79 protein-coding genes, 3 tRNA genes, 3 rRNA genes and 2 pseudogenes (1 of these 87 only partly in view) are annotated in these 115,343 nt (G+C 35.6%); 56 read left to right on the top strand and 31 right to left on the bottom strand.

The window, feature by feature from the left end; all coding sequences use genetic code 11:
* From R4Y45_RS00915 to R4Y45_RS00885, 7 genes are all read left to right on the top strand, one after another.
* Positions 1-906 carry the 3' portion of a lysylphosphatidylglycerol synthase transmembrane domain-containing protein gene (locus R4Y45_RS00915; protein ID WP_339968360.1) on the top strand. Its footprint begins 171 nt before the window's first position, so 906 of the gene's 1,077 nt are visible here — the last part of the coding sequence; its start codon lies off the left edge, out of view; its stop codon occupies positions 904-906.
* 385 nt (positions 907-1,291) lie between these two features.
* A 16S ribosomal RNA gene (locus R4Y45_RS00910) occupies positions 1,292-2,863 on the top strand.
* An 80-nt stretch (positions 2,864-2,943) separates the two neighbouring features.
* Positions 2,944-3,017 (top strand) — tRNA-Ile (locus tag R4Y45_RS00905).
* 24 nt (positions 3,018-3,041) lie between these two features.
* Positions 3,042-3,114 (top strand) — tRNA-Ala (locus tag R4Y45_RS00900).
* 122 nt (positions 3,115-3,236) lie between these two features.
* Positions 3,237-6,149, top strand: a 23S ribosomal RNA gene (locus R4Y45_RS00895).
* 71 nt (positions 6,150-6,220) lie between these two features.
* Positions 6,221-6,337: ribosomal RNA gene (gene rrf / locus R4Y45_RS00890) — 5S ribosomal RNA — on the top strand.
* Together the 16S, 23S and 5S rRNA genes with 3 tRNA genes alongside form the textbook arrangement of a ribosomal RNA operon.
* A gap of 9 nt (positions 6,338-6,346) precedes the next feature.
* Positions 6,347-6,419, top strand: a tRNA-Asn gene (locus tag R4Y45_RS00885).
* 672 nt (positions 6,420-7,091) lie between these two features.
* Here R4Y45_RS00885 and R4Y45_RS00880 read toward each other — a convergent pair.
* On the bottom strand, positions 7,092-8,402 hold the full coding sequence (locus R4Y45_RS00880) for an NCS2 family permease (RefSeq protein WP_339968358.1): 1,311 nt from the start codon (positions 8,400-8,402) through the stop codon (positions 7,092-7,094).
* A 144-nt stretch (positions 8,403-8,546) separates the two neighbouring features.
* Positions 8,547-9,191 (bottom strand): deoxynucleoside kinase, encoded by a 645-nt coding sequence (locus R4Y45_RS00875; protein WP_339968355.1) that lies wholly within the window; start codon positions 9,189-9,191, stop codon positions 8,547-8,549.
* A 167-nt stretch (positions 9,192-9,358) separates the two neighbouring features.
* Here R4Y45_RS00875 and R4Y45_RS00870 point away from each other — a divergent pair, with 167 nt between their 5' ends.
* Positions 9,359-10,204, top strand: a complete 846-nt coding sequence (locus R4Y45_RS00870; RefSeq protein ID WP_339968352.1) for an aldo/keto reductase — start codon at positions 9,359-9,361, stop codon at positions 10,202-10,204.
* Positions 10,205-10,234: 30 nt separating this feature from the next.
* Here R4Y45_RS00870 and R4Y45_RS00865 read toward each other — a convergent pair whose 3' ends face one another.
* The 3 genes from R4Y45_RS00865 to R4Y45_RS00855 form a co-directional block, all read right to left on the bottom strand.
* On the bottom strand, positions 10,235-13,759 hold the full coding sequence (locus R4Y45_RS00865; RefSeq protein WP_339968348.1) for a collagen binding domain-containing protein: 3,525 nt from the start codon (positions 13,757-13,759) through the stop codon (positions 10,235-10,237).
* 85 nt (positions 13,760-13,844) lie between these two features.
* Positions 13,845-16,214, bottom strand: coding sequence for an HAD-IC family P-type ATPase (locus R4Y45_RS00860; RefSeq protein ID WP_339968346.1), 2,370 nt, complete (start codon positions 16,212-16,214; stop codon positions 13,845-13,847).
* A gap of 163 nt (positions 16,215-16,377) precedes the next feature.
* Complete coding sequence (locus R4Y45_RS00855) at positions 16,378-18,720, bottom strand: ABC transporter ATP-binding protein/permease (RefSeq protein WP_339968344.1); 2,343 nt, start codon at positions 18,718-18,720, stop codon at positions 16,378-16,380.
* A 116-nt stretch (positions 18,721-18,836) separates the two neighbouring features.
* Between R4Y45_RS00855 and R4Y45_RS00850 the strand changes: the two genes are divergently transcribed.
* Both R4Y45_RS00850 and R4Y45_RS00845 read left to right on the top strand, forming a co-directional pair.
* Positions 18,837-19,274, top strand: a complete 438-nt coding sequence (locus R4Y45_RS00850; protein ID WP_339968342.1) for a MarR family winged helix-turn-helix transcriptional regulator — start codon at positions 18,837-18,839, stop codon at positions 19,272-19,274.
* A gap of 287 nt (positions 19,275-19,561) precedes the next feature.
* Positions 19,562-25,285: a hypothetical protein gene (locus tag R4Y45_RS00845; RefSeq protein ID WP_339968340.1), complete on the top strand. Its 5,724-nt coding sequence runs from the start codon at positions 19,562-19,564 to the stop codon at positions 25,283-25,285.
* Between the two features lie 31 nt (positions 25,286-25,316).
* On the opposite strand, the gene R4Y45_RS00840 is transcribed toward R4Y45_RS00845, so the two are convergent.
* Complete coding sequence (locus R4Y45_RS00840; RefSeq protein ID WP_339968338.1) at positions 25,317-25,754, bottom strand: Fur family transcriptional regulator; 438 nt, start codon at positions 25,752-25,754, stop codon at positions 25,317-25,319.
* Between the two features lie 85 nt (positions 25,755-25,839).
* On the opposite strand from R4Y45_RS00840, the gene R4Y45_RS00835 reads away from it, so the two are divergent.
* The 3 genes from R4Y45_RS00835 to R4Y45_RS00825 all read left to right on the top strand — a co-directional run bounded on the left by R4Y45_RS00835 (position 25,840) and on the right by R4Y45_RS00825 (position 28,203).
* Positions 25,840-26,751, top strand: coding sequence for a metal ABC transporter solute-binding protein, Zn/Mn family (locus R4Y45_RS00835; RefSeq protein ID WP_339968336.1), 912 nt, complete (start codon positions 25,840-25,842; stop codon positions 26,749-26,751).
* An 81-nt stretch (positions 26,752-26,832) separates the two neighbouring features.
* Positions 26,833-27,498, top strand: coding sequence for a CPBP family intramembrane glutamic endopeptidase (locus R4Y45_RS00830; protein ID WP_339968334.1), 666 nt, complete (start codon positions 26,833-26,835; stop codon positions 27,496-27,498).
* A 15-nt stretch (positions 27,499-27,513) separates the two neighbouring features.
* Complete coding sequence (locus R4Y45_RS00825) at positions 27,514-28,203, top strand: CPBP family intramembrane glutamic endopeptidase (protein WP_339968332.1); 690 nt, start codon at positions 27,514-27,516, stop codon at positions 28,201-28,203.
* A 15-nt stretch (positions 28,204-28,218) separates the two neighbouring features.
* Here the strand turns inward: R4Y45_RS00825 and R4Y45_RS00820 are convergent, their stop codons facing one another.
* The 5 genes from R4Y45_RS00820 to R4Y45_RS00800 form a co-directional block, all read right to left on the bottom strand.
* Complete coding sequence (locus R4Y45_RS00820) at positions 28,219-29,370, bottom strand: cation:proton antiporter (protein WP_339968329.1); 1,152 nt, start codon at positions 29,368-29,370, stop codon at positions 28,219-28,221.
* Positions 29,371-29,509: 139 nt separating this feature from the next.
* Positions 29,510-31,318, bottom strand: coding sequence for a heavy metal translocating P-type ATPase (locus R4Y45_RS00815; RefSeq protein WP_339968327.1), 1,809 nt, complete (start codon positions 31,316-31,318; stop codon positions 29,510-29,512).
* Positions 31,319-31,513: 195 nt separating this feature from the next.
* The gene (locus R4Y45_RS00810) at positions 31,514-32,791 is read right to left on the bottom strand and encodes a polysaccharide deacetylase family protein (RefSeq protein WP_339968325.1); all 1,278 of its coding nucleotides are present in this window, start codon (positions 32,789-32,791) and stop codon (positions 31,514-31,516) included.
* Positions 32,792-32,971: 180 nt separating this feature from the next.
* Positions 32,972-33,223 carry a hypothetical protein gene (locus R4Y45_RS00805; protein ID WP_339968323.1) on the bottom strand — a complete coding sequence of 84 codons (252 nt, stop codon included), beginning with the start codon at positions 33,221-33,223 and terminating at the stop codon, positions 32,972-32,974.
* Positions 33,224-33,688: 465 nt separating this feature from the next.
* On the bottom strand, positions 33,689-34,840 hold the full coding sequence (locus R4Y45_RS00800) for an ArgE/DapE family deacylase (protein ID WP_339968320.1): 1,152 nt from the start codon (positions 34,838-34,840) through the stop codon (positions 33,689-33,691).
* Positions 34,841-35,288: 448 nt separating this feature from the next.
* Here R4Y45_RS00800 and R4Y45_RS00795 point away from each other — a divergent pair, with 448 nt between their 5' ends.
* The 4 genes from R4Y45_RS00795 (at position 35,289) to R4Y45_RS00780 (ending at position 38,492) form a co-directional block, all read left to right on the top strand.
* Complete coding sequence (locus R4Y45_RS00795; RefSeq protein ID WP_339968318.1) at positions 35,289-36,107, top strand: MetQ/NlpA family ABC transporter substrate-binding protein; 819 nt, start codon at positions 35,289-35,291, stop codon at positions 36,105-36,107.
* Between the two features lie 19 nt (positions 36,108-36,126).
* Positions 36,127-37,191, top strand: coding sequence for a methionine ABC transporter ATP-binding protein (locus R4Y45_RS00790; protein ID WP_339968316.1), 1,065 nt, complete (start codon positions 36,127-36,129; stop codon positions 37,189-37,191).
* Positions 37,191-37,877 (top strand): methionine ABC transporter permease, encoded by a 687-nt coding sequence (locus R4Y45_RS00785; protein WP_339968314.1) that lies wholly within the window; start codon positions 37,191-37,193, stop codon positions 37,875-37,877. The genes R4Y45_RS00790 and R4Y45_RS00785 overlap by 1 nt, the downstream gene beginning before the upstream one ends.
* Positions 37,878-38,015: 138 nt before the next feature.
* A complete protein-coding gene (locus R4Y45_RS00780) occupies positions 38,016-38,492 on the top strand; it encodes a MarR family winged helix-turn-helix transcriptional regulator (RefSeq protein WP_339968312.1) in 477 nt (158 codons plus the stop codon).
* A 27-nt stretch (positions 38,493-38,519) separates the two neighbouring features.
* Here the strand turns inward: R4Y45_RS00780 and R4Y45_RS00775 are convergent.
* The 3 genes and pseudogenes from R4Y45_RS00775 to R4Y45_RS00765 form a co-directional block, all read right to left on the bottom strand.
* Positions 38,520-39,556, bottom strand: a pseudogene (locus tag R4Y45_RS00775) (PTS sugar transporter subunit IIC).
* An 11-nt stretch (positions 39,557-39,567) separates the two neighbouring features.
* On the bottom strand, positions 39,568-40,569 hold the full coding sequence (locus tag R4Y45_RS00770; protein WP_339970230.1) for a PTS sugar transporter subunit IIC: 1,002 nt from the start codon (positions 40,567-40,569) through the stop codon (positions 39,568-39,570).
* Between the two features lie 87 nt (positions 40,570-40,656).
* Positions 40,657-41,829 (bottom strand): aminotransferase class I/II-fold pyridoxal phosphate-dependent enzyme, encoded by a 1,173-nt coding sequence (locus R4Y45_RS00765; protein WP_339968307.1) that lies wholly within the window; start codon positions 41,827-41,829, stop codon positions 40,657-40,659.
* Between the two features lie 148 nt (positions 41,830-41,977).
* Between R4Y45_RS00765 and R4Y45_RS00760 the strand changes: the two genes are divergently transcribed.
* Positions 41,978-42,154, top strand: coding sequence for a hypothetical protein (locus R4Y45_RS00760; RefSeq protein WP_156403337.1), 177 nt, complete (start codon positions 41,978-41,980; stop codon positions 42,152-42,154).
* Between the two features lie 36 nt (positions 42,155-42,190).
* On the opposite strand, the gene R4Y45_RS00755 is transcribed toward R4Y45_RS00760, so the two are convergent.
* From R4Y45_RS00755 to R4Y45_RS00740, 4 genes are all read right to left on the bottom strand, one after another.
* Positions 42,191-43,231, bottom strand: a complete 1,041-nt coding sequence (locus tag R4Y45_RS00755) for a YdcF family protein (protein ID WP_339968304.1) — start codon at positions 43,229-43,231, stop codon at positions 42,191-42,193.
* 17 nt (positions 43,232-43,248) lie between these two features.
* A complete protein-coding gene (locus R4Y45_RS00750; protein ID WP_339968301.1) occupies positions 43,249-43,467 on the bottom strand; it encodes a hypothetical protein in 219 nt (72 codons plus the stop codon).
* A gap of 75 nt (positions 43,468-43,542) precedes the next feature.
* Positions 43,543-44,889: a branched-chain amino acid transport system II carrier protein gene (gene brnQ / locus R4Y45_RS00745; protein ID WP_339968299.1), complete on the bottom strand. Its 1,347-nt coding sequence runs from the start codon at positions 44,887-44,889 to the stop codon at positions 43,543-43,545.
* Positions 44,890-45,006: 117 nt separating this feature from the next.
* A complete protein-coding gene (locus R4Y45_RS00740; protein ID WP_339968297.1) occupies positions 45,007-45,603 on the bottom strand; it encodes a hypothetical protein in 597 nt (198 codons plus the stop codon).
* A 184-nt stretch (positions 45,604-45,787) separates the two neighbouring features.
* Here R4Y45_RS00740 and R4Y45_RS00735 point away from each other — a divergent pair, with 184 nt between their 5' ends.
* From R4Y45_RS00735 to R4Y45_RS00720, 4 genes and pseudogenes are all read left to right on the top strand, one after another.
* Positions 45,788-55,852 (top strand): beta strand repeat-containing protein, encoded by a 10,065-nt coding sequence (locus R4Y45_RS00735; RefSeq protein WP_339968295.1) that lies wholly within the window; start codon positions 45,788-45,790, stop codon positions 55,850-55,852.
* A gap of 128 nt (positions 55,853-55,980) precedes the next feature.
* A pseudogene (brnQ, locus tag R4Y45_RS00730) lies at positions 55,981-57,341 on the top strand (branched-chain amino acid transport system II carrier protein).
* 88 nt (positions 57,342-57,429) lie between these two features.
* A complete protein-coding gene (locus R4Y45_RS00725) occupies positions 57,430-58,959 on the top strand; it encodes a glycosyltransferase (protein ID WP_339968292.1) in 1,530 nt (509 codons plus the stop codon).
* On the top strand, positions 58,956-60,452 hold the full coding sequence (locus R4Y45_RS00720; protein ID WP_339968290.1) for a glycosyltransferase: 1,497 nt from the start codon (positions 58,956-58,958) through the stop codon (positions 60,450-60,452). The genes R4Y45_RS00725 and R4Y45_RS00720 overlap by 4 nt, the downstream gene beginning before the upstream one ends.
* A gap of 54 nt (positions 60,453-60,506) precedes the next feature.
* Here the strand turns inward: R4Y45_RS00720 and R4Y45_RS00715 are convergent, their stop codons facing one another.
* A complete protein-coding gene (locus R4Y45_RS00715; protein ID WP_339968287.1) occupies positions 60,507-61,949 on the bottom strand; it encodes a catalase in 1,443 nt (480 codons plus the stop codon).
* Positions 61,950-62,056: 107 nt separating this feature from the next.
* Here R4Y45_RS00715 and R4Y45_RS00710 point away from each other — a divergent pair, with 107 nt between their 5' ends.
* Positions 62,057-62,431 carry a YbgA family protein gene (locus R4Y45_RS00710; protein WP_339968285.1) on the top strand — a complete coding sequence of 125 codons (375 nt, stop codon included), beginning with the start codon at positions 62,057-62,059 and terminating at the stop codon, positions 62,429-62,431.
* On the opposite strand, the gene R4Y45_RS00705 is transcribed toward R4Y45_RS00710, so the two are convergent.
* A complete protein-coding gene (locus R4Y45_RS00705) occupies positions 62,424-63,284 on the bottom strand; it encodes a fructosamine kinase family protein (protein ID WP_339968283.1) in 861 nt (286 codons plus the stop codon). The two genes, R4Y45_RS00710 and R4Y45_RS00705, sit on opposite strands and share 8 nt — an antisense overlap.
* A 205-nt stretch (positions 63,285-63,489) precedes the next feature.
* Here R4Y45_RS00705 and R4Y45_RS00700 point away from each other — a divergent pair, with 205 nt between their 5' ends.
* From R4Y45_RS00700 to R4Y45_RS00685, 4 genes are all read left to right on the top strand, one after another.
* Entirely contained in the window at positions 63,490-65,607 is a 2,118-nt protein-coding gene (locus R4Y45_RS00700; RefSeq protein ID WP_339968280.1) for an ATP-dependent Clp protease ATP-binding subunit, read from the top strand.
* 117 nt (positions 65,608-65,724) lie between these two features.
* Entirely contained in the window at positions 65,725-68,067 is a 2,343-nt protein-coding gene (locus tag R4Y45_RS00695) for a pectate lyase-like adhesive domain-containing protein (RefSeq protein ID WP_339968278.1), read from the top strand.
* Positions 68,068-68,175: 108 nt separating this feature from the next.
* Positions 68,176-68,742, top strand: a complete 567-nt coding sequence (locus R4Y45_RS00690; RefSeq protein WP_339968276.1) for a hypothetical protein — start codon at positions 68,176-68,178, stop codon at positions 68,740-68,742.
* A gap of 230 nt (positions 68,743-68,972) precedes the next feature.
* A complete protein-coding gene (locus R4Y45_RS00685) occupies positions 68,973-70,370 on the top strand; it encodes a MucBP domain-containing protein (protein WP_339968273.1) in 1,398 nt (465 codons plus the stop codon).
* 35 nt (positions 70,371-70,405) lie between these two features.
* Here the strand turns inward: R4Y45_RS00685 and R4Y45_RS00680 are convergent, their stop codons facing one another.
* Entirely contained in the window at positions 70,406-71,077 is a 672-nt protein-coding gene (locus R4Y45_RS00680) for a type 1 glutamine amidotransferase (protein WP_339968271.1), read from the bottom strand.
* A 22-nt stretch (positions 71,078-71,099) separates the two neighbouring features.
* On the bottom strand, positions 71,100-71,918 hold the full coding sequence (gene thiD / locus R4Y45_RS00675) for a bifunctional hydroxymethylpyrimidine kinase/phosphomethylpyrimidine kinase (protein ID WP_339968270.1): 819 nt from the start codon (positions 71,916-71,918) through the stop codon (positions 71,100-71,102).
* A 324-nt stretch (positions 71,919-72,242) separates the two neighbouring features.
* Between thiD and R4Y45_RS00670 the strand changes: the two genes are divergently transcribed.
* Positions 72,243-79,343, top strand: a complete 7,101-nt coding sequence (locus tag R4Y45_RS00670; RefSeq protein ID WP_339968268.1) for a hypothetical protein — start codon at positions 72,243-72,245, stop codon at positions 79,341-79,343.
* Positions 79,344-79,395: 52 nt separating this feature from the next.
* Here R4Y45_RS00670 and R4Y45_RS00665 read toward each other — a convergent pair whose 3' ends face one another.
* Positions 79,396-79,920, bottom strand: coding sequence for a CvpA family protein (locus R4Y45_RS00665; RefSeq protein ID WP_339968266.1), 525 nt, complete (start codon positions 79,918-79,920; stop codon positions 79,396-79,398).
* A gap of 146 nt (positions 79,921-80,066) precedes the next feature.
* On the opposite strand from R4Y45_RS00665, the gene rsmG reads away from it, so the two are divergent.
* The 17 genes from rsmG to R4Y45_RS00580 all read left to right on the top strand — a co-directional run bounded on the left by rsmG (position 80,067) and on the right by R4Y45_RS00580 (position 96,557).
* Complete coding sequence (gene rsmG, locus R4Y45_RS00660) at positions 80,067-80,786, top strand: 16S rRNA (guanine(527)-N(7))-methyltransferase RsmG (protein ID WP_339968264.1); 720 nt, start codon at positions 80,067-80,069, stop codon at positions 80,784-80,786.
* A 10-nt stretch (positions 80,787-80,796) separates the two neighbouring features.
* The gene (locus R4Y45_RS00655; protein WP_339968261.1) at positions 80,797-81,654 is read left to right on the top strand and encodes a ParB/RepB/Spo0J family partition protein; all 858 of its coding nucleotides are present in this window, start codon (positions 80,797-80,799) and stop codon (positions 81,652-81,654) included.
* A 14-nt stretch (positions 81,655-81,668) separates the two neighbouring features.
* Positions 81,669-82,436 (top strand): ParA family protein, encoded by a 768-nt coding sequence (locus R4Y45_RS00650; protein ID WP_339968259.1) that lies wholly within the window; start codon positions 81,669-81,671, stop codon positions 82,434-82,436.
* Positions 82,426-83,295, top strand: coding sequence for a ParB/RepB/Spo0J family partition protein (locus R4Y45_RS00645; protein ID WP_339968257.1), 870 nt, complete (start codon positions 82,426-82,428; stop codon positions 83,293-83,295). Before R4Y45_RS00650 ends, R4Y45_RS00645 begins: the two co-directional genes overlap by 11 nt.
* 15 nt (positions 83,296-83,310) lie before the next feature.
* The gene (locus R4Y45_RS00640) at positions 83,311-83,556 is read left to right on the top strand and encodes a DUF951 domain-containing protein (RefSeq protein WP_339968254.1); all 246 of its coding nucleotides are present in this window, start codon (positions 83,311-83,313) and stop codon (positions 83,554-83,556) included.
* Between the two features lie 17 nt (positions 83,557-83,573).
* The gene (gene ychF / locus R4Y45_RS00635; RefSeq protein WP_339968252.1) at positions 83,574-84,674 is read left to right on the top strand and encodes a redox-regulated ATPase YchF; all 1,101 of its coding nucleotides are present in this window, start codon (positions 83,574-83,576) and stop codon (positions 84,672-84,674) included.
* 21 nt (positions 84,675-84,695) lie between these two features.
* Positions 84,696-85,406, top strand: a complete 711-nt coding sequence (locus R4Y45_RS00630; RefSeq protein ID WP_339968250.1) for a DUF1129 domain-containing protein — start codon at positions 84,696-84,698, stop codon at positions 85,404-85,406.
* A gap of 132 nt (positions 85,407-85,538) precedes the next feature.
* Positions 85,539-86,924, top strand: a complete 1,386-nt coding sequence (locus R4Y45_RS00625; RefSeq protein WP_339968248.1) for an Nramp family divalent metal transporter — start codon at positions 85,539-85,541, stop codon at positions 86,922-86,924.
* Positions 86,925-87,073: 149 nt separating this feature from the next.
* Positions 87,074-88,438 (top strand): L,D-transpeptidase family protein, encoded by a 1,365-nt coding sequence (locus R4Y45_RS00620; protein WP_339968246.1) that lies wholly within the window; start codon positions 87,074-87,076, stop codon positions 88,436-88,438.
* Positions 88,439-88,458: 20 nt separating this feature from the next.
* A complete protein-coding gene (locus R4Y45_RS00615; RefSeq protein ID WP_339968244.1) occupies positions 88,459-89,148 on the top strand; it encodes a response regulator transcription factor in 690 nt (229 codons plus the stop codon).
* 1 nt (position 89,149) lies between these two features.
* Positions 89,150-90,283, top strand: coding sequence for a sensor histidine kinase (locus R4Y45_RS00610; RefSeq protein WP_339968242.1), 1,134 nt, complete (start codon positions 89,150-89,152; stop codon positions 90,281-90,283).
* Between the two features lie 17 nt (positions 90,284-90,300).
* Positions 90,301-91,617, top strand: coding sequence for a D-alanyl-D-alanine carboxypeptidase family protein (locus R4Y45_RS00605; protein WP_339968240.1), 1,317 nt, complete (start codon positions 90,301-90,303; stop codon positions 91,615-91,617).
* A gap of 63 nt (positions 91,618-91,680) precedes the next feature.
* Entirely contained in the window at positions 91,681-93,231 is a 1,551-nt protein-coding gene (locus tag R4Y45_RS00600) for a UDP-N-acetylmuramoyl-L-alanyl-D-glutamate--2,6-diaminopimelate ligase (RefSeq protein ID WP_339968237.1), read from the top strand.
* Entirely contained in the window at positions 93,231-93,983 is a 753-nt protein-coding gene (locus R4Y45_RS00595) for an aspartate/glutamate racemase family protein (protein WP_339968235.1), read from the top strand. The genes R4Y45_RS00600 and R4Y45_RS00595 overlap by 1 nt, the downstream gene beginning before the upstream one ends.
* A 100-nt stretch (positions 93,984-94,083) precedes the next feature.
* Positions 94,084-94,998 carry a 1-phosphofructokinase gene (pfkB, locus tag R4Y45_RS00590; RefSeq protein ID WP_339968233.1) on the top strand — a complete coding sequence of 305 codons (915 nt, stop codon included), beginning with the start codon at positions 94,084-94,086 and terminating at the stop codon, positions 94,996-94,998.
* 99 nt (positions 94,999-95,097) lie between these two features.
* Positions 95,098-95,769, top strand: coding sequence for a metal ABC transporter ATP-binding protein (locus R4Y45_RS00585; RefSeq protein ID WP_339968231.1), 672 nt, complete (start codon positions 95,098-95,100; stop codon positions 95,767-95,769).
* On the top strand, positions 95,769-96,557 hold the full coding sequence (locus tag R4Y45_RS00580; protein WP_339968229.1) for a metal ABC transporter permease: 789 nt from the start codon (positions 95,769-95,771) through the stop codon (positions 96,555-96,557). The genes R4Y45_RS00585 and R4Y45_RS00580 overlap by 1 nt, the downstream gene beginning before the upstream one ends.
* Positions 96,558-96,589: 32 nt before the next feature.
* Here R4Y45_RS00580 and R4Y45_RS00575 read toward each other — a convergent pair whose 3' ends face one another.
* Both R4Y45_RS00575 and R4Y45_RS00570 read right to left on the bottom strand, forming a co-directional pair.
* Positions 96,590-97,975, bottom strand: a complete 1,386-nt coding sequence (locus tag R4Y45_RS00575) for an APC family permease (RefSeq protein WP_339968227.1) — start codon at positions 97,973-97,975, stop codon at positions 96,590-96,592.
* Between the two features lie 12 nt (positions 97,976-97,987).
* Positions 97,988-98,713 (bottom strand): gamma-glutamyl-gamma-aminobutyrate hydrolase family protein, encoded by a 726-nt coding sequence (locus R4Y45_RS00570; protein ID WP_339968224.1) that lies wholly within the window; start codon positions 98,711-98,713, stop codon positions 97,988-97,990.
* Between the two features lie 194 nt (positions 98,714-98,907).
* On the opposite strand from R4Y45_RS00570, the gene R4Y45_RS00565 reads away from it, so the two are divergent.
* The 4 genes from R4Y45_RS00565 to R4Y45_RS00550 all read left to right on the top strand — a co-directional run bounded on the left by R4Y45_RS00565 (position 98,908) and on the right by R4Y45_RS00550 (position 101,014).
* On the top strand, positions 98,908-99,591 hold the full coding sequence (locus tag R4Y45_RS00565; RefSeq protein WP_339968222.1) for a hypothetical protein: 684 nt from the start codon (positions 98,908-98,910) through the stop codon (positions 99,589-99,591).
* Positions 99,592-99,679: 88 nt separating this feature from the next.
* Positions 99,680-100,087, top strand: a complete 408-nt coding sequence (locus R4Y45_RS00560; protein ID WP_339968220.1) for a hypothetical protein — start codon at positions 99,680-99,682, stop codon at positions 100,085-100,087.
* A 6-nt stretch (positions 100,088-100,093) separates the two neighbouring features.
* A complete protein-coding gene (locus R4Y45_RS00555; RefSeq protein ID WP_339968218.1) occupies positions 100,094-100,531 on the top strand; it encodes a hypothetical protein in 438 nt (145 codons plus the stop codon).
* 9 nt (positions 100,532-100,540) lie between these two features.
* Positions 100,541-101,014: a prolyl-tRNA synthetase associated domain-containing protein gene (locus R4Y45_RS00550; RefSeq protein WP_339968216.1), complete on the top strand. Its 474-nt coding sequence runs from the start codon at positions 100,541-100,543 to the stop codon at positions 101,012-101,014.
* 31 nt (positions 101,015-101,045) lie between these two features.
* On the opposite strand, the gene R4Y45_RS00545 is transcribed toward R4Y45_RS00550, so the two are convergent.
* Positions 101,046-101,513 carry a glutathione peroxidase gene (locus R4Y45_RS00545; RefSeq protein WP_339968214.1) on the bottom strand — a complete coding sequence of 156 codons (468 nt, stop codon included), beginning with the start codon at positions 101,511-101,513 and terminating at the stop codon, positions 101,046-101,048.
* A gap of 151 nt (positions 101,514-101,664) precedes the next feature.
* Here R4Y45_RS00545 and R4Y45_RS00540 point away from each other — a divergent pair, with 151 nt between their 5' ends.
* The gene (locus R4Y45_RS00540) at positions 101,665-102,126 is read left to right on the top strand and encodes a DUF2798 domain-containing protein (protein ID WP_339968212.1); all 462 of its coding nucleotides are present in this window, start codon (positions 101,665-101,667) and stop codon (positions 102,124-102,126) included.
* Positions 102,127-102,132: 6 nt separating this feature from the next.
* Here the strand turns inward: R4Y45_RS00540 and R4Y45_RS00535 are convergent, their stop codons facing one another.
* Positions 102,133-102,351 carry a hypothetical protein gene (locus R4Y45_RS00535; RefSeq protein WP_339968210.1) on the bottom strand — a complete coding sequence of 73 codons (219 nt, stop codon included), beginning with the start codon at positions 102,349-102,351 and terminating at the stop codon, positions 102,133-102,135.
* 3 nt (positions 102,352-102,354) lie between these two features.
* On the bottom strand, positions 102,355-104,169 hold the full coding sequence (gene pepF, locus R4Y45_RS00530) for an oligoendopeptidase F (protein ID WP_339968208.1): 1,815 nt from the start codon (positions 104,167-104,169) through the stop codon (positions 102,355-102,357).
* A 152-nt stretch (positions 104,170-104,321) separates the two neighbouring features.
* On the opposite strand from pepF, the gene R4Y45_RS00525 reads away from it, so the two are divergent.
* Complete coding sequence (locus R4Y45_RS00525) at positions 104,322-105,446, top strand: LCP family glycopolymer transferase (protein ID WP_339968205.1); 1,125 nt, start codon at positions 104,322-104,324, stop codon at positions 105,444-105,446.
* A 50-nt stretch (positions 105,447-105,496) separates the two neighbouring features.
* Here R4Y45_RS00525 and R4Y45_RS00520 read toward each other — a convergent pair whose 3' ends face one another.
* Positions 105,497-106,030 carry a hydrolase gene (locus tag R4Y45_RS00520; RefSeq protein ID WP_412747367.1) on the bottom strand — a complete coding sequence of 178 codons (534 nt, stop codon included), beginning with the start codon at positions 106,028-106,030 and terminating at the stop codon, positions 105,497-105,499.
* A 278-nt stretch (positions 106,031-106,308) separates the two neighbouring features.
* Here R4Y45_RS00520 and R4Y45_RS00515 point away from each other — a divergent pair, with 278 nt between their 5' ends.
* From R4Y45_RS00515 to R4Y45_RS00505, 3 genes are read left to right on the top strand one after another with little or no spacing between them, the layout of a single operon-like run.
* On the top strand, positions 106,309-106,674 hold the full coding sequence (locus R4Y45_RS00515) for a hypothetical protein (protein ID WP_339968203.1): 366 nt from the start codon (positions 106,309-106,311) through the stop codon (positions 106,672-106,674).
* Positions 106,674-108,221, top strand: a complete 1,548-nt coding sequence (locus R4Y45_RS00510; protein ID WP_339968201.1) for an ABC-F family ATP-binding cassette domain-containing protein — start codon at positions 106,674-106,676, stop codon at positions 108,219-108,221. Before R4Y45_RS00515 ends, R4Y45_RS00510 begins: the two co-directional genes overlap by 1 nt.
* A gap of 11 nt (positions 108,222-108,232) precedes the next feature.
* Positions 108,233-109,489 carry a threonine/serine exporter family protein gene (locus tag R4Y45_RS00505; protein ID WP_339968199.1) on the top strand — a complete coding sequence of 419 codons (1,257 nt, stop codon included), beginning with the start codon at positions 108,233-108,235 and terminating at the stop codon, positions 109,487-109,489.
* A 43-nt stretch (positions 109,490-109,532) separates the two neighbouring features.
* Here R4Y45_RS00505 and R4Y45_RS00500 read toward each other — a convergent pair whose 3' ends face one another.
* Positions 109,533-111,317 (bottom strand): ABC transporter ATP-binding protein, encoded by a 1,785-nt coding sequence (locus tag R4Y45_RS00500; RefSeq protein WP_339968197.1) that lies wholly within the window; start codon positions 111,315-111,317, stop codon positions 109,533-109,535.
* An 18-nt stretch (positions 111,318-111,335) separates the two neighbouring features.
* The gene (locus R4Y45_RS00495) at positions 111,336-113,048 is read right to left on the bottom strand and encodes an ABC transporter ATP-binding protein (RefSeq protein ID WP_339968195.1); all 1,713 of its coding nucleotides are present in this window, start codon (positions 113,046-113,048) and stop codon (positions 111,336-111,338) included.
* Positions 113,049-113,164: 116 nt separating this feature from the next.
* Here R4Y45_RS00495 and R4Y45_RS00490 point away from each other — a divergent pair, with 116 nt between their 5' ends.
* Positions 113,165-113,665, top strand: a complete 501-nt coding sequence (locus R4Y45_RS00490) for a GNAT family N-acetyltransferase (protein ID WP_339968193.1) — start codon at positions 113,165-113,167, stop codon at positions 113,663-113,665.
* 234 nt (positions 113,666-113,899) lie between these two features.
* Positions 113,900-115,216 (top strand): MFS transporter, encoded by a 1,317-nt coding sequence (locus R4Y45_RS00485; protein ID WP_339968191.1) that lies wholly within the window; start codon positions 113,900-113,902, stop codon positions 115,214-115,216.
* Positions 115,217-115,343: the final 127 nt, after the last annotated feature.

Raw genomic sequence — 115,343 nt, 5'->3', positions numbered from 1 at the left:
GAGTCGTTAATCCTCAAAGTATTATTAATTGGCCGAGAAAAATCAAATTACTCGATGTGGCAATTTTATCGAATACCATTAGTACAGGCCCTATTCAACGCAATTACACCATTTTCATCAGGTGGACAGCCTGCTCAACTTTATGCGCTTTCAACTATGGGCGTGGAAGTTGGGAGAGCTAGTTCTTTATTGATGACTAAATTTATCATTTATCAGTTGGCTGTACTTGTGAACTTTATTTTGACGATGATTTTTGGGTTTCAATTAGTGGCACAACATTTTGGTGGACTAGCCTTTTTAATCTTATTTGGGTTTGTTATTCACGTGTTTGCTATTGTGTTTCTTCTATTAGTAATGTTTCAGTACCGATTTACAAAAGCAATGATGCACACTTTTTTAAATATCGGTGTTTACTTAATTGACAAGTTTTATGACTTTATTGGATTTCTTGTACGTTCAAAGACCGAAAAACTGTCAAGTTTGAAAACGAAACTTCAAGACAAAAAAGTAAAATGGGAAGAAGCAGTCGATGAAAAAATTGATACTTTCTATAATGAAGGACAACATTTAAAAAACGAAAAGAAAAAAGTGATGTGGGCAGTATTGTACACAATGCTCCAGTTGATTGTTTTTTATTTAATACCTTACTTTGTTTTACTTGCACTTGGTGTACAAGCAAATGTGATGACAGTTATCTTTATGCATATTATGATTGTCATGATTACTTCTATTTTTCCTTTACCAGGGGGAGCAGGAGGAGCCGAGTATAGCTTCAAGATGTTATTTTCAACATTTGGCTTGGCTCAACCTCAGCTCGTTTTAGCCTTGTTCTTATGGCGTTTTATCACCTATTACTTAGGGATGTTTCTGGGAGCCTGTGCCTTCTTGTACAAGAAGAAGTCATAGTGCTTCTTTTTTTATAGAAAAATAGGAAAAAAGGTTGACCCATAGAAACAGGGATGCTATTATATTCTTTGTCGTTGAAAAGCGATAGCTAAGCAACTTAAACAAATTTGAAAAAGATTTAAAAAAGAGTTGCAAAGCGAAAGAGAACATGGTATATTAATTAAGTCGTCAAGTTGAGCGATAAGTTATTGATTCATAAGAAAAAAATAATTTAAAAAACTTCTTGACACTGATTAACAGCTTTGATATAATAGAGAAGTTGTTAAACAAGTAGACCTTTGAAAACTGAACAAAGTTTCGCATAAATGTGTGGGGGTAATTAACCCCAAGCAATGAGCGAAGTCAATTCGCTAGTAAGTTTTAAAAAGAGCAAGTCAAACAATCTTAAAATGAGAGTTTGATCCTGGCTCAGGACGAACGCTGGCGGCGTGCCTAATACATGCAAGTCGAACGAGTTTGCTCTTATGATGGTAGTGCTTGCACTACTTGACTAAGAATCCAAACGAGTGGCGGACGGGTGAGTAACACGTGGGTAACCTACCCTAAAGCGGGGGATAACATTTGGAAACAGATGCTAATACCGCATAACAATAAGAATCGAATGTTTCTTATTTGAAAGATGGTTTCGGCTATCACTTTAGGATGGACCTGCGGCGTATTAGCTAGTTGGTAAGGTAATGGCTTACCAAGGCGATGATACGTAGCCGACCTGAGAGGGTGATCGGCCACATTGGGACTGAGACACGGCCCAAACTCCTACGGGAGGCAGCAGTAGGGAATCTTCCACAATGGACGAAAGTCTGATGGAGCAACGCCGCGTGAGTGAAGAAGGGTTTCGGCTCGTAAAACTCTGTTGTTAGAGAAGAAAGATAGTAAGAGTAACTGTTTATTATTTGACGGTAACTAACCAGAAAGCCACGGCTAACTACGTGCCAGCAGCCGCGGTAATACGTAGGTGGCAAGCGTTGTCCGGATTTATTGGGCGTAAAGCGAGCGCAGGCGGCTAATTAAGTCTGATGTGAAAGCCTTCGGCTTAACCGGAGAAGTGCATTAGAAACTGATTAGCTTGAGTGCAGAAGAGGAGAGTGGAACTCCATGTGTAGCGGTGAAATGCGTAGATATATGGAAGAACACCAGTGGCGAAGGCGACTCTCTGGTCTGTAACTGACGCTGAGGCTCGAAAGCGTGGGTAGCAAACAGGATTAGATACCCTGGTAGTCCACGCCGTAAACGATGAGTGCTAAGTGTTGGAGGGTTTCCGCCCTTCAGTGCTGCAGCTAACGCATTAAGCACTCCGCCTGGGGAGTACGACCGCAAGGTTGAAACTCAAAGGAATTGACGGGGGCCCGCACAAGCGGTGGAGCATGTGGTTTAATTCGATGCAACGCGAAGAACCTTACCAGGTCTTGACATCTTTTGACCACCTAAGAGATTAGGTTTTCCCTTCGGGGACAAAATGACAGGTGGTGCATGGTTGTCGTCAGCTCGTGTCGTGAGATGTTGGGTTAAGTCCCGCAACGAGCGCAACCCTTATTACTAGTTGCCAGCATTAAGTTGGGCACTCTAGTGAGACTGCCGGTGACAAACCGGAGGAAGGTGGGGATGACGTCAAATCATCATGCCCCTTATGACCTGGGCTACACACGTGCTACAATGGATGGTACAACGAGCAGCGATACCGCGAGGTTTAGCTAATCTCCTAAAACCATCCTCAGTTCGGATTGCAGGCTGCAACTCGCCTGCATGAAGCTGGAATCGCTAGTAATCGCAGATCAGCATGCTGCGGTGAATACGTTCCCGGGCCTTGTACACACCGCCCGTCACACCATGAGAGTTTGTAACACCCGAAGCCGGTGAGGTAACCTTTTGGAGCCAACCGTCTAAGGTGGGACAAATGATTAGGGTGAAGTCGTAACAAGGTAGCCGTAGGAGAACCTGCGGCTGGATCACCTCCTTTCTAAGGATATACGGAAACACACATCTGAAACTTTGTTTAGTTTTGAGAGGTTTACTTCTCAAAATGGAGCATAATGGATTGGGCCTATAGCTCAGCTGGTTAGAGCGCACGCCTGATAAGCGTGAGGTCGATGGTTCAAGTCCATTTAGGCCCATTTAACTAAATAGTTAATAAACCTGGGGGTTTAGCTCAGCTGGGAGAGCGTCTGCCTTGCACGCAGAAGGTCATCGGTTCGATCCCGTTAACCTCCATAGACAACGAAAGTTGTCGGTTGAACATTGAAAACTGAATATGATTTAAGAACCAAAAGCCGAGGTTATCGAAAAGATAATCAAACACCGCGTTTTTAAGAGTAAATTAAAGAGAAATCACAGGTTAAGTGATAAAGGGCGCATGGTGAATGCCTTGGCACTAGGAGCCGATGAAGGACGGGACAAACACCGAAATGCTTTGGGGAGTTGTAAGTAAGCTTTGATCCAGAGATATCCGAATGGGGGAACCCACTAAGAGTAATCTTAGTATCTGTATGTGAATACATAGCATGCAGGAGGAAGACGCGGGGAACTGAAACATCTCAGTACCTGCAGGAAGAGAAAGAAAAATCGATTTCCTGAGTAGCGGCGAGCGAAACGGAAGAAGCCCAAACCAAGAAGCTTGCTTCTTGGGGTTGTAGGACTACAATAACGGACTTAAATAAGATAGAAGAATGAGTTGGGAAGCTCAGCCAAAGAAGGTGACAGCCCTGTATTTGAAATCTTGTTTATACCAAAGTAGTATCCTGAGTACGGCTGGACACGAGAAATCCAGTCGGAATCCGGGAGGACCATCTCCCAAGGCTAAATACTCCCTAGTGACCGATAGCGAACCAGTACCGTGAGGGAAAGGTGAAAAGCACCCCGGGAGGGGAGTGAAATAGATCCTGAAACCATGTGCCTACAAGTAGTCAAAGCCCGTTAATGGGTGATGGCGTGCCTTTTGTAGAATGAACCGGCGAGTTACGTTATGATGCAAGGTTAAGTTGAAGAGACGGAGCCGAAGCGAAAGCGAGTCTGAATAGGGCGAATAAGTATCATGATGTAGACCCGAAACCAAGTGACCTATCCATGTCCAGGTTGAAGATGCAGTAAAATGCATTGGAGGACCGAACCCACGTACGTTGAAAAGTGCGGGGATGAGGTGTGGATAGCGGTGAAATTCCAAACGAACTTGGAGATAGCTGGTTCTCTCCGAAATAGCTTTAGGGCTAGCCTTGGAGTAAAGGATCGTGGAGGTAGAGCACTGTTTGGACTAGGGGCCCGTCAAGGGTTACTGAATTCAGATAAACTCCGAATGCCATTGATCTATATCCAGGAGTCAGACTATGAGTGATAAGATCCGTAGTCGAAAGGGAAACAGCCCAGATCACCAGTTAAGGTCCCAAAATTTATGCTAAGTGGAAAAGGATGTGGCATTGCGTAGACAACTAGGATGTTGGCTTAGAAGCAGCCATTCATTTAAAGAGTGCGTAATAGCTCACTAGTCGAGTGACGCTGCGCCGAAAATGTACCGGGGCTAAGCATAATACCGAAACTGTGGATGTGTTATTTATAACACGTGGTAGGAGAGCGTTCTAAGGGCGAAGAAGGTAGATTGTAAGGACTGCTGGAGCGCTTAGAAGTGAGAATGCCGGTATGAGTAGCGAAAGATAGGTGAGAATCCTATCCGCCGAAAGACTAAGGTTTCCTGGGGAAGGCTCGTCCTCCCAGGGTTAGTCGGGACCTAAGATGAGGCCGAAAGGCGTAATCGATGGAAAACAGGTTGATATTCCTGTACTATGATGCATTGTTTGAACAATGGAGGGACGCAGCAGGCTAAACGAATGTGCGAATGGAAGAGCACGTCCAAGCAACAAGTTTTATTATGAGTCAAATGCTTATAATTATACGGATGAGTTGTGATGGGGAGCGAAATTAAAGTAGCGAAGTCGTTGATGTCACACTGCCGAGAAAAGCTTCTAGTTAGATGTATTGTACCCGTACCGCAAACCGACACAGGTAGTCGAGGAGAGAATCCTAAGGTGAGCGAGTGAACTCTCGTTAAGGAACTCGGCAAAATGACCCCGTAACTTCGGGAGAAGGGGTGCTGATTTTAAATCAGCCGCAGTGAATAGGCCCAAACAACTGTTTATCAAAAACACAGGTCTCTGCTAAATCGAAAGATGACGTATAGGGGCTGACGCCTGCCCGGTGCTGGAAGGTTAAGAGGAGAGCTTAGCGTAAGCGAAGGTTTGAATTGAAGCCCCAGTAAACGGCGGCCGTAACTATAACGGTCCTAAGGTAGCGAAATTCCTTGTCGGGTAAGTTCCGACCCGCACGAAAGGCGCAATGATTTGGGCACTGTCTCAACGAGAGACTCGGTGAAATTATATTACCAGTGAAGATGCTGGTTACCCGCGACAGGACGGAAAGACCCCATGGAGCTTTACTGTAGCTTGATATTGAGTATTTGTGAAACATGTACAGGATAGGTAGGAGTCGAGGAAGTGAGAACGCTAGTTTTCATGGAGACATTGTTGGGATACTACCCTTGTTTTATGAATCCTCTAACTTTTGACAATTATCTTGTCAGAGGACAGTGTCAGGTGGGCAGTTTGACTGGGGCGGTCGCCTCCTAAAGTGTAACGGAGGCGCCCAAAGGTTCCCTCAGAATGGTTGGAAATCATTCGCAGAGTGTAAAGGTATAAGGGAGCTTGACTGCGAGACCTACAAGTCGAGCAGGGACGAAAGTCGGGCTTAGTGATCTGGTGGTACCGCATGGAAGGGCCATCACTCAACGGATAAAAGCTACCCTGGGGATAACAGGCTTATCTCCCCCAAGAGTTCACATCGACGGGGAGGTTTGGCACCTCGATGTCGGCTCGTCGCATCCTGGGGCTGTAGTCGGTCCCAAGGGTTGGGCTGTTCGCCCATTAAAGCGGCACGCGAGCTGGGTTCAGAACGTCGTGAGACAGTTCGGTCCCTATCCGTCGCGGGCGTTGGAAATTTGAGAGGAGCTGTCCTTAGTACGAGAGGACCGGGATGGACATACCGCTGGTGTACCAGTTGTTCTGCCAAGGGCATCGCTGGGTAGCTATGTATGGACGGGATAAGCGCTGAAAGCATCTAAGTGCGAAGCCCCCCTCAAGATGAGATTTCCCATTCCTTTAAGGAAGTAAGACACCTCAAAGATGATGAGGTCGATAGGCTAAGAGTGGAAGTATAGCGATATATGGAGCGGATTAGTACTAATCAGTCGAGGACTTAACCAAGTTAAGCGGTGGGTTTTTGGAAAATAAATCATATTCAGTTTTGAGTGTTCAACACTCAAGGTAAATAAAAGTGTGGTGGCGATAGCAAGAAGGTTACACCTGTTCTCATGCCGAACACAGAAGTTAAGCTTCTTAACGCCGAAAGTAGTTGGTGGGTAACTACCTGCGAGGATAGGAAGTTGCCACGCTTTTTTTATTCCGGTTTAGCTCAGTTGGTAGAGCACTTGACTGTTAATCAAGCTGTCGTCAGTTCGAGTCTGACAACCGGAGTTGAACTTAACAAGTTAAAAGAGCATAATCGTATTAATTATGATTATGCTCTTTTTTTATACCAGATGTTAGACTGCTTTATCCTATATTGATATCTGAAAATTCTCAAAAATAAAAGTCAGGTACTGGTGATAAATAAATGCACTGTTTAATACTAGTTTTGATATATCTAAATTCACTGACATCTGTCGTGAGTTAAAGTAGTGCGGATTATGCTCATTTGATTTTTGGATGACTAAGACGTGACTGTAAAGCTTGTTGGCATAACAACTCCCATCTTTTAGCTAGTTTTAAAAATTGTACTAGTAGTCGAGATATTAAAATAAAGTGCTTTTTAGATAAGTTAATAGATGTCTTTTTTGAAAGTCTAACACCTTTTAATAATATTATATTGTAGTTCAACTTTGGGTACTAACATTGATTACTAAGCTCTTTTATAATGAAAAAGCTAAACTATTGTTATTCCATTAAAGGTATTAGTTATTTTGTTATTAATGATGTATACTTATAAAAACTTAATTCAATCCGTAAATAAGTAAAGCATAAGCTAGAGGATATGTAACGTTACGGTTTATAATATGATGTTTAAACAATTATGGTTGACTGCCTTCATGAGTCATAAAAAATAAGGTTACCAACTAGTTAGTTGGTAACCTTATTTTAGTTTGATAATTACTTAACGTTTAGCATCCATAAGAAGATCATGAAGACAACAGCTAAGCCGTACATAATTGGTGAAACTTCTTTACCACGTTTAGCAGCAAGCATTGTTACAGGGTAAACAACCATACCTAATGCTAATCCATCTGAGATAGAGTAAGTTAGTGGCATACCAATAATAATCAAGAAGGCAGGAACAGCGATTTCTAGTTTGTCCCACTCGATTTTGGCTAATGAACTTGCCATTAATGTACCCACAATAATTAATGCAGGAGCTGTTACTTGGTTAATAATAACAGCTAGCAGTGGTGAGAAGAACAGACTTAAGATGAACATAATACCGGCTACAATAGCCACAACACCTGTACGACCTTTAGCAGCAATACCTGCTGAAGATTCAACATAAGCTCCAACTGGAGATGTTCCAAGTAGAGAACCTACCATCATCGCAACTGAGTCAGACATCAAAGCACTACCGACACGAGGCATTTTGTTATTTTTCATAAAGCCGGCTTGTTCAGCAAGACCCACCAAAGTACCTGCTGTATCAAAGAAGGTTACTAATAAGAAGGTCAAGACAACAATAGCTAACTGTAAGGTATTAATATTACCGATGTGAGCAAGTGCCACACCAAATGTTGGGGCTAGACTTGGCGGTGTTGCGACAATTGAACTAGGAAGTGCAATTAAGCCAGTTGCCATTCCTAAAATAGCACTTAGAACCATACCAATAAAAACAGCACCTTTGACATTTCTAACCATCAAGATAACGGTAACTAAAAGACCAAAAATAGTAATCCATGTTGTAGGAGTTGTTAAAGATCCTAAAGCCACTAAAGTTGAGTCACTTTTTTCAATTAACCCACCGTTTTTAAGTCCGATAAAGGCAATAAACATTCCGATACCAGCTGAAATAGCTTGTTTGATATTACCTGGGATAGCATCAATAATTTTTTCACGTAATCTAAAAATTGTGATTAAAAGAAATAGAATTGAAGCAATAAATACACCTGCAAGAGCAGTTTCCCAAGGAATTTTCATTCCAATAACAACGGTATAAGCAAAGAATGCATTAACACCTAAAGCTGGTGCCGAGGCGAATGGGTAACGAGCAAATACCCCCATCAAAATACAACCTAAAGCACTTGCTAAAGCCGTAGCTGTGAAGACAGCTCCTTTATCCATACCAGCGTCACCTAGGACGTTAGGGTTTAAAAATAGAATGTAGGACATGCTGATAAAAGTCGTTAAACCAGCAATAATTTCGGTTTGCCAGCTTGTTTTAAATTTATCAAACATGAAATAAGATTTAACTTTATCCATATTTTCCTCCGATTGCGAAGTCTAATGTTCGCTTTTTTATTTTTAAAATCATATACTAATATCTTAACACTTTCTTAAACGTTTGAAAACCAAACATTATCATCGAAAACAAAAAAAGCGTACGAAAAAAGACTAATCTGATGATTAGTCTTGATCTAATGTTTTCAATTTATCTTTAATAAGTTGAATTACAGTTTGTCGGTCTTGTTCATTTGCGATGAAATCGTACTTATCACCATCGATTACCATTTTTTCAGAATAATGATAATTTGAATACCAAGGCTGATAATAGTCTAGTAAACGCTGATAGTAATCTTCAAGATCAGGATTTTGATCAATTTGTTCATATGAACGGCCACGCTTTTTAATGCGTTTAATCATGGTTTCATAAGAGACACTAATATGAATTAACAAATCAGGGTGTTTTTTGGGCATGCCTTCAAGTTCTTCCATCATGTTGTCCAGTAATTCATTATATAAATCGACTTCAACTTCAGTTGCACGTCCCATATCTGCGTTCATTTGAAAGAATAAGGCATCTTCATAGATTGAGCGATCTAAAACATTATGACGATGTGATAATGCCTTTTTAATAGAAGCAAAGCGTTTATTTAAAAAGAAAATTTGTAATAAAAAAGCATATTTTTCTGGATTTTCATAAAATAACGGTAAAATAGGATTATCTTGCACTTCCTCAAAAAAAGGTGTTGTGCCAAGTTCATCGGCAATAATTTGGGTAAGGGTTGATTTTCCGGCACCAATGGCGCCACTTAGTACTAAAACGGTCATCACATTCCTTCTGTTCTGATTAATATTAATTTGAGAAAACATTATTTATCTTACCGCAAAATCTTCCAAAAATCAGCCTCAATTAATTAATAAGTTTTATTAAGGAAGTTAGTTGAAATTATGGCTTATGAAGCAGATTTGGTATAATAGAATTAAGGAGTGATATCATGAGAATTTTAGATTATCAAGGCGAAAAAATCAGTGAACTGGGTATTGGAACCTGGTACTTAGGCGAAGGTTCAGACCTTAAGACCGCTGAAGAAATAACAGCGATGAAGTATGCCTTAGATCGTGGTATTAATATGATTGATACAGCTGAGATGTACGGTAATGGTTCAGCTGAAGAACTCGTTGGAAAAGTTATCAAAGATTATAAACGTGAAGATTTATTTTTAACTTCTAAATTTTATCCTCATAATGCTTCAAAAGATGATATGAGACAAAGTTTAGAAGCTAGTTTAAAACGCTTACAAACCGATTATTTGGATACGTATATGCTACATTGGCGAAGTGAAGAGCCTCTTGAAGAAACTGTTGCAGGATTAAATGAACTGCAACAAGAAGGTCTCATTCGTCACTGGGGAGTGTCAAACTTTGATGTTGATGATATGAAAGAGTTACTGGCCGTTGAAGGTGGCGATAAAGTTGCCGCAAACGAAGTCTTATACAATATTGAATCAAGAGGTATTGAGTATGATTTAATGCCATTTCAAAAGGAAAAAGACATTGCTTTAGTTGGTTATTCACCATTTGGCTCTGGCTTTGGAGATTCAATTGCAATCACGAATAATTTAAAAGAGATTGCCGAAACTCATCAAGCTACCCCACACCAAATTTTACTCGCTTGGGTTATCCGTGATCACAATTTAATTACAATACCTAAAGCAGCTAAAGTAGGGCATATGCAAGAAAATATTGCCGCTACTGATATTGTTTTGTCACCAGATGAACTCGCTGCATTAGAGCAAGACTATCCAGCTCCTGATCGCAAAATGATTTTAAAAGTTATCTAAAAAAGACAAAATAAAAACGTCGCTAATTAATTAGCGACGTTTTTTTAGTGCGGGATATAAGATGAATCCGCTGATTAAAATAATAATAATGCCAACATATTTAAGTGTTAAATCATGTTTTTGACCTGTTTGAGGTAAGTTTGATGTTGGCTTATTAGAGCTTGATTGTGTAGTTGTTGATTGAGTTGTACTATTTGTCGTACTTGAGTCTGACTGGCTATTTTCAGACGATTGAGCGGATTCTTTATCTTGTGGAAGAGAAGAATCAGAATCACTTGATTGCGATGATTCGTTAGTACTTGATGAATCTAGTTGTGGTTGAGAAGATTCCTTGTCCTTATTGTTAGGAATAACAGAAGTATCTTCAGTTGTTCCACTTTGTCCCTTGTCATCATCTTTGTAATCATTATTTTCACCTGTGTTAGGGTCTTTTGATGAAGAATTAGCTTGTAAATTAATAACTTCATAGGTTAAGTTACCTGAATCTGTATCTGGAGCTCCTAGGTTAATTTCTTTTCCATTTTTCCATTCATCAGGTATTTTGTATTGACTATCAGTAGATATTTGCTTAATCAAATAATAACCGCTTTTCAAATCTTCCCATGAAATTGAACCCTTATCATCGGTATAAGCTTCAGAAGTAATACTATTATTATTTTCGACAAGAAGTTCAATTTTGAACTTGAATTTTTCGCCTACTAAAAGATTACCTTTATCATCTTTTAATATTAATTTTAAAAGACTATTCTTTCCGTTTACCTTCATATCTTGTGAAGTAGGAATTTGAACTTCTGCATGGTGTTCAGGTTCATAATAGTTAATGTTGTGATTATTATCACGGTAATAGAGTTTATAATTATTAGTAATTGGACTATTTAGAAAAATTGGAGATGTTCTATAAGTTATTTTATAAGGCTTTTCAATGGGATCTTCAAAAGTAATAATAAATTTATTAGAAGTCGGATCGTCTGGCCGTTCTTTTTCCACGCTATACTCATCATTATTAAGTTCCCGATTAACGGTAGTAGAATCTCCATTTTTATCAACATTAAGTTCTTCGACTGTAAAGTCATCATAGTAGACTAGTTGATTATTAGAAGGATCGTCAACGATTTTTGCATCAAAAAGTTTGGATTGTGACTTATTAAATTCGATAGTCCACTCGATTTCTTTGGTTGAGGGATTAAATACACCGGATTTATTAACAAATTGGCCTCTATTAGGTAGATTATAGGTATCATGTAGGAAAAGAGGATTTGAATTAGTGTTTGTTTTAACTTCATTAGTGATATATTTTCCGTTATCGATAATCATGTTATCTAAAGAAGCAGTCACTCTTAATAAGTAGATTTCATTAGATCCGTTATCAGGTGTAAAAGTAGCTTTTTTATCTGATATGGTGATGTTTTGGGTAATGCGTTCTTTATTTGATTCGTCAAGAGTCCCGTATTGATTTAAGTTAACTTTATAGACTTCAAAATTTGTAATTTTACCATCTGAGATTTGATCAATAATAGTTTGGGCTGGAAGAGTAAAACGACTAGGATTAATAACTGTATCCCAGGTAATTTCTCGACTTGATACATTAGGGTATCTGCTCATAAAGCCATCTTTAGATGTAGTATTGATTTTTAGTTGATCTCGACTACTTGTCTTTCTTGACGAATAATCATTTTTAGTAATTGTCGCAGTTGCTTGATTATAATCAAATTTATATTTTCTTGATTGATTTGTAACCTCTGTTTCATTTGTTTGACTTGAATCAAAATTGGTGTCATAGCATAAGAAGTATCTTGTAGATATATTAGTTCCATTAGTTGTGATACTTTTTCGGTCATTACTTATAGTTATTTTGAAAGAAGCACCGTCAGCACCAGTTACTTGATATTGATTTTGAGTATTGGGAATCGGTGTAGCTTGACGTCTTACTGAACCATATCTTAATACTAAATTGGGATTAGAAGCAATTGTAATTCCATTTGGTAGTGGGTTTTCAATATCGTATGTTTGATTATCATATCTATTTGTATTGATATCATAATGCCATGTTGCTATTCTTTGATTGTAATCGATATTCTCCTTTTCTTGTGCAAGAGCGAAAAACAAACTATTTCTAGTGGATTTGCTAATTGAGCGAGAGTCTGTAAGTGGTAAGTTAGATGATGATTGGGAAGGTTCAATATTTGGTGCTAAAGCCGTAGTACTTAGTTTAATAGAATTAGTATTATCTGGGATACCATAACTGTCCATGGTTGTTCGGTAGTTGATGATAATGCCATCGTCAGTTGGATTTGTCAAATGAACTGTTACTTTTGTCCCATCTTCATTAAAAGTAACGGTATAGTCTTTATTCTTAACTAGTCTAGTCTTATTACCATTGTTATTGGAAGTATCTCGTACAGATTCTACATAAAAGCCATTTTCGCTTAGTTTGTGAGCCTTTGGAGAATCAGCATCAGCAGATGTGATAATTGACATTTCTTGTACTGATTTGTGATTAAAATTGTATAGAGTTTGCCAGTAGTAGTTATTTTCATACATACTTTTATCGTTATTAACAATAAATGGGTCATAATTAACTACAAAGTCTGGACTTGTTGATTGTCCAAGCCGAAGACCTTCGGCTGACTTTAAAGTAATGGTCTGTTTAAATTGTTCAGTAGTAGATTCATTAGGAAGTTTGTTAGTATCGACATTAAAATTATAATCTACTTTTAGTACGTGCTCTGTATTTTTCAGTAACTTAATAGTTGTCCCATCAATACTGTAATCTGAGTCTTTCACTAAGGGCTTTTCAGCTCGATTTTCTGAACCATCAGCGTTCAAATAAACAGGTGTTACAACTATTGAATTGGAATCGGTTTGAAGAATAGAGCTAGACTCAGAAATAAGTGAAGCCCCTTGATAAAGTGTGTTTCTTGTTCGATTAATATAAGAAACTCCTCTGATACTTTGTAAGTTTTTAAAAGTGTTAGTAGTACTTTCAACAGTTGTAACTGGAAATAAGTTATTAGAAATACTGCTTCGCTTTTCTTCTTTTACCGGAATAGATCCATTTGGAAACTTCTCAAAAGAGATAGAAGAATTATTAGGAATATCGCCTTTGACTGTTCCTTTAGTCTTTAATACAGATGATAAGTTTTCAAACCTATCTAAATTTTTAGAAAAAGTAAAGGTTACTGTACCATCTTGTTTGATAGAATAAGAACCGAATGAAGGAGAGTTACCGATACTTCCGCCACCAGGTGTATAGCTAATATTTTCAGGTAGTTTGAAAGAAAACTGATAGGTTTTACCTTCGTAATCACTAGGTCGATTCCATGACCAATTATATTCAAAATGTATCTGATCATTTGGATGAAATTCTTTAACACTTGAATTAAAATTGAGTGTTTGACCATCTCTAGAAGCAGAATAAGATTCTGGAGTCATCTTAACATCAGCTGTTTCAGTTGTTTCTGCACTAACATTAATTTGAGTGAGTGGGACTAAATAGCCCAAAGTTAATACAGCAATCATTAAAACGTTAATTATATAAGTTAATTTATTTTTCAAGAATATTTTTCCTCCTAGCTTTTCAAATATGAATACTCATGAAATAGGCAAGACTAGTCGATTTTACCACTAAAAAAAGAAGCTGTTAAGCTCCTTTTTTTGAAATATAATAGTTATTTAATTTTTTGAATATTATTCGGTATAACACGAATAATGGCCATGCTGTTAGGATTAGTGGGATATACCAGATAGCTAAATCAAAGTTAAAAATTGAAGTGAGTTCAAACAAGTTACCTAAGAAACCATAAGAGATGATAATCCCAATAATCACAAGGGATAAAAGCCCATACTTAATAGGTGTTAAAGGCTTACTTAGATATAGCAAAGTGATAAAACCAATTACGGTAATCATCAGTGAGACCATGGTTGAACTGTCAGCAAATGGGACTTGAGCATAGCTTTGTAAAAATGAAAAAATGATGACATAAGTCACAATTGAGAAAGCCGCAGGCGCTGCAATCGATAAGACATTATCCATAAAACGACCATTTGGGCGACTAAAGTCAGGTTCTAATGCCAAGAAGAATGATGGGATTCCTACTGTTAGCATTGTCGCTGGTGTCAATTGGCTAAGATGGAAAGGATATTGTAGATTAACAAAGATAAAAATAACCGCTAAGATAATCGAATAAATCGTTTTATTCAAGTACATAGAAGCCACTCGTTCGATATTGTTTATCACACGACGACCTTCATTTAGAATATTAATCATGTTATCAAAATTAGCATTTAATAGCACAAAATCAGCAACTGATTGACTCGCATCATTTCCACCAGCTACAGCGATTGCACAATCAGATTGTTTAAGGGCTAAGACATCATTGACGCCATCTCCTGTCATCCCGACAGTTTTACCTAGTTTTTGGTAAGACTTAATTAAATTGCGTTTTTGCGTAGGGGAGACACGACCAAAAATATTGTAGTTTTGGACTAAATAAGTAAAATCGACGTTATCGGTTTGTTGGCTCATATCGACATAATCTTTTGATCCTTTAATGCCAGCGCGTTGAGCAACGTTGCTAACCGTTACTGGATTATCGCCAGAAATCACTTTCAAGTCGATGCCTTGTTCAGCTAAGTAATTAAAAGTCTGTTTAGCTGAGGGACGAACTTCATCAGCGATTTTGAGCCATCCCATTGGTGTAAGGGATGCATCATCTAATTGCTTTAAGTCACCAGTCCCTTTAGCAATTAAAATGATACGAAAACCATCAGTTGTAGCTTGTGCGATTTTTTCAGCCATATCAATCGGAAGTTTTTGGTTTTTAAAGATGAATTCAGGCGCTCCCATTAACCAAAATTCATCAGGATTATCTGTAAAGCTTGCACCACTCATTTTTCGATCTGAAGAAAAAGGCAGTGTTGCAGTAGTTTCTTTGATAGCCGGTGTCTGAGTGTAACCCAAAATCACGCGTGCAGTAGCATTATCATCTTGATTAGCTTGAACAATAGCTTGTGTTTGGTTGATCAATTCTTCTTTTGTTAAATCAGCAACAGGTTCAATTTCATGAATATGCAGATTACCCGTTGTGATAGTTCCTGTTTTATCTAAACAAAGTGTATCAATACGGGCGAGTGATTCAATTGCATTGATTGAACGTGTTAACACTTTTTTGCGGCTAAGGTTCAATGAACCAACAGCTAATGCAACAGAGGTTAGTAGTACAAGTCCTTCAGGAATCATGCCGATGACAGCAGTTGCTGTACCCAGAATAATTTGGATATAACCGCCACCTTTTAAGTAACTTGAGATAGCTAAAATAATTCCTAATGGAATAATAATATAGGTTAGTATTCTGATGATTTTGTTAATCATATTGAGCAATTGACTTGAAGTTTTTTTTTCAGTTTTAGCTTCAAGTGATAATTTTGAAATAAAGCTTTCATGTCCAACTTTTGTTAATTGAACAATCGCTTGCCCACTATTAATAAAAGAACCAGACAATACTTCATCTTGATCTTTCTTGATAATGTTACGAGATTCACCAGTTAAAGGGGATTCATCGACTTCAAGCCCGTTAGTTTGTAGCACAATCCCATCGGCAGGAATTTCATTTCCACGTTTTAAAGTGACAATATCACCTTCAACAAGTTCATCTTGTGACAATTGAACTGACTTACCATCACGTTTGACCGTGATTTGTTGCATCGTGATTAAACTCATGGCATCAACTTGGCGTTTTGCACGAAGTTCTTGGAAAATGCCAATAACAGTGTTGAATAAAACGGGGCCTAAAAACCAGAGGTTGGCATATTTGCCAGTGATAGCGACCAAAATCGCAAAGAATAGGTTGATGGCATTAAATAAGGTTAACGTGTTTTCAGAAATAATCTGACCAACGCTTCGGGTCAGCGATTTGACGGGTACATTAACTTTACCTTCTGATTTTTTTTGTTCGACTAGCTTTGAACTTAACCCATTTTGAATGAGTTCAGTTGTTGCTTGATTCTTCATTGACACAACCCCAATACTTATATATTTAAAAACGATAGTGGGTTAAAACCCTTCCTATACTACTATGCTTATTTTTCTTTAATAATTCAACCATTTCGCCATAATTTTTGTAGATTATTAAGATTTTAACAAAATAAAAAAGACCCTAACAGGGTCTTTTTTATTATTCGCTACGGAGAGCGGTTGAGGCGTCTTTTTTGGAAGCCATTTTTGATGGAATGTGACCACCTAACATTGTTAATGCTGTACTAATAATAATTAAAATAATAGCATGAACAGGGTTAAGGTTAGCAACATTTTCAAGGTTGGTGATTTGGTAAAGTAATGCGTTTATTGGGAATAACGCTAAATAACCAATAACAACACCAAGTACACCAGAACCTAGTCCTAAAATGAATGTTTCGGCATCAAAGACGTGTGTGATATCTGATTTTCTTGCACCTAGTGCTTTTAGAACACCAATTTCTTTTGTACGTTCAATAACGGAAGTATAAGTTAAGATACCAATCATAATCATACTTGTTACCAGAGAAATACCAGCAAAGGCAACTAGAACGTAAGTAATACCGTCCATTAAACCACCTGTAAGACTTGAAACAGTACCAGCCATATCTGTATAGATGATTTTATCTTCGTCTGATTTGCCTTCATTATATTTGTCTAGGTAAGTTAAGACATTTTCTTTGTTTTTGAAGTTATCAGTGTAAATTAAGATACTTGATGGAATGTCATTACCCCCAAGAAAAGCAAGTGTTTGGGTCTTAGCCATATCACTTGTAATAGGTTGACCAGTTAACACATTGTTGTTGCTTTCTTTTTGTGCTTTGACGATTTCTGAGTTTGCGTTATCTTGAATGATTTCTTGCGCTAGTTTGTCAGAGTAAGCAATTCCAGGAGCAAGTGCAGTCGTTCTTGAAGTTTCATTTGATTTCAAGATACCGACAACTTTAACTTCACGATTTTGTGAGTTATTGTAAGCCGTTGTTAAATCTTGTGTGGGCATAAAATTACCTGTTGGTAATTGTTGATAGTAGTTATTGTTATTGACTAGCTTAATACTTGTCCCAATAATTTGGTTATAGTCTAGTTTTTGATCATTTGAAACATCAAATCCTAAGTTCTTAAGTGAGTTGATATTTGTTTTATTGTCTTTATCAACAATTAAAACCACATCAGTTGGGTTTGAAGGATAGTCACCGTTTACAAGTTGGTAGTTATCTTTTAAGAAATTACCTTTATTTGGATCAAGTTGTTCAGGGAAAACGGATACGCCCATTCCTGTCATAGCAGACATTTGTTGAGCCATACTGCTGCCATTGTCGGATTGATTTGAGAATTTAACAGCTTGAACTTTACCATTAACTTCACGAAGTAAGTTCATCCCAGTAGCACGGCTATAACTGATGTTATTACTATCATTAGGATTCATTTTGTTAAGGTAATCAAGATAATTGCTGTCGATTTTGTTAGTATGCGTTGCGGCTTCGTTTTGATCTTGCTCAGCAATGACATAGTTAACATTTTCAGATTGAGAAGCATCGGATTTATTCTGCGTAAGTGAAGAACCAGCAGAAGTTTGAGTAGCTACTTGTGAAATTGTAATCGGAAACTTCGATAACGTCTCACCTTGAGTTTGTCCAATTTGAATTCGAAAACCATTGGATAATCCTAGAACAATGGCAATACTAATAATTCCAATACTTGAGGCAAAAGCAGTTAATAAAGTACGCCCTTTTTTAGTTTTAAGGTTGGTGAAGGATAACTTAAGTGCGGTCCACCAACTCATCTTGGTGCGTTTTAAATTGAATTGTTGGTTACGATTGCTATCATCATAAGGATTAGTATCATCTTGAATTTTACCATCAGCAAAACGGACGATACGATCTGAATAATCTTTGGCGAGTTCTTCATCATGGGTAACCATAATAACTAAACGGTCTTTAGAAATTTCTTTAATCAAGTTCATAATTTGAACACTGGTTTTACTATCTAAAGCTCCTGTTGGTTCATCAGCTAGCAGGATTTCTGGGTCATTTGCAATCGCACGCGCAATTGCCACACGTTGCATTTGACCACCAGAAAGTTGAGCGATTTTTTTATCAATATGGTCGCCAAGTCCAACTCTAGTTAAGGCATCTTTGGCTTTTTGCGTTCTTTCTTCAGCGGAAACCCCACTTAACGTCATACCCAGTTCAACATTATCCAGAATAGATAAGTGACCAATTAAGTTGTAGCTTTGGAAGATAAAGCCGACTGAGTTATTACGATAAGCGTCCCAGTCTGTTTCTTTAAAATGCTTAGTTGATTTATTTTTGATTAATAAATCACCAGAATCATATTTATCTAGTCCACCAATGATGTTAAGCATAGTGGTTTTACCAGAACCACTAGGTCCTAAAATCGAAACGAATTCTTTGTCCCGAAAAGAAAGTGAAACATCATCTAGTGCTTTGGTTGTTGTATTTCCAACATGGAAATACTTTTTAAGATGTTTAAGTTCTAACATGGTTAATATCCTTCCATATAGTATGATTTATATATATTAATTATTAACAATTGTAAACTGTTTGACAAAATTGTCAATGCACTATATTATTTTTTAGAAAAGGACGTGAAAACTTAATGGAAAATAAAGAAAATAACCCAACCAATTCCTCACTTGAAGTTGTGAGTATTTTAATGCGAGTTTTGTTTCATAATATGAAGTTGAATGGCTCGCTTTCAAGAATGCAATTATTAACGTGTTTCGTTGTAATCGATGAAAAAAAAGTCAAAATGTCAAGATTGGCAGACTTAATTGGGATTTCACGCGTGCAAGTGAGTCATTTAGTTAAGTCACTTGAAGAACAAAATATTGTTGCTAGAAAAACTAACCCTGATAATCGCCGAGTAGTTGAAGTTGAGATGACCCAATATGGTTATGATTATGTGCATGAACAGTCAGAAGAATGGCGTCAAAATTTTGAAAAAGAAATGGCGAGCGTTTCTAAAACTGATTTGGCTGAATTAGATCAGCATTTAAGTCAAGCAGTTGAAATATTGAAGAGAAATGGCAAATAAATTTGCGAATGTAAACTAAATACCAATAATATTAATATAAAATTTAAGTTTTGAAAAAATAATTAAATCATTATATTTAGGTATAATAATTTAATGGTTAATTTTATAAATGTTGTTAAAACAATGTTTATATGATTAGCTTGATTAGCTAGAAGTGGATTTTCCACTTATAAAAAATAAATGATTGGTTAATATAATACTTAAATATGATTAGTTATGTTTAAAATAGATGACATTTTTGACTAAGAAGAGTACCCTCCTAGATGTAAAATCTAGGGGGTATTTTTATGAAAAATAAACAAAAGAATTTCGACTCAAAAGTATCTAAAAAAGTAATATATGCCAGTTCTGCATTACTTGCAGCTACGGCATTTGTAACTGTTACCTCATCTGATATAGGACAAAATATGCAAGGGGTTAACCCTGTTGTTCAAGCAGCTACTGATTTGCAGGTTGCACGCTTGGATGGGTTGGTAACTAATACAAGAAATATTAGCTTTTATGTGCCCGGGGCACAAAATCATACTATTTCTTCTATTGGTGTAAAGTCCCCTAAAACGGGGAATTGGCTTTCTTGGGGTGCCTCTTCAGTTAAAGTATCATCAGATAAGAAACATTTCGATGTTACATTTACTAATTCAGATAATTTAAATTTTATCAACAACTCTGAAAATGTTGGTAAATCTATGGCCTTTGAACTAAAATTTGATGGAGATAACGGTATAAAAATTCCTTATAGTAAGGCCATCGATTCGTCCGAATTAATGAACGCTAAAAAGCAAGGGAAATCAAGTATTGACGCTTTAGTTAATCTAACTGCTCAACAGTCTGAAGATTACAAGACTCAAATTGAAAATAGTCAAAATACAACTCAAGTTAATACAATTGTAAATCAATCCCAAGCCACCAATGACTTAGCCACTTTAAATCAATATAAAAAACAAAAACAATCTGAATTAAAGCAAAAAGGTAAAGAAATAATTGATTGGATTATGTCTTGGTTTAGGAGAAATCCGATGACTTTACTTAATCCCAAAGAATTAGCAAGACAAACTTCTTTAATTAATCAAATTAATTCATCCTTGAATAAAGCACAAACCGATATTAATAATGCCAATTCAATGGGTGAGGTTGACCGAATCGTCAACAATGCAACTACACAATTTAATCAAACAAAAGACATAACAGATACAGCTAATGCAGATGCACTTAAAAAGTCAGCACAAAATCAAGCTAAAAAAGAATTACAAACAAAGTATGATAGCTTAAATGAGCAACTTAATATGATGTCTGACTTAACAGATAAAAGCAGTTTACAAACAGAACTTACTAATGCGTTTAATTCTGGAAATGCAGCTATTGAAGGAGCTTCTTCAGCAGACGATGCTAATAGTAAAAAATCAACGGCTATTAGCAATTTAGAAGCAGTTTTAGCAAAAGCTAAAAATGATCAAAAATCTAATCAAGATAATCGTTTAGCAACTAGTCGAAATCAAGCCAAAGCAGACTTGGATAACCAATATCAACAACTACAGGCTAAATTAAACAGCTTACCAGATAGTAGTCCTAAAAAATCAGGTTTAACTCAACGAGTAACAGATTTTTACTCTCAATCTAATCAAGATAGTTTAACTCAAGCACCTGATGAAGGAGGTCTAGCTCAAGCAAAGACTAATTTGATACAAACATTTAATACACTAGCTAATGACTTAGATACTGCAAAGTTACAACAAGAAATAACAGATTTAATTACTACTAAATCTACAGATGTTACAAACGCTGTTGAAGAAATGGGAAACATCACTGATAAGTCTAATATTTTAAGTTCTATTACAGGAACTAAAAACAATTTAATTAATAATATTCCTAATACACTTTCAGACTTAGCAATTTATAAAGAAAAAGTTAGCCATGCTTTTGATCAAATTAAAGCTGATGCGGGTCTTTTGAATCAAAGTAACTTAGATCAGGCTAAAAATGACGCAAAAAGAGCTATCAATCAAAAAACTGATGAAGTTCAAGCTATTATTGGCGAATTAGCTAATCCACAAAAAGCACAGCTACAGTCAGAGTTAAATGCTAAATCAAAAGCGGGCAGAGATAATGTAGATGGTGTGTCAAAATCCGCAGATGCGTTACTTGCTAAAGATAATTCTTTAATAGATTTAGAATCTCTTAAACAAAAAGCAAACCAAGCAAAAGCTGGTCAACAAGCAGCTAATAACAATCAACAATTAGCTCAATCTGCTCAAGACTATATTCAAGCTCTACAACCACTTTCAGATGATAAAAAACTAGGGTTTAACAAACAAGTTAATGATTTGGTAACTAGCTACCAAACTAAATTGGCAGCTGATAATTCCGATGTTAATGCTTTATCAACTAGTTTTGTTCAAAAACTTGAAGAAATAAAATCAGCAGCTAATTTAGCTAATCAAAAGCAAGTTTTAGATAGTCAAATTACACAAAAAAGTGCTGATGCTCAAAAAGTTATTGATAATAGCTATAACTTGGATAGTGACCAGAGAGCGAAATTAACCCAAGATTTGGCTAAAAAGACAAGTGATTTACGTCAATCAATTTCTGGTGCTCAAAATCCTGCTGATTTAGATATTAAGAAAAGTGAGATTGGTCAACTAGATGATTTTGCTAAAGATACAAAATTAGCAAACGATAAAGCAAAAGCATCTCATGATTTGAAAACCAAAGCACAAGAAGTGAAGAATAATCTTGATAAGTTACCGGGATTAACAAAAGAGCAAATTAAAAGTGCCCAAAAATTAATCGATGATAAGTTAAATGATGGGTTAGCTGATTTAAGTAAACCAGAAACTACAGACGTTAATGGTAAAAAACAAAGTATTGCAAGTACTTTAGATGCTATTTTGAGTCAAAAAACGCAAAGCTCTAACCAAGTATTAACTGATAAACGTACAAATCTAGAATCACAATTAGAAAATAAAAGAAGTGAACTAGAAACTAAAATTAAGGCATTATCTCACTTAGATTCAAGCCAGATTAATTCTGGTATTGATAAAGTTAGTGACCTGAAAAGTAAGGCCGTTACCGATTTAGTTCCAATTGAATCTATTAATCAACTTGAACAAGTTGCTAATTTAGCTCTCGCTAATATGGAAGATGAATATAATCAACTCAAATTAGCAGATGATAAGGCTAAAGCTAGTGCAACATTATCTGAAAATATTGATAGTGAAAATGGTCGAATTGATAATTTGACAGGATTAAGTTCAGATGAACAACAAGCAGCAAAAGCTGAATTAAAAACGATTAAAGATCAACTACCAACAGCATTTGATGGTCTAGATAGTGATAATGCAATTGCCCAAAAACAACTGGAAGTACAAAATCAAATTAATCAAGTTTATAATGAATATAATCAAAAGAGCAATGCTAATCTTGAAAATGCTAAATCAAGTGCTAAATCAAGATTAAAAGAACAATATGATGATTTACTAAATAAAATTGATAATCATACAGATTTTAATGCCTTAACTGCAGAAGAAAAACAAAATTATATTGAGCAAGTTAACGATGCATTCAATGAAACAGCACAAGATAATGCAAAAATTGATAAATCTGATTCGACACAAGCTATCGGTTATCTTGAACAAGCCACAAAAGCTAAACTTACTGATTTATCAAATCAAGTTAAATTAGCAAACTTGAAAAAGCAAAAAGCCGCCGAACTCTTGGAACAAGCTAAACTCGAAAACTTGCAACGAAATCAACAAACTTCAGTTGATCAATCAAATGGCGATATCAAATCTGATTATAGCCTTTCTGGTTTAACGGAAGAGGCTAAACGACAATTGCAAGATGAGTTGAATAATTTAGCAAGTACAACGGTAGATTTAACCAATGCCAAAAGCGAACAAGAAGTTTTATCTGCGTTTAATCAACAGTTAGCTGCAATCAATCAAAGATTTGACGAAGCAGCTAACACGAGTCAAAAAAACATAGAAAATGCTAAATCTTCTGCTAAATCTGAGTTAAAATCGCCGATTTTAGATGGATTGAATTTAACTGAAACTCAAAGACAAGAATTTGACAATCAAATTAATCAGAAGTTATCTGATGGTGAAGCCAATATAAATAATTCAAAAGAATTTGAAACGATTTCTCAATACAAAAATTCGGCAAATCAAGGGATGCAAGCTACTTTAGAGCAAGCACAACTTCAATCCGATAAGAACACGGCTATTACTAAAGCAAACCAACATCGAGATAATCAAAAACGGGCTATTGATCAAATGTTAGGCTTAAGTGATTCAGATAAAAACGGTTTGAAAGGTCAAATTGATAATAGCATTAATGCATTAGTTGCCGACAATTCAGAATCTGTTTCTGGTGTCAATTCTAGTGAACAAATTACATCCTTAGTAGCTGATAATAATGCTGCTATCGAAAAAATTATGGACGATGCTAAAAAACAAAATCGAGATAAAATTAATGATGTTAGAGCAAAAGCTAAATTACAATTGGAAAATGAAATTGAAAGTAACACTCTTCCACAATTGAAAAATAGTAACCTATCTCAAAGTTATCAAGATGAAATTGATCAAATACAATTTGATATGGAAAATTCAATAAAAGATAACGATAATCCAAGTGATATCGCTTATCAATTAGCACAAGCCAAACTCAAAGTAGCAGATGTCAAAAGACGTGCTGACTTAGACCAAAAACGTGAAAATGCACGCCAACAATTGCTTGGTTATGCTCAAAAATTGACAGGTCAATTAGATAATTTACAACCAGTAGATCAAACAGATAAAGATAATGCTAAGAATTTGATTAATCTTATTTCTGATGAAGCAGACTTTGGTTCAGCAAATTCACAAGCAGAAATCATACAAGTTTTAAGCCAAAAACAAAAAGATATGGTAGATCATTATCAATCAGTTGAAGATATCAAACAAACTAATTTAGAGTCAGAAAGAACGGATAGATTTGAAAAATTAGCTGAACAAGTTGATAATTTACAAAATGAAATTATCAATCAGCCCAACTTAACCCCTGAACAGCAAGAACAGTATATTAATCAACTGTATACCTCATTGTTCAATGCCAATGATGATTTGCAACAAGCCCTATCATTTAAAGATATGAATGACATTGAAAATACGATGAATAAAGTGGCGCAAGATGTCATTAAAAATGCTAAATTGACTAATAACAATCAACAACCAACTCCCACACCAACACCAGTTCCAACTGATGATAATAATGACTCGCCACAGCCAACCAATCAAAAACTAACTGCAAGTGAAGTGAGTCAAGAAGTTGGTCAAGCAGTTAAACAGGCACAAGATACAATTAATCAAAATACAACGTTAACTCCTCAACAAAAACAAAATTATTTAAATGCTTTAACTAACTTGCAAACTGAGTCGAATAATCAATTGAATCAACTTGGATTTGATCCAAGTACGTTCAATATGCCTAATTTAAATCAAAATGTGCAAGCCATTTTAACGAGTTTCAATGATTTTGTTAAGAGTCAACCAACAAACCCAAATAACACAACACCTAATAATCAATCAACTAATACTAATATAACAGCTAATACTCAAAATACGGGTAATAATACTATTGCAAATAATAGAAATGGTAATCCTACTCAAAATGCAGGCACAACTAGAACCGATTCAGGCAATAGCTACCGTTATTATCCAGCAACAACAGCTCAAACAGGTGGTTCTCAAGGACAACTTGAACCAGCTAACTCAGGCCAAACGCAAAACGGCAATAGTAACAGAGATACTGGCGGTTTAATTCAAAGATCAAACCAAGGGAATAACCGTTCATCTGTTGCTAATGGTGGAAGCAATGGTTCTGTCGATAAAGTGGCAAACCTAAATAAAGATAATGACTCAGGTCAATCTAATAATTGGTGGAATGCTGTTCCTTATATAGGTGCTTTAATCGTCGCTATTGGGGGTATTTTCTGGCTAATTGCTAAACGAAGAAAAGACGATGATGAAGAATAGAATAAAAAACAGACCTTTTCGGGTCTGTTTTTTAGTTTTCTTTAGATTTGCAGTTTGAGCAGTTTTGGCATAATCCTTCAAGAACAAACTGATGAGACAAAATCTCAGCTCCTGGAATTTGTGATTGGTAAATTGACATCGGACATTCTTTCAACTCGGTAACGATGCCGCAGTTTTGGCAAATGAAATGATGGTGGTGGTCAAATTCACAAATGACTTTGACCATGGCATGTCCCATTTGGTTATTTTGCTCAAGTAATCCAGCTTCTTCAAGTTGTTTAAGATTGCGGTAAACAGTATTGTAACTCATTGAAGGAAATGTTTGGCGCATTAATTGATCAATTTTTGTAATATCTAAATACGTATCACGATGTTTGATTAGTAAATCGATTAGGACTTCACGTTGTTTGGTTATTTTAAGTTGGTTTTGTTTCATCTTGTTTAAAACCTGCTGTTTTAAGTGATTCATTTAATTTCCTCTTTTCTTTTGATCAATAATCCTATATAATTATAAATCGTAATGATTATCATTTAAAGGAGAAGTAACTATAATTATGAAAAAAATATTTGCGACAATCGTACTAGCTCTTGCAGCCGTTGTTTTTGTCGGATGTCAAAGTCAATCTCAACAATCAACAATTACTAGCGGCTCAGATTCAGAAAAAGCAATCAACGTGATTACTTCAACAGATGTCTATAGTGATATTGTATCAGAAATCACACAAGGAACTTCTGCCAATGTAACGCCAATTATTTCAGGTTCTAGTGCAGATCCTCACCATTTTGAACCAACAGCTAATGACGCCAAAAAAATCACGAATGCTGATTTAATTGTGGAAAATGGCTTGGGTTATGACAGCTGGTTTGAAAAACTAGTGAAATCAACCGATACTAAAGCTCAAAAAATCTCAATTGCAACAGACATTGGCCAACTTAAAGATGGCGATAACGAACACATCTGGTATGATGTTAGCTTAATGAAAAAGTTTGTTGAAACAACTACGCAAAAGCTAATTGAAATTGATTCAGCTAACCAAGCAACTTACGAAAAAAATGCGCAAGCTTACTTGAAGAAGTTTGATACGCTAACCGCAAAAATTGACGATGTCAAAAGTCATTTATCTGATGCTAATAAGAAAGTTAACGTTTCAGAACCAGTTGCTGATTATCTCCTTCAACAAATTGGATTTGAAATTAACAACAAGCATTTTGAACAAGCAATTGCAGAAGAAACTGATCCTTCAGCTCAAGATATTGCTCAAATGCAAAAAGATTTCGAATCAAAAACGGTTTCATTCTTTGTTTACAATACCCAAAGTCACAGCCCACTAGCTGATCAAATGGCTGACAAAGCTAAAGCAGCTAACTTGCCAATTCTTGAAGTGACCGAAACGAAACCAAATAACACCTCTTATATTGATTGGATGACAGATGTTGTCGATCACATTTCAAAATTAATGAACTAATTTTGATAAGTCATTTTTTCAAAACCTCCAACATGTTTCTAAATGCTATAATGAGATTTAGAATCTGTTAGGAGGTTTTTTATGTTTAAAAAGCGCGGAACATTTGAAAAAGTTTTGATGATTTTCATCTTTTTTTTCTTTGATATTTTATTAACAGGGCTAATGGGAACTGTAAAAGCTGAACCGATTAGTATTGGTTATATTATCAATAATGGTATTAGAATACTAGTTGCTATTGCGATTATGTACGTCATGACAGTTGAGTATGGCCATGAATTAAAGACAGATAATCAGCGGAATTTTCAATTTAATTGGCGATTTAGCAAACGTAACTTACTGATTATGGTTAGTGGAATCGTTATTATGCTAGGTTTTCAAGTGTTAATTTCATTAGCTTTATCAGGCAATCAAACGTCAACAAACGAAGCCAGTTTAAATGAAATTCTTTCAAAAGTGAATTTCTTGTTTCCACTATTTGTGATGTTTGTTGGGCCAGTTGTTGAAGAATATCTGTTTAGAGGGTTGTTTTTCAATTTGTTTTTCAAAAAAGAAACTCGATTAAATAATGTTGTCGGCATTATTGTGAACGGTTTGTTATTTGGCTTAATGCATGAAACGTCAATTTCCATTTACCTGCTGCTTTATTCGGTAATGGGTATGATTTTGGCTTCAGTATACTTATTCACCAAGGATATTAAATCGTCAATCGTTGTGCATATTGTTAATAATGTGATAAGTAGTTTATAGATAAGGGGTTAAAGCATGTCAAAAAGTGTAAGTTATATTGTTCGTTTGATTATGGCAGTTATCGTTTTCTTTGTTGATCAATTGTTGTTGGTCTTTTTACAAATGCCAAAAGAAGTGATGAGTTTTGGCTATGGTTTAGGAATAGTAATACGTTTAGTTGTTGCAGCAGTTGTCGTTTATGGTATTTATCGCTATTATCGTTACTTGCTAGAAAAAGATAATCCTAGACAATTTATAACGAAGCAAACCAAATTTGGATTTGATAAAGTTATGCTTGTTTTTGGGTTGTTTGTCGTTTTAATTATTGTTCAAGTTGCGATTAATTTAATTTTGCTACGAAATCAACCAGAGTCAGCAAACCAAGTTAAAATTATTGAATTTGTAAAAGGAAATAACTTCTTATTTGGGTTATTTGTTGTTGTGATTGGTCCGATTCTTGAAGAAATTATCTTTAGAGGATTATTCTTTGATTTGTTTTTCAAGCAAAGTACGACTTTGAAGAATACACTAGGAATCATTTTAAACGGGTTACTTTTTGGGTTAGCCCACACCAGCTTTCAATTTAATTTAAGTCTAGTGACTTATGCTGTAATGGGAATGGTTTTTGCAGGTGTTTATCTTAAAACCAAAGACCTTCGCTGTTCAACAGGTGTTCATATGTTGAACAACTTACTATCATTTATTGGCATATTATTTGCCAAATAAAAAAAGCAGGATAATTTATCCTGCTTTTTTTATATAGTAATTTAACATAAATGGTGTTAAAACAGTGGTCAAAATCACAACAATAATGAGCTGCACATATAAGTCATGTGAAATAATCGATTTGGTTAATCCGGTTTGGACTAAAATTAAAGCTACTTCTCCACGAGCAATCATACCGCTTCCTACGATATTTGCTTCGTTTTTGGGTAAGCCAAAATATTGACTGACTAATTTGCCAGGTAAGAATTTTGATAAAATAGCAAGCAAAGTGAAAATACCAATTAAAGGCAAGTTATCTAAAGCGCCATCAAGCGTCATATTAAGGCCAATTGAAGCAAAAAATAGTGGAATAAAAATCAAGTAAGCTGTTGCTGATAGTTTTTTGGATACTTGATTAAAGAATGTCGCATCCTTCAAAATAATACCCGCAAAGAATGCCCCCATAATACCACTAAGGCCTACTTTTTCAGCTAGAAGTGACAGACCAAAAATCATGACCAATGATAAGACTTCATAGAAATAAGGAAGACTAATTGCTTTTTGTTTCAAGAAGTTGTCGATAATTGGGAAGAATTTTTTGAATAAGATAATAAACCCAAAGAAAACAACTTGTAAACCAAGGGTTTGTCCTAGTGCTATAGGATCAAAACTACCCGTGCTATTAAAGTTAATGAAAAGGCTTAAAATGAATAGTGTTAAGAAATCATCGACAATTGCTGCCCCAATTAGAACGTTTCCCATTTTGCTTTGGAGTAGCCCTGATTCTTTTAAAACTTCTAATGCAATCGAAATACTGGTTGCAGCAAGCACAATGCCTAAGAAGATGCTTTCATTAAAGCCAACAGCAAATAGTGTAATGCTTGCTGCAGCAATTAAAATAATGGGTGCAATAACCCCGAGTAAAGCAACCGTAAAACTCGATTTAAAAACGCTTTTAAGTGTCTTTAAATCACTGTGTGAACCAGCAATGAAGAGAAGTAAGATAACGCCAATCTCAGAAACTGTACTGATGGTCTCATCTGTATGAACCCAACCTAACAGGGCTGGACCAAGGACAACCCCGGTCAATAATTCACCAATCACTAATGGCAAACTCAATTTTTGAAAACCAGCTTTGAATAAAGTAGCTACGATTAAAATCAAAAATAAACTAAAAATAAGATGCATGATAATCATTCCTTCCAAATAAAAAAACGCACCTTCAAAACTTCTCATCTACCCAAATGAGAGGAAGTCTTGAAAGTACGTTGCACTCCAACCAAAATACGATTATTTATCTTTATTATACTAAATTTTTAATAGACTCTCAATATTTTTCGCCACGTGGAGGAAGTTTTGCAAGTAAGCCTAAAACGATGGTAATGGTATCGACAACCTCTTGCAAAATAGCACCAAATAAAGCAGGTATAAGTCCAAATGAAGCCACCAACATGAGCATAATTAAAATCACAATACCTGTGATTACGTCAGTTCTGGCAACATTCATCGTTCGACGTGCAATTTTAACTGCACGACTAACGTGAGCTAAGTTATCAACTAAAATCACTGCATCGGCACTTTCACTAGCAGCAGTCGCACCAGTAGCTCCCATTGCAACACCAATGTCAGAAGCAGAAAGAGATGGGGCGTCGTTAACGCCATCACCTACCATCATAACAGGACGATTATCAGATTTAATTGCTTTAAGGTGATTGATTTTATCGATAGGTAAGCACTCGGCCTTAACTTGATTAATCCCTAGTTCTTTGGCTACTTTATTTGCAACTAAGCGATCGTCACCAGTTAGCATGATAATATTTTCAACGCCTAAGGCTTTTAAATCAGCAATTGTTTGTTTAGCTTCAGGTCTGATTTGATCTGAAAATGTTAGATAGCCGGCGTATTTTCCGTCAATAGCAACATGAATGGCAGTTTCCGTTAATGATAATTCCGGATGATTGAGTGACACAAAGTCTAATTTTCCAACTTTAATTTCTTGGTTATTAACAGTTGCGATAACCCCATTACCTGTAATTTCTTTGAGATTAGAAACGGGATAAAGGGTGTCATGATTAACTTCTTTGAGTAAAGAGCGCGCTAAAATATGAGATGAGTTTTGCTCAACACTAGCTGCTAATTTTAAAAACTCATCTTTATTAATATCGGCATACAATTTGACTTTATTAAGTTTTAATTGGTTTTTAGTTAGCGTTCCTGTTTTATCAAAAGCAACGGTTTTAGTTAGTGCGATTTTTTCAATTGCAGTCCCGCTTTTAACGACAATATGGTTCCGACTCATTCGGCTCATACCAGCTACTAAGGAAACGGGGGCAGCTAGGATTAAAGGACAAGGTGAAGCGACAACCAAAACTTCTGCAAAGCGTACAGGATCTTTGCTGACAGCCCAAGCAATACCTGCAATCAATAAAGCAATAATCGTGAATGGGACCGCATAACGGTCAGCCATTTTAACGAATTTGGCGGGTTTTGCTTCAGAACTTTGAACCAAATGTACAATGGCTTGATATTGTGATTCTGAAGCGATTTTTTCAACTGACATTGTAATCGAAGCGTCACCATTGATTGACCCAGACATTAATTTTTGTCCCTGTGTTTTTGAAACGGGTGTTGATTCACCAGTCAAAGAAGATTCATCAAAAGTTGAAGATCCTTGTGTAATAACGCCATCTACAGGAACGAGTTCGCCGGGTTTAACCACTACCAAATCGCCAACTTTTAAATCATCTGCACGCACATCTTTTAATTTTGAATCAGCTGATAATAAGTGAGCAGATTGTGGTGCGTTTTTGAGTAGGGATTCCAGTTCTTTACCAGCTTGTGAAGCAGCATAGTCTTCAAGTGAATCTCCACCGGTTAACATAATTAAAATCATTAAGCTGGCCCAATATTCACCAACAAGCATTGTGGCAATGATTGCCATAATCGCTAAAATATCGACCCCATATTTGCCAGATTTGATAGTTTTGACCATTTCAATGACCAATGAAATCGCCATTAAAATCCCAACGATAGTAATCAAAACTCGAGCGCTAATCGGTGAGTGAAAGATGAATTCTAAAATTAGTGCTATCACACCGACTAAAAGTGTGACGCCTAGTTTCCATTGATGTTTCAAGATTATTCCTCCCTAAAGTAATACTTTTTAAATTGTCTACACCATAATATAAGCCCTAAACTATGGTTTAGGGCAACTAAAATGTCTTAAATTGTTAGACCATAGTCTGAAAGGAACTTTTCAACTAAAATCTAACACAAGTCTTTATAAAAGTGAATTAATTAGGGTTAATAAAAAGCATTCAAGGTGAATGCTTTAGCGTGCGTCATGTTGACTATAATAGTTAGTTAATGGATAAAGTTGATGTTGATAAAGTTGGTCGATTGAGACAAATTCATAGCCTGCATTTTTAAGATAGTTAATTACTGTAGGCAGGGCATCGGCTGTTGTTTGATGAATATCGTGCATCAAAATAATAGAGCCAGAACGCACATTTTGCTGAATAGTTTTAAGCAGTGTCTCTGTGCCAGGCTTTTTCCAGTCTTCACTATCAATATTCCACTCAATCAGTGGTTTTAAAATAGTTTGATCAACAACTTGATTTCTTGCGCCATAAGGCGGTCTGAATAACGTAGGATAAATGTGAGCTGCTTCATAAATGGCTTGACCAGTTTGATTGATTTGCTTGATAAGCTCATCAGGTTTTAGTTTAGTTAACATCGGGTGATTATAGCTGTGGCTACCAATAGCATGACCATTTTCTTTAACTTTTTTAACTAAATCCGGATGACGTTTGGCATTTTGTCCTAGCATAAAGAAAGTAGCCTTAATATCGAATTGATTTAAAGTAGACAAAATGCTATCTGTTGATCCAGGACGTGGTCCATCGTCAAAAGTTAAGGCAACAACTTTTTTAGGTGTTTGGTTTTGTGATTTATCAGCAATTTGATAATCAGAATTTAACAAGTAATTAATAGTATCGATAGCTAAAGATACCTTTTTGACAGTTGAAATAGTATCAGGAAGACTAAAGTCTAGTTGATTTTGATTAAAGCTAAAGTCAGTTGTGTCTAAAGAAATGGATTGTAATTGATTTTTCAAAGGAATAAATTGTTCAGAAGTAACATTAGTTGCCTCAAAGACATATCGAGTGAGAGCTAATTTGAAAGCAGCCTGACTTTTGTCATCTGATTTGATGATGTCTGATAGTTTTAAAACCTTTGTGTTATCTTTTGTAGAATTAAATTGTGCAACTATCTTTGAATCAGTGTCTAAATTTTGACTATTTTTTGACACAACGTAAAGGGTATTAACCCAAAAAGTTTGATTATCTTTTGAAGTTAGATAATAAGTAACATCGGTTTCTTTGGAGTTATGGATAAGTCTTGTGGCTTGATTTTCAATAAGGTCATTATCAGGTAAGAAGTAAGTTTTAGTTTGGTTATCTATTGTTTGGACTTGTTTTTTTAGCGTAGGATAACTTTGTTCGATGAGTTGTTCAGATTTTGGGGTTGAAGAAGAGGGGGTAATTTTTAGAACCGCAATGAGGATTAGAGCTAAGATAATAAAAAGGCTAAAACAAATAAGGCCCATTTTTTGAAGTTACGATTGTTTTTTCGACGTTGTCGTCTGACTTGTTTGCGCGATCGATGCATAGTGACAGTCCCTTTATCTATATGGTTTTTAGTAATCTATTACTAAGTCTACCATAATCAAATAACGACAAAAATAAAAAAGACATTCGATTTAATCGAACGTCTTTTTTTAATCAAATTAGTTAGATGATGATTCTGATGAAGCAGCTTCTGAACTTGATGATTGTGAATCAGCTGAGCTTGATGATTGTGAGCTTGCTTGATCACTTGATGATGATTGTGAGCTTGATGAATCAGCAGCTGAGCTTGATGATTGTGAAGTTTGTGCATCACTTGATGATGAGTTGTTTGAGCTGTTACCGTTTGAACAACCTGTTAATAACAATGCTGAAGCAAATAATGTGCTTCCTAGTACAACTAATTTTTTCATAGTATATTCCCTCCGAATATTTCCAATAAAATATATATAAATAAGCTTTTAATGTCATCACGTTTGGACTAATAGTAATATTAATATTATGCTATTAAAAAGACAACTAGAAAATTGCATTTTAAAAAAAACATAATAAATCAAATCAGTTTCTTGTATGTACGAGATAATTGAGCTTATGTCATCCAAACAGATAGTAACTAAAAGTTTATCTTTAATCCTAATAGTGCTACTTATTGTCTTTTTTGTCAAGAAAAAAATCCCATAATAAAAAAGCCAGCCCGGGGAGGCTGGCTTTTTCTTTTGGGTCGACTTGCAGTCGACGCAACGTTCAATCTACTTGGAGGAGTAAGAATGAATGAAAACAAAAGTTGGGTCATATTTGTTTATAACAAGCCTCAAGGGGGGTAACCTATTGGCTATGGTTACAATATACGTGTTAAATGTGAAAAAAGTGTGACCATTTTATTCAAAATTATTGAAAAATTGAGAAATAATTTGTTTAAGTGTTGTAATCGCACTTAAATAACTCGAAATTGTGGTAAATTCATCCACTTGATGTGCGTTTTCCCAAGCATCTGGACCAAATACGGCCACAGGAACTGTAGGATTAACTTTAACAAAGTCACTAGCATCTGTAGCACCATGAATAATTTTAAGTTCTGCTGGTCGATTAAAGTTAGTTGTTGAAAGTGAAGCAAGTTGTTGAATAAGTGGATTATCAGGTTTTGTAACAACAGGATAAAAATCATGAATAATCTCAAGTTCCAAGTGACCGGCAAGATTTTGATTTAACTGTTCAATTGTTTGAGTCAAAATGTCGATAATTGCCTGATTGGATGCTGTTGCAGTAGGTCGAATATTACCTGAGAGCTCAGCATATTCGGGAATAGAGTTAATCTGGTGACCACCCTCAATTTTGGTGATACTGTGAGCAAGACTTCCGAGTATAGGATCGTCTTCAAACTCATCAAAAAGAGTCGGTTCTTTTTCAGCAAAAGCCATTAAATTAGTGATAGCATTGATACCATTTTGAGGAGCTGAGCTATGCCAAGCTTTTCCATGACTTTTGACACGATAATTTAAAGATCCACAGTGAGCGTAAACCACATTGCCGCCTGTTGGTTCAGAAATAATCAAGCCATCTAAATCTTTACTATAGCCTTGTTCTGTTAGGACTTTAGCACCAGAGGCACCATCTTCTTCATTATTAGTCATCAAAAATCGAACAGTACCTTCAGGTAGATTATTTTCTTCGACGAGTTCAATCAAAGCAATCACTTGTGCAGCGAGACCACTCTTCATGTCACTAGATCCGCGTCCATATATGCGGTCGCCTTCGATTGTCGCTTCAAAAGGATTATAGGTCCATTTGTTTAAATCACCTGCTGATACCGTATCCGCATGTCCAGATAGACCTAAAATTTTTGGTGATTTTTTCACGCCAATTTCAGCAACTAGGGTAGCTCGATTTTCTTCTACTTCATTGATAACAAAAGAAATGCCATGTTGAGTAAATAAATTACCGATATAATCAGCGACTAATTTTTCATTTTGATCAACAGTATTAATTTCAATTAAATCACTTAGTATTTTAATTTTTTCTATTTTGTCCATCGTTAACTTCCAATCATTATGACTATTATTATGTAATTTAAAGGATAAATTAAAATGAAATGAAAATCAAATTTGTTTTTAGGGTGTTGACAACTTACAAAAAATGACTTATTATTTAGCCAACAACGAAATAAATTAAACAAGTTGATTGAGAAAGTAACTTTGTTAAAGACTGTACAGAAAACTTACATTTGATGAGAGTAAGGTAGTTCACACAAAGCGAAAATGGCTCATGATTGGCGTTACTGAATGGTTTAAGTAACGATGGACTGGCACCCATTATTCGTGCACGCGTATCACAGCTCTTTTTTGAGTTCGTTGTACGTTGTTGAGGAAGTAAGTGTAAGCTTATTTCGAAGTAGAATGGTAATCACGATAAACTCGTTTCTAATTAATATTAGAGGCGAGTTTTTTTATTTATTAAATTTATTTTCAGGAGGAATTAGTCATGAAAAAGTCAGTTAAAAATATTTTGTTAGGATTAATTACAGTAGTTGTCGCGTTAGTAGCCACAGCATGTTCATCAGGTGGCGGTAGCAACGAAGTTAAAGTTGGAATCATGGGTTCAGATACTCGTATTTGGGACGTTATCAAAACTAACCTGCAAAAAGAAGGTATCAATATTAAACTTGTTCAGTTTAATGATTATGATCAACCTAACCAAGCACTTGCTGGTGGCGATATTGATTTGAATGCTTACCAACATGTTTACTTTTTAGAAAACTGGAACAACGCACGTAAAACTAATCTAACGGCAATTGGAAATACAGTAATTGCACCATTGAGTGTTTACTCAGACAAAATCAAGAGTCTAAACGACTTACCAAATGGTGGGACAATTGCTTTACCAAATGATGTAACTAACCAAGCACGTGCACTTCAATTACTGGAATCAGCAGGTGTCTTGAAACTAAAAAGTGATGTAAAACTACCCTCACCTAACGATGTTGTCGATAATCCAAAAAATATTAAATTACTACCTTTAGATGCTTCACAAACTGCACGTTCATTATCTGAAGTAAGTGCATCAGTTGTGAATAATACGGTCGCATTAGATGCAAAATTAGATTTAAACTCAGCAATCTTTAGAGAACCAATTACAGAAAAATCAAAACCTTGGATTAACGTGATCGCAACTAAACCAGAAAACAAAGATAACGAAACTTACAAAAAAATTGTAGCAGCTTATCAAACACAAGAAGTTGCAGATAAAATTAAAGAAGTTTACCAAGGTTCAACAATTCCTGCATGGGATTACAAATTTTAAATTAAACGAGGTGTAAAGGATGGCACAGCCCTTAATTCAACTAAAAAATATTAGTGTTAATTTTAAAAATAAAGAACGTGATGTTTTAGCAGTTGATGATGTTAACTTAGATATCCAGCGTGGTGATATATTTGGTATTGTGGGTTATTCTGGAGCAGGTAAAAGTACACTTGTTCGAGTAATCAACTTGCTACAACGACCAACTAGTGGTGAAGTTTTAATTAATGGTGAAGATATTTGCCAATATGATGCCCCAAAATTACGTAAAACACGTAAAAAAATTGGAATGATTTTTCAACATTTCAATTTAATGATGTCACGTACTATTGCTCAAAATGTGGCCTATGCCTTAAAAGGTAGTCCACTTTCTAAGCAAGAAAAACAAGATAAAGTTAACGAATTACTTGATTTAGTTGGACTAGCAGACAAAAAAGATACCTATCCAAGACAATTATCAGGTGGACAAAAGCAACGTGTCGCGATTGCTCGTTCACTGGCAAATGATCCGGATATTTTGATTTCTGATGAGGCAACAAGTGCACTAGATCCTAAAACAACCGAATCAATTTTGAACTTATTGCAAGAATTAAATCAAAAGTTGAACTTAACTGTTGTATTAATTACTCACCAAATGGAAGCAGTTAAACAAATTAGCAATAAAGTTGCGGTTATGGAACAAGGAAAAGTGATTGAACGTGGCTCGGTATTAGATATTTTTGCTAATCCAAAAACTAGTTTAACGCAATCATTTATTGATACGACAACTAGACTAGATGCCACTTTAAAAGGTCTTGCTCAACAAGAAAACTTGCAACACTTACAAGATAATGAACAGTTAGTACAATTGTCTTATTCGGGAGAAACCACTGACGAGCCTATTATTGTTAGTCTTTACCAAAAATTTGGGGTGAGTGCTAACATCTTGTATGGTAACGTTGAAATCTTACAAAGAACACCGATTGGAAGTTTGATTGTTATTTTAAGTGGGGATGCAGCTAAAGTGGCAGACTCATTAGAATTTCTAACACAATCAGGGGTTCGCATTAAAAAACTAAATTTAGCTGACTTTGGAGGTGAGGACTAATGGACTTTTTAAAACAATATATTCCTAATGTTTTTGATAACTGGTACGGTGATTATGGTTTTGAAGGGGCGATTTCACAAACACTTTATATGACCTTAGTCAGTGCGGTTATCGCAGGTGTTATTGGTCTAGCTGTAGGATTGATTTTAGTTATCACAGAAGATGGTGCGATTGCTGAAAATAAAACAATTTATAATATCACCGATAAAATTGTGAATGTGTTGCGATCAATTCCGTTTATTATCTTGCTAGCCTTAATTGGTCCCTTGACTAAACTTATTGTTGGCACTACAATAGGTCCACAAGGAGCACTTGTTCCACTAGTTATTGGAACATTTCCTTTTTATGCTAGACAGGTTCAAAATGCTTTAGTCCAAGTTGACAAAGGTGTCATTGAAGCAGCTCAATCAATGGGAGAATCAAACTTTGGTATTGTTTGGAGCGTTTATCTAAAAGAAGGGTTACCTGACTTAATCCGAGCAAGCACGTTGACTATGATTAGTTTAACTAATCTAACTGCAATGGCTGGTGCTGTAGGTGCTGGTGGACTGGGAAGCCTTGCTTTAGACATTGGATATAAACGTTTTCAAAACGATGTCACCATCGTGGCAACACTAATGGTGCTATTGTTTGTTTTCCTTATTCAATTCATTGGCGACCGCATCACAAAAAAAGTAAGTCATTAAACGAAACACTGTCTAATTTGAGACAGTGTTTTTCTTGTTATAGCATTTTAAGTAAATAATTATTAAAATTATGATATAATTAGTATTTGATAATTATTATAAATATAAAATAAAAGTTATAGTGAGGAGGACATTAGTTTGGTTCAAATTAGTCGTAATCATATTGTTTGGCAAGTTATTGAAAGACTACAAAAAAGTTCATTAACTGATAAATTACAATTTTTCGAAAAGAAATATGGTTCTTTATATGCGGAAGAAGTTCGCGCACAGTTAACGCATCATGATTTAGAGATTTTAACTTTGATATTGGGGAAAGAAGTGATGATTTCAGATATTGTTAATCAGATGTCAATCACGCAAGGTGGCGTTTCTAGACGTATCAAGAAGTTGAATGAGCTGGGGTATCTTGAACGATTTAGAGGCCTTGAAAACTACCGTAATGTTTATGTGAAGTTAACTTCTAAGGGTGAACATTTAGCAAAAGCTAATTTAGCTTTTCATGAGTCAGCTTATGAAAGAGTTAAGCAAGATTTTAGCTCTTTTTCACAAGATGAACTGAATACAATTGAACGATTTTTAAATATTGTCCAAAAATATGGTGAATTTGGCGAATAAAAAGGAAGCTCATAATTGAGCTTCCTTTTATTTATAATCAATTTTAAAATCATTTTGCGACATATAGTTACTTTTTTGAATAAAAAAGTAGTGGCTAAGTAAAGCTAATAAGATTGGAATTACAACAAAAGTTAAACAACCACTAACCAACTAGTAGAATATTCTAACGCTGTAATGGGTCCAACTGCCCCAATAAAACCAAAACCACCGCTAACTGGCGTCCCTTGAATGTTGAATAAAGGTCCTAATGCACCCATAATAGCGGCGTTAATTGCAATAGGAAGAATGATTTTTGGTTTTTTCAAGATATTAGCTAACTGAATTTTGGGCGATCCTAAAATTAAAGCTATTGCTGTCCCAAAGGAATTGACTTTAAAGCCATAGACGGCTAATGCAAAAGCTGTAGCTACAATCCCAAGACCAGCTGATCCAGATGCAATACCTGAAACTCCCACCGCAGTTGCAATACCAACAGCAGAGATTGGAGAAATCATAATTAAAGCAAATGAAGCGCCAAGTAAGGCGCCCATTAAATAAGGTTGCAGCTGCATAAATTGTGTGATTACACTATTGATTATAAGTGTAATTTGGCTAATAGGTGTTAATGTTAAGTGACCGATTCCACCAGCAATTAACAAGACCAATGAAGGCATTAATAAAATAGTGTATGATTTAAGCCGATTATCTAAACTAATAATCAGTAGATAAGCGATTAAAATGGTAATTCCGACATTAATCACATCACCGGTTCCACCAATAGCAAGACCATTTGAAGTTACTTTGATATTACCAGCACCAACCACTGTAGCTAGAGCAAGGGAAGCGGTTTGTATGGGGGTGAACTGACTAATCATCCCGACACAAAGAGCACTAACAGCTGGTAATAAGGTTGTCGCAATAGTTGTAAACAAAAGAACAGACTGCGACCAAGAATACTGTGTGAATAGTTTCATCAAATTATTCAAAATAGCGCCGGGTACAAGTGTTGTAATAACACCAATTGAAATCCCATTTAAAATATTAATCGAGATTTGTTTGAATTGGGCAAAATTGAGAGGCTTCACGTAGGTCTCCTTTAATCGTAATTCAGTGTAAAGTCTTTAATGTCCATAAAATGCCATTTTAAAATGAAAAGATAGTGGCTAATTAGTGCTAAGACAAATGGCACAACAATGAAGATAACCAATAGGGTTAAGATGTTTGCTCCTTGTTCTAATGCAGCGATTGGTCCAATAAGTCCTGAAAATCCAAAACCAGCACTCATGGCATTTCCGTTGATATTAAGTAGAGCTCCTAGACCGCCTAAAATCCCGGAGTTAATCGCAATTGGCAACATAACTTTTGGTTTTTTTAAAATATTCGCCATTTGGATTTTAGGTGAACCAATAATGTGTGCAAGGGATGCACCTAAAGAGTTGACTTTGAAACCGTAGACTGCCAAAGCATATGAAGCAGCAACAATACCTAGGTTAGCTGAACCTGAAGCAATTCCTTGAAGTCCCACTGCAGAAGCAATACCCACTGAAGAAACTGGGGAAATAATGATTAAAGCAAATGAAATTCCTAACAAAATCCCCATTAAAATTGGCTGTAAGTGTGTAACTTGTGCAATAAAATCGCCAATTAATTGTGTGATTTTACCAACAGGGTGTAAGGTTAGTTGACCTAACCCGCCACCAATAATCAAAATAATCGAAGGTAGTAATAAAATAGTATAAGATTTTAGTCGATTACCTAAAAGTAGAATTAAAATATAGCTGATAAAGATGGTAACCCCCACATTAATGACATCACCGGATCCGGCAACAGTCAGTCCATTAGCGGTCATTTTGATATTACCAGCACCAATAGCGGTTGCAAGAACCATTGAGGCACTTTGAATCGGTGTTAATTTACCAATTAGGCCTACACAAAGTGCGCTGACAACAGGAAGCAAGACAGCCGAGATAGCTGTAAAATTTAAAACAGTTTGTGCAAAGCCAAAATTTGGGGCTAGAGCTTTCATGATATTATTCAATAAAGCTCCCGGTACCAAAGCAACGATAACCCCAATGGAAACACCGTTTAAAGTGGTCATCGTAATTTTTTTGAGTATTTCAAGCCAGTTTTTGTTCAAAATAAAGCTCCTTTTCTGAGATTTAGTTAGTGACTCACGTCTTTGTTTTTATTTTACCTGGTTTAAAAATGATTTAATACGGTCTAATGCAGTTTTGATATTTTTTTCGCTGGCAGCGAAGCTGATACGAACATAGCCTTCTCCACCAGGTCCAAAACAATAACCGGGAATAACGGCAACTTTTGCGCTGTAAGCGAGTTGGCGACTGAATTCAAAACTGTCTTGCGTAAATTGTTCAGGGATTTTTGCAAATAGGTAAAATGCGCCGTTTGGTTTGACATAATCGAATCCTAACTGACTCAATCCTGCTTCTAAAATAGCGACACGTTTTGCATAGGCTTCACGCATTTGTGGACCGTCTTCAAGTCCATTTTTAAAGGCTTCAGTTGCTGCTGCTTGAGCGTTAGTTGTAGCTGAGGTAATCAAGAATTGATGTACTTTGTTGATTTCGTTGATAATGAGAGCTGGTCCCCCAATTACACCGATACGCCATCCGGTCATCGCATGTGATTTAGAAACACCATTAAATACAAGGGTTTGTTCGGGCAAGATAGTCCCCATTGAAACGTGATCATGTTGATAAGATAATTCGCTATAAATTTCATCACTGATACAAAAGATATCATTTTTGGAGATAACGGTTGCTAAATCTTCTAATTCTGCTTGAGTATAAGTTACGCCTGTTGGATTATTTGGGAAGTTTAAGACAACAGCTTTAACAGATTCACCATTTTCATCTAGTGCTTCTTGTAGTTGGTCTTTTGATAATTTGAAATCTGTTTTAGAAGTATCAATATAAAGTGGAGAAGCGCCTAAGAATTCCATGATAGGAATGTATAAAGGAAAAATAGGTGTAGGTAGGATAACTTTATCGCCGGGATTCAAAATAGTAGACAACGTAGCGTAAATAGCTTCAGTCACACCAGCCGTAATAATTAATTGATCTTCAGGTTTGTAGTCTAAATCATATTTTAATTTCAAAAATTGACTAGCAGCTGTCCGAAGTTCGGTTGTGCCACGTGGATTAGTGTAGTGACTCTCATTGTTTTCAATGCTTTTAATGGCAGCTTGTTTGACATGGTTCGGCGTATTAAAGTCAGGCTCTCCAATTGTAAGGTGAACAATATCTTCAATTTGTGAAATTTCAGCATTGAATTCCAGAATAGAATTAGGTTTCAAAATAGATAGATTTTTGTTTAAGCGATTAATCAGTGATGACATAGCGAATCTCCTTTAATATGTTTTTATTGTTTTTATCATATCATTTTAATTTAATGAGTCAATAAATTTGAAAATTTTGAGATAAATTAGTTAACAAATTCGGATGATGGCGCTATAATAGAATTAAATTAATGAGGAGGAATACATTATGGCATTTAATTTTGACGAAATGAAAGACAAAGTATCAAAGGGCATTGATTCAGTAAAAAACAGTGACGCTGTTGACAAAGCTAAAAAAGCAACTGATGATGTTCACAAAAAAGTGAGCGACGGATTAAACGAAGCTGGTAAAAAAGTTGACGAATTCCGTGGTAAAAAAGATTAATAAAAAAAGACCTGAGCGAATTGCTTAGGTCTTTTTTTATAGAATTTGAGAAAGCGATTTGATAAGTGCGACTAATACTAATCCCGTTATAACGATAGTGTGAAAGTTTCGATGTGCGAGTAAAACTGCAATATATTCTCTGATAATAGCATTTGGCACAAAGAAAAATCTTGTCTTAGCCCCTAATCCGTTAATTAGCATACCGGCATCTCTGGCATATTGTGCGCCTCGGTAAAGATGGTAGTAACTTGTAACAAAAATTCCGTTTTGTGGATTGAGGTTAAGCTGTTCAACAATTTGTTTGGAAAATTGCATGTTTTCGATTGTATTTTTTGCTTTGGTTTCAGCAATTACGCGTTTACTATCAACGCCATGTGCAATTGCATATTCTCTCATTGCTTCACCTTCTGATGTGCTTTCATCAGAGCCTTGACCCCCGGTACAAATAATATAAGGCGCTGATTTTTGGTTACCGATTTGTTTTTGGTAAAACCAAATTGCGCGGTCAATTCTTGAAGCGAGTAGAGGCGGAACTTGATTGCCATTGATTAGTCCAGAACCTAGTACAATGATGAAATCTTTGTCTTTTTTGGGTCTGTAAAAGTAAAAAAGCAATAATGAGCTTAAAAAGCTAAATAAGCAAAGGATAATGTAACCTAATATAACGCTGAGTATATTGTCAAAAAAGATAAATACTTTTTCGGGCAACAACCAATGTATTGTTCCAAAAATAAAAGGATAAAGGATACTCATGATTCCTAAGATAAGGGTCAATGTATTAGCTAAAGAATGAGATTCTCTTCGCCAAACAATAATCCCGTTCCAAATTAAAAAAACACCATAAAAGACGGAAAAGAAAACAATAATTAAAGCTAATATTGCTGCAATAATTAAACTAACTGTGGTCAGTGGTTGATAATTAATATTGAGCACAATAGCCCCAAATAGTAATCCCGTCATGAAAATTGATAAATTAAGTAGAAGACCATTTCGCAGTCTACTTTTATTTTGTTTGTAGCTGTAGACAAAAGAGGTTATAACCAGTAAGTCTACCACTAATAGTAAAAAAATAATCAATGTTGAAACCTCTTTTCTTATCTAAATAAATAGATTAGGGCAATTCCGATAAGGGAGATAATAGCTCCCCAAAAAAGTTGAAAGAAAACACTTTTATCGCCTAAAAACAACCGTAATACTGGGGCTTTCTTACCAAATCCAAATAAAATAACACCAAAGATAAATACAACAAAGGCAAAAAAGCCTTTTGGATTTTGGTTGAAAAAGTCACCAATTTCTTTCAATAGTTGATCCATAATCAGACCTCATTTCTGATAATCGTTTAACTCATTTTATCATATTTGATAAATACTAAATAAAAAAGCAAGGCATTAAGCCTTGCTTTTTTGCGTTGTAGCTAAAATAATTAATCCAAAAATGTATCCAATAATTGCTGGGACAACCCAACCTAGTCCAATTGAACTAAATGGAATAATAGCATGGTACCCCTCAACTAAAGATGTGATTGTTTCTGTCCTTAAAAATTTTGGCAAATTATTTAGTCCATCCATAATAGCTGGAATTAAGACAAATAATGTTGTGGTTTGGTATAAAATTCTGTGATCACCGACTAGAGGAGTTAATAAAGCCACAAAAATTAAAACCAATGCCAATGGAAAGATAAACATTAATGCTGGAACAGAATAAGCAATAATGTTAGTTAACCCAATATTGGCAAAAAGGGCAGGTAAGATACAAGCAATGGCGATAAAAGTTTGGTAAGAAACTTTAGGGAAAAGATGATTCATGGTTTCACCAAACGCCATAATTAAGCCAATTGCTGTTTTCAGGCAAGCTACGATAATGATAGCCGCTAGTAAAACATTTCCTAGACGGCCTAAATAATGAGTTGCAATTTGAGCTAAAGCAGCTCCACCATTAGCAGCAGGCGAAAGTGTACCCAGACTTAAAGCTCCCATTAAAGCTAACAAGATGTAGATAACACTCATGACCACAATGAAGACCACGCTTGACTTGGTGAGCTCTTTTGCAATTTGTTTAGGCTCCGTAATGCCTAATTCTTTAATCGCATTAATGACGATAAACGCCATTAATTGTGCTCCCAATGCATCCATGGTGTTATAACCTTCTAAAAATCCTGTAAAAAAGCTACCTGATTGGTAGGTTGCTTGTGGGCCATGACTTAGATTTCCCATCGGGTTAATAAAAGCAAATAATAATAAGATACCTAGCAAAATCAGAAATAAAGGTGTGAGGTATTTACCAATATAAGTCATTAATTTAGCAGGTCTTAAAGCCAAAATAAAAGTTAAAGCAAAAAAAGCAATGGAGAAAATAGCTAAAACAGGTTTTGATAAATCAGTACCAATAAGTGGTTGAATCCCAACTTCAAAAGATGTTGTCGCTAATCTCGGAGTTGCAAACAAAGGTCCTAAAATTAAAAAGACAATGATGGTAAACAAATAAGCATAAGGCTTGTTTACTTTTCTAGCAATTTCATAAAGGCCAGTTTCTTTAATAAAAGTGACACTCAAGACACCCAGTAGTGAAAACCCAACAGAGGTGACTAAAAATCCGGCTGTCGCCATGGGTGTGTTGAATCCAGCTTGTTGCCCCATAGAAATTGGAAAAATAACATTACCAGCACCAAAGAAGATTCCAAATAATAATAATCCAATGTAAATGGTGTTTTTAAGTGATAAGCGATTCGAATTCAAGGTTCAGACAATCCTTTCAAATTTATTTAATATAGTGTTAATTATTTTACAGGTAACTTTAATGAAAGTAAAAGCTAAAAATTAGTTTAAAGTTGAAATGACAGCTATATTGGATAATTAATAGAAGTCCGATATTACCCACTCAATTGTATGACTTTTATCGACATTCAGAGTAGTATTAGCTGTTATTGTAAAATCCTTTTCAGAAAAACTGCTAATCCAAGCTTGAAACGAAAAAGAAGCGGTGACATTATAATTTGTTTTTAAAGCTGGTCCATAACCGCCATACTGAATAAACCAGGGTTGCAATTCACTGTTGACGTTTGTGATATCGACTATAGAAACATGATTGTTTGCGACAAAAAAACTATTCAAGACTGTAAAATGTCCCACTAAATGGTTGCTTGTATTAAAAATTGAAAGATCGGCTTTAATATTATGATAGTCTCCGCTAGTTTCCAATTTATCGGACTTTATAGCGTAAAAATGTGAACTTAACAATATGGGCTCATTATTATTAGAGGTGTTTATTGTTTGCTGTTTTGATGATAATTGATCTTTTAAGTCTAAAATATGTGATTGTCCAAATTGTTGTTCAATCGACTTGGTTTTTAAAATACGGCTGGCTGTATTTAAACTGATAATCATAGAAAGCAGAAGTAAAACAATGATTGTAATATAAATGAAGACAGTAGTTAAAACGCGTTTGTTCATAAAATCTCCTATCAAAATAGTACATATATCATATTATTATAAACCATAAACAAATTAAGAGAAACTATTGGTGATTTGAGGACCAAATAATTTACTAATAATCACCATAGGACTAGACTGGTGACATAAAGTATCGACTTTAAATAATTAGATTGTAAGTTGAAGCCTACGGAGGTAAGCATTTATGTATAATAAGAATCAATACCAAAAAGTTAATGAAAAAAAAGTAATGAAAAAGCATAAAAAACAGTGGGTTGTTGTTTCGCTTGCAACGCTTGCACTTCTTGGGACCCCTATTGCTTCATACAGTGTTCCTGTTGCAGCTGCTCAGGTATCTTCAACACAAACACTAAGAACTGGAACATCTAATTCGAACTCAAAAAGTCTAGCGAGTGAACCAAGTTCAAGTACTACTAAATCTTCTCAAGGTGCAAACACTAAATCTAGTGAGAAAAGTAAATTGGAAACTGATTCAGTTCAGACAAATGACAATTCTAGTACTAAATTTGACGAGAATTTAATGAGTACAACGCAGCCATCATATATGACTCAGACTGCTGATCAAGGAGAAAGAGATGGTCAGTATGAAGCTAGTACGGGATTAACTACTAGTCCATTAGCCAATCAAGAACCTAATAATCAGTACACTTCAGAATATATACAGGGGTACAATGATGCATTTAGTGGATATATAATGGGTCAAACTAAAAGTCAGCTATCTCAAATTCCACCAGAAAATGCTTCACCTCAGTTTAAAAAAGGATACGAATCAGGGAACAGTGATAATCCTACGGTTGTTGGGTACAACGAAGGTCTAGATGATATTCAAACATTCAAAGAAAATCGATTCAATAAAGGAAATCAGACCCAAGATGAAAAGTTTGTAGCAGGTTACAACGCAGCTTATAAAGGTTTCACAGATGGAACAAATTATAGTTCGCCACTTCCTGCAAGTATAACTTTATCTGACTGGAACAATTTGAAGCCAAATTCCACTGATTTGACCGACTCACTGTATAGTCAATCTTATAATCTGGGTAAGTCATATTATGATAGTACGAAAGTAAAGCTGGTCTCAACATCATTTCAACTCTACCAAAGCTATTTAGACAATAGCGTCCAAGCTATAAAAATATTAAATAATATCAGTATGTGGGAGACAACCGGAATAAATGGGAAAACAGGATACGGATTAGATGGTAGGCCGACAAATATTTATAAGTCAACAGTTGCAAGTGATGGAGAATTGTATTCTGATCAACCAGAGATTGTTCAAGAATTCACGGCAGGTAATTTGACCATAGATGGACAGGGAAAAACTGTTGATTACGGTCCATATACTTTTACTGATGATTCCAATAATGATTTGAATATAAAGAATATAACGATGTATGGGGGTAATTTTTATGGCCCGATGAAAAAACAAAATGGGGGAAATATTTCTTACGATAATGTTACTTACACAGGTCCCCAGCTAATAAGTGCTACAAATGCTAATGTTACCGTATATAATACTTTAACAGTTAACGGCGGACAGAATTACTCTCCTACAGATATCGGTATCGACTTACCTGATAGCGCTGTTAAAGGTCCCCAGCGCTATGTACCAGATTTTGTTAATAGTGAAGCACCTGTAGGGATAGGTAATATTTCTAAAAAAAGTGGTAGTACGCAGGAAAACATGGAAATATCATCTATTACTTTTACTAAAAATAGTCATTATATCGGGTCAACATACTCTGGAACAGCTTTAGCTATAACAGGTACGGGTGATGTAATAATAGATGATGGAGCCATTGTTGACTTGTATCCTTCTGGTGATGATATTGGTGGTGCATCGACACCCTCAAACAGTGTAGCAGTAGGAATGTACTTAGAAAATAGTAATAATGTCTATGTTAACCAAGGTGCATCCGTTAATATTAAACCTCAGATAAATCAATATGTCAGTCAAAACGGAGGAACTAAAAATTTATCAAATGCTTATTATCAAAATGGAGGAACTCTAAATATAAGAGGGGGTTCCTTGAACATAACAATGGATGGGCATACTAGTTCAAATGCATTGTATGCTGTAGATATTGCTGGTGGTCAAGTTAATGTGGATGAGGGAACGATAAATGTTATTGGTCAACATTTAGCAGATAGTAACAGTACACTTATGTACGCTGGAGGTGCAGTTAACATAAACAACCATTCAAATATAAAAGTAACTACTGTTGATGGTACAGGAAATATGACATTGTTAAATGGTAGTAACGTTTTGGTTAACAACCCAGGTTCTAAGGGGGCTATATTTGATTTAGGCAAGAATAGTGGACCAGCAAGCCAATTATTTACTAATGGGTCCATGACAGCTAATAACGTGAATGTTAATCACGATGGCACCTATACACCTTATCACAATATTTCAATCCCCATGGGCGGTGGTCAAGTAACTGGTCAAGGGATGCAAGATAGTACAAGCGGTAGTAGTCCAATTTTTTATTATTCAAATGCTGCGGATAATACTAAAACAAAATACGTTGAGTTTATGTCAATTGCCGATTTTAGTTTTACACCTAATACATTAAAATTAGACATTGACAGAAATGGAAACTATATTGTGAGTGGAGACTTGCAGACTTTGAATTCAACACCTGTAAATAATAAATCATCCAATAGCATTTATTTAGGAATAGTTGATCAAAATGGGAGTCCCTTATCCACAAACATAATAACTAATAGAGAAGACAAGCAGGATTTAAATAGTAAATATAGTGATATTATTCAAAATGCAATACAGCAAGATGGGCAAGATATTCCTTATAGTATTACGTTACCTCAAGGATTTGATTTAACAAAGATAAATAACTATAAGATTAATGGTCATTATGTTATCAGTAGCCATCTAAATCCATTTAACTTCAGTCAATCAGATATTAACGATGTAATGAATAAGAGAAGCAATTATATACCTGATACGACTAACGCATCCTTCAATCAGGCAAGCAATGCCAACTTTAGCGCACAAAGCTATGTTGCAAAAGCTAAGTCGAGTGCTGATCAAGCTGGTGAAGACTCAAGCGATGTAAAAGATGCTAATGTAAGTGCTAATAATTCTAAGAATACAGCAAGTAATGCTGCATCAAATGCAGCAAGTATAGCAAATGAAAATTTCGATAATACAGTTATTTCAAGCGCAGCAAGTATAGCTTCGAGCGCAGCAAGTACAGCTTTTGATGAACAAGCTAAAGCATCAAGCGCGTCAGTTTTAGCTACAAGTGCAGCAGATACAGCTACAAGTGCATATTTAAGTGCTCGTCAAGCTGCATCAAACGCAAGTAGTGCAGAGGTAATGGCCAGCACAGCAAAATCAAGCGCAATTTCAGCCGAAAGTGCTGGTAATTACAGTGCTGCTGTAAGTTATATGGGAATTGTACAAAGTGCAGCAAGTACAGCTGTTGATAATCAAAATCAAGTATCGATGGCAGCAAGTCAAGCATCAAGTGCAGAATTAATCGCAGGTAGTGCAGCAAAAGATGCTAATAACGCTAAAATAGCAGCATCAAATGCAGCAATAACAGCTATCAAAGCAAATGAGGATGCCACCCAAGCAGAAAATGAAATTTCTGTAGCAAATACTGCAGCAACACAAGCACAAGCAAATGCAACACAAGCAGATAACTATGCTAAATCAGCTAGTGACAATGCAAGTAGTGCAAATAGTGCCAACACAGTAGGTCAAAATGCGGCAACAAGTGCAAATGATGCTAATACAATAGCGCAAAGTGCAGCAGCTAGTACTAATAGTTTGAGCAACCAATATCCAGATAATGCGGTTGTTAAAAATGAAGCAAGTCAAGCAACAGATGAAGCAGCACAAGTAAGTCAAGCAAATGCAACAGCACAAAGTGCAAGCCGTACAGCAACAAGTGCCACAACAGTTGCTGACCAAGCAAAAGCGGATGCAGGTACAGCAGCCTCAAGTGCAAGCAGTGCAGCCAATGCGGCCAGTGTCGCAAATGCTAACGCTATTTCAGCAGAAAAAGCTGGAAACGAACAAGATGCCCAACGCTATGTAGCTGAAGCACAATCAGATGCTGCAAGTGCCACAAGCTATACAAATACAGCCTCAAGTGCAGCAACAGTAGCTTCAAGTGCAGCAGTTGTAGCAGAATCAGCTGCTAACCAAGCAAGCCAGGCAAACGCAACAGCTCAAACAGCTAGCCAATCAGCCAAAAATCATGAAGCAGCTGCTAGTCAAGCAACTGCCAATCAAGATCAAGGAACTAATGCTGTAACAACGGCTAATACAACTGCAACACAAGCAGATAACTATGCTAAATCAGCTAGTGACAATGCAAGTAGTGCAAATAGTGCCAACACAGTAGATCAAAATGCGGCAACAAGTGCAAATGATGCTAATACAACAGCGCAAAGTGCAGCAGCTAGTGCTAATAGTTTGAGCAACCAATATCCAGATAATGCGGTTGTTAAAAATGAAGCAAGTCAAGCAACAGATGAAGCAATACAAGCAAGTCAAGCAAATGCAACAGTACAAAGTGCAAGCCGTACAGCAACAAGTGCCACAACAGTTGCTGACCAAGCAAAAGCGGATGCAGGTACAGCAGCCTCAAGTGCAAGCAGTGCAGCCAATGCGGCCAGTGTCGCAAATGCTAACGCTATTTCAGCAGAAAAAGCTGGAAACGAACAAGATGCACAACGCTATGTAGCTGAAGCACAATCAGATGCTGCAAGTGCCACAAGCTATACAAATACAGCCTCAAGTGCGGCAACAGTAGCTTCAAGTGCAGCAGCTGTAGCAGAATCAGCTGCTAACCAAGCAAGCCAAGCAAACGCAACAGCTCAAACAGCTAGCCAATCAGCCAAAAATCATGAAGCAGCTGCTAGTCAAGCAACTGCCAATCAAGATCAAGGAACTAATGCTGTAACAACGGCTAATACAACTGCAACACAAGCAGATAACTATGCTAAATCAGCTAGTGACAATGCAAGTAGTGCAAATAGTGCCAACACAGTAGGTCAAAATGCGGCAACAAGTGCAAATTATGCTAATACAACAGCGCAAAGTGCAGCAGCTAGTGCTAATAGTTTGAGCAACCAATATCCAGATAATGCGGTTGTTAAAAATGAAGCAAGTCAAGCAACAGATGAAGCAATACAAGCAAGTCAAGCAAATGCAACAGTACAAAGTGCAAGCCGTACAGCAACAAGTGCCACAACAGTTGCTGACCAAGCAAAAGCGGATGCAGGTACAGCAGCCTCAAGTGCAAGCAGTGCAGCCAACGCGGCCAGTGTCGCAAATGCTAACGCTATTTCAGCAGAAAAAGCTGGAAACGAACAAGATGCACAACGCTATGTAGCTGAAGCACAATCAGATGCTGCAAGTGCCACAAGCTATACAAATACAGCCTCAAGTGCGGCAACAGTAGCTTCAAGTGCAGCAGCTGTAGCAGAATCAGCTGCTAACCAAGCAAGCCAAGCAAACGCAACAGCTCAAACAGCTAGCCAATCAGCCAAAGATCATGAAGCAGCTGCTAGTCAAGCAACTGCCAATCAAGATCAAGGAACTAATGCTGTAACAACGGCTAATACAACTGCAACACAAGCAGATAACTATGCTAAATCAGCTAGTGACAATGCAAGTAGTGCAAATAGTGCCAACACAGTAGGTCAAAATGTGGCAACAAGTGCAAATGATGCTAATACAACAGCGCAAAGTGCAGCAGCTAGTGCTAATAGTTTGAGCAACCAATATCCAGATAATGCGGTTGTTAAAAATGAAGCAAGTCAAGCAACAGATGAAGCAATACAAGCAAGTCAAGCAAATGCAACAGTACAAAGTGCAAGCCGTACAGCAACAAGTGCAACAACAGTTGCTGACCAAGCAAAAGCGGATGCAGGTACAGCAGCCTCAAGTGCAAGCAGTGCAGCCAACGCGGCCAGTGTCGCAAATGCTAACGCTATTTCAGCAGAAAAAGCTGGAAACGAACAAGATGCACAACGCTATGTAGCTGAAGCACAATCAGATGCTGCAAGTGCCACAAGCTATACAAATACAGCCTCAAGTGCGGCAACAGTAGCTTCAAGTGCAGCAGCTGTAGCAGAATCAGCTGCTAACCAAGCAAGCCAAGCAAACGCAACAGCTCAAACAGCTAGCCAATCAGCCAAAGATCATGAAGCAGCTGCTAGTCAAGCAACTGCCAATCAAGATCAAGGAACTAATGCTGTAACAACGGCTAATACAACTGCAACACAAGCAGATAACTATGCTAAATCAGCTAGTGACAATGCAAGTAGTGCAAATAGTGCCAACACAGTAGGTCAAAATGCGGCAACAAGTGCAAATGATGCTAATACAATAGCGCAAAGTGCAGCAGCTAGTACTAATAGTTTGAGCAACCAATATCCAGATAATGCGGTTGTTAAAAATGAAGCAAGTCAAGCAACAGATGAAGCAGCACAAGTAAGTCAAGCAAATGCAACAGCACAAAGTGCAAGCCGTACAGCAACAAGTGCCACAACAGTTGCTGACCAAGCAAAAGCAGATGCAGGTACAGCAGCCTCAAGTGCAAGCAGTGCAGCCAATGCGGCCAGTGTCGCAAATGCTAACGCTATTTCAGCAGAAAAAGCTGGAAACGAACAAGATGCACAACGCTATGTAGCTGAAGCACAATCAGATGCTGCAAGTGCCACAAGCTATACAAATACAGCCTCAAGTGCAGCAACAGTAGCTTCAAGTGCAGCAGTTGTAGCAGAATCAGCTGCTAACCAAGCAAGCCAAGCAAACGCAACAGCTCAAACAGCTAGCCAATCAGCCAAAGATCATGAAGCAGCTGCTAGTCAAGCAACTGCCAATCAAGATCAAGGAACTAATGCTGTAACAACGGCTAATACAACTGCAATACAAGCAGATAACTATGCTAAATCAGCTAGTGACAATGCAAGTAGTGCAAATAGTGCCAACACAGTAGGTCAAAATGCGGCAACAAGTGCAAATGATGCTAATACAACAGCGCAAAGTGCAGCAGCTAGTGCTAATAGTTTGAGCAACCAATATCCAGATAATGCGGTTGTTAAAAATGAAGCAAGTCAAGCAACAGATGAAGCAGCACAAGCAAGTCAAGCAAATGCAACAGCACAAAGTGCAAGCCGTACAGCAACAAGTGCCACAACAGTTGCTGACCAAGCAAAAGCGGATGCAGGTACAGCAGCCTCAAGTGCAAGCAGTGCAGCCAATGCGGCCAGTGTCGCAAATGCTAACGCTATTTCAGCAGAAAAAGCTGGAAACGAACAAGATGCACAACGCTATGTAGCTGAGGCACAATCAGATGCTGCAAGTGCCACAAGCTATACAAATACAGCCTCAAGTGCGGCAACAGTAGCTTCAAGTGCAGCAGTTGTAGCAGAATCAGCTGCTAACCAAGCAAGCCAAGCAAACGCAACAGCTCAAACAGCTAGCCAATCAGCTAAAGATCATGAAGCAGCTGCTAGTCAAGCAACTGCTAACCAAGATCAAGGAACTAATGCTGTAACAACGGCTAATACAACTGCAACACAAGCAGATAACTATGCTAAATCAGCTAGTGACAATGCAAGTAGTGCAAATAGTGCCAACACAGTAGGTCAAAATGCGGCAACAAGTGCAAATGATGCTAATACAATAGCGCAAAGTGCAGCAGCTAGTACTAATAGTTTGAGCAACCAATATCCAGATAATGCGGTTGTTAAAAATGAAGCAAGTCAAGCAACAGATGAAGCAGCACAAGTAAGTCAAGCAAATGCAACAGCACAAAGTGCAAGCCGTACAGCAACAAGTGCCACAACAGTTGCTGACCAAGCAAAAGCGGATGCAGGTACAGCAGCCTCAAGTGCAAGCAGTGCAGCCAATGCGGCCAGTGTCACAAATGCTAACGCTATTTCAGCAGAAAAAGCTGGAAACGAACAAGATGCACAACGCTATGTAGCTGAAGCACAATCAGATGCTGCAAGTGCCACAAGCTATACAAATACAGCCTCAAGTGCAGCAACAGTAGCTTCAAGTGCAGCAGTTGTAGCAGAATCAGCTGCTAACCAAGCAAGCCAAGCAAACGCAACAGCTCAAACAGCTAGCCAATCAGCCAAAGATCATGAAGCAGCTGCTAGTCAAGCAACTGCCAATCAAGATCAAGGAACTAATGCTGTAACAACGGCTAATACAACTGCAATACAAGCAGATAACTATGCTAAATCAGCTAGTGACAATGCAAGTAGTGCAAATAGTGCCAACACAGTAGGTCAAAATGCGGCAACAAGTGCAAATGATGCTAATACAACAGCGCAAAGTGCAGCAGCTAGTGCTAATAGTTTGAGCAACCAATATCCAGATAATGCGGTTGTTAAAAATGAAGCAAGTCAAGCAACAGATGAAGCAGCACAAGCAAGTCAAGCAAATGCAACAGCACAAAGTGCAAGCCGTACAGCAACAAGTGCCACAACAGTTGCTGACCAAGCAAAAGCAGACGCAGGTACAGCAGCCTCAAGTGCAAGCAGTGCAGCCAATGCGGCCAGTGTCGCAAATGCTAACGCTATTTCAGCAGAAAAAGCTGGAAACGAACAAGATGCCCAACGCTATGTAGCTGAAGCACAATCAGATGCTGCAAGTGCCACAAGCTATACAAATACAGCCTCAAGTGCAGCAACAGTAGCTTCAAGTGCAGCAGTTGTAGCAGAATCAGCTGCTAACCAAGCAAGCCAGGCAAACGCAACAGCTCAAACAGCTAGCCAATCAGCAAAAGATCATGAAGCAGCTGCTAGTCAAGCACTCAAAAATCTTGAAAAGGGTTATGGTGTAGTAAATGAGGCTAACACTAATGCTAATAATGCTCAAGATTATGCGCAGTCAGCAAAATATAGTGCAAGTCAAGCAACTGAAAGTTCTAAAGATACAAGTGCTGCTAATGAAGATATTAGCCGGTCAGTGAATACTGTAAATCAAGTCACAAAAGATACTAATGATTTGGCTAAGCAATATCCTAATGATTTTGTAATAAAAAGTGCTGCAAGCCAAGCACAAAGTGACGCACAAGTTGTTGCAAACGCTTCCCAACAAGCTACAAGTGCGACAAATAAAGCTGAAAGCGCTGTAATTATTGCTAATCAAGCAAAAGCAGATGCAATTACCGCAGCCTCAAATGTAATTAGTGCAGCTACTGCAGCAAGTGAAGCTGATGCCAATGCTGTTTCAGCAGCGAATGCTGGTGATGAAGGCAAAGCAGAGAGTTATGTCGTGGCAGCTGAAAATGACAATCAAGAAGCTGTAAGCTATACCAGCCAAGCTAGAGATGCTGCAAGTATGGCATCGAGTGCTGCGTCCGTTGCATCACAAGCATCACAATTAGCACAAGTACAGTTAGGTTTGGCTAATGTCGCTTTATCAGATAGTCAAAATGCTTTTTCCAAAGCTAAGAGTCGAAGCTCGTTATATTGGCAAAATGATGATTATGGGTTTGATGTGGGGATATCAGATGCTAAGAAAGGAATACCTCGCGATGTATCGAATGAATCCTTGGACTTTCAAAAGTCTTATCAAGAAGGATATAATCAATACATTCAAGAAAATTTGAAGATAGTTACTGTGAACTATGTACCAGGATATTCAGTAAGAATTTGGGATATAGGTGAGAATAACGCCCCTGAACCTGGAGAACTAGTTGAATCTGGCGAAAATATCCAAGTTTCTAATGAAATAAAATTTGTGGATGGTACTAAATATACTAAAATATATGGTAGATTCAGCGGTCAATGGATTCAAACACAATATTTACAAGCCGAAAATCAAAAACAAGTTCATTATGTTCCAGGCTACGGTATTAGAACATGGCATTTTACAGATGATAATACTGGTGTAATGAACAATCATTATATTGAAAGTGGCCAAAGTGTTAACTTAACTGGTTTTAGCAAGATAATTGATGGTGTTAAATATGTTCAAATTGGTGACGTAGCTAAAGATATTTGGATTGAAGCTAAATATTTGAATGTACCACAGGAGAAAAAAGTGAACTACTCACCAGAATACGGTGTTCAAAACTGGCAAGAAGTTGAACAAAATGGCAAAAAGGTTATGGTTGGTATTTCAGACAGTTACACGCATTCAGACTCTCCAGTATCTGTATTTGATACTAAGATGATAGATGGTATTTGGTATTCTGAAATTGATTCTCCGGATAGTAATATCTGGATTCAAAGCCAATACTTGAAATAAGATTAAAAGTATAACTCAAAAGAGTTATACTTTTTTTATTGATTAATTAGGCTGATTCTAGTATTGTATTGAATAAGAGTTTATTTTTAATATTTTTTTAATAAATAAAAGAGAAGGAGATGATGAAAATGAATTCTAAGTTATCTTTTAAAGATACGATGTATATTGGGATGATGCTTTTCGGTTTGTTCTTTGGCCGGGAACATTATTTTCCCAATTGCAATGGGACAACAAGCAGGGGGTAATGTGTGGTTAGCCGTCGTCGGATTCTTAATCACATCAGTTGGTTTACCATTACTTGGAATCATTGGTCTTGGATTATCACAATCTAATGGTGTATTCTTTTTGGCCAAAAAAGTTAATAAAACGTATGGGTATATTTTTACCGTCTTATTATACTTAGTCATCGGGCCATTTTTTGCCATTCCAAGACTTGCAACAACATCATTTCAAATTGGGTTTGCACCTTTTATCAGTGAAGGTCAAACGCCGCTATTTTTAGGGATTTTTTCGGTTGCGTTCTTTGGCGCAACTTACTTTTTTGCAACGAGACCCGGAAAAATTATGACATATGTTGGAAAATACTTAACACCAATTTTCTTAGTACTATTAGGTATTATTTTGCTATTTGTTTTCTTCAAACCAATGGGCGGACTAAATTTTGATCCTCAAGGAGCTTACCAAAGTAGCGCCTTGCTAAAAGGATTCACTGAAGGCTATAACACAATGGATGCCCTAGCATCACTTGCTTTTGGTGTAATTGTTGTTGATTCAATTCGTCGTTTAGGTGTCAATCAACCTAAAGATTTAATTCGTGAAATGTCAAAATCTGGCTTAGTAGCCTTGATTTTGATGGGTGTCATTTACTTGTTACTTGCTTTAATGGGAACACTAAGCTTGAACCAGTTTGGTATTGCACCAGATGGTGGGACAGCACTTGCACAAGTTGCACGTTTCTATATGGGTGATTTTGGTAATATCTTGCTAGCAGTCTTAGTATTGATTGCTTGCTTAAAAACCGCTATTGGTTTGGTAACGTCATTTGGGGAAGCCATGAACAAAATGTTCCCTAAAGTTTCTTACAAATGGTTTATGACAGGGGCCGCAGTATTACCTGCAATTTTTGCAAATGTTGGATTGTCCAAAATGATTGAGTATTCAGTACCTGTTTTGATGTTTATCTATCCATTAGCTGTGGTACTAATTTTCATTTCAGTATTAACACCAATCTTAAAACCTGATAAATGGGTGTATGGTATTACAACCCTATTTACATTAGTTCCCGCATTTTTTGATTTATTAACGAATGCTCCTAAATTTATTAGCGGTAACCGCATTTGTTGATGGTATTGTTCAATTTGCTACAAAATATTTACCCTTTTATACTTTAGGCCTAGGTTGGGTAGTACCAGCTGTAGTCGGCTTAGTTTTCGGAATTATTTTTCAACACTTAGGTCGCTTGGGTTCACCAAAAGAAAAGACTAGCTAAAAGCTAGTCTTTTTTAATACCTTTTTTTTTAAGTATTGATAGGGGTTTAGTATAATAAAGTCAACAATCTTGTAGAGGAGTGATTGGCTTGTATTATTTTTTAAATACAAAAGTAGATATTAATAAATCTGGGATAGAACATGCTCAAATTAAAAGAATGAATTTATTCAATCAGCATCAAATTCAAAATAAAATTGTAACTAAAGCTTTGGTTTTAAATGCAGTTGATATTTTAAAAGCTAGTCGGATTCCACTAGCTAACTATTTAAATATGTATGATTTTTTTAGACAAGAAACGATTAAAAATAGTCCTTATATGCTAAGCGATTTTAAAATACCCGCAGGAATGACAATGAGGCAAGTTAATGACGAGTATTTAATCGATTACCAAGGCAAGACATTGATGATTTTGATGACTGTGTCCTCATCTGATTTAAGAATTGATAATATTAGGCTATTATCTAAAGATGGTAAATTAGTTAAGACGAGTTGGTATGATAGACGTGGATTTATTGGTGTAGAAGAGTATTTTGATAAAACTAATCACTTGTCTGTTAAACAAATTCTTTCTCCATCGGGGAAAGCGGTTTGTCAAATTTTTTATGAAGTTGATAAACAAAATAAAGTTAAGCCGACGCTTTATCAATTGTTGGGTTATCAGGGATTAGATTTAGAATTTTCATCGGAAGAAGATTTAATGACTTTTTTCTTAGATGAATTAGCTAAAAATGATAGACAGACAGTTTTGATAGGTGATCGAGCCACAGAATATGCTTATAGTTTATTTCATATGACAGAAAAAACTTTTAAAGTATTAGTGCTACATAGTTCACATGTAGCTGATAATGATCATCCTTTATCAGCTAACTTGAATAATAATTTTTATTATTCATTAAATCACTTAAATAATTGGGATGCCATTGTCACGTCAACTCAAGCACAAAGGACTGACTTCACCTATCGTTATGGTCATAATCAATCAACTTATACTATTCCTGTAGGAACAATTGAAGATAATATCACGATTGAACCCTTTGAAAACAGAGTGCCCTATTATATTGGATTAGTTGCACGTTTAGCTCATGAAAAGCAACAATTACAAGCAGTCAAAGCTATTGAAAAAGTTCTAGAAGTGGTTCCACAAGTGCAATTACACTTATTTGGTTATTCAAATGGTAATTATGGTCAAAAAGTAAAAGATTTGGTTGCTCAAAAAAATCTCGCACAGCACGTTATTTTTGAAGAGTATACAGATGACATTCAAAAAGCTTATCAAAATATGCAATTACAACTTTTGACTTCATCTGTTGAAGGATTTGCGATGGCCGTATTAGAAGGACAGTCTCACGGTGTTCCACAAGTATCTTACGATATTAAATATGGCCCAAGTGATATTATTACCGATAATGAGGACGGTTACTTAGTCAAACCTAATGACAGTAATGCGTTAGCAGACAAAATTATTGATTACTTTAAAAACTTAGATCAAGCTAAACAAATGAGTCAAAAAGCTTATCAAAATAGTCAGCGTTTTTCTCAATCTGAGGTTTTTAAAACTTGGCAACCTTTATTTAATCAGGTTAGAAGATTTTATCAACGACAGGAGGTAATCCGATGATTTACTTTGTTAATCAATATTTGATGGCGTTAAATACAAGTATTGAACATACTCAAATTAAGCGAATAAAGTTGTTTAATCATGAGCATGTGCCAGCCAAAATAGTCACTCGAGATTTTAATACAACCTTGACTGATAATTTGAAAAATTTTGGATTGAGTCCACAGAATATGATTAATATGTACGATTATTTCAGACAAACTCAAGAGGTACCAACTCAAGTGATTAAGACTTATGATTTACCTTTTTCAAAAGAGTATGATGTCAAACCCGATGCTAATGTGAGCGAAGTCGTTAAAGGGTCACAAGTCGTCATGCAAGTTCATCATGTCCCGGGAACTTTTGGCCACGTTCATTTCATTGATTATTTGGATTATTTGGGAAATTTAACCAAAAGACGTGATTATGACAGTCGAGGATTTAAGGCTCGTGACCAACTTTTTTCAAAAGAAGGATTAGTTATTTACGAAAAACACTATGATCGATTTGGTCATGGTAAAATTGAACATTATTTTGACGATAAAGGCTTTATTATTAGAACGATTCTGTATGATTATTTAGGTAAAACTTATTATTTTGAAAATGATACTGAACTTGCCTCATTTTTCTTAGATGAACTCAATCGACAAGATAATTTGCAAGCTACTTTTATTGGTGATCGTCCTACTATTTCATACGATATGATTATGGGGATGAAAACAAGAGGTAAAAACTTATTATATATGCCAAATCCTCATACGGTTGATGAAAATGATGGAATTTATGCAGATATGAGTGGCTTATATACAAATGCTATTTATAAAAATCCAAAGCAATGGGACTGTATTATTGTTGCTACAGATAAGCAGAAAAATGATTTAACAAAATGGTATGGCGGTCAATCACCGATTCCAATTACGGTTATTTCACCATCTGTTCAAATTGAAAGTCAGCAAGATACTATTTTGGATGAAAATACGGCTCACAAAGAAAATAAAGTGATTTATACAAGTAAACTAGATGCCAAAAATAATGTTAATGAACTAATTGAAGCTTTCAACAAAGTTGTTGCTGTTTTACCTAATGCTACACTTGATATTTATGGTTATGGGACAGAATACGACACAATCAAAACTAAAATTGAAGAATTGAAACTATCGAACTCAATTCGATTATTAGGTTATCAAGCGGATTTGACGTCTGCTTATCAATCAGCTGAGTTATTAGTGTATACGGGTAATATTGATGTTGAACCATTAGGTTTAATTGAAGCCATGTCTTACAGTGTACCTTGTGTTGCTTATAATAGTTTATATGGTATTCAAGATATCATTAAAGATGGTGAAAACGGGTTTATTGTCAATAAACATCGTATTGATGAATTGACTTCAACTATCATCAAAACATTAGAAAATAAGAAACGATTACATAAGATGAGTCAAAATGCTTATCATACAGCCAAAACTTATGCTCCTGAAAATATGATTCAAAAATGGCAACAAGTACTTAACTAAAAGCATAAAAAAAGAGCTTACGCAAATTGCGTAAGTTCTTTTTTTGTGTTTAGTTTATTTAATTTCATCAACTGATAAACTAAGGGCTTTGGCAACACGTTCACCATAGTCTGGATCAGCTTGATAGAATTGTTTGGCTTCTAAAACTTTAATGTCGTGTGATTTTACTTGACCAAGATTGCTTTTAATATTTTCAACTAAGCGTTCTTTTTCGCCTTCATCAAATAGACGATATAATTCACCAGCAGCAGAAAAGTTATCCGTGTCATAAGGTTTGAAATGACCGGTTTCACCAGTTAATTGATCAGGTGCAATTTTTGCAGAAGGCACTTCTGTTGGGCCATCAACACTATTAGGTTCATAGTTTGCAGAACCATCATGACCTTGTGACATAAAGCCATCACGGTGATAGTTATTGACTTCATTAATTGGACGGTTAACTTTTAATTGCTCATAGTTAGCACCTAAACGGTAACGAGCGGCATCTTTATAACCGAATAAACGACCTTGTAAGACTTTATCAGCTGAAGGTTCAATGCCGGGAACCAAGTTAGCAGGTGAAAATGAAAGTTCTTCCATTTCTTCAAAGTAATTTTCAGGATTTTCATTTAAGACCATTTGACCGACTTCCATTAGTGGATAGTCTTTTTGAGAAACAACTTTTGTGACATCAAAAATATCATGTTTGTAGTTAAGTCCTTCTTCATAAGGAATAACTTGAACGTAAAGTGTCCATGAAGGAAAGTCTTTTTCTTCAATAGAGTTAAAAAGTTCATTTTGAAGATAGTCAGGGTCGTCACCACAAAGTTTGGCAGCTAATTCATTAGACATATTATGAACACCTTGGTTAGTTCTAAAGTGATATTTCACAAAGAATTGTTCACCTTTATCATTAACCCATTTGAAAGTATGGCTACCATAACCATGCATTGTACGATAACTTGCAGGAATCCCACGGTCACTCATTAAGATAGTGACTTGGTGAAGCGTTTCTGGTGAATGTGACCAAAAATCCCATTGCATATCTTGGCTTCTAGTATGTGTTTTTGGATCACGTTTTTGTGAGTGAATAAAGTCAGGAAACTTCAATGGATCATTGATAAAGAAGACGGGTGTATTGTTACCCACAATATCATAGTTTCCTTCTTGTGTATAAAATTTGACCGCAAAGCCACGAACATCACGATAAGTATCAGGATAACCGCTTTCACCAGCTACTTGAGAAAAACGTGTGATTAAAGGTGTTTTTTTACCTTTGCCATTGAAAACATCGGCTTTAGTATAAGCACTCATATCATGTGTCAATTCAAAGTAACCTTTAGCACCTGAACCTTTAGCATGAACGACACGTTCAGGGATGCGTTCACGGTTAAAGTGAGCTAATTTTTCAAGTAATTGATAATCTTGAATAAGAACCGGGCCACGCTTGCCAGCAGTTTGTGAATGTTGATTATCTGACCAAGGTTGGCCTTCACTAGTTGTTAAATTTTTTGACATAATATTACCCTCTTTCGCGACTATTGTAGAACTAAACTTAAAAATATTCAATTATTTACTCTAGCTCGTTATAATTGTAGAAAGTAATTTAAAAGGAGTCGTTTAATTTGGAAAATTGGCAAAAAGAGTGGGCTCAAAATAAATATTGGCTGATGTCACGCTCTCAAAAGTTTTATAACGAAGTCAGACAATTGGCTAAAGGTAATAATTGGACTGACGATAAAAAGAAACGCTATGAAGAGATTATTGAAGAAGCAAAAGTCGCGCCATTAGATCGTGGCAATATGATGAATGCTTATCAACATGTATGGGGATACTTTAAAAAAATTGCCACGGAAGCTGAAAAGGAACAGTTTAGACAACTACAAGCTGACTTTACGCTTAACCATGATGAATTAGGCCCTTTTTTAGCAGAAATGACAAAAAAATACAACGTTAACTACTTATTGGCGTCAACGTTGTTACAGTCGTATTTTAAATAAATTGTTGGAGTAAGCGATATACACTTGGCTGGTAGATAGATCCAAACTCACTTAAATGAAACATCATATAGTAGAGTTTGTAATAAACTAGTCTATCTTGATAACCGTCATCAAGCGGGTAAGTGTCTTGATAACCTTGAATAAAATTCTGGTCAAAACCGCCAAAGACTTGTGTAATGGCGATATCAAATTCACGGTCACCGTAGTAGACAGCAGGGTCGATGAAAACAGGGTGCTGGTCTAGGTCAAACATAATGTTGCCTCCCCAAAGGTCACCATGCAATAGGCTGGGGATGCTTTGATGATTAGCTAAGTCATGTTGAAATTGTTGTAGCATGTTTTGATAGAGATGTTCGAGTTCAACGGACCCATTATGATTGTGAATAATGAGTTTTCGTAGCGGTTCAAATCGTTGATTAACGAAAAAATCATACCAATTATCTTGCCATTGATTGTCACCGGTAAAATTGCCTAATTCAAAGTTACTGTCGAATCCAAACTGTTGATTAGGACTAGTTGATTGATGCACTTTAGCTAGAGCTTGCCCTAACTCATATTGGTTACCGTGTGGTAAGTGATCAATATATTCAAGTAGTAAATAAGCATCTTGGCTATTATCACCGAAATCTAGCACTTGAGGGGTTTTAGCAAATTTACCTAAAGCCTTTAATCCAGCAACTTCATGACTAAAAAACTGACGTGTAGCATCTTGTTGAACAAGTAAGAAGAAGGAATAGCTGTGTGTATAAACGTGAAAAGCTTGGTTGATATCGCCACCTGTCACAGCTGAGTACTTTTCAACTGGCTCAGGCAAGTTTAAATTTTTAACGATATTATGGATAGATTGTGACATTATTTCACCTCAAAATTAAGTAGTAACCCCATCTTAATACAGTTAAGATGGGGTTTCCAATAGCTAAATAAAAAAGTTTCGAATTTTGAGTTTTTCTAGTTGTATCTTTTACATAACCGTTGTATTATAAAGTCGAACAAAAGATTAGCACTCGAAACAACCAAGTGCTAAAAACTTGTTACATAGTTTATAAGGAGTGTTAGATATGGCTAACTACAGTAATGGTTTTAGTGATTTTGATGCATTATTTGATTCTTTGAATAGAGATTTCTTCTCAAACTCAGGCACTTTCTCTACCCGTCGAGATATCCCCATTCACTCCAATCAAGATGGTTTGAAACAACAAACACAAGTTCAAAACCCACAACAACAAGAACAATCAATCGGAACTGATTTAGTTAAACAAGCAAAAGAAAATAAATATGATCCAGTTATTGGACGTGACTCAGAAGTTGAAAATGTAATTGAAATTTTGAGTCGTCGTAATAAGAATAATCCCGTTTTAGTTGGACCTGCAGGTGTTGGTAAAACAGCGATTGTTGAAGGATTAGCTCAACGTATTGCAGAAGGTAATGTACCAGAACGTCTAAAAGATGCCCACATTATTGAATTGAATATCAATGAATTGGTTGCAGGATCTTCTCTACGTGGTGCCTTTGAAGAAAAATTACAAAAAATTATTGATGAAGCTTCAAAGAATCCAAACATTATCCTATTCATCGATGAAATTCATAATATTGTCGGTGCTGGTAGTGTTGATAGTGAAAATAATAATGGTGATGCAGCTAATATTTTGAAACCTGCACTTGCTCGTGGCGATTTGAGTTTAATCGGTGCCACAACAATCAGTGAATTCCAACGCATTGAAAAAGATCCTGCATTAGCTCGTCGTTTGCAAGAAGTTAAAGTTGGTGAACCTTCAGTTGAAGAAGCTATCCAAATTCTTGAAGGCTTAGCTCCTAAGTATGAAAGTTATCACCATGTTAAATATGATGAAGAAGCAATCAAATTAGCAGTTACATTATCAAAACGTTACATTCAAGGACGTTACTTACCAGATAAAGCGATTGACTTACTTGATGAAGCAGGTGCTAAAAAGGGCTTATACCAAGCACCAAAAGATGAAACACAATTACGTGAACATATTGCAAAACTAGAGCATGAAAAAGATGCGGCTGTTCAAGCAGAAGACTTTAAGAAAGCACAAGAAATAAAAGGCGAAGTCGAAAAAGCTCACAAACAATTGCAAAATGTTGATGATACCGAATTGCCAAGTGTTACCGCAAAAGATATGTATCAACTAATTGAACAAAAGACAAAAATTTCAATGAGCGAAATTCATGCAGATGAAAGTCAAAAATCCGAAGATTTGGTTAAACACTTAAAAGATGTTGTGATTGACCAAGATGAAGCTATCGATACGATTACCGATGCGATTGCTCGTAAGAAAGTCTTTAAAGATGAAAACCGTCCTACTGGTTCATTCTTATTCGCTGGTCCTACTGGTGTTGGTAAAACTGAATTAGCTAAACAATTGGCTAAAAGCATGTTTGGTTCAGATGACCACTTTATTCGTTTAGATATGAGTGAATATCAAGATAAAACATCTGTTAACAAATTAATCGGTTCTGCTCCTGGTTACATTGGTTACCAAGAAGGCGGTCAATTGACTGAACAAGTTCGTCACCAACCTTATAGCTTGATTTTGATGGATGAAATTGAAAAAGCAAATCCAGATATCTTCAACGCTTTGTTACAAATTATGGATGATGGTCGCCTAACAGATGCTCAAAGACGTACCGTATCCTTCAAAGATACCATCTTGATTATGACCTCTAATGCAGGTTACTCAGATAACTTGATTAAAGATAAAGGTGACTTGATGAAGGCTCTAGAAGTCTACTTCCGTCCTGAATTCTTGAACCGTTTGGATGCCATTGTGCCATTTAACTCATTGAAACAAAAAGACTTAATTAAAATTGTGGATCTTTACTTAGACCACATGGCTAATAGTCTTGAAAAACGCCACGTTAAAATGACGGTTTCAGATGAAGCTAAACACTATTTGGTTGAAAAAGGTTATGATGAAAAATTCGGTGCTCGTCCATTGCGTCGTGTTGTTGAACAAGATTTACAAACACCCGCTGCCAAAGCTATTTTGGCTGACTCTAAGTTGAAAGAAATTAACTTTACAGTTAAAGATAACTTCTTGATGATGAATGATGAAAAAATTGCGGAATTGCCAAAGCAAGAAAAAGAAAAAGCTAAAGCAGAAGAATCAAAACCTGAAACAAAAGAAGAGTCAAACGAAAATCACGAATAAAATAATTAAAGACACCTTTCAGATGAAAGGTGTCTTTTTTAGTTATTAATAATTGACTTATAGATGAAAAAAAATAATAATCAAGTTAAAATAGTTAATTTTATGGGAGTAACGCAGATGAATAAACAAACAAAAAATTATAAAAAACTAGCGGGGGTTGCTTCAGTAGCACTATGTAGTGTGGCTTTAGCGACTGGTTTTTTAACACATACAGGGGTTAATACAGGACAAACTGTTTTAGCTGAGGAACAACAAACAGATGATAGCGTAAAAAATATTAGTACGGCACAACAATTATATGATGCCTTAAATGATACAAGTGTAACTCAGATTAATATTGAGAATGATATTGATATGTCATCGTTAGGAAATCAGCCAGGAAACACGGCAGACACTCCAACAATACAAAGAACAAAACCATTACTCATTAAAAAAGCTGACCAAGTTACAGAAAATCCACAAATAGACTTTGGAAAACTTTCTTTCAATTACAATTTTTCCAGTTCAGAAGATAATACTCAAAGTCAGATTGTAATAAGTAATATAAAAATGCAAGGAGAAAATTACTTTGGTCCCGTTAATAATCGATCAACTGATGGTGGAATAACTTTTGATAATATTACGTATCAAGGCCCTCAGTTAACTTATTCCACATCAAGCACTGTTTATATTAAAAATAACGTTCAGGTTGCTTCAGGTAAACAATACAAGGAAGGAATTATTGATAGACAAGAGAATATAGAAGCTAAAAATATTGAGTTTCTTGAAGGAAGTCAGTATACAGGTACTGGAAATGGTGTATTATTCAATTTAAGTAGTGGTAAGATAACTTTAGATGAAAACGCAAAAGTTAGTTTGATTCCTAATGCAGGAAACACTAATCAACCTATTATCGGTATATCAGCTGATATTAATAATGGTGGAATTTTGTTGAATTCGGGTTCAAACTTAACTATTAATCCTCAAACTGTCGTCACTACTTCTTACCCAATTTCAATGAATAGCGCTTCTCTTAACATTAATGCACCTGAGAGCGGAATCTCAACTCCATTATTAAGCGTGGGTAGTAATAAGATAGCAATTAATAATGGAAGTTCTCTTAATGTTAATGGTAATAGAAATGCAGATATCAGTTTAGTTACTGGCATTACAAGTAGCAATCTTTCTTTATCAGGGGATAATTCTAGTTTTAAAGTTACAACAAACCATCCTGGGTCATATACTACTTCACCAGCAACTGATTTAACCGGATTTAAAAATAATAGTTATGCGTGGAGTATGAAAAAGGGTTCTGATTCACAAGAAACTATCACAGATCCTAATAATTATGATGAAACAGTTACAGATTTGACTATTACACCCAAACCAAAGAGTGTAACTGTTTCTTCTGATAATTTATCTTTGAGCAAAGAAGGCAATAGTTTTAATATTAATTTCGATCTTGATGCTCAAAATGTTTCCCCAAAAGATACTACATCCGTTAGTGTAATGATTAATGGAAATGCTCATTCTAGTCAAACTGTATCAGCAAATCAAGGTAACAATCGTTTAAGTTTAGGAGACGGATATACTCCAAAAGTTAATGATCAAATCACAGTTGTTTCTGATTTTGGATTAGAAAGATCATCACAAACTTACACAGTAACGAGAGATGATGTTAGAAGTTTTTACAAACCAACATTATCCATAAACAATGATTTAACGTTATCTCGTTCAGGAGATACGATTTCAACGGGATTTGTTTTAAATACTGAAAATACTGATGACCAAGATAAAGCGAATGTAACAGTTAGTGTACAAAAACATAATTCAGACACATCCAATTCACAACAAGATAAATTAGATCAAACCTCAAAATTAAATCAACCTTTATCATTAAAATTGGATCCTAACTATACACCTGAAGTTGATGATGTTATTACTGTTAGTGCTGCTTTAGATGGTGTTAATGGTTCTGCTGTCACAAAGGCTAAAAAACTAACCCAAGCAGATGTTGATGCGTTGAAAAAACTAGAAGGGTCAACTCCTAGTTTTCAATCAGGATTAGTCAATTACGTTAAAGGATACGGTGTGCTTTTATGGCAATTAACAGCTAATGGACTAGAACCAACGACACAATATCAAGCTGCCAATAGCTATGTACCTTATTACGGTGACTACCAAATTATTGACGGAATTAAGTATTTGCATATTGCTAACCAAAATACTTGGATTCAATCTCAATACTTACAAGATCCAACACAATTACCAGAAATTCCAATGAATAATACGGCTGTAGCTGGCAATGTACCTTATGGTATTTACTTACGTGATGGTTCAGGAAACATGACAGAACAAATTATTGAACCAGGTACTTCATGGCAAGTATTTGCTAAGAAAACATTCCATGGTCACACTTACTACCGTTTAGGTAATGACCAACAATGGTTAGAAGATACTTATATTCAATCAATGAACTAATTAAAAAACGATAGACTCGATAGGTTATCGTTTTTTATTTGTCTTATTGACAGGTACTCAAAAGGCTAGGATAATTGTTGGGTAATAATTAATTAAGGAGATTAAATTATGCATCACAATTATCGAAAACTTTTAGGATTAATTGCATCCGCTTTACTAGCGGTAAGTGTTGCTGGGTTATTTACATCAGCAGTAGAAGCAAATGATGAGCAGCAATCAACGACATCTATTGAACCGCAGCTACAATCATCAACTATTCATTATTTTAATGGTTACGGGGCTCGTATTTGGGAATTAACCGCAGCAGGTATGGTACCCTCTGATAAGGTACAGTTAAATAATTACTATATTCCTTATTATGGTGATTACCAAATGATTGACGGGATTAAGTACTTACATTTAGCCAATCCTTATCAAAACTACTGGGTTCAAGCACAGTACTTGCAAAATCCAGCCGATATTGCAGAAACACCTGCACATGGTAAAGTGTTAGCTGGAAATGTTCCTTATGGAATCTTTTTACGAGATAGCCTTGGTAATATGACTGAGCAGATTATTGAGCCAGGAACTACTTGGCGAGTATTTGCGACTAAAACTTTCTTTGGTCATACCTACTATAAACTAGGTACAGATCAACAATGGCTAGAAGATACTTATGTTAAATTATATAACTAAAAAGCTTATGACAATTTGTCATAAGCTTTTTATAATTGATTAGTTATATTATCATCATTTGTTCTTTGCCTCTTGATTTTTTAAAAATATTATGGAATGCTTAAGAAGTATATTATCATTTTCTAATAAATTATGGGGGAGATAGAGTAAAACAAAAGTGGGGAGAGTATTAGTAATTATAGTAAGTCGTATTTGTAAATTGTAGTAAAACCAAAGAGGGGATATTTTAAATGAAAAAAAATCAATCAAAATCAACTAAACTTGTGGCTGTACTGGCATGTTCAGTGGCACTAGGAATGGCAGGATTATCTGTAGAAAATACTAGAAACACACAAGTAGTACAAGCTAATGATGAATCTGCTTTAGAGTCAGCGCAAGAATCTATGCAAATTGCTCAAACAGCAATTAAAAATGCCCAAAAAAAATATGATTCTGATAAGTCTGAACAAAATAAACAAAATCTTATTAATGCACAAATAGCTTCTACAAAAGCAGCTGCTAAACTTGAATTAGCAAAAGCACAAAAAGAATTGGACAGTAAAAATGAAGAATTGATAAAAGTTCAAGAAAATTTACGTCAAAAACAAGAAGCAAACGATAATACTCAAACAGCAAAAGATGAATACAATATTGCTTTGTTGAAATACAACGAAGCAAAAGCAGCTGTAGAACTAGCTTCTGCTAATAAATCTGCAGCAGAAGAGGGCGTTAACTACATAAACATAGATTTGACTAAACCAACAGAAAATGAAGATGTTATCGCTAAAAGTATGAAAAAACAACGCGATCAGCAGGATATCGTCAGGTTAGCCGAAGCTAAACACAATCTCTCGCAAGCACTAGTAGAACAGAAATTAAACAGTGATAATGCACAAATTAAAGAAAGTATTAAGCGTTATCAAGATGAAATAAGAGAAGCAGAAGACATTTTGAGTTTCACAATAACTACTCAATATGTTGATAATCAAGGTAATAAGTTAAAAGAACCAACTGTTCAAAAGTTACAAAAAGGACAGATGTATAAAACTGAACAAGCTGATATTCCTGGATATACTTTCAGTAAGGTGAAAGGTGAGGCATCGGGTATTATAGCAAGTTCTGATATTACAGTATCTTACGTATATACAAAAAATAGTTATGTCAGTTACTACCCAACATACAACCCAACACCTACTCCAGCAAAACCAACTATTGCAGCAACAAAAGCGATTAAAGTTTTTGAAGGTATCGGCGTGTTAGAATGGAAATTTGAAGATGGTAAAATGAAACCATCTACAGAATATTTACATAACAATGATAAAACTGATCTGACAGATGATATTAAAGTTGTTGATGGTGTTAAGTATGTTCGAATGGCCAATAATAAGAACCAATGGATTCAAGAACAATACTTACACGAAGCCTCAGAAGCTCATGAGGAATCAGTCTCAGGTACTTTAACAGCTGGGAATGTTCCTTACGGAATCTTCTTGCGTGATTCAGAAGGTAAGATGACTGAACAAATGATTCAACCAGGTACAGCATGGCGAGTATTTGGTAAGAAAACATTCTACGGTCATACTTACTACCGTTTAGGTACAGATCAACAATGGATTGAAGATACTTATGTAAATTCAATCGAAAAATAATAAATTTAAGCAAAATAAAAACGTCTAACAATTTGTTAGACGTTTTTTTGTGTGCGTTGATTAAATCGATCAATAATTTTTTCAACAAAGAATTCTGTAATATTTAAGTTTTTCAGGATAGGACCATGGGCATAAGTCCCCATCGTATTCTTATATAAAAGACCTTCATTACCATCTTCGGGATTATTACCGTAACCTTCACTCATTTTACCGAGTGGATTGAGTGAATCATCATCAAAATAAGTACAACCTGAGTGGTTCTCAAAAGCAATCGCCTCACCAAATGGTGTCTCAAACTTTGTATCCCCAATCATGCGGGCTTCAGGACGAAAGACCGTATGAAAAGGGAGAATTCCTAGACATTTGATGGTTTTGCCATTAACCATTTGATAGTGCGTACCTAAAAATTGATAACCACCGCAAACGCCAAGCATCGGGTTAGCTTGTTCAACCCACTCTTTGATAGGTTCATAGAAACGGTGGATATCTTTAGCCACAACGGTTTGTTCAAAGTCTTGGCCACCACCAAAGAACAAGAAGTCATATTGAGTGGTATCAAGTTCTGGAGTATCCAGTGAAATGTTATCAACAACAACGTCATAGCCTTTTTGGTTTAAGTAATAACGTAAGATTTTGACATCACCACTGTCACCGTAAGTATTCATCAAATCTTCATACAAGTAAGCAATTTTGATAGTTGGGGTCAAGTTAATCCTCTCCTAATGGGTATTAATTTAAACGATCCATTGCAGCCCAATGATTGATTGGACCGTATTGATGACCAACCTGAATTTCATGAGCAATCGCATCATGAGTGAAGTTAACAGACTTAGTAATGGCTTCTTTGACTGTGTCACCTAAGGCCAAGTGACTCGTAATAGCTGCTGCTAGTGTATCACCTGTTCCATTAATGCGGTTAGTATCTAAGTAGTCATGTTCTAGCCAGAAAATATCACCATTTTCAAGTGAAACTAAATCTCTTACTTGTTCAGGGCCATCTTCTTTATGATGTTTACCCTTAATAATAACATTTTTAGCCCCTAGCTCGTGTAAGTATTTGGCCGCTTGATGGATTTCTTTATCATTTTTTAATTCTAGGTTGGTTAAAGTACGAGCTTCAAAATAATTAGGTGTAATCACTTCAGCCAGTGGAATTAAGTTTTCTTTGAAGAAATCAATCGCATCATCATCAATTAATTTGTTACCGTGTTTTGTCACAATAACAGGATCAACAACTAATGGGCCAAAGTTAACTTCTTGATATTTTTCAACGACCACTTTAATCATTTCCTTGCTTGAAAGCATACCTGTCTTGCTTGCACGGATGTCAAAGTCTTTAGCTAAAGTATCAAATTGTTGAGCAATAAAAGAAAGTGGCATCATGGTGGCATCTTCAATTTGATAGGAGTTACCAGCAACAGCGGCCGTTAAAATCCCCATACCATAAACTTTGTGTGCAAAAAATGTGTGTAAATCAGCAGGCATACCTGCACTACCATCGCTGTCAAAACCAGCGATGCTTAGAACCTGTGGATAGTCGTTAATCATAGTAATATACTCCTTAAACTTATTGTTATCGTTATTTTATTATTAATTTAAAGAAAAATCGACCTTTAAATTAATATTTAATTAAAAATAATGGATAGGTTGATTAAAGAGAGTGAGCTTAAAATTTAAGAATACATTAAATGAATATGTATTATATATCATGTTTTTTGGATAGATGTATAATTTTATTACTTACGCACCTTATTATTTGTCCAACCAAATAATTAGTAGTATTTTGAATTTGTTAGATGGTTTGGCATAAGTGGCTGATAGTAATATTATTTTGGATTTTAAGTAGTTTCCGATATAATAGGAGGAATAATTATGTACAATAAAAATCAATTTAAAAAAACACAAGAAAAGAAAATTTTACGCAAAAAAAAGAAAAACTGGGTAATTGTATCATTATCAAGCTTTTTCTTGTTGGGTTCAATAAGTGCTATGCCCAATTTAGGACTAACTGTTAAAGCGCAAGAGGGGGCTCAACAACATACTTCATCGTCGGAAAATCAAACGCCTAAGCAAACAACTGTCGATCAAGAACAATCTAAACAATCGGTTGTTGAAGAACCTAAAACAACTTCTTCAACAGAATCATTATTGCATTCAGAAGACTTAGAAATACAACCTAGATCTGATAATGCATCTGCAACTAGTCAGGGTGTTAGTGATGCTTTAGCTGATGTTCAAGCCTTAAAAGACAATCAAGTAGCTGGTAAAACTGAAAGTGAAACATTAACTCAAGAATACATTACAGCATATAATTTAACTTATAAAGGATTTGTTGATGGAACTAATGATGGTACAGATCCAGATGCTAGTTTTAAAAACACTAGAAACGATAATACAATAGATTATACTTCATCAATTTACACCTCGGCATATCAACAAGGGCAAGCCTTTTTTAACAATACACAAGGAACTCGACTTGTTAGAACAGCAGAAGAGTTAAGAAATGCTTATTTAAGTTCAAGTACTCGCAAAATTTTGGTGATGAATCATATTAGTTTATGGCAGTTAAATGGTGCTGTAATCGGATATGGTACGAGTGATGCGTATTATGGTCCACGGCAAAGTTATTTACCTGAACGTGAACTTAATATTGGTTTTAATAATACAAATTTAACTGTAGATGGTAGAGGAAAAACTGTTGATTATTCAAGTTATAGTTTTCAAAATAACTCCGTTGGAAACTTAACGATGAAAGACATTACAATGTATGGTGGTAATTTTTATGGCCCAACTAAAAACCAGGGTAGTGGGACTTTGACTTATGACAACATTACCTATACTGGACCTCAGCTAATCAGTGCAACAGCAACCAAAGTGTACGTTAAAAACAATGTTACAGTAAATGGTGGTCAAAATTATAGACCTAAAGAGATTCCAGGATTAGAAGCAGTTAATAATGGTTTAGCACCAGATTATGTTGCTTCACAAGCAAACTTGAATCAAGCAAATCCTAACGCTGGTAGTACTCAAGAAAATATGGAAGTATCTTCTTTAACTTTCTTGTCTGGTAGTCATTATGTCGGCTCCACTTTCAACGGTACGGCTCTAGCTATTAATACTAATGGTAATGTTGTTCTTGAATCTGGTGCTATTGTTGATTTGAGTCCTATGGGAGATGGAACTAGTGGAGCCGGCAGTTCTCCAACCGGAGTAGCTTATGGTATTTATATGCCTAATGGGAGTATGCAGGTTAATGAAGGGGCAAAAATTAATATAAAACCTCAAGTTAATACTGCTATGCAACAACAATCGAATGGATATCGCAATCTAGCTGCAGCGTTTTATCTTAACAGAGGAGACGTTACTTTGGCAAAAAATGCTGAATTTAACGTTATTTTAGATGGTCCTTTGGCTTCAAGAAATACTGATAGAGTAGGTGTATATATTGGAGGGACTATGACTTTAAATGCAGGTAAATTTAAGGTTATAGGTCAAAATTTGATATCTAATAATAATACTTTAGTTAACGTAACAGGTAAATTAGAGGCAAATGATTTATCAACACTTAATGTATCAGCAGCAGGAAGTGGAAATGTTACCCTTGTACAAGGGGCCGGAATGTCTATTGATTCGCCAAGTCAAGTTGGAGCTATTTTTGATATTAGAGGGATGCAAAATTCTCCTAATAGTAAGCTATTTTCTGGATCTAACAACTTAACTTCTAAGAATGTGGGAGTAGATACTGGTAATGGGATTGTACCTTACTCATCAATATCATTTTCTATGAATGGTGGGGATGCAGTTGGTTCAAATATGAATGGTCAAAATCAAAAAGCATTTACTTACTCCAACACATCAGGTTCACAGACTAAGTTTTTGCAGTTTGCAGCTATTCCGACTTTTCAATTTAGTAATGATTACAGTCTTAGTTTAGATGAGCAGAATAATTACGTGTTGAACAGTTCTGTTAGAACAGAGGCATCAAATAAAATTTATAATAATGCCAATAATAGTATTTACATTAAATTTTTAGACAAGAACGGTAATGTGGCATTTAACCCCCAATATAAAAATGAAGAGAATAAAAATGACCAAACTAGCTTGTATAATTTAAAACTAAAAAACAATCCAGCATATAGTGATGGGACACCAATTCCTTTTTCTCTTGTGTTGCCTCAGGGATTTGACTTGAAAGAACTAAATAATTATAAATTACAAGGGAAATACGTTATTAATGATACAACATCTAATATTGTATTAACTCAATCTCAAATTGAAGATATTATTTCACAAAAAAATAGAAGACAGGTTGATGAAGGAATTAAGCTTTTTCTTGATAATATTCTGAACAAAAATTATGATCCTAAATCTGATTCAAGATATGTAAATGGTTCCAATTTTAAATTAGGTTATGATGCAGCTAAGTCAGGATATGAAAATCCTAGTTCGAAAACAGTAGAATATACAAATGGTACAGCAGATTATAAGTATGCTTATGACAAAGGACAATCTGAAAGAATTTCTCTTGAAAATCAAAGAAGTGCTGCAATTGATGCAATTAATGCCGAAGCAACAAAAGTCAATAGTTCAATTGATACTGATGATACTTTAAATAACGAACAAAAAGCAGCGCAAAAAGCAGAAGTAACTAAACAAGTTGAAGCAAGTCAACAAGCGATAAAAGATGCTCAAAATGCACAAAGTGTAAAAGATGCTCAAAATACAGGAATCACAGCCATTCAAAGCAAACATCAATCTCAAAAGAGCGTCTCTGAACAACAAACAGATGCTTTGGCACAGATTGATGCTCAAAAAGCGCAAACATTAAAAGATATTGCAGATGATAAGACATTAGATGACGCAACAAGGGCCAACCAAGTCGCAGCAGTAAATACAGAAGCCAAAAAAGCAGAAGATGCGATAAAGGCAGCACAAAATGCGCAAGGAATTATTTCAGCAACGATGCAAGGAAAAGTACAAATTGATAGTCAACATGTACAAGGTAATACATTAGAAAGTCAAAGAAGTGCTGCAATTGATGCAATTAATGCCGAAGCAACAAAAGTCAATAGTGCAATTGATACTGACGATACTTTAAATAATGAACAAAAAGCAGCGCAAAAAGCAGAAGTAACTAAACAAGTTGAAGCAAGTCAACAAGCGATAAAAGATGCTCAAAATGCACAAAGTGTAAAAGATGCTCAAAATACAGGAATCACAGCCATTCAAAGCAAACATCAATCTCAAAAGAGCGTCTCTGAACAACAAACAGATGCTTTGGCACAGATTGATGCTCAAAAAGCGCAAACATTAAAAGATATTGCAGATGATAAGACATTAGATGACGCAACAAAGGCTAACCAAGTCGCAGCAGTAAATACAGAAGCCAAAAAAGCAGAAGATGCGATAAAAGCAGTACAAAATGCGCAAGGAATTATTGCAGCAACGATGCAAGGAAAAGCACAAATTGATAGTCAACATGTACAAGGTAATACATTAGAAAGTCAAAGAAGTGCTGCAATTGATGCAATTAATGCCGAAGCAACAAAAGTCAATAGTGCAATTGATACTGACGATACTTTAAATAATGAACAAAAAGCAGCGCAAAAAGCAGAAGTAACTAAACAAGTTGAAGCAAGTCAACAAGCGATAAAAGATGCTCAAAATGCACAAAGTGTAAAAGATGCTCAAAATACAGGAATCACAGCCATTCAAAGCAAACATCAATCTCAAAAGAGCGTCTCTGAACAACAAACAGATGCTTTGGCACAGATTGATGCTCAAAAAGCGCAAACATTAAAAGATATTGCAGATGATAAGACATTAGATGACGCAACAAGGGCCAACCAAGTCGCAGCAGTAAATACAGAAGCCAAAAAAGCAGAAGATGCGATAAAGGCAGCCAAAAATGCGCAAGGAATTATTTCAGCAACGATGCAAGGAAAAGCACAAATTGATAGTCAACATGTACAAGGTAATACATTAGAAAGTCAAAGAAGTGCTGCAATTGATGCAATTAATGCCGAAGCAACAAAAGTCAATAGTGCAATTGATACTGACGATACTTTAAATAATGAACAAAAAGCAGCGCAAAAAGCAGAAGTAACTAAACAAGTTGAAGCAAGTCAACAAGCGATAAAAGATGCTCAAAATGCACAAAGTGTAAAAGATGCTCAAAATACAGGAATCACAGCCATTCAAAGCAAACATCAATCTCAAAAGAGCGTCTCTGAACAACAAACAGATGCTTTGGCACAGATTGATGCTCAAAAAGCGCAAACATTAAAAGATATTGCAGATGATAAGACATTAGATGATGCAACAAAGGCTAACCAAGTCGCAGCAGTAAATACAGAAGCCAAAAAAGCAGAAGATGCGATAAAAGCAGTACAAAATGCGCAAGGAATTATTGCAGCAACGATGCAAGGAAAAGCACAAATTGATAGTCAACATGTACAAGGTAATACATTAGAAAGTCAAAGAAGTGCTGCAATTGATGCAATTAATGCCGAAGCAACAAAAGTCAATAGTGCAATTGATACTGATGATACTTTAAATAACGAACAAAAAGCAGCGCAAAAAGCAGAAGTAACTAAACAAGTTGAAGCAAGTCAACAAGCGATAAAAGATGCTCAAAAAGCGCAAAGCATAAAAGACGCTCAAAATACAGGAATTACAGCCATTCAAAGCAAACATCAATCTCAAAAGAGCGTCTCTGAACAACAAACAGATGCTTTGGCACAAATTGACGCTCAAAAAGCGCAAACATTAAAAGATATTGCAGATGATAAGACATTAGATGACGCAACAAAGGCCAACCAAGTCGCAGCAGTAAATACAGAAGCTAAAAAAGCAGAAGATGCGATAAAGGCAGCACAAAATGCGCAGGGAATTATTGCAGCAACGATGCAAGGGAAAGCACAAATTGCTAGTCAACATCAAACTAATAGTGAATCGCTATTGGATCAACAAGTGAAAGCAGTAAAAGCAATAAATGATCAAGAAGCAAAAGTATTAGCTGACATTGAAAAAGATGGTACTTTGGATAATGCTGAAAAAGCAAGACAAAGTAAGGCAGCAAGTGATAGAGCAAAAGAAGCAAGGACAGCAATCAATACCGCAACTAAAGCTCAAGAAATAGCAGATGCACAAACTCAAGGTGTAACAGCTATCAAAGCAGCTCATCAATCTGGTAAAGCAGTTTCAGACCAGCAGACAAAAGCAACTGAAGATATTGATCAACAAGTAAACACTACTGTAACAGCAATTCGTGGAGACAATAGCTTAACTGATGCAGAAAAAACAACGCAGATTAATGCCGCTCAAAAAGCTGGAGAAGATGCAAAAGTAGCTATTGGAAAAGCAAATGATGCACAGACAATATCAAATGCAATCAATGATGGAAAAGCTAATATTATCAAACAACATCAGCCAGGAAGTTTAGATGGCAAAAAAGCATTGGCATTGGATAGTATCGATGCAGCCGAAACTCAAACACTAGCTGACATTGAAAAAGATGGTACTTTGGATAATGCTGAAAAAGCAAGACAAAGTAAGGCAGCAAGTGATAGAGCAAAAGAAGCAAGGACAGCAATCAATACCGCAACTAAAGCTCAAGAAATAGTAGATGCACAAACTCAAGGTGTAACAGCTATCAAAGCAGCTCATCAATCTGGTAAAGCAGTTTCAGACCAGCAGACAAAAGCAACTGAAGATATTGAAAAACAATTAAATGATACAGTTACATTAATTACTGGTGACAATAGCTTAACTGATGCCCAAAAAGCAACGCAAATTGAAGCAGCTAAAAAAGCGGCAGAAGATGCAAAAACAGCTATTAAACAAGCTTATGATGCACAGACAATATCAAATGCAGTTAATGATGGAAAAGCTAATATCATTAAACAATATCAGACAGCTAATTTGGAACTACAAAGAACGTCTGCCATTAAGGCAATTGAGAATCAAGCAATTGAAACATTAAAAGCAATTGATGCAGATCAGACATTAAGTCCTATTGAAAAAAGTAATCAAAGCAAGAATGTAAATACTGTGGCAGAAAAGGTTAAGAATGATATCAAGAATGCCTTAACATCGCAAAATATCCTTGATTTAAAAAATCTAGGTATAGAGAATATTGTGGCACAACATAAATCCAATAGTACGATATATGACCCTAACCCAACTGAAAATCAATTGTTAAATGAAAAATCAAAAGCTATTTATGAAGTAAAAGACTATCCAAACAGTGACTTTTATATTAATAAAATTAAACAGGCAACAACATTTAATGATATAAGAAGTATCTTAGAGGAGAGTAGAAATCAATCTAAGACAAAAGAAGTACATTATGTTCCAGGTTATGGCGTTCAGCAATGGATTTTGACTGAAAAAGGAACATTTACTCAAGATAATGGTGTCTATATTCCAACGAGTACTACTGTTAAGATATTTAATGAAAAAATTGTTGCTGGTATAAAATATGTGCAAATTAAGTCAAAAAATAGTAATCAATGGATTCAAGCACAATACATTGAATCAGGTAGTTATCAAGCTGTACATTATGTACCTGGATATGGTGTACGTATTCGGACTATTATGGATAACCAAGCAACACCTCTGACAGGTTCAGACTCTTTAATTCCAACAGGTGAAACAATTAAAGTTTTAGATAAAGAACGTGTAATTAATGGTGATACCTATGTTCAAATTGGTAGTACTAGTGAAAATAGATGGATTCAAAAGAAATATTTACAAGATCCTGTATTAAAAGAAGTTAACTATGTCAAAGGATATGGTGTTCAAAATTGGATGATTGACAACCAAGGTCAAGCTCAGGCGATTTTTGGTAGCTACACGCCAAGTCAATCTTTTATTACAACTTTTGATACAATAGTTTCAGATGGTATCTCATATACTCGAATTGGTTCTGCAGATAAAAATATTTGGGTTCAAACTCAGTATTTAAATTAATTGGAACAAAAGAAAAACTCTTAAGGAAAACCTTAAGAGTTTTTTAGTGTGTTTATTTAAAATTAAAATGTGCAAATATTTCATTGAATACTTGCTGTGTAAAAATTGGTGTTTGATGCAAGATGAAATCAATTAGGGGTGTTTGACTTGCTTGGCTCATAAACCAATCGACTTTTAAAATGTTAAGCATTGAAACAATCATAAATACTAAAACATAGCCAATAATAAAGTTGAAAGCCATTCCAATTAGGCTATCTACAAGTTTAATTGGTGCAAAGTTAGTAATAGGTGATGTTACTGCCTTGAGAGAAATAATAATTAAGTAACCAATAATTAAAATAGCAAAGAAAGCAATGAAACGTGCAATTAATATTTTTGAAATATCACTGCTTGTTTGAATGTCTTGGTTATAGATTAGTTGAAAGACAATTTGTCCAATTGGGGCTTGTAGAAAAAGTGCTAAGACAAACGTTACAATCTTACCAACATAAGAAAGCAAGCGGTTAGTAAATCCTTTTTTATACCCACTGTAAATTTTAGAAATCAAATAGATTAGAATAATGATACTTAAAATCATTGATAAAACTCCTTAATTTTGTTGCCTAAATTGGTAACAAACTCTAATTTTTGAGCGAAAAACGACGGCATTAATGTTATGATTAATGGTATAGCTTTAATCAATTTTAACACAAAAATACAAATTAAATAATTTATGGAGGAACTATGAATCCAGAACAATTTGTTAACGAACTACAAAAAAATGGATTCGATTTGACACCAACACAAATCGAACAATTTCATCATTATTTCAAAAAATTAGTCGAAGTTAATGAATCTGTTAACTTAACAGCAATAACTGATGAAGAAGATGTTTATTTAAAACACTTTTTTGATTCAATTACACCACTTATTCATTTTAAAGATTATTTTCAAGGGTCTAAAAAGCTAGCCGATATTGGTGCAGGCGCAGGATTTCCTTCTATTCCAATGAAAATTTTGCAACCAGAACTAGAAGTAACAATTGTCGATTCTTTAAATAAGCGATTGAAGTTTTTAAGCGAATTAGTTGATGAATTAGGCTTAGATAATGTTTCATTAGTTCATGGTCGTGCAGAAGATATTGGTCGTGACCAAAATCATCGTGAACAATATGATTTGGCTACGGCTCGTGCAGTGGCAAGACTGAACGTCTTGAGTGAGTACTGTTTACCATTTGTGAAACCAAATGGTTACATGGTAGCATTAAAAGGCTCAAGCAGCTTAGAAGAAATTGCAGATTCAAAAAGAGCTTTAGATTTGTTGAACGGCAAGCTAGTTGATAATTTAGAAATTAGTCTACCGTTAAGTGACGAACCAAGAGCGCTTACTTTAATTCAAAAAGTTGGCCAAATACCTAAAGCTTACCCAAGAAAAGCAGGGACACCAACTAGAAAACCTTTATAGGAGCATGATCATGGGTATTTCTTTTTTTAGGAGAAAAAAACAGCAGCAAAAAGAACCAGAAAATAAAATCGAAAACAGAAAATATATTGACCATTTGCCAGTCAGTCAGATTAAATCAAATCCTTTTCAACCTCATGAAGAGTTTGATCAAGTGATGCTTGAAGAACTAGCAAATACAATGCAAAGTTATGGTTTGCTTCAACCTATTGTCGTGAGAACTTTAGCAGAAAATAGTTACGAAGTTATTTCAGGAGAGCATCGAATTCGGGCAGCAAAGCTACTTGATTGGGATAAAATTCCAGCTATTATCGATGAGTTTGATGATTTTCAAGCCGCAACATTGTCAATTATTGGGAACTTTCAAACAGAACCACTCAATCCAATAGAAGAAGCTAAATCGTATCAACGGTTACTAGATAAGTATGATTTAACCCAAATTAAGTTGGCAAACTATTTGGGTAAAACACAATCTTACATTTCAGCAAAATTATCGTTATTACGCGTTTCACCTGAAATTCAAAATTATGTGGTTACTCAAAAACTCACACAAAATCATGCGAGAACTTTAATAAGTTTAAATGGAGACCAACAAAATCAGCTAGCTCAAACTATTATAGAGGATAATTTAACAGTTGAGCAGTCTAGACAATTAGTTAAAGACTTTTTAGATCATCCACAACAAGCTACTAATTTGTATAGTAAGGCTAAGAAAAATGTGCAACTTAAAACCGCACGTAATCTAAAAGTCCCAATTAATACAATTAAGAAAACGATTAATTTAGTTGAACAAACCGGGACAAAAGTTCGCTATGAAGAATCTGAAGATTCAGGTAATTACAAAATTGTCATTGAATTAGATAAGGGGTAAGGTGATTATTTTTTATGGCACATATTATATCAGTTGCTAATCAAAAAGGTGGTGTTGGCAAGACAACGACGACCATTAACTTGGGAGCCAGTTTGGCAGATGAAAACCAACGCGTGTTGATTGTCGATACTGATCCACAAGGTAATGCGACCAGTGGCTTAGGCGTTTCACCAGCAGATGTTGAACAAGATGTTTATGATGTGTTGATTAATGAAGTCCCACTCGTGGATACGATTCATCAAACTTCTCACAAAAACTTAGATTTGGTACCTGCAACTATTCAGCTGGCAGGCGCTGAAACGGAATTGATTTCATTGATGGCAAGAGAAACACGATTGAAAAATGGAATTGATGAAGTTATCGACAAGTATGATTATATTTTAATCGATTGTCCGCCTTCTTTAGGTCAATTGTCGATTAATGCATTTACAGCTAGTCATACTATTTTAATTCCTGTTCAAAGTGAGTACTATGCTTTAGAAGGATTGAGTCAATTACTCAACACTATTCGTTTAGTTCAAAAACACTTCAACAAAGCACTTGGTGTTGAAGGGGTTTTAATGACAATGTATGATGCTAGAACCAATTTAGGGGCGGAAGTGATTCAAGAAGTGAAAACTTACTTTGGAGATAAAGTTTACAAAACAATTATCCCAAGAATCGCACGCCTTGCTGAGGCACCAAGTTATGGACAGGCGATTATTGATTACGATAAACGATCACGTGGTACACTGGTATATCAAGAATTAGCAAAGGAAGTGCTTTCAGCCAATGAAGGATAAAAGACAATCTGGATTAGGGCGTGGAATCGATGCTATTTTTTCTGATTTCGATAATGCTGACTCAAACGAAAATGTAGAAGAAATCAAACTCGAAAATATTAGACCTAATCCTTACCAACCCAGAAAAACTTTTGACCAAGTTGCTTTAAAGGAACTGGCAGAATCAATCGCGTTAAATGGTGTTTTTCAACCTATTATCGTTAGAAAAAGTGTGAGTGGCTATGATTTAGTTGCAGGAGAACGTCGATTACGTGCTAGCAAGTTAGCTGAAAAAGAAACCATCCCCGCTATTGTTCGTCAACTTGACGAAAAGCAAATGATGGAAATTGCGGTACTTGAAAACTTACAACGAGAAAACTTAACGCCACTTGAAGAAGCACAAGCCTATCAAACTTTGCAAAATGATTTGAATTTAACGCAAGGTGAAATGTCTAAACGTTTAGGTAAAAGTCGACCTTATATTGCTAACTATTTGCGATTATTAGCACTGCCCGTGGCAACTAAACAACTATTGCAATCTGAAAAAATTTCAATGGGACAAGCGAGAACTTTACTGGGACTAAAAGACAAGAAAAAAATTGACTTATTAGCTAAAAAAGCCGCATCTGAAGGAATGACAGTACGTCGTTTAGAAACTTTAGTTCAACAGTTAAATGAACAAAGTCAAAAAACCAAGAAAGCAGCGGTTGCCAAAAAGTCACCTTTTGTAATTTCAAGTGAGAAAAAACTAGAAGACAAATTTGGATCACAAGTTGCGATTAAGTCCGATAAAAGCGGTCGTGGAAAAATCCAAATTGACTACTTATCAACAGAAGATTTAAACCGGATTTTAGATATTTTAGATATTTCAATTGATTAACTATAGGTGGTATATATGTTTGAATTAGGCGATTTAGTGACAATGAAAAAGTCACATGCATGTGGTCAGAATCGTTTTGAAGTGATTCGATTAGGTGCAGATATCAAAATTTGTTGTATGGGGTGTGGGCATATTATTATGATGCCTCGTCGCGATTTTTCAAAACGTTTGAAAAAAATTGCAACTAAACACCCCGATGTTAAAATTGAACAAGAGTCACATTATGTGACACTTGACCAATTACAACAACCAAAATTATAGAAGGAGAATTTTTATTCATGGCATTAACAGCAGGAATTGTCGGTTTACCTAACGTTGGTAAATCAACACTTTTTAACGCAATTACAAAAGCAGGAGCGGAAATGGCGAACTACCCATTTGCGACAATCGACCCAAACGTAGGAATGGTTGAAGTTCCAGATGACCGATTAAACCGTATTACAGATTTAATCCCCGCTAAAAAAATTATCAAAACAACTTTTGAATTTACTGATATTGCAGGACTTGTAAAAGGTGCAAGTAAGGGTGAAGGACTAGGAAACAAATTCTTAGAAAACATTCGCCAAGTGGATGCAATCGTACACGTTGTGCGTGCATTCGATGATGATAATATTACTAGTGTAACGGGTAAAGTTGATCCAATCGAAGATATTGAAACAATCAACTTAGAGTTGAGTCTATCTGATTTAGACAGTGTGACAAAACGTTTAGGTAAAGTTGAAAAAGTTGCCCGTACTAAAGATAAAGATGCTTTAGCAGAACTTGAGGTGCTAAACAAAATTAAACCTGTTCTTGAAGAAGGTGGATCTGTTCGTTCAATCGAGTTCACTGAAGAAGAACAAAAAATTGTTAAAGGTCTTTTCTTGTTAACTTCAAAACCGATTATTTATGTAGGTAACATTGCTGAAGAAAATATGGCTAACCCTGAAGAAGTTGAATACTTCAAGTTAATCAAAGAATATGCAAACAATGAAGGTGCCGATGCTTTAGCTATTTCTGCTAAAACTGAAGAAGAAATTGCGACACTGGATGAAGATGAACGTCAAGAATTCTTAGAAGCTGAAGGTGTGACAGAATCAGGTCTAGATCGTTTAATTAAAGCAGCTTACTACTTACTAGGTTTACAAACATTTTTTACAGCTGGTGAAAAAGAAACCCGTGCTTGGACATTCAAAAAAGGCATGAAAGCCCCACAAGTTGCTGGTGTTATTCACTCCGACTTTGAACGTGGGTTTATCCGTGCTGAAGTTGTCGCTTTTGATGACTTAGACAAATATGAATCTATGCAAAAAGTGAAAGAAGCAGGACGTGTTCGTTTAGAAGGTAAAGAATATATCGTTGAAGATGGCGATATTATTGAATTTAGATTTAACGTTTAATAACGATAAGGAGCGATTTCGTTGGCACAATCTCAAAAAGAAGAACCTAAAGCAGTTGACCATGCTGCTTTAAGACAAGAACTTACTAAGCGTAATGCAGAATACGTTTATCGTGTGGAAAAATTTCTCCAAGGGCAACAGTTAACAACTGAGCAAGCTGAACAAAAGGTTAATGATCACCTTGAAGAAATGATTCAAGAACAAAGAAAAGGCCGTCCAGCTAATAAGGTTTACGGCTCTGCTAGTCAATTTGCCAATCAGTTATTAAACAAAAAGGCAAAACCTGAAGGTGCAACTTATGCGGATTATCCATACTGGCAATTAGCTGTTGACTCTGGTCTGTTTTATGCGGTGATGTTCTCAGTTTTACTTGGAATTATGACCTTATTTACAGCCAACCGTCCAGCTGCTAGTCAATTTGGTGTTTTGAGTGTTTTAATGATTGCCATATTATTTGGGGTGATGATGCCTTACTATAATATCATGATGCAAAAACCAAAATCAGAGCGTCCAAAATGGTGGAAATTATTACTTTACTTCATAATAGTGATTGTGATTTACATGGGACTAACGAGTGCCACCATGTACTTGCCACCAGTCATTAACCCAACACCATCGGGTCTTGGATTTATTATTTTGGCTGCTGTCTTATTTGCGGTTCGTTATGGATTTAGAAAATACTACAATATTAAATATAGTCCGCTTAATCCAACTAATGCGGGAAGAAGATAACATGCTGAGGCATGTTATTTTTTTGTTTATTAAACAAAAAAATTAAGCTAGCCTAATTTTTTATGTACAAATCCCTAATAAAAGAGTATGATGCATCTTAGATAAGTTTATTTGGTTTAAGGAGGAGCTTTAATGAGTAAGGAAGAAAGCGAACGGGATAATATGACTAATGAAGAAGCGAAGTTGTTTCATTATGCAGATGGGCCTTCACTTGAAGAAATTAACGGGACGGTAGCAGTACCTAAAAAAGGTGGTTTTTGGAAAACACTTTTTGCCTTTAGTGGGCCAGGTGCTTTAGTTGCAGTTGGGTATATGGATCCTGGTAACTGGGTAACATCGATTGCTGGGGGAGCACAATATCGTTATTTACTACTTAGCGTTATTTTAATTTCAAGTTTAATTGCGATGTTACTACAAGCCATGTCAGCAAGACTGGGAATTGCTAGTGGGATGGACTTAGCTCAAGCAACAGCTAAGCATTCACCAACATGGTTACGTTATACGCTTTGGATTATTACAGAACTTGCTATTATGGCGACAGATATTGCCGAAATTGTTGGAGCTGCGATTGCACTTAAATTGCTATTTAATTTACCCTTGATTGTCGGAATATTTTTGACGACTTTAGATGTGATGTTGTTGTTACTATTGATGAAATTAGGATTTCGTAAAATTGAAGCAATTGTAGCGGCTTTAATTGTTTCTATTTTAGTCATCTTTATGTACGAGGTTATCTTAGCTAGACCAGACCTAGGGACCATGTTTGCTGGCTATGTCCCACAACCTGAAGTAGTAACAAATAAAGGTGCATTCTATATTGCTTTGGGTATTGTAGGGGCAACCGTAATGCCTCACAATTTATACTTGCACTCTTCAATTGCTCAAGCTAGACAATATGATCGTCATGACCTTTCAGAGAAAAAACGTGCAATTAAATTTACAGTTTTAGATTCAAATATTCAGTTGTCAGTGGCTTTTGTTGTTAATACTTTGCTTTTACTATTAGGGGCAGCGTTATTTTACGGTTCACAAACAGACTTAGGAACTTTCTCTGAATTGTACAATGCGCTTCAAAATCCACAAGTTGCTGGTGTTATTGCCAGCCCTGTCTTAAGTGTTTTATTTGCGGTTGCTTTACTAGCTTCAGGTCAAAACTCCACAATCACCGGAACTTTGTCAGGACAAATTGTGATGGAGGGCTTTATTCACTTAAAAATGCCAATGTGGGCTAGACGTGTGATTACTCGCTTAATTTCAGTGATTCCTGTTTTAATTTTTGCAATAATTTACCACAGTAATGAAGCTAAGATTGAAGATTTGCTGGTATTTTCACAAGTTTTCTTAAGTATTGCATTACCGGTGTCAATTATTCCTTTAGTTATCTTTACAGCTAACAAAAAAATTATGGGACCTTTTGTTAATAAGAAATGGGTAACCATAACTTCAAGCTTAGTAGCTGTTATTTTAACAGGGCTCAATATCTTTTTGATTTTGCAAACATTAGGTTGGGTTCAATAATTACATAAAAGGCGGACAGCAAGGCGTTGTTCGCCTTTTTTTATTTTAGTTTTTCTTTTGTTTTGCTGGGATAGATTGATAGCGTTAAGTAAACTAGTATATAATGAACTAATAATGAGTGATTAAGTAATAAATAGTGAGGTATACATATGAAGAAAACAAATAAAGTAACAATCGGGGTTTTTGTTTTTTTGTTGAGTTTACTAGTTGTTTACGTCGGCTTTGGATCATATTACAGCAGTCGATTCTTACCAGGAACAACCGTTTACGGTCAATCTATTGGTCAATTGACTAAAGACGAAGCAGAAACAAAATTAACAAATAAATTGAATGAAACGACATACACATTACGCGATGGAGATAAAGTAGTGGGCCAATTTACCGGCAAAGATATTGGATTAAAAGTTGATTATACAACTGACTTAACAACACGTATGAATCAACAAAATCCTTGGCTATTTAAAGGTAGTCAAACTGTCAGTGCGACACAAAATCAAGGTTTTGATGAAGCATCAGCTAAGGCATACTTATCAGCTCTTTTGACGAAAGAAAATCAAAATCGAACTGAATCTAAAAATGCCAGCATTCAAAGAACCGGTAACCAAGGTTTTCAACTGATATCTGAAGTGCAAGGTAACCAATTCAATGTTGATCAAGTCATGACTTATATTTTTGAAAACATTGAAAAAGGTAATCAAACTATTCAACTAAATGAACAATATGTTAAACCAGCTGTGATGTCAGACAATGCTGATTTGCAAAATAACCTTAAAACATTGAATGGTGTAGCTAATGTTTCAGGAAACTATACTATTGGTAATAATACAGAAGTTGTTTCTAACAACTTAGTGTTATCTTGGGTTGATTTTAAAGATAACAACATTAATTTTGATGAAACCGCAATGAGAACTTACCTACGTAGCTTGAATCAAAAGTATAGTACGGTTAATAAATCAAGAATCTTTAAAACAACATCTGGTGCTGTTGTAACGGTTCCAGCTGGAACTTATGGGTGGAGTATTAACATTGAGTCTGAACTTAGCCAGTTAAAACAAGATATTTTAAATGGTAATAAATTCTCAAGACAACCTAAAATTGTCGGTTCTGGCTACAACACTAATGGAACTGACATTGGGGATACTTATGTTGAAGTTAATATTGCTTCACAAAAGCTATGGATTTATAAACAAGGCCAATTAGTTCTTACAACAGATGTTGTGACAGGATTGCCAGGACAAGATACACCAAAAGGTGTTTGGGCCGTTTGGTCTAAACAACAAAATGCAGTACTTAGAGGTCTTAACAATGATGGGACATCTTATGCTTCGCCAGTAAATTACTGGATGCCAATCGACAATACAGGTGTTGGGTTGCACGATGCAAATTGGCAACCAAAATTTGGAGGTACTTGGTATCAAACTCATGGTTCTCATGGTTGTATCAATATCTCACCAAGTGTAATGCCACAAGTTTACTCAGCGGTTGCTATGGGAACACCTGTTGTAATTTATTAAAATGAAAAGAGGTCTAAAAATTGAAAATTTTAGTTGTTGATGATGATAAAGAAATTGTAGAACTACTCAGTATCTACCTAAAAAATGAAGGCTATGAACCTGTTGCAGCTCACAGTGGTCAAGAAGCAGTCTCAAAGTTAAGTACATTATCTTCTGAAATTGGATTAATGATTTTAGATATTATGATGCCAAATATGAGTGGAATAGATGTTATTAAGCAAGTTAGACGTGATTCAGACATTCCAATTATTGTGGTTTCCGCCAAAACAGCTGATATGGACAAGATTAAGGGATTAATTACAGGTGCTGATGACTATGTCTCAAAACCATTTAACCCACTTGAAGTGATGGCTCGTGTACGATCATTACTACGTCGTAGTGAAAAGAAAGTGACAGCTTCAGAACCAGCTATTTTGAAGGTTGGCCCACTTGAAATTAATAAAGATTCACACGAAGTTAAAACACAAGCAGGTAAAAAAATTCAATTAACTGCTTTGGAATTTGGGATTTTACATTTATTAGCGACACACCCTAATCGTGTTTTCTCAGCTAACGAAATTTTTGAAAAAGTTTGGCGACAAGAAAGTGTCGTTTCAGCTAAAACCGTTATGGTTCATGTGAGTCATTTGCGTGATAAAATTGAAGAAGCCACAGATGGTGAAAAAGTAATTGAAACGGTTTGGGGAGTCGGATACAAAGTGGAGGTCTAATATGACTAAGCCAAAGGTTCAGTTGACGCCAAAAGAAAAAAGTGAGCTTTTTATTGAAGGTGTTATCACAGTTATCTTACTGTTACTACTGAATTTATCGATCACAATCTTAATTAATTCGGCGATTATTAACCACACTAATTTAAGTGAACTTTTGAAAGATGCAATTTTATTTCGATATAATTTTGATAGTTTGCCAGTTCAAATCTTTTTAATTAGCTTTATGGTTGTTTTAGATATTGTTGTATTGTATTGGCGATTACTCAGACGTTATCGCCAAATGCAAATGCGCCATGTCATTTCAGAATTGCATTATATTGCACAAGGTCATTTTGATCACCGTATTAATTTTGTGGTTGAAAATGATCTTCAGCGAATGGTGGATAGTATCAATTCATTGGTTGATAGTACAGTCACCGCAATGAATGAAGAACGTGCGATTAAAAAAAGAAACGAAGAACTAATCACAAACGTTAGTCACGATATTCGCACACCGCTAACCTCGATTATTGGTTATTTGGGACTTTTGCAGACAATGAATTTTAATGATGAAAATATCAAACATTACGTTGATATCGCCTATATTAAGTCGCAGCAAATGAAGGTATTAGCCGATGATTTATTTGACTATACAACGGTTCACGAACGCCAAGTGAATATCAATCCCAATAATTTTGTTGTCGATGATATGTTAAATCAATTAGCGGCTAGTTTTGAGCTAGAAGCAAAAGAAAAAGGTATCAAGATTGAAGTTGAGGTTTCACCTAGCCGACTGGAAATGAACGCAGATAATGAAAAATTAGGTCGTGTATTTAATAATTTGATTAGTAATGCATTGAAATACGGGAAAAAAGCAACGCTAATTAAACTAACGGCTAAAGCAGAAAACGGTCAAGTAGAGATGACTGTCGAAAATAATGGTCAAAAAATACCCAAAGCTTCACTAAATCGTTTATTTGAACGTTTTTATCGTGTTGAAAGTTCACGTTCAACACAAACAGGAGGAACAGGGCTAGGTCTTGCTATTTCAAAAGAAATTATTACGTTACATCATGGTCAGATTTTTGCACAATCCAATGCAAAATTGACTAAATTTGTAATTGAAATGCCCCAGTATTTTATGGAAAAAAATTGAAGGTAGGAAAAGAGTTTATGAAAACAAAAACTCAAAAAATGACATTAATGACAATAATTACACTATTATTGTCGTTTTTTACTGCACCAATCTTAAGCACATCATCACAAACAGTTGTAGCAGTTGAAACTGCAAACAGTCAAACAAAAGTAAGTGCAAAATCAGCATTAGCTGTTGAGGCTGAAACAGGAAAAATCTTGTTTAATCAAGAGTCAACCCAAGTTTTGCCAATTGCTTCGATGACAAAGATGCTAACACTTTATATTGTTCGTGATCAGATTAAAAACGGTAAGTTATCCTTTGATGATCAACTAACAGTGCCACAAGATATTGCTGAGTGGACAAAAGATACGCGCTTATCAAATATCCCACTAACAGCAGGTGAAAAATACAGTGTAAAAGAACTTTATGAATCGGGATGGATTTATTCTTCAAATGCTGCCGCAATGTTGTTGGCTAATAAAGTGGCAGGTTCTCAAAAAGATTTTGTTGAAATGATGAACAAACAACTTGCACAATGGAATATTCGCGATGCCAAAATTGTCAATGTGAGTGGGCTATCTAATTCTGATATTCCTGAAAAATATCGCGTACCTGGTGTTAGTTCAAATGTTGAAAACGAAATGTCTGCGCAAAGTTTAGCTAGAATTGCGCAACATGTCATCAACGATTATCCTGATACATTGGCAATTACTAAACAATCTTCACAAATTTTTGCTTCAGGACGTACAGATTCTTATAAAATGACAAGTTTCAACCGTATGCTACCTGGTATGCCAGATAATTATGCCGATTTACCTGTTGATGGTCTTAAAACAGGGACTACTGATGCTGCAGGAGAATGTTTTGTTGGAACTGCAGAAAAAAATGGTTACCGTGTCATTACAATTGTCATGCACGCCAACGGAGACGATAATGATAAAGGTAAACGCTTTAAAGTTACAGCAGATATTATGCGTGATGTATTCAAAAACTATACTAAAGTGAAAGTTTATGATGCACATCAAGAAATCACAACACCATTGAAGTTAAACTATGCTAAATCACCTGAAGTAAAGCTTGAAACAGCAGCACCTGTTGTTGTATTTAAAAAAGCAAATGATGAAACACCAAAAACTTCTATTGAAATGACTGTTAAAGATAACGAATTAAACAGCGTTAATAAAGGCCAACAAGTCGGTCATGTGAAATTGAACGATGATGGCTTAGGATATTTAGATACAAAAAGTGATGAAGTTGCCATTGTTACTAAAGATTCTGTTGACGAAATGAACTTTTTTGAAAAAATTTGGCACGCCATTTCATCATTCTTCAGTAGTTTATTTGGAAAATAATTTCAAACAAGTTAAGGATTAGTTTATAATTGAGTAAAATTAACAAGTTAAGGGGTCAAATGTATGACACTATCATTACAAACCAGCATTTTAATATTAAAAGAACACCATCTACTTAAAAGTAGTGCAGTTCAAGATTTAGTTCCGATGGAATTTCAAAATATCAGCTATGACTCACGTAATGTAGATGTTGATTCCTTATTCTTCATTAAGGGTGAAAAATTCAGACCGACTTATCTGACAATGGCACGTGAAAATGGTGCGATTGCTTATGTGGCTGAACAGCCTCATATTGAAGGTAATGGGATGCACGCATTGATTGTTCGGGATGTTCAAAAAGCAATGGCACTACTTTCAGCAGCTTTTTTCAACTATCCACAAGATGATTTATTTGTTGTGGGGATTACAGGAACTAAAGGTAAAACGACATCTTCTTATTTCTTAAAGGGAATTTTAGATCAACAAAATAATAACAAAACAGCCTTATTTTCAACGGTTGATCGTATTGTAGGTCCAAAGCCAGAGGACACCTTCAAATCAGATTTAACAACGCCTGAATCACTTGACTTATTCCGTGATATGAGAAGGTCAGCTGATAATGGGATGACACACTTAGTAATGGAGGTTTCCTCACAAGCTTACAAGAAAAGTCGTGTGTTTGGTTTAACTTATGATTTAGGTATCTTTTTGAATATTACGCCTGATCATATTGGTGCCAATGAACATCCAAACTTCGATGATTACTTGCATTGTAAGTTACAGTTGTTAGTTAATTCTCGCAAAGTGATTATTAATGCCGAAACAGATCATTTTGATGAGATTTATTTGGCAGCAAAAACGACAACCAATCCAGATAGTATTTTCACGTATGGTCGTCAAAGCTATAAACTTAAGAGTCATTTTTATCAAAAACCAATTGATGTAACTTTTGAAAATATCGAATTTGATATGGCAAAATCCCAATTCAAAGTAACAACTGCAAAGCCTGAACTTAAAATTTCAGGTGACTACCAATTGAGTTTAATTGGTGATTTTAACGAAAGTAATGCTACAGCATCAATTATTGCGGGTAATCTAGTTGGCGTTGATCAATCTGAAATTGCAAAAGGTATTTCAGAGGTTCAAATTCCAGGAAGAATGCAAGTATTGAAGCTAAAAAATGGCGCAAACGTTATCATTGATTACGCTCATAATTTAGCTAGTATGCGGGCGTTATTATCCTTCTTAAAAACCGAATTTAATAATCCTAAAATGACGGTTGTCGTGGGGAGTCCTGGTGATAAAGGCGTTTCTCGTCGTAAAGATTTTGCGACGGCTTTAAATGAATTTGCAAGCCAAGTTTATTTAACAACTGATGATCCAGGATTTGAAAATCCACAAGACATTGCTAACGAAATTGATGAACAATTACATCATGATCAATTAACAGTTGAAATTGAGTTAGATCGAAAGACAGCAATCGAAAAAGCTCTTCAAACCAGCCAAAAAGATGATGTGATTATCTTAGCAGGTAAAGGAAATGATGCTTATCAAAAAGTCAGAGGGATTGACACACCTTATGAAACTGATCAAGTTATTGCTAAAGCTGCAATTAACGCACAGGATGTTCAGTAATGAGATCATTTTTTAGTATACTAGGCGGTATGGGAACGATTGCGACTGAAAGTTATGTGCGTTTAATCAATCACCGTGTCAAAATAAGTCGTGATCAAGATTACCTTAATTATATTTTAGTCAATCATGCGACTGTACCCGACCGAACATCGTACATTTTAAATCCTAGTGAGCACGAAAGTTTTTTGCCTTATTTAATTGAGGATATCGAACAACAAAACAAGTTAGGTCCTGATTTTATTGTGATGGTGTGCAATACGGCTCATTATTTTTATGAAGAACTACAAAAAAATAGCCAAGCACCTATCCTACATATGCCTCGCATTGCAATTAAACAAATGGTTTCACAATATCCAACGGAAGAAAAAATTGGATTAATTGCGACTCGTGGAACAATTGCAGATGGCATTTATAAAAATGAAATTGAAAAAGTGGGCAAAGAAGTTGTGCTTGGTGGTCCTGAAATTCAAGAACTGGTTGATGAGTTAATCTATCAAAATATCAAAGAAAAAGGCATTGTGGATGTAGCTCTTTATCATCAAATTTTGCAAAAAATGCATGATGATTATGGTGTTAATGTGATTGTTTTAGGTTGTACAGAGTTATCCTTAGCACAAGAAAAAGGTTCCAATCATCAGTATCAAGTAATTGATGCTCAAAGTATTATTGCAGATGTTACAATTGATTTGGCAACTCGTATTCGCAAAGGACAAGACAAGCAATCACTTATTAATCATTATCAAAAAGCTTAGACAAAATTGTCTAAGCTTTTTTAAAACTATTTTTTTGCATTATCGTGCAAAACTTTTTATGCTAGTATTACAGTATTATACGGTTTAGGAGTGTGAGATTTTGAAAGTATATACAATTACAGTTAACCCATCATTAGATTACGTGATGTCACTTGATTCACTTAACTTAGGTGAGGTCAATCGAGCGACTGAGGCAACTTTATTTGCAGGTGGAAAAGGAATTAATGTTTCCCAAATTTTGACGCAATTGGATGTTGAAAACTGCGCATTAGGATTTCTTGGCGGGTCAACTGGACAAGAATTATTGCAACAATTAAATCAAAAGAAAATTAAAAGCGATTTCACAACTATTCTTGAAAAGACCCGAATCAATGTCAAAGTTAAGGCAGATCAAGAAACAGAAATTAATGCAAGTGGTCCTAAAATTAGTATGCAAGAGCAACATACTTTTAAGACAAAACTAACGCAACTAACACCAGACGATATTGTGGTGATGTCAGGAAGTTTGGCAAAAGGATTGCCTGATGATTTTTATTTCCAATTAATCGATTTGATTAAAGAACAAGGTAGTCAATTTGTACTTGATACAAGTGGCCAAAGTTTATTAGATTGTCTAGCTAAAAAACCGTTAATGGTCAAACCCAATCATCATGAACTAGCTGATATATTTGATACAACCTTTACAAATCAAGAAGCTATTATTGAACATGGACGAAAATTACAACAACTCGGTGCACAAAATGTGATTGTATCAATGGCAGGAGACGGTGCTTACTTGATAACAGAAGACGAAGTTTATTATGCGAAACCACTTGAAGGAAAAGTCGTTAATTCAGTAGGTGCCGGTGATTCAATGGTTGCAGGTTTTGTTGGGACTTATAGTCAAACCCAAGATGCAATTGAAGCCTTCAAAATGGGCGTTGCTTGTGGGAGTGCTACGGCATTTACAGAAGATATCGCAACCGAACCACAAATCAATCAACAATTGAAGCATGTCGAAATAATCGAGATTTAATTCTCGATTTTTTGTTTTCATGTAGGCATTTTGTTAATATTATGATAAAGTGTTATATCGTAATAGTTACTATTTAAATCAACCGAGGTGTCAGAATAAATGGATGTTATAACTGTCAAAGATTTATCAGTCTCTTTTGAGGGACAACCTGTCTTTGAAGATTTATCTTTTAAGTTAAAGGAAGGTTCCACAACAAGTTTAATTGGTCAAAATGGTGTGGGAAAAACGACGCTAATTAGAGTCCTCATGCAAATGTTACAGCCCACAACTGGAAATGTGACTTACTCAAAGAAAGAAAATGGGGAACCAATTAAAGTCGGATATGTGCCACAATTTCGTAATATTGATAAGGACTATCCTTTATCTGTTAAAAACTTTATTCAATTGAATGCCGGGTTATTTAAAAGTAAAGCCTATAAACAAAGTGTGAATCATATTATTCAAGAAACTAACCTGACCAGCATTCAAAACTCATCTATGGGTGAATTGTCTGGTGGGGAAAAGCAACGGGCTTATTTAGCACAAGCCTTGATTGATAATCCTGATTTTATTATTTTGGATGAATCAACAGCTAGTCTTGATCCAACAGCTAAGTTGAGTTTAATGAGTCTAGTTAAGCAACTCAATGAAACCCGAAAAATAACCGTTTTATTTGCGACACACGATATTGAACTAGCAAAAGAATTTACGGAGGATTATATCTTTATGCAACCAGGAAGTTATGAAACTGGTAAAATTAAAAACTTTGATGAAAGTCGGGTGGGACGTTAATGTTTGCTTATGAATTTATGCGAAATGCTTTTTTTGCTAGTACATTTATTGCGATTGTAAGTGGTATCATTGGCGTTTTTGTAATCGCCCGTCAATTGAGCTTTTTGGCGCATACATTGTCTGAAATTGGCTTTGCAGGTGCTTCTTTTGCGGTATTTATGGGGATTTCGCCTTTGCTAGGAATGTTGCTCTTTACTTTATTAAGTTCAGTGAGTGTGGGGACATTGAGTTTGAAGTCTTCAAAACGAGAAACAGCAATTAGTGTTGTTTCCGCCTTTTTCACTGGTTTAGGAATTTTATTCTTATCACTATCAAATGCAAGTTCTAGATATGCCACCAATATTTTATTTGGTAGTATCATCAGTATTGATCAACAAGGTGTTTATCAATTAATTGGCTTGTCCGTTATTGTGCTAATTTCCGTATTCGTGTTATATCGTTGGTTAGCATTTGATTCATTTGATACGGTTGGAGCCGCTGCTCAAAAATTGCCAACGTTCTTAATTTCGATTTTATTTTTAATCCTACTAGCGATGAGTGTTAGTGTCGGGGCTCAGGTCGTGGGATCATTACTGGTATTTATTTTAATTACATTGCCAGCTTCAACCGCCAAATATTTAGGTAAATCAGTTTTATCAATGATTGCTTGGTCTGTCGGATTAGCTCTGCTTGGTGTTTGGGGCGGATTATATTTAAGTTATATTACCAACTGGCCTGTTACTTTCTTTATTTCATCCATTGAAGTGATTATTTATATTATGGTTTACCTCATTAAAAGAAGAGCATAAAAAATAAGCGTGTATTTACACGCTTATTTTTTTTAGTCTAAACTTGTTTTCGATTTGCGATTAAATAAATATAAAACAATTGGTAAGATAACGTAGCCAATAATCATAGCTGAAATCGCATAAAGATTAAGATGTGAACCTGTTGCATCGACAATTGAAAATTGACCTACCCAATCAAATTTGAACAATAAGAAGGCAGTTAGAACAAGTGAAATAACAGGAACAATCACATCAGTTGCTAAATTTCTTTTAGCTGTTGAAAGTGTTTTTTCAGTGTTTTTGCCATAAAAGAACATCATAACTGATAGAGGAACCACAATGAATTGTACAAAGCGAGATATAGTGCTGATAATAATAATGTTAGTCATGTTATATTGAAAAGCCATAGGAATCACAATCGCAATGACAATGGTAACCAAAAATGAAATGAATGGAATATTTTGTTGATTACGTTTAGCAAAAATAGCTGGAATTTGTTTTTCTTTAGCAATTGCTTCTAGTACACGTGGTGTGTGGAAAGAAGAAGCGACATTGATACCGAACATGGAAATTAATGCACCATAAAGCACAATGTTTTTAACGATACCGTTATCAAAGATATCAACTAAAGCGACAACTTGATTACTAAACACCAAAGCATGCGGATTAATCATCATTGAAATAGATACAATCCCAATATAAATTAATGCAATAATAAGCATCCCAAGTGGTAGCGCTTTAGGTAAGTTCTTTTCGGGCTGTTGCATATCATTTGACCCACTTGCAATGCTCTCAAAGCCATTTAACGCGTAAAAAGCTGTAATAGTAGCCATCACAAAAGTAGAGGTATTAAGTGAAGAAATTAAAGGCTGACCATTAGCATTTTGGAAGTTATTCACATCCAAGAAATGGTTAGCACCTGTACTGATTAATATGTAAACACCAAAAATGATAATCGTTAATAAAGCTAATAGCTTCCCAATTGTTGATAAGTTATTAATAATGGCAAAAATTTTAGGACCAAGCAAATTGATAACCAAAAGTAGTGCCATCAAAATAATAAAACCAAGTGTTAACAACCCAAAGTTGCTACTATCTAATTTCATAATAGCAAGAACAGTTTTAACCACACTCGTTGCCATTACACCCCAAGCAATACTTGCGGCAATAAAACGGGTAATCCCAACATAAAAACCAACGTTTCGACCAAATGCGGTTCGGGCATAGGCGTAAGCTGCCCCACCTTTTGAAACATATTTGGCTGCTGAAGCAAATGATAGGGCTAGTAGTGAAGCAAAGATGGCAGCAGCAACATACACAATAGGGGTGTAAGTCCCGGCCATTTTAACAACAGAACCTGGTGAAATAAAAATTCCTGATCCAATAATTGAGTTGATTGTCAGTAGCACAATCGACCAAAAACCTAACTTCTTACTCATGATAAACTCCCCTTATTTTGTATGATTAATGAGTGATTTGAATAACTGATTCATTAATTCAGACCGACGATGTAGCATTTCGGGATGCCACTGGACTGCTAATAAGAAGGGGTGAGTAGGACTTTCAAATCCTTCAATAACACCATCAGATGCAGTAGCAGAGACTACAAATGTATCAGCTAGTTGATTGATAACTTGATGGTGAAAGGAATTAACTAATGTTTGAGTTGTTTTTAAACTGTCAAACAGCTTTGAATCAGGTGCAATGTTAACAGAGTGTGTCGTCATATCAGGATGTTTTTGTTGGTTATGTTTGAGACTATCTTCTGATCGATAAGAGAGGTCTTGATGTAAAGAACCACCATGAAAGACATTCATAATTTGAGCACCACGACAAATTCCAAGCACGGGAATTTGTTTTTCTTCAGCGTATTTCAGTAAAGCAAAATCAAATTCATCACGTTCAGGGCTAATATCGCCTAAGTTTGCCTTGGGTTCTTCATGGTAAAAACGAGGTGAAACATCATGGCCACCTGATAAAATTAAAGCATCGACAGCATCAATTTGTTGCTTAATAACAGATGCGTCATTAGTTAATGGGATGATAAAAGGGATACCACCATTATCACTCACAGAAGTGACATAATCCTCGTTAACATAGCTACGTCTGTATCCGGGAAAAGGAGCACCCTCATCCGTAATAAAGCTACCTGAGATACCAATAATGGGTTGTGTCATAAAAAATCCTCCTAAATAGTAAAACTCGATTAATTATCTCAATAATAAGTGTTATACTTACTTTTTGCTAGTCAAATTGACAAAAGAATTAAATTTTTGTGTAATAAAATTGCGTTACTGTTGATTATTAGATAAAGTAGTATAGTGAAATATTAAGTTAAAACTTAGTGTTGGCTTTTTTGGGGGAGATATGGATGAATAAAAAAAGGGGATTAGCACTGATTATTTTCAGTGTCTTACTACTAGCTTTGGTTTATTTTGTGATGCCAGGTAGTTTTGCGGCTAATGAGAGTCATCAAAATAAATCAAGTGATATTATCCAAGGTAGTTATGCGGCTAGCAAGACACAAATGTCTTGGATGGTCTCATACTATTACTATCCTAAAAATTTCGATGAGCTAATTCAAAGTGGTCATCTTGTTTACAGTGGTAATGTTGTAGGCGTACAACCAGCTCCTTATGATAACTACCCAATGACTTTGGCAAAGGTCAAAGTTGATAAAGTTCTTCGAGGAGATCCAAGTTTACGCGGGCAGACTATTAATGTTTTATTTGCGGGTGGCGATATTAAAGAAAGTGATTTCAAAACTAATATGGGCGAATCCCCAATAGCCCCATCAAATAAAACGATTACAGTTGAGTATAGCGGAACTAAATTACCCGAAGTTGGCGATCAATTAGCAGGTATTATGAATAAAGCTACAACTGGAACTAATGGTATTAAAGATGATTTTTGGATGTTTGTGGCCCCAGGAAGTGTGTTCTTTAAAGACGATGACAATGTATATAAACGTCCCAAGGGATTTAAGAGCCCAGATAACAACGATCAAAATATTAATGAATCAATCACTAAATTAATTGAAGAAACAAAAGACTAGCTATTAGTGGCTAGTCTTTTTTAGTATAGCAGCAGCCAATTATACAAAAAAGTATGTTACGATGATGAAAATAAGGAGGAATTTAAGAATGAAAACATATCGTTCAACAGCATGGGTGCTGTTATTTAATGCTATTGTTAATATTTTGCTAGTTTTACCAATGGTGTCAAACACAATCTCATTGAAAGGATTTACAGATGTCATTATTGCTTTGACGTCAGCTTTTGTTTTGTACCAAAGCTACAAACATTATAAGTTACGCACTATCAATGTGAGCTCAGTATTACTAATTATTAGTGCTATTATCAGTTGGGGGAACTTTTTCATTGTGACATCTAGAGTACCGGCTGAAACTAATGCTTTAAGTTTATTACAATCACAAGATGCTAATTTGGTCTTAGTTTTAGGAGCTATTGTGGGTGTATTGAGAATAGTAGCTGTCGTGTTTGCGTTTATTGAGTATCATAAAGTAATGAAAATTGAAGAAGAGGCATAGTGGTTTATGACTAAACAAAACAGCAGTTTATCTAACTTTGTGTTAATTAATGCTATTTTAGGATTAGTTTTTTTACTATTGCCAGGGTGGTTAATGGTTTTTGCAGCAGTTATCATCATTATTATGAGCATGGTATTGCTTGATTCTGAATCAAGTAATCCAAAAGTCAAGAACTGGATTTCTATCTTGATGGTAATAGGTGTAGTAATTGTTGCTGGTGCAACACTATATGCCATGATGAATGCTGACAAAACATTACCGTCATCATTTACGATTTATGGGTCACAGAATCCATTTGATTCTAACCCATTTATGCAACAAGCAACGACAATCAAAAATATTCAAGCAGCAAATTCAATTGCGCTAATTGGAAGAATTGTAACGCTGACTGCATCAATTCTTTACTTTATTAATTATTATTCACTAAAAATAGCTAAACAATAGGAGATAGCCATGTTACCCAATGATAGTGTGTTTGCGTTTTTGCATAAACATAAAGTCGATTATCAACTTATTAATCATCCAGCAATCGAAAAAGTTAAAGAAGCGGATTTTGTTATTCCAGGATTAACTGTTAAAAACTTACTACTAAAAACGCAAAATAATCATTATTATTTGCTGGTTATTGCCGGTGATAAAAGAGCTGACTTGAAGTCAATTGCGACTCAACTTAGCGAAAAAAGATTGTCATTTGCTAGTCCGGAATTGATGAAATCATTGATAAAATTAACACCAGGAACTGTTAGTCCATTTGGGTTGTTGAATGATGAAAATCATCAAGTTCAAGTCATTGTTGATGAAAGTCTTAATCAAAATCGATTACTGGGGTTCCATCCTAATGTTAATCATCAGACCATAATGGTGAGATTCTCTGACTTTATTAATTTAATTGAAGCAATGGGTAATCAATATCGATTAATCAAATAAAAAAGAAGATGACCTTAGGGTCATCTTCTTTTTATTTTAAAGCTTGTACGATTTCAGCTTCCATTTTCTTAGGCGAAGTCATAGGTGCATAACGGTGAATAAGTTGTCCATATTTCCCAATTAAAAATTTAGTAAAGTTCCACTTGATGGCACCTTTACCAGATTGCTCTTTCAAGTAATTGATTAATGGATCAGCCTCATCACCATTTAATTTTACTTTTTTGGTCATTGGAAAAGTTACGCCGTAATGACGTTGACAGTAATCGGATGTATCTTGATCGTTTTCTAGTTCTTGATGAAATTGATTAGAAGGCAACCCAATCACTGCAAAACCCTTATCTTTATAGTCTTGATATAATTGTTCAATTGTTTCAAGTTGTGGTGCAAGTCCACATTTACTAGCGGTGTTGACAATTAATAGCACTTTGTCTTTGTAATCTGATAAATTGATGGGTTGACCATTCATTTCAGTTAAAGAAAAATCATAAATTGTTGGCATTGATTGACGTCCTTTCTGATTTATAATTAGTCCTAATTGTAATCCTGGCAGTCTTTTTTGTATAGTCAAAAATTTCAAAAAAAAACTTACGAGCAAAATTTTATTATGCTATTGTAATCTCTAGTGAGTTTAAAACAGAGGAGAGAGTTTAATGCCAAGAAATCACAAAGAAGAATTAATTTTTGGAACAATTATGTGTGGATTGATGGTTTTAGGAATGAGTGCCTACAACTTGACTATTCACAATGCATTTGCAATTGATAGAGTATTAATTGGATTTATTCCCGGATTCATTGTTGCATTTATTTTAGATAATTTTATTGTTGGAATTTTAGCGAAAAAAATCACGTTCAAACTACCGATTAACTTAGAAAAGAAATGGCAAGTGATTATCACTCTATCATTTTTCATGGTTTTAGGAATGGTAACGCTAATGTCTATTTATGGTCTAGTTGCCCAAGGTCAACTTCATGGCGATATCTTGCCTAAATACTTAAGAGCATGGGGCTTTAACTTTATTATGGCACTGCCTTTACAGTTAATTATTGTCGGCCCAGTTTCACGTTACTTCTTACAAAAAATTCAAAATAACGCAGACGCAAAAAAAGCTTAGATAAAATTATCTAAGCTTTTTTGCTACAAATGAAGTCAAATAAAGTGAAATGACCACAAATATTGTCAGTAAAATAGTTTTTAGTGTGAACAGGTGGTTTACGGTTATCAAACGATAACCAACAACAATCACTAACCCAATAGGGATAATATGTTGCAATAATCGGTGGTCAATTCTGCCTGTTAAAAATTGAAGAATCACAAGCAAAGCAAAAATGAAAAACATTTTTTAGAATCCTTCTTCAATTAGTTGTTCAAGTTCATTTAAACGGTCTTCAAAAATTGCAAATGCTTTTTTCAAGTAGTCTGGTTTGGTCATATCCACACCAGCTTTTTTCATGGTTTCAATTGGGTAATCTGAACTACCAGATTTTAAGTAGTTTAAGTAGTTTTCAATAGCTTGTGGGTCTTGCTTCATAATGCCTTCTGAAAGGGTTGAAGCCGCCGCAAAACCAGTCGCATATTGATAAACATAGTAGTTCATATAAAAGTGTGGAATACGAGACCATTCAAGTGCAATTTCTGGATCACGTGTCACATCAGGACCATAGTAGTGAGCGTTTAATTCGCCATAATAATCACTGAGTAGGTCAGCTGTTAGAGCTTGACCTGCTTGATCTTGTTGGTGGATAAAGTGCTCAAATTCTGCAAACTGTGTTTGACGGAAAACAGTTCCCTTAAATCCGTCTAAGTAATGGTTAAGTAAAAAGGCACGTGTTTTTTTGTCACTTACTTGTTTGAGCAAGTATTCTGTTAACAAGTTTTCGTTAGTTGTTGAGGCAATTTCAGCAATGAAGATGGGATAATCACCGTAAACATAAGGTTGATTATGACGCGTATACCAGCTGTGCATAGAGTGTCCGGTTTCGTGAACTAATGTGTATAAGTTATCCAAGTTATCTTGCCAGTTTAATAATTGGTAAGGTGGTGTGTCATAAGCACCACCTGAATAAGCACCAGAACGTTTACCTTTGTTTTCGACAACATCGATATAACGGTTGTTGAAAATTTCATCAACGTGTTCTAAATAATCTTCCCCTAAAACGCTTAGTGCTTTTTTAGCTTCAGCTTTGGCACTTTCATAATCATAAGAGAGCTGGGGTTCACCAATTAGAGAAACATACATATCGTACATATGAAGTTCATCAACATCCAGTAGCTTCTTACGAAGTTTAACGTAACGGTGAAGTAAAGGAAGATGGTTATTAACTTCTTCTACTAATGTATCGTAAACGGTTGTTGGGATATGTGTGTGGGATAAAGCTGCCTCACGTGCATCTTGGTAGTTGTGGGTTTGAGCCAAGTAATTATGACGTTTAACTTCTCCTGAAAGTGTTTGAGCTAATGTATTTTGGAACTGGCCATAAGCTTGGTAAAGTCCTGCAAACGCACCTTGACGGACATCTTGATGAACAGATTCAAGTAAACGACTGTAAAGTCCGTTGGACAATTGAACCATATAACCATCTTCATCTTCCACAAATGGATATTCCATGTCAGAGTTGGTTAAAACGTTAAAAGTGCTAGCTGATGCCCCAAAAGCATCGCCTGCAGCAGCAATAAGTTGTTCTTGTTTAGCATCTAGTGTGTGATCTTTTTCATTGCGAGCTTCTTCAAGGAAGTGGTCGTAGTGTTTAAGTTCTTCGTTATCTTGGTAAAATTGTGCTAATTTATCATCTGATAGTTGAATTAATGTAGGTACTAAAAAGGCAGTTGCAGCACTGACTTTAGCTGCTAAAGATCCTGCTTTAGCATCAAAAGCTAAGTATTTGGCATTGTTAGTATCCACATCACTATTCATACTAGCGTAAACATAAACTTTTTCGAGTTTACGCCAAGTGGCTAGAATTTCGGTAATCCCATTGAGTAAGTTATCAGCTGAACTAATTAAAGTTTCTTCTAAAGCTTCAATTTTTGGGATTTCAGCTTCAACCTCTTTGAAAGCTTGCTCAAAATCATCATCTGTTTTGAAAACAAGCGATAAGTCCCAAGTCAGTTCTTTAGGAACATCTTGTCGTTTTGGTAAATGTGATGCATCGCTCATAATAAATCCTCCTGTCGTATTATTAAGAATAGGGTACCACAGATTCATTTAAATTTAATCAAAAAACTAAAAGATTGATAAATATCAGTAAAATCAATGCATTTAGCGTTGATTTTAGATAGAATAAATAGGGAAATAGGGAGGTTTATCTAATGAGAGATGATTATCAACGCAATGAGAGCTTAAAACGCACCAAAAAAATGAAAAGAAAGACAAAATTCACTCATATTTTAGGATTAGCACTGGTGTTAGTTATTGCTTTAACAGGTGCTAACTTAGCCAAAGTTTATTTACATGCTAAAAGTGCGATTAATCAAACTTATCATCCGGTTGATAACAAGCAAACAACAGCAATCGAAGAACAAAAACCGATTTCAATTTTACTTTTGGGAACGGATACAGGAGCATTTGATCGAGGTGATGATCGTGGAAATTCAGATACATTAATTTTAGCGACAATCAACCCTAAAACTAAACAAACAACTCTGACCTCAGTACCTCGAGACATGTTGACGGAGATACAAGATGATAATACAGGGATGCAAAAAGTAAACTCTGCTTATAATATTGGTGGTTCAAGCTTGGCAATGAAAACTGTCTCTTCATTAGTAAATGTTCCAATTGATTATTATGTTACCGTTAATATGGGAGCTTTAGAAAATATTGTTGATGCTATTGGTGGTGTTGAGGTAGATGTGCCATTTGCCTTTTATTATGGCTGGACACAGTTTGAAAAAGGACCACGCACACTAACTGGTCATGGGGCCCTAGATTACACTAGAATGCGTTATGATGATCCAGAAGGAGACTATGGTCGACAAAAACGCCAACGTCAAGTGATTGAAGCCATCGCCAAAAAAGCGTTATCATTAGATTCGGTTGCTAATTTTGAATCGATTTTTAACGTCATCAAATCAAATATGCAAACAAATTTAAGTTTTGACAACATGGTAGGATTATTCAACAATTACCGTCATGCTGCCCAATCCATTAGCTCTGATTATATTCATGGTAAAGATGCTTGGCTTTCTGGGGGATCTTATCAATTAGCTTCAACTGATGAACTACAGCGTATTTCAAATGCACTGCGTCAAAATCTTGAACTTTCACCTGAAACGGTTGATAATACTGAAACTAAACAGAATCAATTGAATAAACAAGTTGACTGGAAGGATTTAGATGCGGAATACAACTATACGATTTACTCAGATGAAAAGTTAAAGAATTTGCCAAAATCTAGCCAACAACAGTCATCTTCTCAATCAAGTAGTCATTAGTTTTTTGAAAACAAACAAAAAAGACTGGAATTCATCCAGTCTTTTTTCAATTAAGAAACCACTTCTACCGTTGCGTATAAAATACCTGCAGAAGGAATTTGACTATTTGGCATTGCCACATCTAATTGACGTGGGTTTGAATAAGCAAAAGTTCCTGTATCATTAACGGTACGGTACCAAACTGTACCATCAGATAATGTAATTTTAAGTTTTGTACCTTTTGGAAAAACAGATAAGTTAGCAGCAACACCGCTGTAACCCATGTTTGATCCTAAAACAGCGGGATCATAAAAACTCAATTTAAACGTTCCTTGGTTTGAAGTTTGCTCAGCAGCTTGAGAAACAGCAGCTTGTTGCTGTGCTTGAGCTTGTGCAGCAGCTTCTTGTTGATGTTGTTGTTCTTGTAATTGTGCTTGTTTTTCAGCTTCTAAGCGTTCTTGTTCTTTCACTTGAGCTTGGCGTTCTTGTTCAGCTAAAACAGCAGCTTTAAAGGCTTCTTTCTTTTGTTCGGCTTGCTGATTATCATAATCAGTGATAATTTGTTTAGCGTGAGTCAATTCACTAACAAGCTGTTGGTCAACGATATAAGTTTTAGGTTGAGTTGTTGCAAATACGGTTGTTAGGCGGTTACCTAAGCCAATAATTAATAAGATGGTTAATGTTGTTAACGTTATTATGATTGATTTTTTATTGTTAAAAATAATAATCTCTCCTTTGTGATCATTCCACTATCGAATAATGATCATTATACGTTATCATTATTGCGGATAAGTGATGATAACATTACAAAATGCGTTATAATTGTTACATCGAAACATTGCTGTAATATAACATCGTTATCAATTAGAAAAGAGGAATACACATGAAAACAAAAACTTATTTTCCCTTTATTATGGGCGCTATAGCTGCTATCATCACATTTATAATGGGATTATTTATTGCTTACAAGAACTTCAATTTGTCAGCAGAAATTTCACTAGGAATCGCAATTCTGTTGGCAGTATTGATGTTTGGATTTACTTACATGCGTGCACAGTCTTCAATTAAAATTAAAAAAATTGTTGAAAAATATGACCTAACAGCCGCTGAATTGGCTGAAATTACGGGTCGACGTGAACGTGATTTTCCAATCACAAAAGGCAAACTTCAATTGATTGTCCCTTATCGATACTGGGCACAAATTTTGACAAAATTAGAACAATACGAAAGAGAGCATCCAAAAAATTAATGGCAGTTTTAACAATTAATAACTTATCACATACGTTTATCGATAAAGAGATTTATCGCGATACCAATTTACAATTAAATAAAGAAGACCACTTAGGAATTACTGGGCAAAATGGTGTGGGTAAAAGTACCCTAATTAAAATTTTGACAGGTGAAATGACACCTGATGAAGGTAATATTACTTGGCAAAAGAATTTACACATTGGCTATTTAGACCAATATGCTAACTTAAAACCAGGTCAAAGTGTCCGTCAATTTTTACGGACAGCTTTTGATTGGCTTTATGAACAAGAGCAAAAAATGCAAGGTTTCTATGAGCAATATGCGACTGAAATGGATGATGACTACCTAGAAAAAGCAGGTAAAATTCAGACTTTACTAGAAGAACGTGGATTTTACGATATTGATACTAAAATCGAAGTTGTTGCCAGTGGGTTGGGAATTGATGCTATTGGGTATGATCATGATGTGAGTCAATTATCTGGTGGACAACGTTCAAAACTAATTTTGGCGAAACTATTACTTGAACATCCAGATGTGCTACTACTTGATGAGCCTACGAACTACCTTGATACGAACCATATTGATTGGCTATCTGACTTCTTGAATAATTTTGCAGGCGCCTTTATTGTGGTGAGTCACGATCAAGACTTCTTAGATAAAATTACCAATGTAATTGCCGATATTGAATTCGGTAAAATCACCAAATATACAGGTAGCTTAGAACAAGCAATGAAGCAAAAAGAAGCTAACCAAATTACGTATATGAAAGCTTACGAAAACCAACAAAAACATATTGAAAAAACCGAAGCTTATATTCGTAAGTTTAAAGCGGGTTCACGTTCAAAAAGTGCACAAAGTCGTCAAAAACAATTGAATCGACTAGAACGTATGACACCACCTAAATTTAATAAACAAGCTAACTTAGAGTTTGATTATCAACCAATTTCAGCCCGTATTTTAGTAAATGCTAACAATTTAAAAATTGGTTACGATGGTCAAGCATTGGTAGAGCATCCGTTTAACTTTTCAGTCGCAAATGGTGAAATTGTTGCGATTAAAGGATTTAACGGAATTGGGAAATCAACGCTACTTAAAACATTATTGAATATTATTCCAAAAATTGAAGGGGATATTGAATTAGCTCATAATGTCAAAATTAACTATTTTGAACAAACACTAAAATGGGCAAATAAAAAAGATACCCCACTACAAATTTTACAGGCTCAATACCCTGATCAAGAAGCAAAACATCTACGTCAAATTTTAGCCCGTACAGGATTAACGGCTCAGCAAGTGATGTCTGAAGTTGGGACACTTTCTGGTGGGGAACAAATGAAGGTTAAATTAGCTAGTTTAATGAATCAAACCAGTAACTTAATGTTCCTTGATGAGCCTACAAACCACTTGGATGCAGCGACAAAAGGTGCACTAAGACGTGCTATTCAAGATTATGAAGGTGGCGTGATTATCGTAAGTCACGAAGCCGACTTCTTTGAAGGTGACTGGGTAGATAAAGTTATCGATATCGAAGCAATGAACAAATAAAGGAGTAGCCGATGAACAAACGCTATGTTGATATTGTTTTAAATACCTGCTTAATGGCGGGGAAAATCATGATTCAAAGTGGGTCAGAAATGTATCGTGTTGAAGATACCATTAATCATATTGCTAAAAATGCAGGATTGAAAGATCCAGTGGTTTTTTCAACGCCAACAGGCTTGTTTGTCGGGGTTAATCACCATCCGATTGTGCAGCTAACGCAAGTTTATGTTCGCACTATCAACTTAGAAAAAGTTCATCGTGTGAATCGATTATCACGTGAATTTGGGGCAAGAAAAATTACGCTTAATGAATTGCACAAAGGGTTGCATGATATTCATGAAAATACACCATCGTTTTCACACTACCTCAAAGTACTATCAACTGCTTTATTAAGTGCAGTATTGATGGTGCTTGCTGTAGGACAATTTAATTTATCAGAATTTTGTTTAGTACCTTTTGCAGGAATGCTCGCTTATCTAACAAATGACCTAGTCAATCGGTATACTAATATTAAATTCTTATCGCAAGTGGTAGCTTCGATGATTGTGGCACTTTTTGCCGTCATTATGGTGCGGCTATCACTTGCTCAAAATATGGATGCGATGATTGTAGGTGGCATTTTGCCACTGGTTCCAGGACTTGCGATTATGAACTCGTTGCGAGATTTATTTGCAGGACACTTGTTAACGGGTGTTGCTCGAGGCATGGAAGCCTTGATTACAGCTGCTGCAATTGGTGGTGGTGTGGCAACAGTCTTACGATTTTTTGGAGGAATTGGCACACTTTCAACTTCGCTTTATCTCACCATGCCTCAACAAGTTTTGATTAATATTGTGTTTAGTTTTTTAGGGACAGTCGGGTTTGCGATAGTGGTCGATGTACCGGCTAAAGCCTTACCTTATTGTGGCTTTTCAGGAATGTTAGGATGGATGGTTTACTGGATTGGCTCAAATTCAGGATCAGGTCACCTAATGGCTTACTTGCTAGGAGCATTTGCAGTGGGTATTTTAAGTATTGTTTTTGCAAGAACTAAAAAGATGCCCGTTATCATTTTTAATATTCCAGCAATTGTGCCATTAGTTCCAGGAGTAACCGCTTATCAAGCAGTTAGACAGATTGTTACGGGCGGCATTGATGAAGCGATGCGATTAAGTTTTACTGTGTTGATGATTACAGGAGCGATAGCAGTTGGATTTATGCTATCTCAAGTTTGTGGTCAATTAACTTCCCACATTCAACATAATTATTATGAAAAAAAATATCGACTATAATAAAAAAGCTGACGGAGTTATCGTCAGCTTTTTTGTATGTGAATTATTCAAAAACCATTTGGTTATGGTAAAGTTCTGCATAAAATCCATTTTCTTTTAGAAGTTCTTCATGTGAACCAAGTTCAATGATTTCACCATTTCTAAGAACAGAAATTTTATGAGCATTCAAAATTGTTTTCAAACGGTGGGCGATAACAAAGCTGGTACGACCTTCAATCACATTGTCCATAGCAGCTTGAATTTTCGCTTCGGTAACCGTATCCACATTTGATGTTGCTTCATCCAAAATTAAAATCTTAGGATTTGTAATAATGGTTCTCGCAATAGAAATCAATTGTTTTTGACCGGCAGAGAAGATGGCATTATCATCACTGATTTCAGTTTCATAACCATTTTCAAGACCTTCAATAAAGTCATGGATATTGGCTTGTTTTGCAGCATCAACCACTTCTTCGTGCGTAGCATCAGGTTTACCAAATTTGATATTTTCAGCAATTGTTCCAGAGAATAGTTGAGGATCTTGCAACACAATTCCCACATTTTTTCTTAGATTATCGAGATCCATTTCACGGATATCGACACCATCAATGGTAATAGCACCTGAATCAACGTCGTAAAAACGGTTCATCAAGTTCATAACAGTTGTTTTACCTGAACCAGTAGGTCCTACTAAAGCAACCATTTCACCACGTTTGGCTTCAATTGTAATCCCATGTAAAACTTCAGTTCCTTTAACGTAACTAAAGTGAATATCATCAATTTTAACGTTATCTTTAACACCATCAAAAGTTTTACCGTTTTGTGGACGAACTTCATCAGGTTGTTCTAAAACTTCATTGATACGACGTGCACCCGTTACAGCAAGTTGAATCATGTTGTAAAGTGAAGTCATCGTAATAATTGGTTGATAATATTGAGAAGCGTAACTCACGAAAACGACAACTAAACCTAATCCATCTGCAACTGACATACTACCACTTAAAACTAACCAAGAACCAACAAAGGTTACAAGTGCCGTATTAAGTAGAGCAAACCCATTCATCAAGGGGTTTAGCACACTTGACCAAAACTGTCCTTTAAATGACTTAGGTCTTACTTCGTTATCATTGTAGTTGGTAAATTTAGCAATAGAATCTTTTTGAAGACCATTTGTAATAATGACTTTTTGACCAGCGATTTGTTCATTAACATAACCATTTAGTTGACCAATCTCATCTTGTTGTTCATTGACGTGTTTTTGAGCTTTCAAAATCACAACCGCACCTAAGATAATGGCAATCGGTGTTGAAGCGATTGTCACCCAAGCTAAAGTGGCATCTTTGGTAAACATAATCCAAATCATACCGATAAATAAAGCTAATGAAGAAAAGATTTCAAACAAAGCTTGGTTCATGGCATTGAAAATATTATCTAGGTCAGAAGTATAAAGTGATAACATGTCACCATCTGAATGAGAATCAAAATAATTGATTCTCATTTTTTGCATTTTACCAAAAAGACCTGTTCTCATGTTACCTGCACCACGACCTGAAACTTGTGAAATCAGTAGTGTGCTGGCAAACATTGAAATAGCATAACCGACATAAAATAACACCATCATCAGTAATGCACCGTGAAAGGCACCTAAACTAGCATTACCACGAGTTGCTGGGTTCATCCATTCTTGTAGGTAATTCGTTAAGTTTGTAATGGCTTGTCCCATATAAATAGGAGCATTAACTTGTAAGTAGGTGGCCACAATAGTTAGTAAGATAACCACTAGCATAATCCATTTAAACGGACTAAGATAATGGCCGTAAAATTTTGCCGCACCCTTTAAATCTTTCATAAAAGTATTTCCTCCTCACTATTTGTCTTTTGCAATTTGTGTGTTATAGATTTCTTGATAGTAGTGGTTGTTTTGAACCAGTTCTTCGTGGGTACCCACACCCACAATTTGTCCATGATCAAGAACTAAGATTTTATCTGCATTGATAATTGATGAAATTTTTTCTGAAATAATAAAAGTAGTTGTGCCTTTTAGATCACGATCTAAAGCTTCTTGTACTTTCTTTTCAGATTGGGCATCTAAAGCACTGGTTGAATCATCAAGAATTAAAATTTCAGGATGAGAGATAACACCACGTGTAATGGATAAACGTTGTTTTTGTCCACCAGAGAAGTTGGCACTACGTTCTTCAACTTTTGCATCATACTTGCCGTCTAATTTTTCAATAAATTCAGCAGCTTGTGCAATATTTGCAGCCCATTTCATATCTTCAAGTGTGGCATTTTCATTTCCTTGACGTAAGTTTTCAGCAATTGTTCCTGAAAATAGTGTTGAACGTTGTAAAACAAATGAAATGGCATTTTGAAGAGATTTTTGGTTAACATCTTTGATATTTTTACCACCAACTTTAACTGTTCCTTCTTGTGGATCATAAAGACGAGGGATTAGTTGAGCTAGAGTTGATTTACCTGAACCCGTTGCACCGACGATTCCGACTTGTTCACCCGGTTTAGCTGTGAAGCTAACATCTTTAATGGTAGGTTCATCATCTCCAGGATAAGTGAAGGAAACGTGATCAAATTCTACAGCACCATCAAGTTTTTCAGGGGCAACATCTGGGAATTGTAGTCCAGGTTTTGTTTCAAAAATTTCTTGCAGACGTTTTAAAGAAACAAACGCACGAGAAGAAGTCGTCATCATTAGCCCAGCTGTAATAATAGCGAATAAGATTTGCATTAAGTATTGCGTGAAAGCATTAATTGAAGCAAGTAAAGCTGGGTTAGTGTTGATAATATCACCAATTAGGAAAATTGAAGCCGCAACAGCTAAGTTCCCAATTAAGAAGAATGAAGGAATTAAAATTGAAAATAAATTCCCAATGACAATAGTCAAACCAGTCATATCATCAGAAGATTTACTAAATTTTTTGAATTGGCTATCTTCTTGAACAAATGACTTAACCACACGCATCCCCATTAAGTTTTCACGGGCAAGACGGTTATTATTTTCAATATAAGATTGAATACGAGCAAAGTATTTACCCATTTTAGTAAAGGCAAATGCACAAACTAAAACGATTGCAATCATCATCACAATAATCATCCACCAAAGTTGCGGTAGTGTCATAACAGCCAAAATAAAAGCACCAATAAACAAAATTGGCACACGCATAATTTGTTGTAAGAAGTTCATGACAATTAGTTGCACTTGGTTAATATCGTTTGTCATTCGAACGACCAAGTTAGCGGATGAAAGTTCTTCAATATTTGAAAGTGAAAAACTTTGAATCTTACGATAAGTTGCTTCACGCATATCAGCAGCCACGCCTTGTGCAACTTTGGCTGCAAAATAGGTATTAAAGACACCAGCGATAATACCAATAACCGCTAGTGCAATTAGTTGTGTTCCCAAGTTAACGACGTTAGAACGGTCGCTTGAGATAATGGCACTAATCATATCTTGAAGCAAGTGGGGTTGCCAAAGCGTTGCAAAAGCAACAATGATAACACCAAGACTTGCAAAGAAGATATCTTTGTTATACCGTTTTAAAAAAGGTATTAAAGTCTTCATAAAATATTTCCTCCTAAATATTGTTTTTTGGGTTAAATAGTCATATAGAAGACTTTACCACTTATTTAAAATTGCGTGCAAGTAATTTGTTGTAAGAAATTTAGGAGGTTTTTTGAATGCATCATATTGATTTTAAATTAGCAGAAAAAAGCGATTTACCCGAAGTGATTAGAATTTATAATCAAGGAGTTTTAACACAAAAAGCCGCTCCAGATGTTGAGGTTGTTACAGTCGATGAAAAGAAAGATTGGTTTAATCAACATTTAGGTACCAATCATCCATTATGGGTAATTAGAAATCAAAACCAAGAAGTCATGGGTTGGGTGAGTTTATCTAAAATGTATGACAGACTAGTCTACGACATCAGTGTGGAAATCAGTATTTATATTGATGAAGCTTTTCAAGGCCAAGGTCTAGCCACAAAGGCGATTACATTTTGTGAGAAAAAAGCTCAGGAATTGGGTTATCAAAATATTGTGGCATTAATTTTTTCACATAATGAAGCTAGTAAGCATTTATTTGAAAAAAATAACTATCAACACTATGGTAACTATCCAGATATTGCCAAGATTAAAGATAAAATTGTCAGTGTGGATATTTATGGTAAGAAAATTTGAAAAGCAAATCAAAATAGCTTATAATTAAGCTATGCGATGAGTCGAAAAAGTACAGCGATGTACAATTTCAAGCAAGAAGACACCTAGTGTTTAATCACAGCACAGGAAGTGCGGCGTTGAAAAGTAGATGTGAACTGCTTTTCACACTTTACTTGAGTAGAGTGCTTCATTTTAATCACCTAACGTTTTTAACGTTAGGTGATTTTTTTTAGCTTTTAAAAAAGGAGAATCAACATGACAACTTATCAAAAAAATAGCATGATGGGATTATTTTTAACGAGCTTATTAATTGCCTTAGTGACAGAAACCTTTTTGAATAATGCTTTATTTGCAGTTATGCAGACGTTTAGTGTGTCATCTTCGGTGGTGCATTGGTTGAGCTCGCTTTATATTTTGGTTTTAGGTTTGATGATTCCAACTTCTGCTTTTGTGTTTTATAATTTTTCAACTAAGTGGATTTATACTTCTATGATGGGGTTATTTGCGTTCGGTTCACTTATTTGCTTAATTTCACCTAACTTTTATGTCTTACTTTTTGGGCGTGCACTTCAAGCCATTGTTGCAGGGGTATTAGTGCCATTGGTTCAAAACGTCGTTTTAGCCATTTATGACAAAAACCGCCGACCTTTTATTTTTGGGTTAGTTGGAATGGTTGTCGCAATCGGTCCAGCTATTGGTCCAGTTCTTTCTGGATTTATTTTGCACTATACCTCATTTAGAAGTTTATTTTTAATCGTCTTATTACTCAGTCTTGTCTTATTAGGGCTGGGGATAAGGTTTGTTTTTGATATTAGTCCTCATCAAAAACGCCCACTAGACTTTTGGTCACTTTGCTATTCGACTGTTGGGTTTGGGTTATTGTTATTGTCATTTTCGCTAATGGGCGAGCATCAACAAGTCGATTTGCTAACACTAGGGATGCTTGTGATTGGCATTATTGCGTTGATTATTTTTTGCAGACGTCAATTTAAGATTAGTCATTATTTAATGAATCTAGCGGTTTTAAAAAATCGCACTTTTACCGCATCAATGACCCTAGCTTCTATTTGTAATTTTTCACTGCTTGGTGTGGAGTTAGTGATTCCATTATATTTACAACAAACACACAATTTAGATGCGTTAACAACCGGATTAGTGTTACTACCAGGATCATTATTGCTAGGTGTGATTAGTCCATTTTCTGGCAAGTTGTATCAAAAATTTGGATATCAAAAACTCGCTATTGTCGGATTTTCGATTTTAATTTTAGCAACTTTACCTTATTTAATGATTGAATCATTATCTTTAGTAGCGATTACGATTTTTTATATGATTCGAATTGGGGGTCTGGGCTTGGTATTGATTCCATCTTTACCTCATGCCATGGCAAAGCTACCTCAAAGTGAAACAGTCGATGGTAATGCGGTTTTTTCAACGATTAGAGAAATTGCAGCCGCACTAGGAATGACAGTTTTAATGACTCTACTAGCATTGAGTCACTTTTTGTCTTTTGTCGTTGCGATTGTAATTGCAGCAGTAGGTTTACTAATCGCTTTATTTTTTGTTAAATAATTCGGATATTTAAGTAAAAAACGGGCAAAACGGTCGTTTTTTTGGTAAAATAGAGAAGTATTCAAGAATATTTGGAATAAAATCCGAACATTTTATGAAAAGAGTTAAAAATTTTGGAGGCCAAGAC

The sequence above is a fragment of the Holzapfeliella saturejae genome, assembly GCF_037546065.1.
Taxonomy (GTDB): domain Bacteria; phylum Bacillota; class Bacilli; order Lactobacillales; family Lactobacillaceae; genus Holzapfeliella; species Holzapfeliella saturejae.
The sequence above is the reverse complement of the archived record's forward strand: the minus strand, read 5'-3'. Positions and strand labels throughout refer to the sequence as shown.

Excerpts from the sequence above, each read along its gene's own strand:
- R4Y45_RS00880 (WP_339968358.1), bottom strand. The coding sequence starts at position 8,402 with ATGGATAAAGTTAAATCTTATTTCATGTTTGATAAATTTAAAACAAGC.
- R4Y45_RS00875 (WP_339968355.1), bottom strand. The coding sequence starts at position 9,191 with ATGACCGTTTTAGTACTAAGTGGCGCCATTGGTGCCGGAAAATCAACC.
- R4Y45_RS00870 (WP_339968352.1), top strand. The coding sequence starts at position 9,359 with ATGAGAATTTTAGATTATCAAGGCGAAAAAATCAGTGAACTGGGTATT.
- R4Y45_RS00860 (WP_339968346.1), bottom strand. The coding sequence starts at position 16,214 with ATGAAGAATCAAGCAACAACTGAACTCATTCAAAATGGGTTAAGTTCA.
- R4Y45_RS00855 (WP_339968344.1), bottom strand. The coding sequence starts at position 18,720 with ATGTTAGAACTTAAACATCTTAAAAAGTATTTCCATGTTGGAAATACA.
- R4Y45_RS00850 (WP_339968342.1), top strand. The coding sequence starts at position 18,837 with ATGGAAAATAAAGAAAATAACCCAACCAATTCCTCACTTGAAGTTGTG.
- R4Y45_RS00845 (WP_339968340.1), top strand. The coding sequence starts at position 19,562 with ATGAAAAATAAACAAAAGAATTTCGACTCAAAAGTATCTAAAAAAGTA.
- R4Y45_RS00840 (WP_339968338.1), bottom strand. The coding sequence starts at position 25,754 with ATGAATCACTTAAAACAGCAGGTTTTAAACAAGATGAAACAAAACCAA.
- R4Y45_RS00835 (WP_339968336.1), top strand. The coding sequence starts at position 25,840 with ATGAAAAAAATATTTGCGACAATCGTACTAGCTCTTGCAGCCGTTGTT.
- R4Y45_RS00830 (WP_339968334.1), top strand. The coding sequence starts at position 26,833 with ATGTTTAAAAAGCGCGGAACATTTGAAAAAGTTTTGATGATTTTCATC.
- R4Y45_RS00825 (WP_339968332.1), top strand. The coding sequence starts at position 27,514 with ATGTCAAAAAGTGTAAGTTATATTGTTCGTTTGATTATGGCAGTTATC.
- R4Y45_RS00820 (WP_339968329.1), bottom strand. The coding sequence starts at position 29,370 with ATGCATCTTATTTTTAGTTTATTTTTGATTTTAATCGTAGCTACTTTA.
- R4Y45_RS00810 (WP_339968325.1), bottom strand. The coding sequence starts at position 32,791 with ATGGGCCTTATTTGTTTTAGCCTTTTTATTATCTTAGCTCTAATCCTC.
- R4Y45_RS00805 (WP_339968323.1), bottom strand. The coding sequence starts at position 33,223 with ATGAAAAAATTAGTTGTACTAGGAAGCACATTATTTGCTTCAGCATTG.
- R4Y45_RS00800 (WP_339968320.1), bottom strand. The coding sequence starts at position 34,840 with ATGGACAAAATAGAAAAAATTAAAATACTAAGTGATTTAATTGAAATT.
- R4Y45_RS00795 (WP_339968318.1), top strand. The coding sequence starts at position 35,289 with ATGAAAAAGTCAGTTAAAAATATTTTGTTAGGATTAATTACAGTAGTT.
- R4Y45_RS00790 (WP_339968316.1), top strand. The coding sequence starts at position 36,127 with ATGGCACAGCCCTTAATTCAACTAAAAAATATTAGTGTTAATTTTAAA.
- R4Y45_RS00785 (WP_339968314.1), top strand. The coding sequence starts at position 37,191 with ATGGACTTTTTAAAACAATATATTCCTAATGTTTTTGATAACTGGTAC.
- R4Y45_RS00770 (WP_339970230.1), bottom strand. The coding sequence starts at position 40,569 with ATGACCACTTTAAACGGTGTTTCCATTGGGGTTATCGTTGCTTTGGTA.
- R4Y45_RS00765 (WP_339968307.1), bottom strand. The coding sequence starts at position 41,829 with ATGTCATCACTGATTAATCGCTTAAACAAAAATCTATCTATTTTGAAA.
- R4Y45_RS00760 (WP_156403337.1), top strand. The coding sequence starts at position 41,978 with ATGGCATTTAATTTTGACGAAATGAAAGACAAAGTATCAAAGGGCATT.
- R4Y45_RS00750 (WP_339968301.1), bottom strand. The coding sequence starts at position 43,467 with ATGGATCAACTATTGAAAGAAATTGGTGACTTTTTCAACCAAAATCCA.
- R4Y45_RS00740 (WP_339968297.1), bottom strand. The coding sequence starts at position 45,603 with ATGAACAAACGCGTTTTAACTACTGTCTTCATTTATATTACAATCATT.
- R4Y45_RS00735 (WP_339968295.1), top strand. The coding sequence starts at position 45,788 with ATGTATAATAAGAATCAATACCAAAAAGTTAATGAAAAAAAAGTAATG.
- R4Y45_RS00720 (WP_339968290.1), top strand. The coding sequence starts at position 58,956 with ATGATTTACTTTGTTAATCAATATTTGATGGCGTTAAATACAAGTATT.
- R4Y45_RS00715 (WP_339968287.1), bottom strand. The coding sequence starts at position 61,949 with ATGTCAAAAAATTTAACAACTAGTGAAGGCCAACCTTGGTCAGATAAT.
- R4Y45_RS00705 (WP_339968283.1), bottom strand. The coding sequence starts at position 63,284 with ATGTCACAATCTATCCATAATATCGTTAAAAATTTAAACTTGCCTGAG.
- R4Y45_RS00700 (WP_339968280.1), top strand. The coding sequence starts at position 63,490 with ATGGCTAACTACAGTAATGGTTTTAGTGATTTTGATGCATTATTTGAT.
- R4Y45_RS00695 (WP_339968278.1), top strand. The coding sequence starts at position 65,725 with ATGAATAAACAAACAAAAAATTATAAAAAACTAGCGGGGGTTGCTTCA.
- R4Y45_RS00690 (WP_339968276.1), top strand. The coding sequence starts at position 68,176 with ATGCATCACAATTATCGAAAACTTTTAGGATTAATTGCATCCGCTTTA.
- R4Y45_RS00685 (WP_339968273.1), top strand. The coding sequence starts at position 68,973 with ATGAAAAAAAATCAATCAAAATCAACTAAACTTGTGGCTGTACTGGCA.
- thiD (WP_339968270.1), bottom strand. The coding sequence starts at position 71,918 with ATGATTAACGACTATCCACAGGTTCTAAGCATCGCTGGTTTTGACAGC.
- R4Y45_RS00670 (WP_339968268.1), top strand. The coding sequence starts at position 72,243 with ATGTACAATAAAAATCAATTTAAAAAAACACAAGAAAAGAAAATTTTA.
- R4Y45_RS00665 (WP_339968266.1), bottom strand. The coding sequence starts at position 79,920 with ATGATTTTAAGTATCATTATTCTAATCTATTTGATTTCTAAAATTTAC.
- rsmG (WP_339968264.1), top strand. The coding sequence starts at position 80,067 with ATGAATCCAGAACAATTTGTTAACGAACTACAAAAAAATGGATTCGAT.
- R4Y45_RS00655 (WP_339968261.1), top strand. The coding sequence starts at position 80,797 with ATGGGTATTTCTTTTTTTAGGAGAAAAAAACAGCAGCAAAAAGAACCA.
- R4Y45_RS00650 (WP_339968259.1), top strand. The coding sequence starts at position 81,669 with ATGGCACATATTATATCAGTTGCTAATCAAAAAGGTGGTGTTGGCAAG.
- R4Y45_RS00645 (WP_339968257.1), top strand. The coding sequence starts at position 82,426 with ATGAAGGATAAAAGACAATCTGGATTAGGGCGTGGAATCGATGCTATT.
- R4Y45_RS00640 (WP_339968254.1), top strand. The coding sequence starts at position 83,311 with ATGTTTGAATTAGGCGATTTAGTGACAATGAAAAAGTCACATGCATGT.
- ychF (WP_339968252.1), top strand. The coding sequence starts at position 83,574 with ATGGCATTAACAGCAGGAATTGTCGGTTTACCTAACGTTGGTAAATCA.
- R4Y45_RS00625 (WP_339968248.1), top strand. The coding sequence starts at position 85,539 with ATGAGTAAGGAAGAAAGCGAACGGGATAATATGACTAATGAAGAAGCG.
- R4Y45_RS00620 (WP_339968246.1), top strand. The coding sequence starts at position 87,074 with ATGAAGAAAACAAATAAAGTAACAATCGGGGTTTTTGTTTTTTTGTTG.
- R4Y45_RS00610 (WP_339968242.1), top strand. The coding sequence starts at position 89,150 with ATGACTAAGCCAAAGGTTCAGTTGACGCCAAAAGAAAAAAGTGAGCTT.
- R4Y45_RS00605 (WP_339968240.1), top strand. The coding sequence starts at position 90,301 with ATGAAAACAAAAACTCAAAAAATGACATTAATGACAATAATTACACTA.
- R4Y45_RS00600 (WP_339968237.1), top strand. The coding sequence starts at position 91,681 with ATGACACTATCATTACAAACCAGCATTTTAATATTAAAAGAACACCAT.
- R4Y45_RS00595 (WP_339968235.1), top strand. The coding sequence starts at position 93,231 with ATGAGATCATTTTTTAGTATACTAGGCGGTATGGGAACGATTGCGACT.
- R4Y45_RS00585 (WP_339968231.1), top strand. The coding sequence starts at position 95,098 with ATGGATGTTATAACTGTCAAAGATTTATCAGTCTCTTTTGAGGGACAA.
- R4Y45_RS00580 (WP_339968229.1), top strand. The coding sequence starts at position 95,769 with ATGTTTGCTTATGAATTTATGCGAAATGCTTTTTTTGCTAGTACATTT.
- R4Y45_RS00575 (WP_339968227.1), bottom strand. The coding sequence starts at position 97,975 with ATGAGTAAGAAGTTAGGTTTTTGGTCGATTGTGCTACTGACAATCAAC.
- R4Y45_RS00570 (WP_339968224.1), bottom strand. The coding sequence starts at position 98,713 with ATGACACAACCCATTATTGGTATCTCAGGTAGCTTTATTACGGATGAG.
- R4Y45_RS00565 (WP_339968222.1), top strand. The coding sequence starts at position 98,908 with ATGAATAAAAAAAGGGGATTAGCACTGATTATTTTCAGTGTCTTACTA.
- R4Y45_RS00560 (WP_339968220.1), top strand. The coding sequence starts at position 99,680 with ATGAAAACATATCGTTCAACAGCATGGGTGCTGTTATTTAATGCTATT.
- R4Y45_RS00555 (WP_339968218.1), top strand. The coding sequence starts at position 100,094 with ATGACTAAACAAAACAGCAGTTTATCTAACTTTGTGTTAATTAATGCT.
- R4Y45_RS00550 (WP_339968216.1), top strand. The coding sequence starts at position 100,541 with ATGTTACCCAATGATAGTGTGTTTGCGTTTTTGCATAAACATAAAGTC.
- R4Y45_RS00545 (WP_339968214.1), bottom strand. The coding sequence starts at position 101,513 with ATGCCAACAATTTATGATTTTTCTTTAACTGAAATGAATGGTCAACCC.
- R4Y45_RS00540 (WP_339968212.1), top strand. The coding sequence starts at position 101,665 with ATGCCAAGAAATCACAAAGAAGAATTAATTTTTGGAACAATTATGTGT.
- R4Y45_RS00535 (WP_339968210.1), bottom strand. The coding sequence starts at position 102,351 with ATGTTTTTCATTTTTGCTTTGCTTGTGATTCTTCAATTTTTAACAGGC.
- pepF (WP_339968208.1), bottom strand. The coding sequence starts at position 104,169 with ATGAGCGATGCATCACATTTACCAAAACGACAAGATGTTCCTAAAGAA.
- R4Y45_RS00525 (WP_339968205.1), top strand. The coding sequence starts at position 104,322 with ATGAGAGATGATTATCAACGCAATGAGAGCTTAAAACGCACCAAAAAA.
- R4Y45_RS00515 (WP_339968203.1), top strand. The coding sequence starts at position 106,309 with ATGAAAACAAAAACTTATTTTCCCTTTATTATGGGCGCTATAGCTGCT.
- R4Y45_RS00510 (WP_339968201.1), top strand. The coding sequence starts at position 106,674 with ATGGCAGTTTTAACAATTAATAACTTATCACATACGTTTATCGATAAA.
- R4Y45_RS00505 (WP_339968199.1), top strand. The coding sequence starts at position 108,233 with ATGAACAAACGCTATGTTGATATTGTTTTAAATACCTGCTTAATGGCG.
- R4Y45_RS00500 (WP_339968197.1), bottom strand. The coding sequence starts at position 111,317 with ATGAAAGATTTAAAGGGTGCGGCAAAATTTTACGGCCATTATCTTAGT.
- R4Y45_RS00495 (WP_339968195.1), bottom strand. The coding sequence starts at position 113,048 with ATGAAGACTTTAATACCTTTTTTAAAACGGTATAACAAAGATATCTTC.
- R4Y45_RS00490 (WP_339968193.1), top strand. The coding sequence starts at position 113,165 with ATGCATCATATTGATTTTAAATTAGCAGAAAAAAGCGATTTACCCGAA.
- R4Y45_RS00485 (WP_339968191.1), top strand. The coding sequence starts at position 113,900 with ATGACAACTTATCAAAAAAATAGCATGATGGGATTATTTTTAACGAGC.